This is a genomic window from Winkia sp. UMB3158 (assembly GCF_030217145.1).
Taxonomy (GTDB): domain Bacteria; phylum Actinomycetota; class Actinomycetes; order Actinomycetales; family Actinomycetaceae; genus Winkia; species Winkia anitrata.
The window spans coordinates 1-115343 of the sequence record NZ_JASONH010000004.1; the positions used below are offsets into that span (position 1 = coordinate 1).

Below are 115343 nucleotides of genomic sequence, written 5' to 3' on the forward strand. Positions count from 1 at the left end.
AGCATATACTTTCCGGAAACCTACAGGTCAATCCGTGAAAATCCGCGATTCCGGACACACTTTTTGACCCTTAACCCCCGTCTCGCCTGTCGAGAGGGAAAGCCGCTTGAAATCTTTGAATCTGGTATAAATTCCGCTAAATTCCAACGAAAAGCGGATTTGTAGGACCTTAGCCTGTTGCGCCGGACGGAGTGTGCGTTCGCTCATGTATTAATTTGCGCCAGTTTTTCGTGCGGCCCTGAATGAGGTTTCATTTTTCTTGCAATAGTGCCATTCTGTGGCTGCCTTGGCGGCCCCACAGCGTGGGTGGGGTTGCCAATTCGAAGAAACTTCTAAGAAGGAGTAAAAATTGGCTACTAAGAACATGTTCCGCCCTCGGCAGGTTGTTGCAGCCTCAGCTTTAGCCGCCATAACTGTTGCTTCGTTGAGTGCATGCTCCACCAATAACGAGCAAACTGAAAATGCACTCAAGTCGGCTTCCTCGCCGAGCGCACAAGGCGGATCGACGGGAAGTGCGGAAGAAAAACAGACTCCTAAGAAGGATTCTCCGAAACGTCAAGGTAAGGATCAAAAGGAGGAGGCATCTCACCCGCAACAGCTGCCGGGAGTGGCGGATACTGGAACAGTTGGCACACCAGCAGAATCCGAAAATAACCATTCTCAGGGCACCGCCGACCTGTCCCAAAACTCCCAGCTGCAATCCCTGGTTCCTCGTCAGAAAACGGAAGGTGGGACCCTCAATCCGGCCACCAAGGTAGGCGGGAACTCTAGTCTTGTCCAGCCGGTTACGGTTACTCGTCCTGGCAAGAATAAGCAGGATCAGGTAGCGAAATCCCGTCCGACCTCGCCAGCTAAACCGGGCGCTGGAGAACAGGCCCCAGATGCCACCCAGCCCAGTAATCCTGGTGGGGGAACCGGAGAGCCCGGCAGCGACGCGCAGGCAGCCCTGACAGAGGCCCTCGAAGCAGCCCGTACCTCGTACTCACAGGCCAAGAATCAGGCGGCTCAAGCCGAGATGATTTTGCAGGGAGCGAACGCCCAGCTCAAACAGAAGCAGACAAAGCTTGCCGAAGTGAAAGCCAAACTGGAGGCAGCCAAGCAGAAGGTAGAACAGGTTGAAGAAAGAGTAGCCGCAAGTAGGACTGCAACGAAGAATGCTAATGCCGCGCTATTGAGGGCCCAAGTTGCTGCGAACAAGTCAGTAGAAGCAGCTCTCTTCCGACTCGAGGCGGTGAAAGCGGAAGTAAAGAAGGCTGTGGCCAATGTAGCTGAGGCAAAACACGTAGCACAATCGGCTCGTGCCGTTGCTCAGCAGAGGAAAGCTGCTGCCGAAGAAGCTAAGCAGGTGGTTGTTGATACTCAGGCGGCCTACGATTCCCTCGAAGCAGAAGTTCCAGAAGGCCAGAGCTGGCCAATCGGGGACTGGCGCAAAGTCTCTGTGCATGACCGGGAGACCCTGATCGCACACATGCTAATGGAGAAGATAAATTCCTACCGCGAGAAGGCCGGGCTTCGTCCGCTAGTTGCCAACCATGCAGCTGATCATGCCTCAAGGACCTGGGCGCAGTTCATGGCCCAGGAGGACAACCTGATACACGCTAGTGACCTTATTAGCGGAATGGATCTGAAGTACATAGACGGACTGAAGTACATCCACGCTGAGAACATCGCTTGGGTCGGAGGGGGAAAGTGGCGTAGTCCGCTGGTGCTCGCCGACGAAGTCTTTGATGCTTGGAAGAAGTCGGAATGGCATAACAAGAACATGCTGCGGGACTGGTCCTACCAAGGACTGGGGGTAGCCACCACTAAGACGGGCGGTATTTACGTGGCCCACCGGCTCTACCCAGTAGGCGAATTGCCTGAGTCTGATTCCTACAAGATAGCCTCAACCCGCCTGATAGCTGGGGTGGACGTAACTGGTGACATTACTTATGAAGGAGAGAAACTAGGAGATAATCCTGGTTACATCGCTGGCAGCGAGAACTTGCCTACGGAAGACCCAGCTGGCTTCATCAATAATGCCACCAAGCAGGAACGTCTAGAAGAAGCCCAGGCAAAGGTGGATAAGGCTAAAGCTGAAGCAGAGAAGGCGCAGGCTGTGGCAGACAGTGCCTCTGCTTCCGCTGAGGAAGCAGGAAGCGCACAGGTGCAAGCTGAAGAAGCCTCCAAGCAGGCTCGCCAGCGTCAAGAGATAGCTGAGACAGAAATAGAAAAGGCTAAGGAGGAGGCGGCTGCGGACCCACAGGTTGAGGAAGCGCAGCGGCAAAACGACGAGGCTGAAGCCCGTCAGGCAGAAGCTGAAGAGGAACTAGACTCTGCTAAGCAAGAGGAAGCTGCTGTGGCGGAGGAGGTAGTGACCGCAGAAGGTGAAGAGCAAGAAGCGCAAGATATTGCGCTGGCTGCGGCTGACAATGCGGAAAACGCGCAGAAAGCAGCAGAGGCAGCTGCCGAGAAGGTAGCTGAAGCAGGACAGGCGCTGGAGGACTAGCAGAGTATCGGGATAAGTGAGGGGCAGTTATTACACTGCCCCTCACTTTTACATTTAGAGCAGATCAGAAAACCTAAATTGTGTAAAAGGCAAACCGGCTCTAGCGCTTTATGGCTAACATAAAATGCATACGCGGATGCCCCTTCATTCATTGGTGAGTGGAAAAGGTAATACGGTAAGTCGCTACAGAGAGTCAATAACCGGGAGATTAGGCAGAATGCTATTGAGAAGCCATAGCCAGGACTAGTTAGGGCTCAAAGACGAGTACGAAACGGATTTTCTTACCTAACTCTAGGTATGTTAACAATAAACAAATGGTATTCTCTTTGGAGTTTCTTTACTGCTATGACCTAAGACTTACTGTCCGTAGAGATTTAGGTGATAGATCAATACTGTTCCAAGACAAAAGAAAAGGTACTCAAAATGTCTGAGGCAAAGAAAACGCAGATCAAGCAGGATAAATCTGACGTTGGATACGACAAGGCGTTAAAAAACCGCCACGTTCAGATGATTGCTATTGGCGGCTCCATTGGCACCGGGCTGTTCCTTGGTGCAGGTGGCCGCCTTGCACAGGGAGGACCTGCCCTAGCTATTTCGTATGCCCTATGTGGGTTCTTCGCATTTATCATGGTGCGCGCTCTAGGGGAGCTGACCATTCATCGTCCGTCCTCGGGTGCGTTCGTTTCCTATGCGCGCGAATTCCTTGGGGAGAAAGCTGCTTATACAACTGGATGGCTATTCTTCCTAGACTGGGCGGTCACGGTGATGGCAGATATTACCGCAGTTGCGCTCTACTTGCACTACTGGTCTTTGTTCGGTCATATTCCGCAATGGATTCTTGCGGCGATTGCGCTGGCTGTGGTTTTTACGCTGAACATCTTCAGCGTCAAGTTCTTCGGCGAGTTTGAATTTTGGTTTGCAGCTATCAAGATCGCGGCAATCATTGCGTTCATGGTAATTGCTATCTGGGCGATCGTGACTGGTGCGGCAGTGGGCAGTGAGCACGCGGGAATCCATAACCTAACTGCAAATGGCGGTTTCTTCCCGATGGGCGTGTTGCCAATGTTTACCCTTTCGCTCGGTATCATTTTTGCGTTCGGCGGAACGGAAATGGTCGGAGTAGCAGCTGGTGAAGCTGCGGAGGCTCGCCACGTCCTTCCTAAGGCCATTAACTCTATGATCCTGCGCATTGCCTTCTTCTACGTTGGTTCTGTGGTGCTAATGACGCTGGTGTTGCCCTGGACTGCATATTCGAAGGAAGAGTCGCCATTCGTGACATTCTTTACCGGTATCGGCGTTCCCCATGCTGGTGACATTATGCAGGTTGTGGTGCTGACTGCAGCGCTCTCCTCGCTAAATGCCGGCCTTTACGCTACTGGGCGCACGTTGCGTTCGATGGCTGTGGCAGGCGAAGCGCCAAAGATTGCTGCACGGCTTAACAAGCACAAGGTTCCGACAGGCGGCATCGCGATTACCTCACTGCTCGGGCTGATCGGCGTCCTTATCAACTACGTCTATCCGACCAACGCTTTCGAGATTGTAATGAATCTGGCTGCCATCGGTATTGCTGGAACCTGGATTTCGGTCCTCGTTTCTCACTGGGTGTTTGTGCGCAAGGCAAATGCCGGGGAAGTGGAGCGGCCGGACTACCGGTTGCCGCTGGCGCCCTGGTCAAACCTGCTAGCTATCGTATTCTTCGCCGGCGTGATCGTCTCGATGGCATTTGACACGGATGGGATTGGCAGGCAGACCCTGTACATGTTCGTTGGCGTAGCTATTGCGATGGTGATTGGTTGGTTCGCAGTGCGTAATCGTATCGATCCGGACCTAATGGACTCTATGCTTGATGAAAACATAGAGGAGCTTCCTAAGGAGTAAGCGTGCGTATTCAGGTTATCTACACTGGCGGCACCATCGGAATGGTGTCTTCTCCGAACGGGCTAATTCCGGGGGCGGACCTTGAAGGATGGTTGAAAAAACTGCTGGCTGGAACCGATCTTGAAGGGGTAGTCGGCCTCACTGAGCTGGATAAGCTTATTGACTCCTCGAACGCGACCCCAGACGACTGGGAAGCAATCTTGGCCGCCCTCGACACGTACCGAGCAGACGCCTACGTCGTGCTGCATGGAACAGACACCATGAGCTATACTGCGGCAGCTCTGTCGTATGCACGAGTCGGCAAGTCGGAGCCAGTGGTGATTACCGGTTCACAGCTACCTCTGGGAGCTCCGGGGTCAGATGCCGGCAAGAATGTCATGGGGGCACTCACCGCCGCTTCCTCTGGCAAAGCGCAAGGAGTGAGCCTTTATTTCGGTGACCACCTACTTGGCGGTAATAGGGCAACGAAGGTTTCTTCGTGGGGATTCGAAGGATTCGCTACTCCTGCTGTGCCCCCATTGGCGATTGCGGGTGGGCCCTGGCACTGGAATAAGCCCGAAACAATCGCCCGGGAACAGGAATTCCCTTTCAAAAGCCGCGCCCCCTACAAACGGCACGACGTGGCTGTAATAGATCTGGTGCCGGGTATTACAGCAGAGAGGTTATCCGCACTCGTCACTCCCAAGCCTGAGGCCGTCATCGTCCGGGCCTTTGGGGTCGGCAACGCGCCCTCTAACGAACCCGGTTTCGTAGAGGTGCTGGGGGAGCTAGTGCGAGCGGGCGTGCCCGTAGTTATCGCTTCCCAGTGCGTCCAGGCAGAAGTCGTTCTAGGTGCATACGAAACTGGAGATGTGCTGGCAGCGGCGGGCTGTGTAGGTGCTGCAGATATGACCCTGGAAGCAACCTACGCGAAGCTGGTGTTCCTGCTAAGTCAAGGCTTGACTGGTAGGCAGATTGCCGAGTGGATGCGAAAGCCTATAGCTAGCGAGCTGTAAGCGCGAAACCATAAAGGGGCGGGAGGGGAAACCTTCCCGCCCTTAGCGCGCTCTAAATGGCAGTGGAGAAAAAACTGTAGCAGAGCTAACAGGTTGCTCGACATGAGCCCAACTCCACTGTTTCTGTTGGGCTATAAGAAGCAAAATCTGAAATTTTTGAAGCCCCCCTACCTTGGCACGCTCCAAAACTTTTTAGACAGTTGTGCATTACCTGCCTAATCCGCAAACTATTAACTGCCTAGAAGGCAGAGGATACGAGGATGGAAGGACGATGTGATGGAAAAAGTCAAAACAGCAACCGGTACTAGAAAAGATATTCGATCGATCGCCTACATAATGGCGTTCACCCTGGGCTTACTTCTAATCATTGCTGGTGCGGTCATGTCTACCCCCGTACCCGCAATTGTGGGAGCACTGCTGCTAGTTGCGTGTTCAGTAGCGGTCATGATCACTGAACCAGAAGCTCTAGACATCTACGCACAGGCTTACTCGGACTCGGAGGCGTACACCCGTCACTAGAGTTGAGACATAAAATATGCTCCCCGGATGGGGAGCATATTTTATGCCCTTTTACTTCTTACGACGTTGGGCACGGAAAGATTTCATGTACCTGCGCACTTCCGGAGCGACCGTGATCGGTTTCGGCCTGTGCGACTTGTCCGTGCTTGTAGAAGTGATGTTTTCGGTGACTTCCTCAGAAACAGCCTGCACCAACATGGCGTGTCGGATCCGGCGGTCCTGCTTATCCATCTGTTTCTTGGTTTGCCCCAGATTTCGCCACACCGATATTGCCATACCGATGATTACCAACGAGAAGGGGAGTGCGCCCATAATCGAGAGCGACTGCAGTGCAGCCAACCCGATGTCAGAAGACGAAGAGCTCAGAACGGCTGCAGTTACCGCGCCAGTCATAGCTGCCCAGGTCAGTCGTACCCAAAGGGAAGGATCAGGGTTGCCAGCGGTGGAAAGCATCGAAATGACGTAGGACCCGGAATCTGAGGACGTGACGAAGAAGATCACGATTACGATGATCGCCACGCCGCAAAGTAGCTGGGAGGCTGGCAGGTTCTCAAGAGACTGGAAGAACGCTGTATTAGCGTCAATCTTTCCGTCTGCACCTGCGAATGTAACGTCGCGGAACATCTGCTGGTAGAGCGCGTTACCCCCCATTATTGCGAACCACACGAAGGTGACAAGAGTGGGAGCTGCGATCGTGCCGATGATAAATTCCCGTACTGTCCTCCCTCTGGAAATTCGGGCGATGAAGACCCCGACGAAGGATGACCAGGCCATCCACCAACCCCAGTAGTAGGTGGTCCAGGATGCTAGCCATTCGGTGCCCTTTATGCCCTGGAAGGGGAAAGTTCTAAAGGACATGTTGATCAGGTTGCCAAAGTAGGTGCCAAGATCCTGGACGAACTCGTTGAGCAGGAATGTGGTGGGGCCTAGTGCGGCTACGGCAAAGGCGAGCAGCGCAGCAACGACCAGGTTGGTGTTCGATAGGAACTTGATGCCTGCGTCCAGCCCTGATGCTACAGAGAGAGCCGCGAGGGAGGAAATGATGATAACGAGGATGATTAGGATCGTTTTGGTGGCGTGGAATCCGGTCAGATATTCGATGCCTGCGGCCACCTGGTTTACGCCTAGGCCAAGCGAGGTGGAGATGCCGAGCACGGTACCGATTACCGCGACTGCATCTACCAGGTCGCCAAAGTGGCCTTTGACTCGCTTTTCGCCCAATACTGGTTCTAGAGTCCACCTGATTGACATGGGGCGGCCACGCCTGAAGCCTGCCCAGGCAATGGATAGGCCAACAATTGCGTAAATTGCCCACGGGTGCATGCCCCAGTGCAAGAATGAAGTGCCAATCGCTAGGCGAGCATGTTCGGCGTCACTCGTAGTAGTCCCCGGAGGGGGAGTCATGAAGTGTGACAGCGGCTCAGCTGCACCGTAGAAAACCAGACCGATGCCCATGCCTGCTGCGAAGAGCATGGCGAACCAGGAAATGGTGGAGTATTCGGGTTCCTCATCTTCCTTCCCCAGCTTCAAATCGCCGAACTTACTAAACGCCACGACGAGGGCGAAGATGACACACCCCGTGGCAACTAGTACGTAATACCAAGAAAATGAACCTACGATTTGGCTGGAAACGGTAGAAATGGCGCTCTCGAATTGCTCGGGGAACACGATCGCGCTGAGGACGAACAATACGAGGATGGCGACAGAGGGGTAGAAGACCCACTTAGAAACGCCGGCGACCGCATAATCGACCTTCTTTTTAGGCTTCTTTTTTGTAACTTCAGTTGAAGATGTCATTAACACTCTTTACTATTGGGGGCATTCACCTTCGTCAGTGTTTCATCAAAATTCGCTGTTGGCTAGTTTGCGTATGTGGGAGGGCGGGCAAATCCGGCTACACTAGCAGGGTGGCTCTAGATTCATTGGTGTTGATAAATCGGTTACCGAAAACCGATGGTCAGGGACTGGCGATGGCGGTCTCTGGGGGCATAGGTGCGGGCAAGTCTACGGTGTCGGCGACGCTTGCGGAGCTAGGGGCGCAGGTAGTCAGTGCTGACCAGATCTCACATGATTTAACTGCCGGCGATGGTGATGCACTACCTCCAATTCGAGCAGCTTTTGGTAGTGCGGTGTTTCGTGCCGATGGCAGCCTAGATCGACAGCAGCTAGCCAAACGGGTGTTCGGCGATGATGAGGCACGCGCCCGCCTGGAGAGAATTATGCACCCACTGATCCAGGCTCGTGCACGCTCATTCCTAGACGCAGTAGAGCCGGGCAAGGTGCGTGTATATGACATTCCTCTTTTAGTCGAGACCGGATTTGAGACTGATCTGGTGCTAATCGTGTGGGCTCCACTGCAGGTGCGAGTGCAACGTCTTATTGGTAGAGGTTTGAGTGAGGATGAAGCCCGCGCGCGTATGGCTGCGCAGGTTAGTGACACTGAGCGATTGCAGGTAGCAGACGTAGTAGTAAATAACTCTGGCAAACAAGAAGAAGTCCGCCGTGCCATCGAAGAGGTGCTTTGGCCAAGACTTCTTGAAAGGGCATGATGACCGACTTTCCAAAAGTTGAGCGCAAAGATAAACGTTTCGAGGTTATTAGCGAGTATTCGCCTTCGGGTGATCAGCCTACCGCGATCGCGGAGCTTGCTGAGCGGATCAACAATGGCGAGAAGGACATAGTCCTGCTTGGCGCGACGGGCACAGGCAAGTCAGCGACCGCTGCCTGGCTAATCGAACAGATTCAGCGTCCAACTTTGATCATGGAGCCGAACAAGACGCTGGCGGCCCAGCTCGCCGCCGAGTTTCGGGAACTGCTGCCTAACAATGCGGTCGAATACTTTGTGTCCTACTACGACTACTACCAGCCAGAAGCGTACGTGCCGCAAACCGATACCTATATCGAAAAGGATTCCTCGATTAATGACGAGGTGGAGAGGCTTCGACATTCGGCCACGAACTCGTTGCTGACCCGGCGCGATACTGTAGTGGTTTCTTCTGTGTCCTGCATCTACGGCCTGGGTACGCCGCAGGAATACGTGGCCCGAATGGTGGCCCTTGAAGTGGGCATGCAGATCGACCGCGACGTACTACTGCGCCAATTTGTCACCATGCAGTACCAGCGCAACGACATGTCTTTTACTCGGGGGACTTTCCGAGTCCGCGGGGACACAATCGAGATAATCCCAGTTTACGAAGAGCTGGCGATCCGCATCGAGATGTTTGGTGACGAGATTGAATCGTTGACTACGTTGCACCCACTTACAGGCAACGTGGTTCGTGAAGAGGAACAGGTCTTTATTTTCCCCGCCTCGCACTACGTGGCCGGCCCGGAGCGCATGGAACGTGCACTGGAGTCGATCGAGAAGGAACTGCAGGAGCGGCTGGCAGAGCTGGAACGCGAAGGCAAGTTGCTGGAAGCGCAAAGGCTCCGTATGCGAACTACCTACGACCTCGAGATGATGCGCGAAGTAGGGACCTGTGCGGGGATCGAAAACTACTCGAGGCACATAGATGGCCGCGGTCCCGGTACGCCACCGAACACGCTGCTTGACTATTTCCCAGATGATTTTGTGCTGATCATTGACGAGTCTCACGTCACCGTGCCGCAAATTGGAGCCATGTATGCGGGCGACATGTCCAGAAAGAGGACGCTGGTGGACTTCGGCTTCCGCTTGCCATCGGCGATGGATAACCGCCCGCTCAAGTGGGAAGAGTTCCTAGAGCGGATTGGGCAGACAGTCTACCTGTCAGCTACGCCCGGAAATTACGAATTAGAGAAGTCGGACGGAGTGGTGGAACAGATTATTCGTCCTACTGGGCTGGTTGATCCTAAGGTAGTCGTGAAGCCGACGGAGGGACAGATTGATGATTTACTGGGCGAGATACAGGCGCGAGTAGCCAAGGAAGAGCGAGTCCTAGTCACTACCCTGACCAAGAAAATGGCTGAAGACCTGACCGACTACTTCGCCGAACGAGGAGTGCGAGTCGAATACCTGCACTCGGACGTGGATACGCTGCGCCGCGTGGAATTGCTGCGAGAGCTGCGCCAAGGCAAATTTGATGTGCTGGTCGGCATCAACCTGCTGAGAGAGGGGTTGGACCTTCCGGAAGTGTCACTTGTGGCTATCTTGGATGCGGACAAGGAAGGGTTCTTGCGCTCTACTACCTCGCTAATTCAAACGATTGGCCGTGCGGCCCGAAATGTCTCTGGCGAGGTCCACATGTACGCCGACAACATCACGGAGTCGATGCGTTTTGCTATTGACGAGACAGAGCGGCGACGCGAAAAGCAGATGGCCTACAACAAGGAACACGGCATTGATCCGCAGCCTCTTCGCAAGAAGATCTCGGACGTTACCGATATGCTCGCCCGCGAGGACATAGATACTGAAGAACTACTGCAAGGACACTATCGGGGGGCCCGCTCTGGTCCGAGCCGAAAAGAAATTAGTGAGGCAGATCTATCCGTGCGTGCCCGCCTGGCTTCCGCCGCAGAGGGCGATCTATCTGGTTTGATAGAAGATCTGACGAAGCAGATGCACGCCGCCGCAGCGGAATTGCAATTCGAGGTTGCTGGGCGGCTGCGTGATGAGATAGCAGACCTAAAGAAAGAACTACGGCAGATGAAGGCAGCTAACTAGATGAAAGGGCTAACTTCCAGGCAGGCTGGTGAGCTAGCGCAGGCTGGGAAAGTAAACGTGGCGCACGTGACGACGTCGCGGCCTCTTCACGAGATCGTCAAAGCGAATGTGTTTACGCTATTTAACGCCATTTTGGCTGCCTGCTTGGTAGTGGTTATAGCACTGAGGTCTTGGCCGGATGCGGTATTTGGGCTGGTTCTTGTTACAAATGCGGCTACGGGTATTTTTACTGAATGGAGGGCGAAACGCACCCTGGACAAGGTCGCAATTTTGAATACCTCCCCGTTGAATGTTCTTCGCGATGGTCAGGAAACGCAGTTACGGCCAGATCAGATCGTGTTAGGAGACTGGCTGCGGATAAAACGCGGCGACCAGATTCCTGCTGACGGGGTAGTTGAAGAAGCTCAAGGCTTTGCCTGCGACGAGTCGATCCTTACCGGTGAATCGAGAGCCCAGAAGAAAAAGAACGGCGATGAAGTGCTGTCAGGCGCGACCGTTACTGCAGGTAGTGCGCTGGTTAGCGTGAAGGCCGTCGGAGATGATTCCTACGCTGCTCGGCTGGGCGCAGACGTGCGAAAGTTTAAGCTTGCCAAGTCCGAGATCGCAGACGGCATCAACCGGATTATCGTTCTTATTGGCCGGGCGATCCCCATCATGGTGCTTATCCTGGCGTGGTCACAAATCCACGTGGCCGGCGGATGGAACCGGGCGCTAGGCAACGGTGCCTGGCGAGGCATAGTTATTGCGGTGATTGCCGGAATAGTGGGGATGATTCCACAGGGGCTCGTGTTGTTGACGTCCGTGAACTTTGCTACGGCCTCCCTAAAACTGGTGAAGAAAGGCGTGCTCGTCCAGCAGATGCCGGCTGTTGAAGTGCTCGCCCGTGTCGACACGCTCTGCCTGGATAAGACCGGCACTTTGACGAGTGGTCGGATCGAGCTAGGTGATATCGTGCCACTTTCAGGCGGTGGCCGCCCACTTCATGCGTGGCAGGATCCGAAAGATCCCGCCAGGGCATTCGCCGATAGCGAGCCCGAGGCCGCACGAGCTCTGGCGGCGCTGGTAGCTGATCGCGTAAACGAAACGGCGCAGGCCATCGATGATGCTCTGGAAATAGGACCAGCTGAGGGCAAAATAGATCCCTTTGACTCGGGGCGGAAGTGGGCAAGCTTCACTACCCAGGGCGTCACGTGGTATTTGGGCGCGCCAGAATTTATTGCTACCTCTGAACAAACTATGCAAGCCGTTGAGCGGGCTGCAGAAAACGGTACAAGAGTACTGCTGCTGGTAAGAGCCGACGGGAAACACTCTGACCTTGCCCCTTCCCGAACCGACTGGGCACTAATCGCGTGTGTAGAACAACTTCGCCCGGACGCAAACCGCACTTTGCAGTACTTTAGGCAGCAGGGTGTACGTTCCCTGATCATCTCGGGTGACAACCCAGTCACTGTAGCTGCGGTGGCAGCAAAAGCAGGCATGGAATCTCCGCGGGTAGGGGATGCTCGCGACCTTCCTAGAGACATTAGCGAGATAAGCGAGGTACTAGAGAATATTGATGTGCTAGGGCGCGTTTTGCCAGAACAGAAGCAATATATTGTGCAGGCTCTGCAGGCCACCGGCCACACTGTAGCCATGACAGGTGATGGGGTAAACGACGCGTTGGCGCTAAAGGAGGCTGACCTGGGAGTTGCCATGGGGTCTGGCGCTCCGGCTACCAAGGCTGCCGCGAAGATCGTGTTGTTGAACGGAGAGTTTTCTGCCTTGCCACCGGTTGTGGCCGAGGGGCGCCGAGTACTGGCGAATATGGAGAGGGTATCGTCACTGTTCTTGACGAAAACTGTCTACGCAACAATCATTGCAGCCCTGGTCAGTATTTTTACGATTCCGTATCCTTTCTTGCCGCGGCATCTGACGCTCATTAGCGTGTTCTTCATTGGGCTGCCGGCTTTTATTTTGGCTTTTTCGCCCACAAACCAGCGCTATCGCAGAGGCTTCTTGCGCCGCACGCTGTCAATCGCTCTGCCCAGTGGTGTTGTGGCGGCCGGATGTGTCTTCTTCGCATACTGGTGGACTGCCAGGGGAATACATGCCGGTAGAGCCGATGCTGCCACGGTCGCTACTATCACTCTGGCCCTGATCTCGGCTACAGTCTTGGCTTTGGCTTCCAGGCCCTTGTTGACCTGGCGGGGCCTGCTGGTGGGGGCTATGGTCGCAGCTGTCGTGGGTGTCATTGCTGTGCCAGATCTGCGATTCCTCTTCTCGTTAGCTTTCCCTGCCCGGCAGCTATGGCAAGTGGCTGCCATTGCGGGAACGGTTGGGGTGGTGCTCGTGTTGGTGGCAGCCAAGATGCGAAGCACCACATTAGGGCGTCAGCGTCGTCGTAGCTGACGCACGCCTTGTACACTTGAGGCGGAGGGGAGTACTTCCAGAAACATTGGGGTCGTCATCACGGCGCAAGCCCGGTCCCATAGCCTTGCAGGCGGAAAGAGACCTCCGTGTATTTTTGGTACCGGAGGATAAATAGTTGGACGTACACATTCTTGGGTGGATAGGTCTGTCCGCCATGATCATCGGCATGATCATCTTCGATATTATTGCCCATATTCGTACCCCTCACGAACCTACTTTGAAAGAGGCAGCACTTTGGTCTGCCATCTACGTCGGGTTGGGACTGTCCTTCGCACTAATTGTGTGGGGTATCTGGGGTGGTTCCTTCGCGACTGAGTATTTGGCGGGATTCTTGACCGAGAAATCTCTGTCGCTGGATAACCTCTTTGTTTTCATCATTATCATCACTGGGTTCAAGGTTCCCCGCCGGGATCAGCAGATAGTGCTGTTGTGGGGGATCGTTATTGCAATTCTCGCCAGGTTAGTGTTCATTTTGATGGGGGCGGTTATTATCAACCGCTTCGCGGCAGTGTTCTACCTTTTTGGCGCATTCTTGGCTTACACCGCGATCAATCAGGCGCGCGAGGGCGTGGGCTCCCTTGAAGAGGAACAGCAAGAAGAATACAAAGAGAACGCCCTAACTAGGTGGGCGCGCAAGATCTTCCCTGTCACCGATGGGTTCGTGGGGGATAAGTTCTTCCACCGCCACAGTGGCAAAACCTACCTGACTCCCATGCTGCTGTGTGTTGTTGCTATTGGCTCGGCCGACATCATGTTTGCAATGGATTCAATTCCAGCTATTTTCGGACTAACTAACGAGCCGTATCTGGTGTTTGCCACTAATGCGTTCTCTTTGCTGGGCTTGCGGCAGCTTTACTTCCTGATTGGTGGCTTACTCGAGAAGCTAGTGTTCTTGCACTACGGGCTTGCGCTGATCCTTGGTTTCATTGCAGTGAAACTATTCCTCCACGCCCTGCACGAGGCACCAATATTTGGTTCTGAAACTTGGGCACAGGCCCTTCCTGAGCCGTCTATCGCGTTCTCGATGGGCTACATCATAATTGTTATTGCGATAACTACAATCGTCTCTTTGTGGTATACAAAGAAGCACGCAAAGTAAAGTTTTCCCCCTACAATTGCAGGGGGAAAATCTGTTAATACGTCATCGCTAAGAGGTCGTGCACCATGGTGGGCCTGGTGCGGATGCCGTCATGCTGGAACTCATTGGTATGAAGTACCCGGATCCCTTGAATTTGGGAAGCGGTCTCGAGCGAGAGCGGGGCCGGCACGAACATGTCGTTCTGGTAGACCGCCGCAGCCACAGGGACCTGATTGGAGTTTAGGACTTCGGGTAGATAGGTGAGCGGGAAATCGGTTTGCTCTGCCAGTACATCCATTGCCCCTACAGTCCCCGCCATAGCGGGATCTTCGGTAAAAGCCTCCCGATAGAAATGTTCCCCTGACAGGTAGAAGGGCTCTGCCGAGCTAGGATCAGTAGCAAAATTGGCTTGTGCTAGGCGCTGTGCTGACCACTGCGTTGCCTTCCCAGCAGCGGCAGGGCCCGCCCCGGCGTAGGTAAATTCGTGGATGAGCGCGTAAAGAGGCGCTGCCGCATTAGAGATCACTCCGGCAAGGTCAGTAAGGAACGAATAGCTGAGACGGCGCGAGGAGCCGCGGCTACCTGCGAAGGGATCTTCATACAAATAGTGCAAGGAATCAAAGCCAGCAGTCATTCCTAAGCCCAGACCAGACATGCGGAGTCTGGGCACGGTCAGTTTCTCTCCGGTAGGAAGGTATTCGTCTACCTCGCTAATGTGCTGGGCAACCTGTCGGATCGTTTCGGCCGAGCCGGGGTATACGTCCTCGAACTGTTCGTTGCGGCGGATAGCCTGCGCGAAAGTAAGTTCATAGATGTCATCTATGTGCCCCAGGTGTGGGAGGCCTCCGGTTATCGCGGCTCGCTCTATTCCCTCTGGGAAAAGGGAAAGATAGGCGGTGATGCAAAAACCGCCGAAGGACTGTCCTACCAGCGTCCATGGGGGCGCTCCAAGTGCTCTGCGCAAAGCTTCACAATCGGCAACAATGGAGTCTTGCCGGAAATGGCTCAAGTAGGCAGCGCTTTCCTCGGCAGAAAGCTCGGAAAGGTAGCGGGCATCTATTGGCGAGGACAGCCCGGTTCCGCGCTGATCAATCTGAATTACGCGGTAATGATCCAGGGCCCAATCCATCCACCCGGAAGCGGGGTTCGCCGGACGCATCCCCTTAGTGCCTGGTCCGCCTTGCAAATAGACCAAAAGAGGACGATCTTCGCCGCCTTGCCGCACAAATTCACGGGAGAAGAACGTGATTGTGCGCGGATCGCTTTCAGTGCGGAAATCAAGGGGTACCTCGAGCCAGCGTTCAATAATCTTATGCCCATGCATGACAAACTCATGAGTCTTCATCAGGACCTCCTTCTTGCCAACGTCTGTGCCAACGACGCACAGACCACTAGTTGTAATTGATGGAAAACAATGATTGGTACGGTAACCGCAGCCACCGTAGCCGTTGGGAAAATGATTGCTGCCATAGGAAGCCCGGTTGCAAGGGACTTTTTCGACCCACACATGAGCACGACTATGCGATCTGCCATAGGCATGCCCAGGGCATTTGCACCAAACCAGGTTACCGCCAGCATCACAGCCAATATCAGGACAGAAGCCAATATCAGAAACAGGACCTGCTTCAGCTGAATCTGCGCCCACAGCCCGCGGGCAGTAGCTCCCGCAACCGAAGAAGCCACAATTAGCAAGATGGTCGACTGGTCTACCCCTTTAGTAAGCCCCCTATGGGCGCGAAGCCACCCTCCGATCTTCGGCTGGAGTAGTTGCCCGGCTATGAAAGGCACGAGCAGTTGCAGAAAAATGTTTCCGATCGAACCTAAAGACACCCCTGAAGAAGTGCCCATGACAAGCATTACCAGCAGGGGAGTAATGACCATGCCAACAATGTTAGAGATGGTCGCTGAACACACTGCCGCCCCAATATTGCCTCGGGCAATAGAAACGAAGGCTACTGACGACTGCACTGTGGAAGGCAACAAGGTCAGATAGAGAATCCCAGTGGCAAAAGTCTTCCCGAGCAGCGATAGCCAAAGTGGATAGGTAACGCAGCCCAAAATTGGGAAGATAACGAACGTCGCCACAGCTACAGAGCCCTGTACCTTGATGTTCTTCAGGCCAGCAATAACCTCCGCAGTAGACAGTCTTCCCCCATACAGGAAGAACAGCACGATCACCGCGAAGGTACCAATCACCTCTAGGCCCGAGATAGCCCAGGAAGGAATCGGCACAAAGATGCCCAGGGCAAGGACAAGCAGAATCCCAATAATGAACGGATCCGCAAACGAGGAAAGAGCAGGCGGCAGCTTCCTCACTAGGCAAATATCCCGATAACAGGATTCCAAGTACGTGCGGTGCGCTTGGCTACGAAACCACCAACAAAGAACGGGTCTTCCCCAAGCAACTCAAGCGCCTCGCCCTCGGAAGCAGCATTGAGTAGAAGCACCGCACCAGGAGCTCCAGATCCCTCCAACGGTCCCGAAGCCACCACAATGTCCTTTTCAAAAAGCGACTGCAAGTGAGCCCGGTGCTTGGGCCGCACCTCATCCATCTGCGCAGACTTCGATTCGTCGTAGAGGTATTCAACTAAAACTTTCACTGCAGTACTTCCTATCGGTTGGAACTTCCCTTGCAAGTTTACGCGTGCGCCCGACGGCTAGGGCCAGTTCATCATCGATTAGCTGACCGAAGAGCACCACGGCTATGCCGCCGGAAAAGCCACCACTCAAGTATCGCCCCGGTAGATACAAAGCGAAAGTAGAAGAGGTTCGCTCCAAGGCGAAGCAGTGTCTAAGAGGCGAGATTAGGCCACAGCACAGGTAGATTTGGAGGGTGAGTGAAAACCTGTTAGTACGTGGCGCCCGTCAGCACAATCTAAAAGGAGTAGATGTCGATCTGCCCCGCAATAGCCTAATCGTCTTCTCAGGACTATCCGGATCAGGCAAATCATCACTGGCATTCGACACTATCTTCGCTGAAGGACAACGCCGGTATGTAGAATCCCTGTCCTCCTACGCGCGGCAATTCCTAGGGCAAATGGACAAACCCGACGTAGATTTCATTGAAGGCCTCTCTCCGGCAGTATCCATTGACCAGAAGTCAACCTCCAGGAACCCCCGCTCCACCGTGGGAACCATCACCGAGGTATACGACTACCTACGGCTCCTATTCGCTCGCGCCGGAGAACCACACTGCCCGCAATGCGGCCAAAGAATCGCCTCCCAATCACCCCAGCAAGTGGTAGATAAACTGCTGGAATACCCAGAAGGCACTAGATTCCAAGTCCTAGCCCCCATAGTAAGAGGCCGCAAAGGCGAATACGCAGACGTCTTTGACGACATGCGCTCGCGGGGGTTCTCGCGCGTAAAAGTTGATGGCGAGATGATGCGTCTGGATAACCCGCCGACGCTCGAAAAGAAGCTCAAACACGATATCGAGGTTGTTGTAGACCGGATCGTGATGCGCGAGGGCGTGCGCGTTCGTCTAACAGATTCCGTCGAGACGGCGATGGAAATTGCCGAGGGACGCGTGTTTATTGAGTTTGTGCCTAAGACGGACGACGATCCTCACGGCATCAGAAAATTCTCCGAGCATAGGGCGTGCCCGAACGATCACGAACTAGTTCTGGACGAAATCGAACCGCGCACTTTCTCTTTCAATGCCCCATACGGCGCGTGTGAAGCTTGCGATGGCATCGGTTTCAAGCTCCAGGTAGATCCCGACCTGTTGGTACCTGATGAGGGTCTCTGTCTAGGCGAGGGCGCCGTGGCCATTTGGTCCGGATCTAACAAGTACTTCATGCGCCAACTTGAAGCATTAGGTAAAGAACTCGACTTCGACCTCGACACGCCTTGGAAGGATCTGCCAAAGAAGACCCGCAATGCGCTAATTAAAGGCAAAGATTATAAGGTCAAAGTGCGCTACAGAAACAGGTGGGGGCGCGAACGCGTCTACGCTTCCGGATTCGAGGGGGCCATCCACTATGTTGAGCGCAAACATGCTGAAACTGAATCCGATTCGCAGCGTGCCCGCTACGAGGAATATATGCGGGACGTCCCCTGCGCAAAGTGCGGAGGAAAGCGGCTGAAGCCAGAAGTGCTTGCCGTAACTATCGAGGGCAAGTCCATTGCCGACGTGACTGATATGTCAATTGAGCGGTCTTCAGAGTTCCTGTCTACTCTTCGCCTTGCGGGATCCGCTCAGAAGATTGCCGGCCCCATTCTTACCGAGATAAAGGCCCGCCTGAACTTCCTCAACGACGTTGGCCTGTCTTACCTGACACTTTCCAGAGCAGCGGGAACACTTTCCGGTGGGGAGGCGCAGCGCATTAGGCTGGCCACCCAGATTGGTTCGGGCCTGGTAGGCGTGCTGTATGTCTTGGACGAACCCTCCATTGGGTTACACCAACGAGACAATGCCCAGCTGATTCAAACCTTGCTTCGGCTGCGAGACCTGGGAAATACCCTAATCGTGGTAGAACACGACGAAGACACGATCCGAAACGCGGATTGGATTGTCGACATTGGTCCTGGCGCTGGTTCGGGCGGCGGCAAAGTCGTCTACTCCGGTCCTGTAAAAGGGATAGAAAAAGCGAAAGACTCGCTGACTGGCGATTACCTTTCGGGCAGACGGCAGATTGAACTACCGGCACAGCGCCGCCCCTTCGATAAGAACGCAAAGCTGTCGGTACACGGGGCACGCGAGAACAACCTGAAGAATATTGATGTGGATTTCCCCCTAGGATTATTCACCGCAGTGACTGGCGTGTCTGGATCAGGAAAATCAACTCTGGTAAACCAGATCCTGTATCAGTCCCTCGCTCGCACACTCAACAGAGCTCGGACTGTGCCGGGGCGGCACAAGTCAATCACCGGCATGGAACAGCTAAAGAAGGTTGTGCACGTTGACCAGTCGCCGATCGGGCGCACCCCGAGGTCGAATCCTGCCACCTATACGGGGGTATGGGACAGCGTCCGCAAGCTCTTCGCCGAGACTCCCGAGGCTAAAGTGCGCGGCTACGGTCCGGGCAGATTCAGTTTCAACGTCAAGGGAGGGCGCTGTGAGGCCTGTAAGGGCGACGGCACCATCAAGATCGAGATGAATTTCCTGCCGGACGTATATGTCGCGTGCGAGACGTGCCATGGGGCTCGGTATAACCGAGAAACCCTCGAAATTCGCTACCGCGGCAAGACAGTTTCTGACGTTCTAGAGATGCCCATTTCGGAGGCAGTGGAATTCTTCAGCGCGATCCCAAGGATCAGCCGTTACCTGCAGACTCTGGTAGACGTCGGACTGGGGTATGTGAAGCTGGGACAGTCTGCAACCACTCTCTCCGGCGGCGAGGCACAACGCGTCAAACTGGCTTCGGAATTGCACAAGCGTTCCAATGGCAAATCTGTGTACATTTTGGATGAGCCCACCACGGGGCTGCATCTAGAAGACATCAGAAAGCTTCTGTTAGTGCTACAGGGTCTTGTTGACAAGGGCAACACGGTTATCGTGATTGAGCACAACTTGGACGTCATCAAGTCGGCTGACTGGATAATTGACATCGGGCCCGAGGGCGGCGAAGGCGGCGGTACTATCGTTGCCACTGGCAGCCCCGAGGAGGTCGCGCAGAACGAAGGCTCTTGGACGGGCAAGTACCTGAAGCCATTGTTGGCTTAAATGTAAAAGTGGCCGGCTTTTGCCGGCCACTTTTATTTTTGGTGCTTAGCCCCGCTTTGCGCCCTCGTACATCTTGTCGATGACGTCTGCGAACCGGGCTAACACTTTCGCCCTCTTTACCTTCAGCGACGGGGTCAACAATCCGTTCTCTTCTGTGAAATCAGTGGGCAGTACCGTGAATTTACGGATTGATTCCGCCCTAGAGACGGCCTTGTTGGCGCGTTTTACAGCACGATCCAATGAAGCCAGCACGTCCTTATCCTTGGCGGCCTCGACAACCTCCATATGGGTAAGCCCATGATTTTCGAGCCAACCAGGCAGCATCTCCGAATCCAAGGTGATCAGCGCCGAGATGAAATTGCGCTGGTCGCCAACCACTACGACCTGGGAGATTAGCGGGTGTCCGCGCAGGCGATCCTCTAGCACGGCAGGGGACACGTTCTTGCCGCCAGCGGTGACAATGATTTCCTTCTTACGGCCGGTAATAGTGACACGTCCCTTTTCGTCAATGGAAGCTAGGTCGCCAGATTTGTACCAACCATCGGCGGTAAAGGCTTCTTTGGTGGCTTCGGGATTGTTGTGATAGCCACGCATGATGCCCGGGCCTTTGGCTTCCAGCTCGCCGTCTTCAGAGAGCCGTACCTGGTTGCACAGCAGGGGCGCGCCAACTGAACCGGTCTTGTTAGTCTCCGGCATACAAACAGTGAGCGGGCCACCCATCTCGGTGGTGCCGTAGCCTTCCAATACCTCGATTCCGAGTCCTTGGAAGAAGTAGGAAAGTGTGGGCGAGAGCGGAGCCCCACCCGAGACAACCACCCGCAAGTTTCCGCCCAGCAGCTCGGGAATCTTTGCCAGCAGCCGACGGGCGACGGTAGCTGCCGCCCTCGTAGAGGCAGTGAGCTCATCCTCTTCTTCCTGCTTGGCGTAAGTTTCCAAGGTGTGTGCAGCCCATCGGAACATTTTGAGCTTCATACCGCTGCCTGCCTTCGCGTCGGCAGCGTTATAGACCTTCTCTAGAACCCTGGGGACCACCAGTAGGGAGGTGGGGCGGAACGTTGTCATGTCGCCCAACAGGTTCTTGATAGAGGAGGAGTGTCCAATCACTCCATGTCCCGCAAGCGAAGTGAAGTTGATAAAGCGGGCAAGTACGTGCGCTACCGGCAAGAACAGCAGTACTCGAGTATCTTGGTGCACGATCGCCTGGGGCAGCATCTGCTGAGCTACCTCAATCTGCTTCATGAAGTTCGCGTGCGTGAGCTCGACGCCTTTAGGGCGTCCAGTGGTGCCGGAGGTGTAGATAATTGTGGCTACGTCCTCGGGCTTTAGGGCCTCTAGCCGCTTCTTGAGGACGTCCTCGTCTACCTCTTCAGAACGCTCAATGATCTGTACCATGGCATCAGAGTCGTGGGCGAGCACTCCAAGCACGGTGGGGCGATCGCGCACGAGCGAATCGATGACCCTGGCTTGGATTGAAGTGTCGGTTACGACAAATTTGATGTCAGAGTCCTCGATGATCCAGCTGATCTGCTCGTTGGAATCAGACTCGTAGACCGGGACAACGACGCACCCGATGGACTGGGCAGCAAAATCCAGGACGGTCCATTCATAGGAGGTGGCCCCAAAAATAGCCACGGAATCGCCGGGCTCTAGCCCGTAGGCAATGAGCCCTCGAGCAACGACGTAAATCTGGTCGCGCAGTGCGTCAGCAGTGATCTTCTGCCACTGCGTACCGATCTGATTGCGTAGCTCTACAGCTACTTCCGCAGGGTAAAGGCTGGCCCGTTTCTCGATAATTCCGGGAATAGTTCCGGCGGCCAGGTATTCCTTCTTAGGGCGGCGACGCAACAGCGGCATAGTGACCTCCTAGTTTGAAGAAGAAAAATATATTACTTACGGTACCGTAACTTACGGTGACAAGAAGCATTTACTACGCATAGTGTCTATGTTGCTACCCTGAGGAACATGACATATTCACACCTGCTTCCGGCTCGTTACACGATCATCGAAACCGCTATCGGTGACATGACTATCTCTGCTGCAGGTGAGCTTCTAAACGGGGCCTGGTTCGTAGGACAGCGCCACTACCCGGACAAAGCCAGATTAGGGATTGTAGCTAAACCTCTCGATCCTGTTCTGACTCCGGCGGCAGACCAGATAAAGGACTACCTGGACGGAAAACGACAAGACTTCTCTTTACGCTATGAGCTAAAGGGCGACAAATTTGCTCTCCGGGTTTGGAAATATCTGGAAACTATTCCGCGCGGAAGCGTGCGGACTTATGGGCAAATTGCCGCTGCCCTTGGAAACCGGTTCCTAGCTAGGGCAGTGGGAAGTGCTGTAAGCAAGAATCCGCTCTCTGTGATTGTTCCTTGCCATAGGGTTATCGGGGCCGACGGTAATCTTGGCGGCTACGCCGGGGGAATAGAACAGAAGCGCTACCTCCTGGATCTAGAAGGTGCCGAGTATTCAGGCAGTGCCAGACTCTTTTAACGAGCTTGGGCCCGGCACGTAGCCGGGCCCAAGCTATCTGTTACTAGATCACAGACCGTAGTACAGCTGGAACTCGTAGGGGTGCGGGTACGCCCTCATCGGAGCGATCTCGTTTTCGGTCTTGTACTCAATCCAAGTGTCGATCAGGTCCTGAGTGAACACGTCGCCCTCGGTGAGGAAGTCCGAATCCTCGCGGAGCGCCTGCAGGGCTTCCTCCAACGAAGCAGGCAGCTTCTGGATGTCTGCGTACTCTGCAGGTGGCAGCTCGTACAGGTCCTTGTCCACAGGTTCCGGAGGCTCAATACGGTTGCGGATGCCATCCAAGCCTGCCATCAGCGAAGCCGCGAAGGATAGGTACGGGTTCGCCGAGGGATCCGGCACGCGGTATTCCACGCGCTTGGCCTTCGGGGAAGTGCCGGTGACCGGAATGCGAATGCAAGCCGACCTGTTCCTAGCAGAGTAGACCAGGTTAATCGGTGCTTCGAAGCCGGGCACCAGGCGACGGTAAGAGTTGATAGATGGGTTCGTAAAGGCCAGCAGCGCCGGAGCGTGAGCCAGCAAGCCGCCAATGAAATAGCGAGCCATGTCAGACAGGGCGCCGTAACCGCGCTCGTCGTAGAACAAGGGCTCGCCGTTCTTCCACAGCGACAGGTGGGTGTGCATGCCAGAACCGTTGTCGCCAAACAAGGGCTTGGGCATAAAGGTCGCGGTGCGGCCATCTTCGATAGCGGCATTCTTGACGACGTACTTGAACTTCATCAGGTCGTCTGCAGCCGCCTGCAGCGAGTTGAACCGGTAGTTGATCTCTTGTTGGCCGCCAGTACCAACTTCGTGATGGGCGCGCTCGAGTTTCAACCCAACCTGGCTCAGTAACTTAGACATAGTGTCGCGAAGATCAGCAAAGTGGTCGGTAGGAGGAACGGGGAAATACCCGCCCTTTAGATCTACCTTGTACCCATCGTTGTGGCCATCTTCTTCGGCGCCCATACGCCATTCGCCCTCAACAGAATCAATCTGGTAGAAGGTATTTTCGCGGCGCGTTTGGAAACGTACCGAGTCGAACAGGTAGAACTCCGCCTCGGCGCCAATGAAGCAGGTGTCGGCAATGCCGGTGGATTTCAAATAAGCCTCGGCCTTTGCAGCCACCTGACGCGGATCGCGGGAGAAAGGCTCGTCTGTGAACGGGTCAACAATCGAAAAATTAACGACCAGGGTTTTGGCTTTGCGGAACGGATCGATAAAAGCAGTGCTTACATCTGGAATTAGCTTCATATCGGACTCGTTGATAGCAACGAAGCCACGAATAGAAGAACCGTCAAACATAAGCCCATCGGTTAGAGCCGCATCTTTGAATTCGCTAGCTGGAATGGTGAAGTGTTGGGATACGCCAGGCAGATCGCAAAAGCGAACGTCGACGAACTCGACCCCTTCCTTATCTATGAAGTCGACAGCCTCTTCCTTGGACTGGAACATGTGATCTCCCGGAGATTTTTGAGATTAAAGGTGGTGTCAAAGACATCTCTAATATTACAAAAGCAGCCGCTAGGTATCCAACCAAAAATTGGATGTCTAGCGGCTGTGGTGTAAGGCACGGATCTTAAGGATCCTAATAGTGCACTACGGTTGTAGTTCCTACTGGTGCCCACTCGTAATACCAGCCTGCCAACGAGACAGGAAGATTTACGCAGCCATGTGAGCCGGACGGGCCCGCGTACCCGAAGCTGCCCCTCCAAGGAGCGCCGTGAATCGCATAGCCGCCGGAGAAATACATCGCGAAGGGGACATCCGGAGTGAAATAATCCTCGCCACGCATGTCATCAAAGCGGTATTTACGCTGAATTTGGAAGGTGCCCTGGATAGTTTCGTACCCGGGCATGCCATCGACCATAGGTTCAGGGCCGCGTAGCATCTGCGCCCCCTGGTAGGCGGAGATGGTGTGGTTAGACAGATTTATGTCGATCCACTTTTCGCCCTCAGTCGCGGGATAAGCAAGCTTCTCCGCGCCCCGCGCGATAGTGCGAGTTTCCCATTCTGCCTTCTTCGGCTTGGAAGTGAACTTGCCGGTGTACTCCTTGTTGGAGTTCAACGCCTCAGTTCCAGCCTTAGCCAAGGCCGACGCATTGTCGATCGTGTATCCGTCTTCGGGCTCGCGCACCGTCGCTAGGGTCTTGCCGGACGAATCGACGTTCTTTAGCCCGTTCTGCGGGGCTTTGCTAACCTGGCCCGCAAGCTTATTTACCCACTCCAAAACCCGGTCATTGTTCATCTTGGGGGCAGTTTGCTTGCCTGCACCATTTTCTCCGAAATCCACCCAGGCGCGCTTCTTTTCAGCGCTCGGCTGGTAGCTCTCAGAGTCATAGGTGATGGTGAACGGAAGCTCTACCAACTTGTTGGCCTTGTCCAGGAAGGTCTTTGCCTTTTGGTCGGTAATGGCAGGCTCGGATTGAACGGCCTTTACGCGTACAGCCTGGCTGGAGAGGGTCTTCGCTGCCTTCTGCGCAGCATCAGCTAGCTGATCCGGGTTTATGCCACGGCCAGGCTTACCAGATTTGAGCTGAAAAGCGGACCCGTCCTCGGAAAGAACCACCTTGGCATTGACCGGGGTGTTCTCTGCGCCGCCCAGTAGGGAGGCTGCATAAGCAGAAACCTTACCTGCAGTACTGGAGTACGTCGGAGTCACCGAGGGGGGATTGAACAGTCCTGCCAGCCGCGAAAGGAAGCCCTGCGAGGGCGCGAGCGCCTCAGCGGCTGCCTTCTTGGCGTCAACCTTGTAACCGAGGTCTGAAAGAGAAGCAGACTTAGTAGCATCGCCCGAGATTCTAACTGCAGCCGAGGCCGATTCTTTTTGGACTTTTTCGGCAACCTGCGAGGCGGTCATACCCGTAACGGACTTGCCCGCGACGGTAGCGCCCGGCACTGCCTTGTCCTTAAAGTAAATTGAATAGCCAACGATTGCTGCGGCAACTAAAAGTAGCGCTGCGACAATAGCGCCGATAATTATCCACTTCTTCTTGGAAGAGGGCTTCTTAGGGCTGCTTGAACCGGCGTCTGTCGGCTGGATACCTACGTAAGACGTCTCATAATCGGGATTCTGGGTACTCATCATCACATATGCTACCGATCTAAGTGCAGGTAGCAACCGTAACGGCCGGAGATTTGTCGCACAACTAAACTTGTCTTTCTTTTTTGTGGGTTTGCTGCAATAGACTTGCCGGGTGGCAGATCCAGCATCGTACCGTCCATCGCCCGGCGAGATTCCTACAGATCCGGGCGTCTACCGGTTCATGGACAAAAGCGGCCGCGTGCTGTACGTGGGGAAAGCCAAAAACCTGCGAGCGCGCCTGGCAAATTATTTCCAGAACCCGGCGGCTCTGAATCCCCGCATTGCGCAGATGGTGAACACCGCTTGTTCGGTGCGGTGGGTTGTAGTGGGCTCTGAAGTCGAATCTCTCTCGCTCGAGTATGCGTGGATCAAGGAATTTGAGCCCCGCTACAACGTTATGTACAGGGACGATAAGTCCTATCCGTATCTAGCGGTGACGATGAGCGAAAGGTACCCGCGGGTATTGGTAACCCGTGCCAAGCATAAAAAGGGGGACCGCTATTTTGGCCCCTACACGAAGGTGTGGGCCATCCGTGAGACTTTGGAACTGCTACAACGACCGTTCCCGGTTCGCACCTGTTCTAACGGTGTTTTCAACCGGGCGAAGGCCCAAGGGCGTCCCTGCCTATTGGGGTACATAGACCGGTGCTCGGCCCCCTGCGTGGGCAGGATAAGCGAAGCGGATCACCGGCAACTAGCAACGTCGTTGTGCGAATTCATGGCGGGCAAGACCGGCCCCATCATCCGCGACTTGACCAGTCAGATGAAGGAGGCTGCGCAAAAGCAGGAATATGAGCGGGCGGCATCTATTAGGGACACGCTAAAAGCGGCAACGACGGTACTTGAGAAGAATACGGTTGTGCTACCGGATGGTACCGATGCGGACGTCTTCGGCCTGGCCACCTCTGAATTGGTCGCCTCGGTTTCTGTGTTTATGGTTCGCGGCGGGCGCATCCGCGGTGAACGCGGGTGGGTCGTAGAACGCGCCTATCAGGAAAGCGATGAAGAATTAGTTGAAAAGCTGCTTGAGCAGGTATATGGCGAATACACGCCCGCAGATACTCCGAAGCGCCGCGACGAGTCTAAGAGCGTGGACGATCGGGTGCACACGCCTACCTCGGCGATGCCGCGAGAGATTTGGGTCCCGGCACTTCCCTTGGACACCCCAACGATGACCGAGTGGCTAAGTCAAAAGAGAGGCGGACCGGTTCGCTTGCGGCAGCTTCAGCGCGGCGACAAGAAGGCTCTTGCAGAAACTGTTGAAAAGAATGCGAAAGATGACCTGCGTCTTCACCTGTTGCGGCGCTCTGGCGATCTGACTGAACGCTCCAAAGCGCTGGAAGAGCTAGCAGATGCATTAGACCTGGATACAGCGCCCCTTCGTATTGAAGGTTTCGATATTTCGCATATTTCAGGCACAAATCAAGTTGCGTCGATGGTGGTCTTCGAGGACGGCGCGCCGCGCAAGTCTGCCTATCGGCATTTTGCAATTAGAGGCGAGGACGGCGACGGGGCTGCCGATGACACCGCTGCTATGAGCGAGGTACTAACTAGGCGGCTGCGTCGCCTCCAGGCAGAAGAGAAGGGGATTGCTGGCGAGGACGAAGAAGGCGTTCCTTTTGAGGTGGGCCCAGTCGACGAGCAGGGAGCTCCCAGGCGCTTTAGCTATCGCCCTGATCTGCTAGTGGTCGACGGCGGTCTGCCGCAGGTAAATGCTGCTGCCGCGGTGGTGGAGCAAATGGGGGCCGATATTCCGGTAGTGGGGTTGGCGAAGCGCCTGGAGGAGATCTGGATTCCCGGCGAGGACTTGCCAGTTATTTTGCCGCGCACCTCAGCCGCCCTCTTCATGCTGCAGTATCTGCGCGACGAGTCCCACCGTTTTGCCATCACCTATCACCGCAAGAAGCGCGGCAAGGCCATGACCCGATCTGTTATGGACAAAGTCGACGGCCTGGGGCCGGCGCGTCAAAAAGCACTGCTGAAGCACTTTGGCTCGGTGGCAAAGATTCGGCAGGCTAGCGCCGAAGAGCTGGCGAAGGTGAGCGGAATAGGCCCAGCGCTTGCGAGCAAAATTCATGAAGAGTTAGCAACCTGATCACAAAACCTGGTGCGGATAGGGCAAACTATAGTTATGGAGCAAGAACCGAATACCAATACAGTGCCTGCAGGAATTCCCGAATTAGATGAAGCCACCCAGCACCGAGTGCCAACTGTTCCCGAGATTCTGATCATTACCGGCCTATCCGGGGCTGGGCGTTCCAGGGCAGCCCATGCTCTAGAGGATCTGGATTGGTACGTGGTGGATAATTTGCCGCCACAGATGCTTCCCGCGTTCGCGCACATGATGACTCCCGAGGGCGGTGGCGTGCACCGCTTGGCCGCTGTAGTGGATGTGCGTTCCGGGCGGTTCTTCCAAGAGTTCTTGTCGATGCTTGACACGCTAACCCGCGAGGGGATCCAGTACCAGATTGTGTACTTGGAAGCTTCGGACCAATGCTTGGTTCGTCGCTACGAGCAGGTCCGCCGTCCTCACCCGTTGCAGGGCGATGGGCGATTGTTGGACGGGATCCAGGCCGAGCGAGGACTGCTTAAGGGAGTGCGGGATCGCTCCGATGCGGTGATCGATACTTCTGGCCTGTCGGTGCATGACTTGGCGCGGCATATGCGAGACGTGATCGGGGGCGCAAGTGAAAAGCCGCTGAACCTTACCGTAATGTCCTTCGGCTTCAAGCACGGAATTCCGCTGGACGCAGACCACGTGTTGGATGTTCGGTTCCTGGCGAATCCGTACTGGGTCAACGAGCTGCGAAATCTGACCGGTCAGGACGAAGCGGTAGCGAAGTACGTATTGGATCAGCCCGGGGCACTAGCTTTCGCAGATGGTTATGTGGACCTCATGGCCCCTATGCTGAAGGGTTACCTGTCAGAACTAAAGCCGTTCGTGACCATTGCCATTGGCTGTACCGGTGGCCGCCACCGGTCCGTGGCAATCGCGGAGCATGTCTCGCAAAAGTTCCGTGACCTGGGCTTCCCTGTGAAAACTCTGCACCGAGACATGGGGCGTGATTAGCTAGAGAAATGCTATACGACGAGCAGGGCTGGGCCAGACGTGGTGAATATGGGCCAAAGGTTGTGGCGTTCGGCGGGGGACACGGACTCTCTGCCACTTTGAGGGCGTTACGCCACCTTTCGCGCCAAATTACCGCAGTAGTCACAGTTGCCGATGACGGAGGATCTTCCGGTCGTCTAAGGCAAGAGCTGGATGTACTGCCTCCGGGAGATTTGCGAATGGCCCTCTCTGCGCTGTGTGACGACTCTGAGTGGGGCCTTACGTGGCGGGACGCTCTGCAACATCGTTTCCACACCGATGGACCTTTAGATAATCACGCGATGGGGAACCTACTGATCACTACGCTGTGGGATCTCCTTGGAGACGAGGTAGCCGGCCTCGATTGGGTAGCGAAGCTACTTCACTGCGAGGGGCGGGTATTGCCCATGGCTGCTGCGCCCTTGGTTATTGAGGCCGAGGTCGATTTTGGCGGCAAGGTTCGCACAATAGTTGGGCAGTCCAAAGTTGCTAAGACAGAGGGGAAGATCAAATCCATTCGTCTTAGCCCTAACAATCCGCCGGTGCGCCCTGAGGTGCTCCAGGCGATTGCCGAGGCCGAATGGATCATCATGGGGCCCGGCTCCTGGTATACCTCGGTGTTGCCACACCTTATGCTGCCGCAGATTGAGCACGCCCTCGCCAAATCCAATGCGCACAAGGCACTAGTGGTAAATCTTGCTCCCGACGGCACTGAGACGTCGTCGATGACGATCGCCGATCATATAAATGTGATTAGGGAGTTTTCGAAGGACCTAACCTTTGATGTGGTAGTAATAGATCCGTCCACTCTCGAGGACTATTCAGCGGCGGATCAAGCCGCGAAGGAACTCGGGGCAAAAATACTTCTTCGGCAAGTATCGCTAGGGCCAGGAAAGCTTCCTTATCATGACCCGCTGCGTCTTGCCGCCGCGTTGCGGGACGCTTTCGAAGGATATTTCGGGGACGTCGGAGAAAAAGAATAACCCACGAAGGAAGGCCAGCTTATGTCGTTGACCAGTGATATGAAATCTGAACTGGCAAAGGTAGAGCTCGACACTCCGGCAGAAAAGCATGCAGAACTGGCAGCGATGCTGCGTTTTGCAGGTGGCCTCCACCTAGTTTCGAGACGAATCGTGATCGAAGCTGAGGTAGATTCTGAAGAGGTAATGGAACGAACTACCGGACTGCTGACCGAACTGTTCAACATCGACTCGCAGGTGATCGTGGTGTCCGGGGGAGGGCTGCGTCGCGAGGGCCGGTACGTGATACGAGTTGTCGCCGGTGCAGAACGGTTAGCCCGCCTTACCGGACTCATTGATAGGCGAGGGCACCCGGTGCGCGGTCTGCCTGCTTCGCTAGTTTCCGGGGCAAAATCTGAAGCTTTGGCCATCTGGAGGGCTGCGTTTATGGCGCGTGGCTCTCTTACCGAGCCGGGCCGCTCCTCATCGCTGGAAATCACCTGCCCCGGCCCAGAAGCTGGGCTTGCGCTGACGGGCTGTGCCCGTCGCCTCGGAATTACCTCCAAGACACGGGAGGTGAGGGGCGTTGACCGTGTAGTTATTCGCGACGGCGACCATATCCAGAAGATTGCCAAGATGATGGGGTCGGTTACGACGGTTGCTATTTGGCAAGAGCGCCGCGAAAAGCGGGAAATGCGCGGATCGGTCAATAGGCTAGCCAATTTTGACGACGCTAACTTGAGGCGGTCCGCCAGAGCTGCCGTTGCGTCGGCGGCGAGGGTCGAGAAGGCATTCGAGATCCTAGGTGCCGACATTCCGGACCATCTAGTGGAGGCAGGTCAGCTAAGAGTGAAATATAAGGGAGCTTCACTGGAGGAGCTTGGGCAGCAGGCAGACCCGCCTCTTACGAAGGACGCGGTTGCGGGAAGAATCCGCCGTTTGCTTGCTATGGCAGACAAAAAGGCCATGGAGCTTGGCATCGCCGGAACAGAAAGTGCCCTTACACCAGAAATGCTAGATGGGTGAAAAACTCTTAATTTCTGAGATTTTTGGACCTTTGACCCGCGCTAGATGTGTGATTTCCGTGTAATTTAAAGATGTCGACCGCTTGAGCGGACGAATATGGGGAGATTCCCCTTTTGAAAACATGACTATCGCTGTTTAGTGCAGCGAGACCAGGAGGACATAGTGACCACTCGCGTCGGAATCAACGGCTTCGGCCGCATCGGCCGTAACTTCTTCCGCGCCGCTCTGAAGCAGGGCGCCGATCTTGAGATCGTTGCAGTCAATGACCTTACTGACAATAAGACTCTCGCCCACCTGCTCGAATGGGACTCCATTCTGGGCCACCTCGACTCCGAGGTAACCTACGACGACGAGTCCATCACCGTTGGTGGCAAGCGCATCGTTGCTCTGGCTGAGCGCGATCCGAAGAACATCAACTGGGGTGAACTGGGTGCCGACATCGTCATCGAGTCCACCGGGTTCTTCACCGACGGTGAAGCTGCTAAGGCTCACATTGAGGGAGGCGCAAAGAAGGTCCTGATTTCTGCCCCGGGCAAGAACGTAGACGGCACCTTCGTCATTGGCGTCAACTCCGATGAGTACGATCCGGAAAAGCACAACATCATTTCCAACGCTTCGTGCACCACTAACTGCTTGGCACCGCTGGCCAAGGCTCTGAACGATTCCATTGGTATCGAGCGTGGCCTCATGACCACCATTCACGCCTACACTGGCGACCAGCGTCTACACGATGCGCCGCACAAGGATCTGCGTCGCGCCCGCGCCGCTGCTCTGAACATCGTTCCCACCACCACCGGTGCTGCCAAGGCTGTTGCACTGGTGCTGCCGGAACTGAAGGGCAAGCTGGATGGCTATGCAGTTCGCGTCCCGGTTCCGACCGGCTCGCTAACCGACCTGACCTTCACCGCTTCCAAGGAAACCTCCATCGAAGAGGTCAACGCTGCGGTCAAGGAAGCTGCCGAGGGCGCCCTGAAGGGTGTGTTGGGCTACTCCGAGGGTGCACTGGTCTCCACTGATATCGTGACCGATCCGCACTCCTCGATCTTCGATGCTCCGCTGACCAAGGTCATCGGCGATCAGGTCAAGGTTGTCTCGTGGTACGACAATGAGTGGGGCTACTCCAACCGCCTCGTTGATCTTGCCGTGCTAGTCGGCCAGAAGCTCTGAGACATTAGCTAATGAACGACGCCCGCGTATCCGAGAGGGTGCGCGGGCGTTATTCGTGAAACCGCGTTAGGGGACAATATGCTGAAAACTATCGAATCTCTTGGTGACCTAAAGGGTAAGCGCGTCCTGGTACGTTCCGACTTCAACGTGCCGCTGCAGGAAGGGAAAATCACTGATGATGGCCGCATTCGTGCAGCCCTACCCACACTTACTAAACTTGTCGAAGCCGGAGCCAAGGTAATTGTTATGGCTCACCTTGGTCGTCCCAAGGGCCAGGTAAAGCCCGAATTCTCTCTTGCGCCGGTCGCGCAGCGACTGGGCGAACTAATTGACGCCAAGGTGACCCTGGCTGAGGACACTACTGGCGAGTCTGCGAAGAAGGTCACGGCCGAACTCGAAGAAGGACAGATTGCCCTTCTGCAGAACGTGCGTTTCGATCCCCGCGAAACTTCTAAGGACGAGGCCGAACGCGAAGCTTTCGCTTCTGAGATGGCCGAACTTGCCGATCTCTTCGTTTCAGACGGCTTCGGGGTAGTGCACCGCAAGCAGGCCAGCGTCTACGACGTTGCCAAGAAACTGCCCGCTGCTGCCGGTCTACTGGTTGTCAAGGAAATCGAATCGCTATCGAAGGCAACTCAGGATCCGGCTCGCCCGTACACCGTGGTGCTAGGTGGCTCTAAGGTATCGGACAAACTAGGGGTTATTGCTAACCTGCTGTCCAAGGCAGACACTCTGCTAATTGGTGGCGGTATGGGCTACACCTTCCTGAAGGCCAAGGGCTACGAAGTAGGCACTTCCCTACTTGAAGAAGATCAGCTAGAAACAGTCAAGGGCTACCTGGAAGAGGCAAAGGAAAAGGGTGTAGAGCTACTAGTGCCGGTTGACACCGTAGTTGCCCCCGAATTTGCCGCAGATGCGCCGGCAACTGTTGTCGATGCCGATGCCATCCCCACCGACCAGATGGGCTTGGACATTGGTCCGAAGACGGCCGAGCTATTCGCAAAGAAGATTGCTGAATCGAAGACCGTGGTTTGGAATGGGCCGATGGGCGTGTTCGAATTTGAGGCTTTCGCAAAGGGCACTGGCGCAGTCGCCAAGGCTATGAGCGAATCCGAAGCATTCACCGTCATTGGTGGGGGCGACAGTGCCTCCGCAGTACGCGGACTTGGTTACGACGAAAACTCGTTCTCGCACATTTCCACCGGCGGAGGAGCCTCGCTCGAGCTCCTCGAAGGAAAGACCTTGCCGGGCATTGAAGTATTGGAGGAAAAGTAAAATGGCACGTACGCCGCTAATGGCAGGCAACTGGAAGATGAACATGGACCATCTGGAGGCAATCCACCTGGTCCAGGGACTCGCCCTCGACCTGCAGGACAACAAGTTTGAAAAGGGCACTGTCGACGTTGTGGTCATTCCGCCGTTTACTGACATTCGCTCCATTCAGACTCTAGTGGAATCTGACGATCTGCCGATCGCTTACGGTGCTCAGGATGTTTCGGTACACGACAACGGCGCCTACACTGGCGAGGTCTCTACCGCCATGCTCACCAAGCTTGGTTGCACCTACGTAGTAGTGGGGCACTCGGAGCGTCGCGAGTACCACAACGAGACTGACGAGGTCGTAAACGCTAAGGCACGCAAGGCTTTGGCAGCAGATCTCACCCCGATCATTTGTTGTGGCGAGGCCCTAGAGGTTCGCAAGGCAGGCGAGCAGGTAAAGCACGTCCTCGGCCAGATTGACGGCGCTTTTGCCGATATCAGCGCTGAAGATGCAGTTCGCTCCGTTGTCGCCTACGAGCCCATCTGGGCAATCGGTACCGGCGAAGTGGCAACTCCCGAAGATGCTCAGGAAGTTTGTGGCGCAATCCGCAAGCACCTAGCAGAGCTGTACTCGGAAGACGTCGCATCGAAGATCCGCATCCTTTACGGTGGCTCGGTGAAGTCCGCAAACGTCGCGGACATCATGGCCAAGGAAGATGTCGATGGCGCGCTGGTTGGCGGCGCCTCGCTGAAGGCTGATGAGTTCGGAAAGATTGTGCGTTTCAACGCCTAAATGTGGTTTTGGCCCGTGGGGTTTCCCCCTACGGGCCAATCTACGTTACTATTGGCTAGTTGGACCTATAAATAGCGGAGGTTAGAGTGCACGTTATCCAGATCATTTGCCAAGTTTTGTTGGTAATAACGTCCCTCCTGCTGATCCTTACCATTTTGATGCACAAGGGTAAGGGCGGCGGCCTATCCGACATGTTCGGTGGAGGATTCTCTTCGTCTGTCGCATCGTCGGGTGTTGCCGAAAGAAACTTGAATCGCATTACCATTGCGATTGCTCTGATTTGGGCTGTAGTGATTGTGATTCTTGGGATTATCACCAAGTTGCAGTACTAAAAACAGTCCTTCAACGAGGCGAGCGGTTTTCCGCTCGCCTTTTGTTTTTGCCGCCCGCTCGGCAGCAACGATAGATGAAGTAAACTGCGTGGACCAGAGCCTTTATTTAGTTGGCGTTAACCTTCCAGTAACCATGGCGTTCTACGTTTTGAGTAAAAGATTTCTGTGGAAAGTTGGTCCCCATGGCTACTCAAAAAGCCGGAGAACGAGGTAGCTCCACGTATCTGCCCGAGCGGGGTGGGTCGGACCGAAATTGGCACCTGTTCTTTGGAATTCTTCTTATAGGAACAATCATTGCCTTCTCTTTTTGGGCAATCGGATATATCTCTGATGCAGACAGCAATATCGTTCTAATCCTTACCGTGTTGTTTGGCATTTTCATGGCCTTCAACATTGGCGGCAACGACGTCGCTAACTCCTTCGGTACGTCTGTGGGGGCTGGCACTCTGTCCATGAAGCAAGCGCTGGTAGTAGCGGCGGTCTTTGAAGTTTCTGGGGCGGTTATTGCCGGCGGTAACGTGACGGAGACGGTTCGTTCCGGCATCGTTGATCTGGATGTTATTAGCTCCAGTCCAGATGACTTTGTCTACATAATGATGTCTGCGCTGTTGGGTGCTGCGGTATGGCTGCTAGTTGCTACGAAGATGGGGTGGCCGGTGTCCACCACCCACTCGATTGTTGGTGGCATCGTTGGGGCAGCAGTAACGGTCGGCTTCGTTACTCACACTGGCGGATTTGGCATGGTGCAGTGGAAAGAGATAGGCAAGATCGCTATCTCTTGGGTACTCTCTCCGGCCCTTGGTGGGGTAGTTGCATTCTTCCTGTTCAGAGCCATCAAGAATAATATCTTGGTCTACAACGAAGAGGCCGACAAGAAACTTCGTGAGATAAAAAAGAAGCGGATGGAGCTCAAGAGCAAGCAGAAAGATGCGTTTGGAAAACTAAACGAGATCCAGCAGCTTGCTTACACTAATGCGATGGTTCGAGATGCTTTCACCACTTCTCAGGATCACTTCGACGCTGACGAGATAGAGACGGACTACTACCGGCAGTTGCACAAGATCCAGGAGCAGAGCGAGGATGTGAATGCGCACCGGGCCCTTGACGTGTGGGTGCCTATTCTGGCAGCAATCGGTGCCATGATCATTACTGCGATGCTGCTCTTCAAGGGACTATCCAACCTGGATATCAATATTGATTCGCTAGGGTCTTACCTGATCATGGCGATGGTGGGAGCTGCCGTATGGATGGCTGTCTTTATCTTCGCAAAGCAACTGAAAGACTATGACTTGGAAAAGTCCACTTTCTTACTGTTTTCGTGGATGCAGGTGTTTACGGCGTCGGCTTTCGCCTTCTCTCATGGCTCGAACGACATTGCTAACGCGGTGGGACCATTCGCGGCGGTTCTAGATGTGCTACGTACTGGCAAGATTGGTGCCGAGGCGGCCGTACCTGCTGCTGTAATGGTTGCCTTCGGGGTGGCCTTGATAGCTGGTCTGTGGTTTATTGGGCGAACCGTTATCCAGACGGTTGGAACCGGTCTTACCGAGATCCACCCGGCCTCTGGGTTCGCCGCTGAGCTGTCGGCTGCGGCGGTGGTTATGGGAGCCTCTCTGCTTGGCCTTCCGGTATCTTCTACCCACATTCTGATTGGGGCGGTGCTGGGCGTAGGTATGGTAAACAAGGCAGCGAATTGGAAGCTAATGCGCCCGATCGCAACCGCCTGGGTAATCACCCTTCCGGCGGCAGCAGTAGTAGGCGCACTAACCGTGTCTATCTTGCGCGTTGTTTTCTAGCTAGTTGCCGGCGGCAGCTAAGTCGGTGAGCCAGTAGGTTCCCGAGGTATTCAAGGCTGCTGCCGGTATCTGCTTTTGGTCCATTCCTGCCGCTATCGCTTTTGCGAAGGCAGCGGATTTTTCTTCGCCGGCCAAGACGACGAAGCGGAGCGAGCTGTTTACAAGCAGCTGCATGGACAAACTTACGCGGGTAGCCGGTGGCTTTGGGCTATTCCTAACAGCAAAAGCGGGTGCCGAAGAGTGCTCCCGACCGGGGAACAGAGAGGCAACGTGGCCATCCGGGCCCATTCCCAGGAGGGCAAGATCGAAGCCGGTGATATTGAAGCTGGCTAGTTGCTCTGTGTAGTCCTTCGCAGCTTGTGAGGCGCTATCGAAGTCCTCGGAGTTGCCCATGGGATGGAATGTTGCCTTATCCCAAACTCGTGCCAAATTCTCTAGGGCTTCTTTATCGTTTCTATCTGAGCTGGCGGGAGCTACAAATCGCTCATCAACCCACCAGACGTGCAGTCCGGACCAGTCTACGTCGTTGCTTAGCTTTGAAACGGCAATAGCAGAGAGCACTTCTCGGGCTACGAAGCCGCCAGCCAGCGCCAGGTGTACCTCTTCTTTGGAAGCAAGGGCATCCCCGAGGGCGAGGATTGTGCGGGCGGCAGTTGCCCGCGCTAGCACTGCTTTATCTGCATAAACGACGGTCTTGGCTGGCATTTATTCTTCCTTCTTCAAATTCTGGATGTGTTTGGTAAGGACAATCTGATACACCGGATCCGGATCTAGGCGGCGCAGGTCTTCCATCAGGCAGTCCTGCAGTTCACGTTTAGCCAGATTGACGAAGGTGGTAGATAGGCCGGGGCGGTGCAAGTGTGCCACGTCCGAGCCTTCTCTGCGGGTCAAGGACATCTCTTTGCCTTCGCTGTCAGTGAAGTAGATACCCGTTACGGTGCTGGCGGTCTCGTCGTGGCATACGACCACGTCAATACCTAGTTTCCATTCCAGCCAAGAGGCTATCAGGCTAGGAGAGGGCTGCTTCAGATTGCCTCGCACTACTGCCTTCACGAATGGCGCCTCATGCTTTTCACCTACGGTAGCTGCCAGAACGGCTCGCCAGAGGGTATTTGCAGACCAGGACAAGTCCCCATCGCCGGCAGTGTAGTTCCTGGCTAGATGTTTGATGGTCTCCATCGGATGAGCAGTTTGCCGCGAATCGGTAAGGCGCTTGGTCGCGAGCTTGCCCAGGGGATGTGCAGAAGGATTATCTGGTGGATCGAGCGGCCAGAAGACCACGATGGGCACATCTGATAGCAGTAGCGGATTGACCAACGTGTCCAAATTTTCGGCAGTAGCACCTCTAGGGTCAAGAACAACAACCTCGGAAGCTCCCGCCTTGCCTCCAAGCCGTATTTGGGCGTCCAAGGAAGCCTCCTTGCTTGGTTCTGCCCGCTCGACGACAATTAGGACTCGACAAGGATGCTCTTTAGCAGCTGCATCAGAAATCTCAATGGCGCGCTCGACGTCCTCGGGGGAAGGGACACAGATAATCAGCGTCAGAACTCTGCCTAGTGTACTAGAGCCCTGCTCGGAACGCTGTTTGTTCAAAAATGCTGCTACTTCGGAACCACTGGTCCCTTTTAGAGTATAAATCACGGAATCCTCCAAGCTCGTCCGCTGCGTGCAAGCATGTCATGTGCTGATTGGGGGCCCCAGGTGCCCGGCCTATACAAGTCAGGTTTGCCTTTCTCGCTCCAGAATTGCAAGATCGGGTCGAGGATCTGCCAGGACAGTTCGACCTCGCGCTGATGGGGAAATAGAGGAGCGTCGCCAGTTAATGCATCCTTGATCAGCTTCTCGTATGCTTCCGGGGAATCTTCGGTGAAGGCGTGACCGTACCCGAAATCCATGGTTACGTCTCTGACCTGCATGCCCGCTCCCGGAACCTTAGCGCCAAATCTGATGGTCATGCCTTCGTCCGGCTGGACCCTGATAACCAGAGCGTTCTGGCCGAGCTGCGATGTCGAAGCATTGTCGAAAGGCATATGTGCTGCCCTCTTGAAGACGACCGCGATCTCGGTTACTCGCTTGCCTAGACGTTTGCCAGTACGCAAGTAGAAAGGTACCCCGGCCCATCGTCGATTTGCGATGTTTAAGGTGACGGCAGCGAATGTATCGGTGACGGAATCGGAGGGAATATTGTCTTCTTCTAGGTACCCTGAAACTTTCGTTCCGCCCTGCCATCCGCCCTCGTACTGGCCGCGCGAGGTACTCGCAGCTAAGTCTTTAGGAAGACGCACCGCAGCAAGAATTTTTTCCTTCTCGACACGCAACTCTTCTGGATCAAAGGTGGACGGCTCTTCCATAGCCGTAAGGGCAAGTAGCTGGAGCAGGTGGTTCTGCATGACGTCGCGGGCGGCGCCGATCCCGTCGTAATAGCCGGCGCGCGAACCAATCCCAATGTCCTCTGCCATGGTGATTTGGACGTGATCGACGTAGTTGGCATTCCAGATTGGCTCAAACATAGTGTTGGCGAATCTGGTGGCCAGAATGTTCTGCACAGTCTCTTTGCCCAGGTAGTGGTCGATACGGAAAATATCTTCCTCGTCCACGATAGATCGAAGCTGGGCCGCCAATTCTTTCGCTGACTGTAGGTCATGCCCAAAAGGCTTCTCTATGATGACGCGGCGGAACTGTCCCGGTTCCTTCTTTGTGAGTCCTGTTTGTGCCAGGTGGGTGCAAACCAGCCCAAAGTACTTTGGTGGAACGGACAGGTAGAAGGCGTGGTTCCCACCGGTGCCCCGGTTCTTATCGAGTTCCTGCACCGTCTGCCGCAGCTTCTGATACGCCTCGGCGTCGTCGAAGGTGCCCCCTACGAAGCGGATGCCCTGTGCCAAGGTCTTCCACGTGCGTTCGTTGAAATCGGTACGGGCATGTTTTTCGATAGCCTCCCGAACAAAATTCTGGAACGTCTGAATATCCCAGTCCCTACGAGCAAACCCGGTAAGAGCGAAGGCGGGGTGCAGCATGCCCCTGTTAGCAAGGTCGTAGATGGCGGGGATGAGCTTCTTTCGGGCTAAATCCCCAGTAACACCAAAGATCACTAGACCGCAGGGAGGGGCTACTATGGGCAGCCTTCGATCGCGCGGATCATAAAGGGTTTGCTCGCTCACACGGAATCCTTTCTGCAACAAAAACAATGGTGGGTGGGGATATGATCCCACACCCACCATTGGGCTTGATTACTAGCTTACTTGTTGGACAGAACTTCCTTGGCCTTTGCTACTACCGCGTCGGCAGTGAACCCGAAGTGTTCAAAGAGTTCGCCGGCCGCACCGGGCAGCCCGAAGGAGTCCATTGCGACTGCCTTACCCTTGCACCCTAGGTACTTGTACCAGGGATCGGGCAAACCGGCCTCTACAGAGACACGAGCGGTCACGGCAGCAGGCATGACCTGTTCCTTGTAGGCATCGTCCTGCTGTTCGAACCATTCCATGCAAGGTACCGAAATAACGCGGGCTGCTACTCCCTGCTTTGCCAGTTCTTTGGCTGCCTCTACTGCTAGCTGTACCTCGGAGCCAGAGCCCATTAGGAGGACGTCTGGGGTACCTTCGGTGTCCTTCAGGATGTAGGCGCCCTTAGCCACGTTTACCGTAGAAGCAAGCCCCTCTTCACCGCGGTGCAAGGTGGGCAGGCCCTGCCTAGTAAGGATCAGGCCGGCAGGCGCATCGCGACGCAGTATCTCTAGCCAGGCATAACCGGTTTCGGGGCCGTCCATAGGCCGAACTATCGACAGGTTAGGTATGGCTCGGTAGGCGGTCAGGTGTTCGACCGGCTGGTGGGTGGGGCCGTCCTCGCCGACGCCAATAGAATCGTGCGTCCACACGTAGGTGACAGGCAGATTCATTAGAGCGGCCAGGCGCACGGCGCCGCGCATATAGTCGGCAAACACGAAGAAGGTGCCGCCATAGGGGCGGGTTAGCTCATCAGCAGCAATGCCGTTGAGGATGCCACCCATGCCATGTTCGCGAATACCGAAGTGAAGGTTACGGCCATACTTATTTCCCTTGAACTTCTCAGAAGAACGTTCCTGCGGGAAGAACGAAGGCTCGCCGTCCATCATGGTCTTGTTGGACCCGGCCAGGTCAGCCGAGCCGCCCCACAGCTCCGGCACCAGAGGAGCAAGTGCGTTGATGACCTTCCCGGAAGCGGCGCGAGTAGCTAGCGACTTGCCCTCTTCAAACTTGGGCAGCGCCTCTTCCAGCCCCTCGGGGAGCTTGCGCTCCAAAGTTCTAGACAGCTGGGCGGCAAGTTCCGGGTTTGCCTTCTGCCACTTAGCAAAGCGCTCATCCCAATCGGCGCGTGCCTGCTTGGCACGCTCGGCGGCGTTGGCCCGAGCATGCTCAACAGCCTCGACGTCTACGTCGAAATGCTTCTGCGGATCCAGGCCCAACGCCTTCTTTAGGCCGACCAAAGCGTCCTCGCCGAGGGCGGAACCGTGGATCTCGCCGGTATTCTGCTTTCCTGGGGTAGGCCACCCAATGATGGTGCGCACAGAGATAAGCGAAGGCCTGTCAGTGACCTTCTTTGCTTCCTCGATTGCGGCGTCCAGAGCGTTGACGTCCTCGTCATAAGAACCGTCATCCTTCAGGAAGTTTACCTGTTGTGTATGCCAGCCGTAAGCCTGGAAGCGGGCGGGCACATCCTCGCTGAAGGCTATGGAGGTGTCGTCCTCGATAGAGATGAGGTTTTGATCGTAGAAAACAATTAGGTTGCCGAGCCCCTGGGTGCCAGCCAAAGACGCAGCCTCCGAAGTGATACCTTCCTCGAGGCAGCCTTCACCGACGATGGTGTAGACGTGATGATCGAAGGGAGAAGTGCCCTCGGGGGCATCCGGATCATACATGCCACGGGTTCGGCGCTGACTCATGGCGAACCCGACCGCGGCGGCAAAACCTGAACCAAGCGGACCGGTGGTGATCTCCACGCCCTTGGTGTGCGAGTACTCGGGGTGGCCCGGAGTCTTCGATTCGAACTTTCGGAACTGCTTTAGGTCCTCCAATTCCATGTCCATGCCCGCCAGGTACAGCTGGATGTACTGGATTAGGGAAGCATGGCCAATGGAAAGCATGAACCGGTCCCTACCGAGCCACCGTTCATCCTTCGGGTCGAAGTTCAGGTGACGCTGGAAGAGCAAATATGCCAGTGGGGCCAGCGAAATAGCGGTCCCCGGGTGGCCGGAGCCAGCTTCTTCAACGGCATCTGCGGCTAGGACCTTTGCGGTAGTAACCGCGCGTTTGTCGAGGTCATCCCACTTCACTGTCATGTATCTGCGCTTTCTCTTAGAAGAAGAATTAACACTTTCTTTGATAAGGATAACTGATTGTGATGGTACCCACGTCAAGGTGAGATTCGATTTGGTACGTTCCGCCAACAGCGGATTATGGTTGTGCCATGATGCCGCTTGAACAGCTCATATCCGCCTTCCTCACGCATGTAGGGGTGGAGCGGGGAGCTTCGCCGAACACTGTTGCCGCCTACAGGCGCGATTTGAGGCGTCTAGCTGGGTGGGCGCAAAGCCAGCAGCTGTCGCTGTCCGACTTTGACGCGAATACTGTCAACGATTTCCTGGTAGCAGTACGAAATGGCAAAGATGGCGGAAAAGCGCTTACCGCCTCTTCGGCGGCCCGTATGCTTGCCTCGGTGCGGGGGCTTGCCCGGTTTGGGCGTGACGAGGGCGTCTTAGCTACAGATTTTTCAGAGGGAGTGGATACCCCAAAGCAACCGCAACGGTTGCCAAAGGCGCTCACTATCAATGAGGTCGAATCACTGCTGGAGGCTGCCAGCGCAGGGGACGGGCTCTCTCCATTGCGGGATCGGGCCCTGTTAGAGGTTCTCTATTCGACAGGCGCCCGAATAACAGAAGCTATCTCATTGGACGTAGATGACATAGCTTCCGATGAGGATTTTGCTAGCTTGCGAGTAATAGGCAAGGGGCGGAAGGAACGGTATGTGCCTCTAGGGCGCTACGCCCTAGAGGCTGTGCAGGCATATCTGGTGCGGGCTCGCCCCGCCTTTGCGGCTAAAGGGAAGGGGTCGCCGAAACTGTTCTTATCCACCCGCGGTAATCCGCTTACACGGCAGGCGGCGTGGGTGATCTTGCAAAATGCTGCAAAGAAAGCGCACCTTGATACCCATGTATCTCCGCACACCCTGCGGCACTCCTTTGCCACCCACCTGTTAGAGGGAGGAGCAGATGTGCGCGTGGTCCAGGAGCTGCTTGGGCACGCGTCTGTTACCACCACTCAAATTTATACGAAGGTGACAGCGCAAACTTTGCGCGAGGTGTATCGCTCCTCGCATCCGCGCGCACTGTAGAGTATGTGGTAAGCCCCCACACGGGTTGTAAAATGACGATAGTTTAAGAGGGTGAGTAAACTGCAGCCAGGATTGATTCCAGTTCCGCCTGAAGGGGGCAGGGATCCCGAGTTTCCAGAACCGGAACCGCTTGCTACCCACGGCCCCGCGCGCGTTATTGCGATGTGTAACCAGAAGGGTGGGGTAGGAAAGACCACTACCACTATCAATCTTGCGGCGGCCCTCGCCGAATATGGCAGGCGTGTGTTGATTGTTGACTTTGACCCGCAGGGGGCTGCATCTGCCGGGCTCGGCATTATGAGCCACGAATTGGATCAGACGATCTACACGCTGATGACTAATCCCCGCATGGATGTGCACGAAGTTATCGAGCACACCGACTATGAGGGCCTTGATGTTATTCCGGCGAACATTGACCTTTCTGCGGCCGAAGTGCAGTTGGTCAACGAGGTAGCGCGTGAACAAATTTTGGCTTCTGTGCTGCGTCCGGTTCGTGATGAATACGATTTGATCATTATCGATTGTCAGCCCTCTCTTGGTTTGCTTACGGTGAATGCGCTTACCGCAGCCCACGGCGTCATGATCCCTATGGAAGCCGAATTCTTCGCTCTGCGCGGCGTCGCCCTTCTTGTTGAGACCATTGAAAAGGTGCGCGACCGGCTGAATCCGAGGCTGAAGATAGACGGTATTTTGATAACCATGGTTGACATGCGCACGCTGCATGCTCGCGAGGTTGTGGATCGGCTCGAGGAAGCCTTTGGGGACAAGGTCTTTAGGACCATGGTCAAGCGAACCGTAAAGTTCCCAGACGCTACGGTAGCGACCGAGCCCATCACTTCCTTCGCTCCTTCACACGAGGGCGCGCAGGCTTACAGGCGGCTGGCTCGGGAACTGGTAGCTCGTGGCGACGCAGCCTGAATTTAGCGTCAATCTAACTAATTTCTCCGGCCCTTTCGAACTGTTGCTGGGACTGCTGGCCAAGCGCAAGCTTGACATTACCGAGGTAGCGCTTGCCCAGGTTACGGACGAATTCATTGCTTATATGAAGCAAAGTCCTGACCTGTCGCAGACCAGTGAATTCTTAGTCACTACGGCTACCTTGTTGGCAATGAAAGCGGCATCCTTGCTGCCTAAACAGGAGGCGCAACGCGATGACATTGAGCTTTTGGAGGCGCGGGATCTGCTTTTTTCGCGCTTGCTGCTGTATCGGGTTTTTAGTGAGGCTACCGATGCGATCAAGGATCGCCTCGATGAGCAGGGCACTTTCTTCCCGCGTGAGGTCCCCTTGGAGGCCCATTTTGCGGCCCTGTTGCCCGACCTGGTGCTAAAGGCTGCGCCCACTGACTTAGCCAAGTTGGCTGCGGAAGCCATCTATTACCAGGAGCCGACAGTGGGGCTTGCTCACCTACATGATCCAATAGCCCCTGTCAGTCGCGAACTTGCGATCATTTCGGCCAAACTGCGCGCCGCAGGCAGGGCTAGTTTCGGCGAACTTACCGAGGACGCGGCTAACCTGCCAGTGGTGATTTCCCGATTCTTAGCGTTGCTAGAACTTTTCCGGGCAGATCAGGTTACGTTTGAGCAAGATGCCCCCATGGAGACATTGTGGGTCAGCTGGGTCGGCAGCGATACCAATATTGCCCTCGCCGACGACTACACAGGAGAGCAGGATGGATGAGCTGGCAGGACCACTGGAAGCGATCTTGGCGATTGCTTCAGAGCCCGTATTCGAAGCAGACCTGGCTTCCGCCCTCGAAGTACCTTTGGCAAGCGTTAGTGAAAGCCTAGTGCGGCTGCAGCAGGAATACGAGGGCGGCCAATCTCGCCCGCGCGGTTACAGGTTGCGCAATGTAGGGGGTGGCTGGCGCCTCTATTCCGCACCGGAATACGCTCCGATCGTTGGGAAATTCGTCACTAGAGGGCGGCGGGCGCGACTGTCCAGGGCAAGCCTGGAGACGCTTGCGGTTATTGCCTACAGGCAACCGTGTACGCGCACCCAGGTGGCGCAAATCCGCGGCGTTGCAGTGGATTCGGTAGTGCGTACCCTACTGTCTCACGAGATGATTGAGGAAGCTGGGGAGGCCCCTTCGGGCGCGGTGCTATATCGGACCACTGAACATTTCTTAGAACAGATGGGCATGAACAGCCTCGATGAGTTGCCACCGCTGTCTCCTTTTATGCCACAATCAGAGGACTTAGATAATATGCTCGCCGCGATGGAGGACCATGATGAATAAGCGCGACCCACACGTACCTAATGGAGTGCGACTACAAAAAGTTTTAGCCCAGGCAGGAGTCGGATCGCGCCGGCTGTGCGAGAAGCTAATTGCCTCGGGCCGGGTAAAAGTGGACGGCCAGATCGTACGCGAATTGGGCACAAGGGTTAACCCGAAAGCTGTATTGCATGTCGATAACCAGCGAGTCTTTGTAGACGATTCGCACGTCACGGTAGCCTTGAACAAGCCGTACGGGGTGATTTCTGCAATGTCGGATCCCGAGGGACGGGAGACCTTGGCTGATCTGCTTGTCGAGTACCCGGAGAGGCTGTTCCATGTGGGCCGTCTGGATCAGAACTCTGAGGGGCTGATCTTGGCCACTAACGATGGGGAGCTCGCAAATAGGCTTACCCATCCCTCCTACGAGGTGCCGAAGACTTATATGACCACGGTTGCGGGCATCTTTACGCCAAGTGAGGTGAAGAAGGCTCGTGAGGGGGTCATGCTTGAAGACGGCATCATCGTGCCGGATGAGTTCATTGTGAAGGATGAACATTCCAACCGGTCGCTAGTAAAGGTGACCGTCCACGAAGGCCGGTCCAGGCTGGTACGTCGCATGATGAAGGAGCTCGGACATCCCGTGGAGCGACTGGTGCGCACCCGCATTGGCAACATTTTCTTGGGCAAACTACATTCGGGGGCAACTCGAGCAGTAGATGGCGATCAGCTTGCGCAACTTATGAAGATGGTCGGATTGTGAATACCCAGTCGGTACTAATTGTCGGTACCGGCCTGCTCGGAACCTCGCTGGCACTTCGCCTTACTGACACCTGGCAGGTGTGGCTTTCCGATATTTCACCAGCTGCAGCCGCGTTGGCTCGAGACATGGGGGCTGGCAGCCTCTATGACGGAAAGAGCGTTCCAGACCTGGTAGTGGTGTGCGCCCCTCCGGATGTGGCGGGACAGTGCGTAGTTGCGGCGATGCGGCGTTATCCGAGCGCAGTAGTTACCGATGTAGCCTCTGTGAAGCAGGCAGTGGCCAAGGTTGTCGAAGAAGAGGCAGAGGATCGGACCAACTATATCGGTTCGCATCCGATGGCGGGTCGGGAACGATCGGGAGCATCTGCAGCTGATCGAGACCTTTTTGAGGGATGTCCCTGGGTGCTAGTGCCCACAAAGGAAACTTCTGAGAGGGCGCTGGGGCTGGTTCGCTCTGTGGCGGTAGAGGTCGGCGCAGTACCTTCGCAGCTGAGCGCGCCTGAACACGACCAGGCCGTAGCGTTGGTCTCGCACGTGCCCCAACTAGTCTCTTCGCTGCTGGCAGGGCGGTTGAAGGACGCACCTGCTAGGGCGATGTCACTAGCTGGGCAGGGGCTGCGTGACACCACTCGTATTGCTCGTTCAGACGCAGAGCTGTGGGCGGCTATCGTTGCCCACAACTCCGATGCGGTTGCCGAGGTCCTCGAAGCTTTCGCTCGGGATCTAGCCGAACTGCGGCAAGGCTTGGCGGCTGGCCTGCCCGCAGGGCTGTCTACTCCGGGTCGGATGGGCTCTGTTGCCAAAGTGATGCTTGCCGGCAACGACGGGGTAGAACGCATCCCTGGAAAGCACGGTGGGGCTCCCCGCCGGTACCTGGAAGTTTCAGTCCTGGTGCCAGACAAGCCGGGGGAGCTCGGCAGACTCTTTACGGAGATTGGTGAAGAGCAAGTCAATATTGAAGATTTTTCGCTGGAACACTCTGCTGGGGCGGCCGCGGGCGTGGCACGATTGTTAGTGATGCCTTCTGTGGCCCAGCCACTCGCTAGCGCGTTAGTTAGGCGCGGCTGGCAGGTACCTTCTGCAATGAATAGGGGTAGATGATGAAAGAATCGAAACTAGTAGTAGCAATTGACGGGCCCTCTGGGTCTGGCAAATCTACCGTGTCTAAGGAACTAGCCCGCGAACTTGCAGGTGCCTACATTGATACGGGGGCAACATACCGCGCACTCGCATGGTGGGTGCTGAACCAGGATCTTGACCGAAATGATGAGGCAGTGCTGGGAAAGGCTGCCCAAGAATTCCCGCTCGACCTATCTACTGACCCGGACCATCCCGGTGTCCGGGTTGGTGCTGAGGATGTAAGCGCCGCGATTCGCACCCCGGAGGTAACCGAGGTATCTTCCCAAATTTCCTCATGCGGCGCGCTGCGCGAAGGCCTAATTGCTAAGCAACGGCAACTAATAAAGGAAGTGGAGGCGCCCGCCGTTGTTGTGGAAGGGCGCGACATCACCACCGTCGTGGCTCCGCAGGCGCCGGTACGCGTGCTCCTCACTGCTTCTGAGGCAGTGCGCATGGCACGCCGCGGCGCCGAACTTGGAGAATCGGATTGGGCCGCCCTCGAAAAGCAGATCGTGCAGCGCGACAAACGCGATTCTAAGACCACTTCCTTCCAAGAAGCGGCCGAAGGCGTAACGCTGGTCGATTCTTCAGAAATGACAATTCCCCAGGTGGTTGATCAGATCAAAGCTCTTATTGTGGAGGCTGGCTACGACCACCTGGTTGACAAGACAGCGAAGGCCCTGCGTGCCGGCCTGGCTGACTACGACCTTAGCGAGGAAGACCTGGCGCTGCTGCAGACAAGCCCGCAGCAGGCTCAGGCCCAGCAGGTAGCCGCAGGCGAGCCTGTCGTAGCCATCGTGGGGCGCCCAAACGTTGGCAAGTCGACGTTAGTAAACCGTATCCTGGGCCGCCGCGCCGCGGTTGTACAGGATACCCCAGGGGTAACCCGAGACAGAGTCTCCTATGCTGCCGAATGGGCTGGCCACCGGTTCACCCTAGTAGATACCGGTGGTTGGGAAGTGGACGTCAAAGGACTCGACCGTACTGTGGCACACCAGGCGCAGATCGCTATCGACCAATCCGATGTGGTGATCTTCGTCCTCGACGCAGCTGTGGGGATCACCGCCACCGACGAGCACATTGTCCGATTGCTACGTAGCTCCGGCAAACCCGTTGTGCTTGCGGCAAACAAAGTTGACTCAGAGCAGCTCGAATCTGATGCGGCGGGCCTGTGGGCACTAGGAATGGGGGAGCCGCACCCAATCTCTGCTCTACACGGGCGGGGATCTGGGGACCTGCTAGACGCCCTCATGGATGTCCTCCCCAAGGAATCGGCTGTAGCGTCGGCAAAGCCAAACGACGGGGTATTCCGGATCGCCCTGGTAGGTAGGCCTAACGTGGGCAAGTCTTCCTTCCTCAATGCGTTAGCTGGCGAACAGCGAGTCGTGGTGCACGACATGGCAGGGACCACCCGCGACCCCGTGGACGAACTACTTGAAATTGACGGAGAACCATGGTGGTTCGTAGATACCGCTGGCATTCGCCGAAAGATGCACAAATCCAAGGGAGCCGATTTTTACGCCTCCCTACGTACCCAGGCCGCCATTGAACGCTCGGATGTGGCGGTCGTGCTTCTGGATGCCACCCAGACGGTCTCGGAACAGGACGTGCGCATTATCAATCAGGTGCTAGAAGCAGGGCGTGCTCTGGTAATCGTGAACAACAAGTGGGACCTGGTTGACGAAGATCGCCAGTACGACTTCAAACGCGAAGTTGAACGCGACCTAGGGCACGTGGCATGGGCACCCTCAATAAACGTTGCGGCAAGAACCGGCTGGCACACGAACCGGCTGGTGCGCGCGCTCAATGCGGCGATCAACGGGTGGACCACCCGAATTAGCACTGGAATGCTCAACTCCTACCTGGGCGAGGTAGTCGCAGCCAACCCCCACCCGGTGCGCTCAGGCAAACAGCCACGTATCCTATTTGGTACCCAGGTGCATGCAGCGCCTCCGCGGATCGTGCTGTTTACAACTGGGTTCATGGATCCCTCGTACCGGCGTTTCTTGGAGCGCAAGCTTCGCGAAAAATTCGGCTTCGTGGGTACTCCAATCCAGATTGCAGTTCGTGAAAGGCAAAGGCGAAAGAAGTAATGGCACTGACCGAAAAGGAACAGCTTGCAGCCGAAAACGACCAGCGGCTGAAGCAAGTCGAAAAAGACATTGCGAAGCTGCAAGAAGCGCCAGCGCAAATCAAAGAATTGGGCGCCCAGATGGGCAAGTTGATGCAGTACTACTACGGGCCATGGCGCGATGACCGGGAAGAACTGGATAAGGCCGGCAAAGGCCAATACGGCGTTTTGAGCGAGGATGCCATCTGGGACCAGATGTCAGATTACCGTGGTGCTTTGGAAGACCTACTGCACGAAGTAGAAACCGCGCTCAAGGACTACAAGAAATAGTCCGCCAGAAGCTAGCTAGGCGCCGCATATGGTAGGTGGCCTTTGGCAGAAAAATAGACCAAATATAGTTTTGGCCCCGCACGGAGGGTGCTGGGCCAAAACTATAGACTTTCGTCAACCTGACTCCTGACTTTAGGCTATCTGGCCTTAAGCCGTTCTAGCCTTCTTAGGCCATTAGACTTGGTACTAGCGCAGGTGGGCCTCGGCGTACATGTCACCATAGGCCTTTAGAGCGCTCGGGTGCATGATTGCCCAAGCTAGAGAGCTCACTGCAAATAGGAGCCCACCGACAATGGCCAGCGGAGCAGTAGCGGTAACAATACCCGCCACAATCAGCACGGAACCGACCAGAATAGTCAAAGCCAAAGCAACGTTTCCCAAGCTAATCTTAGAGGAAGTTTCGTTTGCAGTTACAGCGTCCATGTCAAATCCTTTCTAGTGGGTCGCACCTTGCGAACTCGTCCCCTATAGTGCCGATATCGCCGCCACGTTGCAAGAGCTAAAGGGGCAATTGGCACGTGCTAGCGCAAGACAGAATTTGGGTGCTACTAAACAGGAAAAAATCCGCACAATAACGCCAACTTATGCCCATAGAGAGCAGCTGATAAATGCCTCACAGCCAAGATGCGTTAGCATAATTGGCGCGTGCCATCGCCGCATGAACAAGTCACAAACGGCGAAGGGGGGACGCGGGCAAGAAAAACGCGTGGACAAGAATTTTCAAAGAGGGGGCGCTATGCAGGCTCGAGGCGGACTGGCCCCAATCAAAATGGGACCCACCGGCTGTGCGGACCTCACCCTCCTTCAATGGATGCAACAACGATACGAAAAACTCGATGCCACCGAGCTCAAAAAACTGTTTGCCCAAGGTGCCTTCGTTAATTCCGCAGGCGATGCACTTGGGGCGGATACGCCCTCGGAATTGATAAGGCAAGGGGTGTATTTCTACCGTCCTATAGCCGACGAGGTTGATACGCCAATCGAAGTTCCAGTGCTAGCGCAAACCGAGAACTGGATAGCGGTGGATAAACCAGCAGGATTAGCAACCATGCCCAGGGGCGCCTTCGTGGCCAGATCGGTCACTGTTGCACTTCGCAGGCAAGAGCGTAACGACGAACCCGTGCCGGCTCACAGGTTGGATAGACCAACTGCGGGGGTCTTGCTTTTCACTAAAAGGAAGCAAGTTCGGGGCGCGTACCAAAAATTGTTTGAAGAGCGGAAGGTACAAAAGTCGTACCGGTTACTTGCTCCCACTGCTAGTCTGCCTGACAGTTTTTCCTTTGAAGCTCGGATTTACCGGGTAGACGGGCAGCATCGGGTGGGCGTAGCACACACCGGTGAAGCAAACTCTTACACTAAGTTTCGTAGACTCTCGAAGAGAGGAAACATTTCACTGTACGAGGCGCGCCCGCAGACAGGGAAAATGCACCAAATTAGAGCCCATATGGCAGCCCTCGGTGCGCCACTAGTGGGCGACCGCTTGTATGGGTGGGAGGGAGAGCAAGTACCACTACAGCTCTTAGCCCATTCATTGTCCTTCGGTGATCCGTTCGCTAAGGCAGTGACTCTCCGAAGCAAACAGCACCTTCCACTGACAGAAAAAAGAACCGCACTGCTGAGACATTTGTGAACTCCGCAGATAGCATTGCCCTTAGGAACGCATAGAAGGAGTTCAGATGTCGTTAGCAAGTGGAATTATGAGGGGCATAACCGGCGCCTTCATTTTGAATTCCGGAATTGGGAAGCTAAGCCTAGATGAAGAGGGTGCCAAGGGATTGCAGCAGATGGCTGTAACTGGCATCCCCGCGTTGAAAGAACTTGATGGGAAGACTTTCGGTAAGTTTATCTCGTCCTCGGAAATTGGTATTGGCGCGGCGCTGCTTTTGCCCTTCATTCCGCGCAAGTTGGCGGGCCTAGCGCTCTGTGGCTTTTCAGCAGGCATGCTGTCAATGTATTTCCGCAATCCCGAGATGACACAGTCTGACGGGATTCGTCCGTCCGAGCAGGGCATTCCGCTAGCGAAGGATTCGTGGATGCTAGCTATCGGGGCTGCATTGGTAACCATGAAGGATTAGCAGTAGCAGATACAAGGGGGGGCTACGGCCCCCCCTTTTTTTGTTTTGGCACCTCCCACCAAAGCAATGGGACCCGAGCGTCGTTGCTGCCTGTGGAGCGTCCCGGAAAAACCTTGTGCCCATGCATGATCTTGTAACCCTCAGAAGTTAGGTTGACCTAATTTCCCCACTAAGCCTAGACTGATAACCGTTGTCATTAACAACTGTGTCCGGCCGGCACCTAGAGATTCAATACAAGAACAAGCAAGGGGAAATAGTGAAACGGTCAATTGTGGGTATGAGCGCTTGCGTTCTGCTCGCCCTCACCATGACTGGGTGTGGGGCAGGACAGAAAGCTGCAGGCCCAAGCCAAAAGGCGAAGAATCAAGTCAACGTCGTAGCAACAACCACCCAAATCTGCGACTACGTCACCCAGATAGCCGGTAGCCGCGACGCAGATTCTAAGCTCGCCCTCAAAAAGACGGATGCTACCGGAAAGACCTCAAGTCTTGGAGCAGAGCCTAAGAATGCTAAATCGACTATCAACCTGACCTGCTTGCTGGCACCCAACGCCTCAGCGCATGAACACGAAATGACGCCGGGACAATCGAAAGCACTATCTGAAGCTGATGTCATGCTTGTTTCCGGGGTAGACCTGGAGCACTTCCTAGACTCAGCAGTAGAATCGTCCGGTTTCCATGGAACCATGGGTGTCACGTCCGGCGTGCTTACCGCCGATGAGGTGGATAAGAAAGAGACAGCGGCAAAATTGCCTTACAAGGTGGATCACGGGGTCGCCAAGGTAAACGTTCGCAAGTGGCCATTCCCTCCGGAGGAGGGCGAATCTGCGCCCGAGTTCCAATATGACCCACACGTGTGGACCAGTCCGCGCAACACGATCGTGCAGGTGCAAAACATTGGAGCCATTCTAGGGAAGGTTTCCCCACAGAATAAAGATCTTTTCGACAAGCACGTTCAGAAATACACTGCGGCGCTGCAGGATCTAGACAAGTGGGTAGGCGAGGCAATTGCGTCCGTACCGGCTAACCATCGCGTACTATTCACTTCTCACGATGCCTTCGGCTATTTCTCGGCTGACTATGGGGTGAAGTTTATCGGTGCGGCCCTATCTGATTTCAACGCGCAGCAGGATGCGACCGCTACCCATATTCAGGAGGCAGCGAAGCAAGTGAAGGACTCCGGTGCAGTTGCTCTGTTCGCCGAAAACTCAAACAATTCGAAATCCATTGAGGCAGTAGCGCGGGCCGCGGGTGTGAAAGCAATTATTGGCGACGACGCACTCTACGGTGATTCGCTCGGCCCTGTCGGTTCGGCAGGGGAAACCTACATTGGTTCGATCATTCACAACGTCACCACCTTGGTGAAGGCGTGGGATGGCACTGTTCCTACCCTGCCAGCGTCGGTGAAATAGACGAAAGGTGGCGTCTTGAATACAGTTTTGGAAATGGCTGACGCTAGCCTTGCCTATGGTCGGAAAATAGTGGTCACCGGCCTAAACGGTACTCTAGCCGAGGGCGAAGCTTTGGCACTGATAGGCCCCAACGGCTCAGGGAAAACTACTTTGCTCAAAGCTCTGACCGGAGCGGTTCGGATAGCATCTGGGGCAATCACGATGCCGCCCGGGGCAAGCATCGGTTACGTTCCGCAACATCTAAATCTAGACGCCACCTTTCCCATCACGGCAGCACAGGTGGTAGCGATGGGCTTGCGTGCCCAGACGGGGATACTCGGCCTGCTGCGGGCCGAACACAAAGATCGCTTGAAAAAGGCTATCGCCCACGTAGGGCTACAGGAGAAGGCTGGGCAACGTTTCGGTGATCTTTCAGGCGGGCAACAACAAAGGATATTGCTAGCGAGAGCCCTAATCGCTGAGCCGACGCTCTTACTGCTCGATGAACCGTTCAACGGGCTGGATGAACCGAATCGGGCGAGTTTATTGCGCATCATCTCGCAGGCGAAAGCTAGCGGGATTGGGGTGGTGGTATCTACCCATGACATCGAACTGGCACAGAAAACCTGCGATAAAGCGTTGCTGCTAGCAGGGCGTCAGGTGGCCTACGGGTCGCTGCAACAAGTGCTTTCTGAACAACTGGTAGACGTGGCATATGGAAAGAGGTAACGCTCGTGCTAGCGGAGCTTTTTGAAATGATGCGGGCCGCATTAGCGCCGATTCCCGGGTGGGGATTTATTTGCAGTGCCCCATACCTGTTCAGGCCATTTTGCCTGCTAGTTGTGCTTGCGGTTGCTGCTGGAATTGTTGGCACCGTAGTCAATTTGCGGTGTGCAGAGTTCAATGCGGAAGCCTTGGTGCACGGCGTATTTCCGGGCATCGTAGCGGGGGCAATATATGGGGGAATCGACATGATTCTTCCCGGCGCTGCCATCTGCGCCATCTTCGTGGTGTTGGCCCTTGTGTGGGCCGGCAGCAAGGCTGAAATAAGCGAAGGCGCAACCGCTACTGTCCTCACTACGTTTTTCGCCCTCGGGGTGGTGCTTTCCCTAAAGAAAGGGGATATGTCCGGGCAGCTTGAATCGCTCATGTTTGGCCGACTGTTGGACGTGACGCAAGTGCGGTTAGAACAATCCCTCCTGGCATGCTTAGTGGCGATTCTTCTGGTCGGCATCACTTGGAAGAGTCAAATAATTGTTGCTTTCGATAGGGCAAGCGCATCCGTGCTTCGCATTAACACCTTCGTGATTGACCTGTTCCTAAATGTTGCAATTGCCGCAGTGGTAGTTTCGGCCGCATCCGCGGTCGGGGTGTTGCTCGTGATCGGATTCCTCGTGATTCCTGGTGCGGTTGGTCGGTTGCTCGCAAGGAGCGCTTCATCTATGGTGCCGATAGGAATTATTGCGGGCTTGCTGGCAGCATATGTTGGTTTGGTAGTACTTAGCCTACCTTCCACACATCCGGTATCCCCACAGGGGGCTGTATGCCTGAGTTTGTGTGCGACTTTTGTTGGTGCCCTAGCTATTCGCTTCGGATGTAATGCCCCCGCAGTTGCCAACCTATTGAAAATAGGGAGGAAATAATGGTGAGTTTGTGGCACATAGTGTCTCTGCCGCTGTTGGAGGCTGTAGCAGTGGGTGCGTTATGTGGTCTGGTCGGTTCGCTTGCACTATTGCATAAGCGTATCTTCTTTGCGGAATCTATTACCCATGCGGCTTTCCCAGGAGCGGTGTTGGGGGTAGTGGTAACTGTCTGCTTCGTGAGTAGTCATTCCTGGCTTTCGGGTGGATTATTTGTTGGAGCGGCGGTGGGGGGAGTAGTGCTGTCAGCGTTCATGCATGCAGTCGCCACAGTTCGGGGGATAACCGCAGAAGCTGCTGCTGGAATAACCCTTACCTTAGGTTTTTCAGCTGGCTACTTTCTAAACAAATGGTTCTCTCCATTACCACTGAAAATAGAATCATTCCTAACTGGATCTCTGCTCTCTTGTACGAGGGTGGACGTGTGGGCGAGCGTGAGTGCCTTGTTATTGACAGTAGCCATGTGGTGCTTTGGAAGACAGGCTCTTATCGGTGCTGCGTTTGATCCGGTTGGATTCCGAGCCAGCAGAGGGCGGCTGGGGTTGTGGCGCTTCAGTATCAATGCGTTGATCATTATTACTGTCACGGTCATTATTCCAGCTGTGGGCACCGTGGTTTCTATTTCGTTGCTAGCGGGACCTGCAGCAGCATTGAAAACAAAATTCCACTCGAGTGGCGCATACGTACTGGCATCAACTCTGGCGGGGGCGGCGGTCTCGGTAGCTGGTCTAGGGCTAGCGGTTTGGCAGGCGCTTTCAGCTGGCGGGTGCATCGCCCTTCTGGCAGGGGCATTCTTCCTAATGGTAGAGGGCATTTCCTGTCTTGGCAGTGCTGCCAGGAGGCCCTCGATTGCTGCCTGGGGTGGCGAGCGCGAGAGGTGTTTACTGTCACAAGATGCGACGATCAGGTAGATCTAGTTTGGAGATACGGCGGGGGGTTGCTATTCTTTTCTAGTCGGAACGGGCTGTGGCGCAGCTTGGTAGCGCACTTGACTGGGGGTCAAGGGGTCGCAGGTTCAAATCCTGTCAGCCCGACGAAACGAAACCCGCTTCGCTTGGCAGTTAGCCAGGCCGAAGCGGGTTTTTCTATACCGGCAAGTGACTGAGACGTATTGCTGGATGCGATTGGTGGTATCGACGGGTTGCGGTACGGCCAGCACAGCGAAAAAAGAATCCCATATGTTTCTATCGTGACGCAAAATTTATGGAGTTCTTATGCACGCGTGTGCATCTACTTCGGCTTAAATATCCTAAATGTTTGTTTTTGCTCAAATTTACTACCTTATGTTGGCAACTGAATGGACAAGTAATCCGACTTTTAGGCAAGGTGGCGCCAAATATAGAAACTTAGAGTGAATTCCCGCTACGTTGCGTAAATAATGAAAGTGCTGACTCGCCACTATGAGGTGGCGGGCACGATTGTCAAAGTTGACGGTTTCGCTTTATCCGAGGTGGGAAGAGATTTGCGTGCTAAGGGGAAGATAATCCGGATAGTCTCATTACTGTCACTACCTTGCTTATTGCTTAGTCTTATGCAGCTGGTTACGGCTAGCCTCGAATCGGTAGCGAGGGCTAACTCTGACCTGGCCGTGAACCCAATCTTTGGTATGGGAGGAGAGGATCCTTTCCCAGCCGATCCGCAAAGACCAGACTCCACGGTAGATGAAGGTGCGCAATCTGTCGCGTTTGTCTTTGGGCTTGGTTATAGGTCAGGATGGGCCTCAATGGGAGGTGAAACCAGAACTCTTGCTGGGCGACTTTGCCCGAACGAAGAAAAATGGCCTGACTACTACAGAAAACAAGCTGACAAACGCACCACCGCCGATGGCCGATTCTGCCGAAATTGGGACACTAATATAGCTTTCGAAGAAGAAATGAAGAGGCACCGGGGAAGTTCCCTAAAAGTAGGCATTTATACTTTTGCGCGTAAGGCTGACGAATCAAATAACCGCCTATACCATAACACTCCTAATCTAAAGGCCACCTCGTTACAGAATAAGGCTGGCTACGACGCTGTGATAAATAAGATTCGATCCCTGGATGGATCTAAAGATGGTCGTGGCAGTAGTCCAGATCACGCCTGGGGAAACAATCTGCAATATGGATTGGCTCAAGTGTATAAAGACATGGCCGATTATGAGAGTGCCCAACGGAAGGCAAACCCTAATGTTGCTCCCAAGCCGTTATACACAAAGATAATTGTACTTACACACGGCGACAATAAATACTATCTGCAGGATACTGTCAAGAAAAATGACAAGGGCTGGTACGAGGCTGATCTCAATCAGCTCGATGTAGATGGCAATTTTGTAAACAGGCCGGAAACTGAGGCGAATGGGTACTTCCGTCGTAATCGCCTAGACGCTAGGCCTGGTACGGCTGGAGCCTTGGGTGTAGCCAACCTTATCCGAGGCAAAGGTGCTGAACTGCGCATCTTAGGCATGGGGGATTGGTCAGAGAAGATGTCTCAATATGGCGATACCCTCAAGGCTCTTGCGGAAGCCACTACTAGCGGAAAGGAAGGTCGCTACCAACACATAGACTTCAGTTCGAAGGGGGATAACGATTATTGGGTTACGCCTGGAAGCTATGAATACTCAGACAACCAGATCGTAAATGGAACTCTTGAGCGCGTGTTGCGCCAATGGATTCTTGAAGAAAAAACAATTTCAATTACATCTGATTGGATCGATCAAGATTTTAGATATGTAAAACCCAATGTGGGGCAGTCCATCAATATGACTGTAGCGGGGGGACGCTCATACGCCCTCAAGACAAATCAGTTGGGTAGAACCTTTGTGCGACTAACCGGGCAGGATACCGCCCACGGCGTGACCATTCAGGAACAGGGAAGTTCCGGTAAGAAGCTCTCTACCATGCTCGCCAACGTGCCTCGCTGCTGGGGCGTAAACGTGAAAAATGGAAAGAGTGGCGAACTTGAGGCGGAGCCCGAGGCATTGGCAGTAGATAAGGACGGCAATGGCGGATTCAATATTTCCGGTCAGCAGATGGAAGATTACCGTTCCATCAAATGCTCAATGTATTCACGCCCCCTGCAGCAGGCTCAGATAATCAAGAAGGGGAAAGTAACTAACGAACAAATCCGTTTCGAAGTCGGCGGCTACCCAAGAGGTAAGCCAGTCAAATTTGTTGGTGGTGCGCGCTATAGCTTTACCTACTCGTGCGCAGATCCGCTAGGGCAGCATCCGAACACTCTGATTGTGGAAGGAAAAGCCCAGCGGTTACTCGAAAACGTGAACGTTGCGGTAACGATGGCCCCCATCAATATGGGCAAACTTCCGGTAGGGGCAAGATGCGCGGTAAAGGAGAAAATCGTTTTGCCCTCTGGGCGCCCTAAAGAGGAATTAAACCGTCTTTTCACGTCTGTCAATAAGTTGTCATCACAACATCTGGAGTTGGAAGACAAACAGAACCACTCTGACAAGGGGCAGGCAACTTCTGCCTCGGCTACCGGCGTTGTGCGCTGAGCTGATGGAAAGCAGCCGACCAGCCAGTTTATTTCCGAGACAATTTATTCCTCAATCACCGCGTCGGTGACGCTGGACGTGCGTTTTACAAATTCTGAGGGCGACGAGCCCCTGGCCCGGAAGATCGCAGCGGGCCAGCTACCAAAACAGGTACCGATTTACTACAACTGCAGGTTCATGGCCGATCCTACGAAGCCTCCTGAACTACCTGAGAAGAATCAGGGCTCCTACCCGGGATACGTTGGGGCCGGGTATGTGAGCGTTCCTACTACTGGCGGCAAAGTTAGTGTCGGTAAAGTGGCCGGTAAAGACGCGTGGCCGGTGGGTACTCACTGCCTGTTCTCTACGACGCCGCCAACCGGCACTAATACTCCTGCCGGAGCGAAACCGGTGAATGTGCCCGGCTTTGAAGTGGAGCACTCAGTTACGTCCAATATTTGTTCAGAAGATGCAGCTGCGAGGCCGAAGAACGCTAAACCGTGTAAAGGCGATTATTTCTGGGTGCACTCCGGTGGAGAACACCAGGTGCGCATCACCCAGGATCTCAAGAGGCTTCATGGGCAGGTACGACTAGCTAAGGTCCTGACCGGCAACGCCCAAGGTGAAGGTATCGGACATAAGTTCGCCATGCGTCTTGAGTGCGAAGACGAGGGAATAAAACTACCGGTGGCCGGCAGTTCCCAAAGTTACGCCTTCTCGCTGGCCCACGGCAGCCCGAAACTAATAGATGGCGTGCCCGCTGGGGCCAATTGCAAGGTGATTGAAGAACAAACTGACCTACCCAACGCAAGTGTAATCACACCCGAGCCGATCGCGATTGCTCCAATAACTGACGTGAACCGGGTGGTCGATGTCCGAGTAAATAACCAGCTGGACTTCAAACTTGGAACATTGAAGATTGCGCACGCTACTAACTTCGGTCCAAACCTGACTGAGAAAGATTTACAGGAGAAGCTGGTTCAGGCTCGCAAAGAGATAACCGTTTCCTGCCAGGCACCTGGTAACTCCCAAACTGTTACCCAAAATGTCTCAATAGACGGTGACGGTGAGGTAGTCCTGCCCAACGAGATTCCCGCCGGCTCAAGATGTTCAGTTTTGTCCAGGCCCGAAATCCTCACGGGTAGAAAGGTCGACTACACCTCCCACAGCGCAGAGGTAGTTGTGGGGGCAAACCAGACAAAAACCGTGCAGATTAGTACCACCTATTCGTTACCAAAGGCGGGAGCCATAAAGATTTCGCCTAGAGTGCGTCAGCGCCCTCAGTACGAATTGTTAAGTAAGAAGGTTCCCCGGGCGGCTACCGGCACACTCACATGTGGGGCGATCGAGAAGCAGATTAGTTTGGATCTGACCACCGAATCAGCGAGTACTCTTGAGGGCGGTGACCTGCCTGAAAATACGTCTTGCACCATGCGAATTACGTTAGGGCGCAACCCGTTGCTGAAGAGCTACAGCCAGGCCAAAATTGGTGAAGATGCCCGCGACCGGGTGAAAGGTGATACGACGAGTTTCTCCTTCACCTCGCCTTCGCGTGATGGTGCTTTGAATATCGAATTCGACGTGTGGTTTGAGGTCGCCAGAGCTGAGCTGACACTGACCTCAAGTGCTGACGTCTACACCAATGCCTATAAGAGTGAGCAGAAGATTCCTGTACCCGCAGAATGGAAGAACGCGCTTTTTGCCCGTGATGACGGAGAATTCAAGGTACAGGCGAGTCTGTCCTGCAACTACAGTGAGGCGGGAAAAACCGAGAACGAAAAAGTCCCAATTGAGCTGCTGCCCAGGGAAGAAAACGTCACTACAGTGCCCGCGCCCATTGGGTGGAAGTGCGAGCTCACCTCGGAGCCAGGGTCGTTGCGGATTCCCGGAGCCGATCTTGAGTCGGCGAATTGGACCATAGCTTCGTCCGACCGGGCTGTAGGCGAGTCACACCATGCTTGGCAGGTTGATGGTCCGGCAAGAGCAACCCTAAATGCCGCCTACCGGATGCAGCTGGCTTCCTTCAACGTGAAGAAGAAAGTCGGCGGCGAGGGCGTAGCTATCGTCTCTGGGGCTAAGCAGTTTGCTGTGAATATTTCGTGTGCGCTGAATGGGCACAATATTCCTATTCCTGCTCCGCGAAAGGTCCCCGATACCAATTACGATGCCGCAGCGACGTTCGCAACAGATTTGCAAGCGAGATTGGCTAGTGTGGCACCTACTCAGCAAATTGGGATAGGTCGTTTCCAACAGGGGGAGTGGAATCCGGTAGACGCCATTCCGGCAGGTGCCAAATGCGTGCTGGAAGAAACCGATGATTCGGCTCACGTAGATAACACTTCTGTATATCGCTATTGGGAAGTATCGGAAGGGTACCGAGGCCGCGAGCCTTCCCATAACTGTGACGAGAATTCGAAGGTTTGCCGTCCTCTTGTGGGGCGCTCAATTGGAACGACGGAGGTGTCCCTACCCAGAGATAAGGCGCCTGCTGCCAATGAGTTCTATAAGGCAGCGGTGGATGCGCGCAAGCGGTTGATCGAAACTCCGTCTGGAAAGAAGGAAGTGCCCGCCAATCCGACGGTGCCACAGACTTTGCCCGAGAATTTTGCGGGAACTATGGTCGTGTGGAACAACTATGACTTCCAAAAGACAGAGGTCCAGGTTGGTTTGCGCGTAAGTGGTAGCGGTGCACTCCTTATGAAGGAGAAGGACTTTTCTGCCCGGCTTTATTGCCGCCCACCGGTAACTTTGACCGAGGCGGAGCAGGACGAATTGCCTGAGGGCGCCAATAGTGCGGGAATTATCCAGGCAGAGCTCCAGTTCAGTGCGCGAGGTGACCATTTCGAGCCGGTCGTAGCAGCGCAGCAAATCCCAGTCGGCTACTCCTGTGCGTTGGCCCAGCGGGCTCTGCCAACTTATGACACTGAGGTTACGGCGAAGATTGAGAAGGATCCGACACAGCCAACCACCACGGTAGGGGCAGACCAGCTGCGGGAGTTCTTCAGCTACGCAGGTGGGAAGAAATCGCTGGTAGATGTAGACACTAATCTTGCGATTTCTGACAGCGATCAGGTTTTGCTCGCTTTCAGAGTTCACCCGTCGCTCTCGGGGCCGGGCTTTCCTTATCCCAGGACTAAATTTACGATAACTGACCGGATTGACCGCAAAGCGGGCAAGCTTTCGGTTCGCCATGTACTAGATACTCCTGACGGGGTTGGTCGAAAGTCCATAGGCAAGGCCCTGTTAGCAGACGGCAAGGTGGGTTATACCTTGCACTACAGGTGTGAGGACGCCTTTGTAAAGGATAAGAATGGCAAGCCTGCTGTAACTTCCGGTTCAGTTGAGTTGCCGGCTCAAAGTGAGTTACAGCTCTTCGGGACGAGCCGTTTTATGCCGGCAAGTTCTACGTGTACGCTTTGGCACACGAATGCGCTGGCAGATCCGTTACCTGAGTATAAGGGCGAGGTAAAAGTACTCCCGTCTGCTACTTTATCCACATCTCTTGGGGAGCAGCCTTTCGGGGGAATAGGCGAGGGCGAGATATCTTCTGTGAGGCTGTCTACTGCTCTGGGTTACCCGAATGGTGCTTTGGCAACCTTTGTTGATGACTACTTCTATGGCGTCTCCACTTTCCAAGTTGGTACTGCAGTTGTGGGCAAACGCAAGGATGACGTCGAGGTGTCTGGGCTGCATTATGACTATCAGTGTGCCTGGCCGCATTTGCCCGGTCCGGATGATCTAAAGAAGCTCACGGGCAAGATAGAACCTGTAGTGGCGGGCACTTATGCTTCTTTGCCCAGCATGCCACAGGCCGCAACTTGTAAGGTCTCTTCTAGGAAGCCGACTCCTAAGCGGTACGTGAAGATGCTCACTCACTGGGTCGACTGGCAGGGAGAGATTGCGCCGGCCGCTCGTGCTGGCCGCAGTGAGCGCGCTGCTTCGAGGGAAAGCACGCCGGAACCGGAATTAGAAGAGGGCGACCCGCTGCTAAGTGCAGAGTTTAAGGCTGCGCCTAGGACAGAGCTGACTTCCGACCCGTTCAGCTTCACGTTGGATAGAAACAAACCTAAAGGCGTCGTGCTGTACACAGCACTGAATAATGGCGCCAAGGTGGCTATCCAAAAAGTCGATCCCAAGGGCAACGTGGTCCCCGGGGCAACATTTGAGCTGTACAAAGAGGGCACTCCTGACCAAGCCGAGAAACTTGTGAAAGATAAGGACACTGCGGGTACGTACCTGCCTCTCGAGGAGTTAGATCCGGGCAGTTACTACCTTCTAAACACTAACGGCGGGGCTCATGCCGGCGAACAACTGCCGTTCCCCTACAAGTTCACTGTCGCCTCCGGCGGTAGTGACGGCACTATCACCTTGAGCGAGCAAACCCGCAACAGCGGTTTGGTCCAGCTGTTCACTCCCGATGGCACCAACTCTTCTGGAGGTGCAGATTCGCTTCCTCCAACGGGTAGGTGGACTATCCAGTTAGCTGACGTGAGTGTGGGAAATCTACCGCTGACCGGGGGAGCCAGACCATGGGTAATCCTTGCCGGGTTAGCGCTTCTAGTGGCGGGCGCCGTTAGAGCTTTCAAACAGAAATAACCATAAGAAGAGGAGAAAAATGCTATCCCTACGACGAATTAGGAGAGGCGTAGCAGCGGTGGCTTCTGCCGGGTTGCTAGCGCTGGGATTGGGGACGGTAGCGCCAGTATCAAATGCGGCTAACGTAATCGATCCGAATGCTACCTACGCAATAACTGTTCACGCGCAGAAAGGACCTGCGGGCAATACCGCAGCCACCGGTACTGCGGCCGATAACCCGTCCCATGAGGTAGTGGCCGAGGCAAAGTTCAAGCTGGAAAAGTCCACGCTGGACGTGACCACCGGGGAAGGATATGCCCAGGCAAAGGAAGGGAAGTTCGGCACTGCCGATACTACATTCATCGGGGGTGCCGAAAAGGCTACCGGCACAGATGGAACAGCAACCTTCGCCGGGTTGAAACCGGGCTACTACAAACTGGTCCAAACCAAGGCTCCAGTAGGGCTTTCACCAGCGAAGGACAGCTACATCTTGGTGCCTCTGACAGACCCGAATACCGGCACCTATATGGACACCATTCACGTGTATCCGAAGTCCACTGACGCAGGTACTGTTATCAAGAAGGACATTACCCCGGAAACTTCTTTGGTCACAAAGGGATCGACGATGGAGTTCCAGATCGATGCTTCTATCAGGACCCTTGCTACCGGACACAAGTTCGACAAATTCGTGGTAACAGATACCCCTATCACCGGCCTGGAGATCAATGGTGAAAAGGGCAAAGTTACGAAGGTTGAAATTGTTGACACCGCAGATGCGACTGTTGCAGCGGAGACTTTGGTGGATAACGATTTCCAGGTTACTGATGGTGCCAGTGAAAACGTGCAAAAGAAGGTTGTGACTCTAACTGACACAGGCCTAGAGAAAGTTAGTGCCAAGCAAGGGAAGTTCCTAAGGGTAACGATCCAGGCGACAGTAGCAGCTGACGTGAGCGAGAAGGTTTCCAACTCGGCTTCTAACACGAATAAGGCCGATGACGAGACTTCGGACACTGAGGTTTCTACCCCCGGTGGCGACCAGACTCCCACGACACCTATGGGTAAGCTGAAAATTTTGAACTTTAAGACAAATACTACTGAAGCGCTGACCGGGGCCAAGTTCAAGGTATTTCTTTGCGAGGGCACGGAAGGCGTAACCGGGAACGCACTGAGCATTGAAGGTAAAGACGAGTTTGCTGCCAATGAAGTTGTGGGACCACTTCGTGCACTGAGTACAAAGAAGCTATGCGTGAAGCAAACGGTCGCTCCTAGGGGCTATGAGCTCAACCCGGCTGCCACCCAGGTTACTTTCGATGAAGCAGCCATAAAGGCGGCTCAGAAGGCAGACGCAGACAAGGCCGTTATCGCGACCGTATACAACTCGGCTACAAGCGAGTTCACCAGTAAACTCCCGCTAACTGGTGGACTAGGAATCGTACTTTTCGTGCTAGCCGGTGCCGGCTTGCTGACAACTGCCTACAGCAGAGCCCGAAAAGACGCATAGAGGAGGAGCCTTGAAAAAGGGGGTAGATACCTGGCGCTCTAGATTCGTAACGGTGCTGCTTACGGTGATGGGCATTATTGTGCTGGCGTATCCTGTGGTCGCGAGCCAATGGAATAATGCGCGTCAGCAAGCTGTTGCTAGGCAATACGCGGTCTCGGAGCGCCAGGTACCACCCCAACTCTTAGAACGAAGCCTTGCGCGGGCTGAACAGTATAATCGTCAGGTCCCGGGAGCTCCCATTTTGGATCCGTGGCTTGCGCGAGTTTCTAAAACTAATAATCCGTATCAGGAATATTTGCACCAGTTGAACTTGCTCCCAGAGATGGGGCGGTTGATCATTCCAAAGGCGCACATAAACCTGTCGATCTACCACGGCACAACGGAAGACACTTTGCAAAAAGGTATCGGCCATCTATATGGATCTTCGCTGCCAGTTGGAGGAGTCGGTACCCACGCGGTATTGACCGGGCATTCAGGCCTCTCGAGCGCTACCCTGCTAGACAATCTTTCCAGCGTTCGACGAGCCGACGAAATGTATGTGCAGGTGGCAGGCCGCAAGTTGAAATACCAGGTGCATTCCATCCAGGTGGTGCGTCCAAACGAGGTCTCCTCATTAGCCCGCGTTCCAAACAAGGACCTTCTCACGGTGATCACGTGTACCCCCTACGGGATTAACTCTCACCGGCTTCTGGTAACCGGCCATAAGGTACCACTGGATCCGAAAGGCCTTCCGGAAGTCACGGGAATGCGCTGGTCGTGGTGGATGATCCTAATTATCTGCATTTGTGTTGTGGCTGCGCTGCTACTTATGCGGTGGCTAGTAAAAAAGACGGCTAAGGACAAGCTCGAAGGAGGGAAATCATGAAGCGCGTGTTACTTGGAGTAATTACTGCACTGTCTACTTTCACCTTTACAGCAAGCGCTTTTGCGGCGCCTCCTGTAATCGGTGATGGTGATGGTTTAGACACGTCGGCCATAGATGTAACTGAGCGCGGTACGCTCACGGTAATAAAAAGTGGGGACAACCCGTTTGATGATCCGGTGCCGGGTGGTAAGCCAAATGGTCCGGTCGAGGGCCAGCAAATTCGCATTAGCAAGGTGCCAAATATATCGCTGCAGGGTGCTAATTGGCAGGATTTGAATAGGCTGCGACTAAAGGAGCTTGCGCCAAAGGCACTGCCGGTGACAGTCGCTGTAACTGATGAGGCCGGAAAAGCAGTGTTTCGGGATTTACCAGTAGGGATGTATTTAGTAGATGAACTATCACCCGCAGATACCACCCATAAATATAGGCAGATTGCGCCTTTCCTAGTCACTATTCCCATTGCCGACCCGCAACGGGCGCAGTGGAGCTATCGCTTCGTAGTTACTCCGAAACTAAACTCGGAAAAGCCAAAGATTACTAAGACAGTGCCGATCCCGGCGAAGCAAAAGTATGCCTCAAAAAATGGAGCCTTACCAATGTTGAGCAAGACAGGTTCCTTTGGTATTGGGATCTGTCTACTAGCAATGGCAGCTATCGTCGCTGGAATTGGGGTATGCCGGCGGAGGGATTGCATGACTAATACTCGTGAAATAGCATGATGCCGGGTGGTTTGGTCGTTCTCTCTGGTCTTGGGAAAATGGCAGTAACGTCACCCATATATGGACATAACCGCCACTGTACAGGCAGATTTAGATCTAGACGTGCTGCCATTATTGCGGGCTACTACACCGGTAGGAAAAGGAGCAGCAGTACATGGTGTACGGCCCCTACGCCATCGGTGGAGACGGCATCCCAGATGTCGTAGAAAATTCTTAAGGAAATAACCTTCTGGCCGGAGACGTCCACTACAAGAAGACAGACGTTTTCTACGGGCAGATATCTAATACCATATATAATACCTTCCCCCATTTCCCTAAAGGAAAGCTGGCCTTCGATGATTAAAAACCCGATCATCCTTGGTCATTTGTAGAAGATCCAGATGCGGGCATATTTACTGATGTGCCTGCAAGAGAGATGAGCTTTGCGATCGTAGGGAACTCAAACGGTTATATGCAATCTGCCGGGCCGAATCCACGTGAGGGGCAATACTATCTAGATCCGAAAACCGGACAATCCCAAATGGGCCCCAAGAAAGCTGACGTTGGCAGAAAACTTGAATTCAAGATTCGTGCCACCTACCCGCCCGCTTCCAGATGTCGCCCCACAACTTAGTAAGGACACCACCTTCAAAGTACGAGTGCGAAAACAATCGGACAACTTTGCCCCCTGCATACCGAGACCTGAGCGTCGGAGGAATGCACCAGCGGAAACTTCGCCCCGCCTGCGGATCCCAAAGCGCGCCTGCCTATCGGGAGCACATTTGCCGTGCTGACAGATCTGAAACGGCCAGTGCCAAACTGGGTAAGCATTAATGGGGATACCGGTCAGATTCGGGTGAGCCCACCGCTAAATACCGCGGGCCAGCATCTGTCCATTCCGGTACTAGTAACCTATCCGGATGGCTCTACAGATGAGCTAGCTGCAAACCTAACAGTTACCGCTCGTGTTGCCAGGTCAGGTGACCTGAAGCTGAGCATATCCGAAAAACAGATTAGCTCTATCGTCGGCATGCCCCTATATGCGCCTGTGCAGATTGAAGCCTCCTTGATCGCTTCTAATAAACAAATACGGCTAGAAATGGCTTGCAAGAAATCGGATGCGACCTCGGTATGGTTAGGCGGAATTGGCGGAATCGAAATGACGCCCTCGGTTAAGTGGAAGATAGCCAACTTGGACCAAGAGATGGCAAGACGGGCATCAGGAGAGAGGATTTTTCGCCTCATCTACAGCGAGGACGGCATCAAAGCCAAGACTCAGGCAAGTCTGACAGGGCGGTTCATTCAGGCAGGCAAATACAAATGTGCCGTTTATGCAACCAGCGCTCCGGAAGCTCCAAGACAGATGAAACTCGACGAAACCGGACAGCTGCAAGGATGATCCCCATTCGTTTCGCAGCGCTCAATCCTCTGGGAATCGGTCACCTCCCAAATGGATGTAGCGCAGCCTTTCTCACTGCCCCGCACTGGCGGGGCGGGGTGGACCTGGTGCGCTGGGCTAATTGCCTTGTTGGGCACAGGTGGAATTAGTGCCTGGATAAGGCGGCTCACAAAGAAGACCAGCCGGTCATAACACCATAAAAGGAGTATTAAGATGCGAAAGCTTAAAGAATGCTGGTGGCGCTCTTGTTGTAACCATCGGACTCGTTTGCGCCGGCGCGGCCGGTGCAAACGAGTCCGAGAAGCCGGTTGCGCCGTGGCAAACGGGACATTCGGAAACTGGCCCAATCACGATCCACAAGTTGAAGGAAAGTGCTCAGGATCCGGTTAAGGGCGCTACTTTTACTGTCACGCCAGTAAATAAGGTAGGTGGGAAGACTGTAGACCTGAATACGATCGACGGCTGGAAGACACTGGCACACTAGGTAGAAGCTCTAAATTCCCGTACGGAAAAGAACATTGAACTCGGTACCGCGAACTCGCAAGTAACCGATGCGCAAGGCAATGCTTCTTTCTCTAACCTGAACCTAGGCCTATAAAAGGTGGAAGAGACTGTAGTCCCTGCAGGATATTCCTCGGAGGTAGAGCCCTTCTACCTAACGGCTCCCCAGATCACCGGCACGGCGGCCAAGGCTACCAACTTTGAATACAACATCACCGTGCAGCCTAAGAACAAGGATCTGACGTCGGAAATTACCAAGAGCGCTGATACTACCAAGACGGTGGGCGCCGGAGACGACATTTCTTACACCATCACCTCTAGGGTGAACAAGAAGAAGGTTGGTGACAAAGCCGTACAGTAACCGGGTATGCAGTCTTTGACGACGCGCTCCAGGCGGCTTACAAGACGCCGGGTGTAGATTCAGTTAAATCGGTGAAGATCGGCGGCACTGTACTGCAGAAGACCACCGATTACACGGTAAGCACCGAAAACAAAGCCGATGGTCTCCTTCGGATCAAAGTCTCGTTCACAAAAGATGGCCTAGGCAAGATTGCAGCAGCAGTGAACGCTGATTCTGAAGCAAAAGTTGTCGTAGCCATGAAGTTCAAGGTGGCTGATCAGCCGCCGGCAGAGGTGGAAAACAAGTTTGGTTTTGTCCCCGGCCACGGAGAAAATGAACCGTCCTCTCCCGAGGATGTACCACCAGAATCAACAAACCCCAAGACCAAGTTCGCCGATTTTCAGATCAAGAAGGGTAAGGCCACTGACACGGCAAACGGTGTCCTGAAGGATGCGAAGTTCAAGGTTTTTGTGCGTAGCGGAGAAGTAACTTTGTATACCGTGACGGACATCAATCACGTCGCAGTTATCGAAAACGTGGCCAAGGCGGATTCCGGTTTCTGGTTTACTCTCCCGAAGACCGGTGCCGCGGGCATTATCATCTTCGCTCTTGCCGAAGTTTCTTTGGTGGGAACGTGCTCTGTAATGCTCTCCCGCATGAAGACTGCATAAAGGCAACACAATATTGATATGTGAGGTCAGGAAACTGACCTCACATATGTCTATAACTAGTATGAGAAAAGCCCGTGTACTAATCTCCTCTACTATCATTTTATTTGGCATAATGGCATTGGTTTATCCTGTTATTTAAACGTTGTGGAATAACTGCGAAGCAAAAATCGTTTCCCAAAACTACGCCGGGCACTTGTCAACCGAATCTGCGCAAGTATGAAAGCCGTACCTTCAGGCGGCTAGAAGATACAATGCTGCGCGGAAGGACTTCCGGTTCGTGGACCACTATCAAGGGGAAAACAATATGCAAGCGACACCGGATTACCAGCTCTACTTGAACACTTTGAATGATCCTGCAGGAACAATTGGGATCATTAAGGTGCCGAAGATCGGATTTAGTCAGCCTACCTGTCGTAGTAGTTCTCACTAGACCTTACAGCGTGCTGCCGGCCACCTGTACGGCTCAGACCTGCCTGCGGGAAAAAGCAAACCGACACAGCGTGGTTACCGCGCATACTGGCCTAGCAAACGCGACAATGTTTGACAAACTCACTTCTGTGCGTAAAGGCGATTACTTTTACATAGAGGTGCAGGGCGAACCTTTAAAATACCGAGTCGTTGATATCTATGGGTTGCGTCCTGAGTAGATATTTCTGTTGCAGCGTAGGCTAGGGGAGGATCTAGCAACGCTCGTCACGCGCACTCCATACGGGGTAAATTCGCACAGATTATTAGTTACAGGCAGCAGAGTTTTTCCTGACCCCAAACATGTGCCGCCACTAGCATGGCAGCTGCCTGGGTGGGTGGCTCTTTTCTTGACTGCAATTGCTGTATATATCGTGAACCGGATGCGGTTACTGAAACTTAATAGACAAAATATTGAAGTTCCTACAGGGGTGAAAATAAAAAATCTGCCTGAAAAATAGACAATTCCCATCGCAAAACTCCTACCAGCTTTGTAGTCGCGGATAGAGATCACTAGAGGTACCTGCCTTACCGTCAGGAAACATGCAAAACGTGCCGTTATAGTTGGCTGGGGGAGGAAACATGGAAAAAGTACCGTTTATTCTTGACACCGACACAGCCCAGGACGATTGTGTAGCAATCTTGGTAGGGCTCTTGGATGAACGCGCTGATATGCGGGCAATAACTATGGTGGCGGGCAACGTCGGATTTGAGCGCCAGATACGAAATGCTCATATGACGCTAAACGCCGCTGGGGCACTCGGGCGCGTCCCAATACATGTAGGGTGCTCGCAACCCTTGCTTCGGCCATGGGTATCTGCTGAAGAAGTACACGGTGACGGTGCCGGCGGCCTGAGCATCGATTTTACAAAGACACGTCTCGAGGACGAACACGCGGTGGACGCCCTCATCCGAATCACGGCGGAAGAACCTGGAAAAGTTAGTGTGGTGGCAATTGGACCGCTGACGAATATCGCGACTGCCATAGCAAAAGATCGCAACTTCGTGAAGAACGTCAAGAGCCTTTACATCATGGGTGGTTCTAACAACGGACGGGGCAACACCACCTCCTCGGCAGAATTCAACTTTTATGTGGACCCAGAGGCTGCGCAGATGGTATTCACGTCTGGCTTCGCAGACATTCACGTTCTGACCTGGGACCCCGTGACGCTCGAAGATGCCACGATTACGCGTAGTGAATACTTGCAGATGACAGACAAGGGAACGGTCCTAGCAAAATTCTTCAAGAAGGTATGTGATACCACCCTTGACTTCAATGAGTCAGTGGGGGTTGATGGTTCCACTCACCCCGATTCGGTGACCTTGTCCTGTTTGCTTCATCCCGAGCTAATCTTGGATGAAAATACTTATAGAGTAGATGTTGAAACCTCTTCGGAACTCACTCGGGGATACTCAGCAATGGCATGGGACAAGTTTGCCCGCCCAGCTAACGCGCACGTCATAGAGAAGGTGGATAAGAAGGCATACTTTGAGCATTTAGATCAGTTGCTGCAGATAGATACCGAGCCGAATCTTCCCTTTAAAGGAATGGAATAAGACTGAATAATCGGACAATCGGGGAGGCGGTGAGAGCGGTAGAACTGCCGTAAAATTGTGCCGTAGCTTAAAGCAAACTACCAGGTAAACGCCATGTTAGAAAAGTATCACTTCCTAATCGGCCAGTAGGTTAGACCCTCCCAATCGTGTAGAGTCAGTTCGTAGACAAATATTTCCGAAGGGATAACATCCATGGATATTGAAATTCGTCACTCCACCATGGACGATCTGCCAGTCATAATGCAGATCATAGATTTTGGTAAGGAAGCCCTACGCGCCCAAGGGGTAGATCAATGGGAAGGCGACTACCCCAACGAACACACCATGATGCAAGACATCGAACGCGGTATTTCCTATGTGGCAACGGCTGACGGGAAAGTGGTTGGTACGGTCTGTCTTGACCCCGAACCAGAACCGGCTTACGACAACGAAGAGCTCCACTGGAAAACTCCCCGCGAAGGTACCCTGGTGGTGCACAGGCTAGCGATCTCAAAGGATTCCCAAGGGCTTGGAATTGCCTCGAAGCTTCTGAAATATGCAGCTGAGATATCCCCCAATGGGAACAAGCGCGGTGATACCTCTGAAGAGAACAAACGTATGCGCGCAGTCTTTGAAAAAGCCGGCTACCAGCAGGTAGGCCTGGTAGAATATACCGAGGACGGGGGCCGTATCTGCATGGGGTATGAATACCTTGCATAAAACGCCATTGCCGCAACCATAAGCGCAAAGAAAATGGTTCCTACGCCTGCTACGAGGCCGAATAGCACGTTAGTCCTCGACTTGTTGCGGGCGTAGGAATCTCTGCTTTTAATCCATTCTTTCAACGAATCGCTACACGCTGGGTGAGCCATAATTTGCGGTTGCTGCGTGCGGGCTAGTTCAACTAGTTGCTCGCTGGTGTAGGTATCTCGGAGCGTCCTTGCCTCCTTTGTCCTGCCAATAATACTTTTAAAATCGGTAAAGAGCTACAAGCAGGTAGGCAAGACTCAGGGCTGGTAAATAACTGCCACAGATTTCGGCGCTAGGGTAACTGCATTGCCTTGGACAGAAGCATTCCAAAGTAGTGATTTACAAAATTTCGGTAGCGCAAAGCCTATCTCGGTTTGGTCCAGGTTCACGTGTACCTGGACCCGGCCTCGATCCAAAGTAATTTGTCCGCCCTCGCGGTGTAGCCGGGTAGGTACCTCTGTACTGGCAAGGTGGTAAAGTTGCCGCAGACTAATGAGCTTTCGGTAGAACTTGACCATTCGTGCGCCGGCAGCAGATCGAGCCGCAGGCCAATCTAAAATTGCCTTCTGGTGGGTAGCAAGATCCTGGGGATCAGGTACCCCATCTGCCCACCCCATACTCGCAAATTCCCTGGCCCTACCAGCACTTACGTCACGGGCAACGTCCTCATCAGTGAAGGACGTGAAGAAAGTGAAGGGGACCTTTGTATGCCATTCTTCGCCCATAAAAATTAACGGAGTGAATGGACTTAGCAGCAACATTGCCGCCTCAGCAGCCGCCTCGGCCGCGGTAAGATTCGGGCGATCTCCCATACCCCGGTTTCCAACCTGATCGTGGTTTTGATCGCAGGCTACCAGACGCCATCGGGCAACATTGCCGGCCGGGCGACCCCAGTTTCTTTTTCGGAAAGAAGAATACGTGCCGTCGTGGTAGAACACCTGCTCGTACACCTTCCGCAGCGCATCGGGGTCAGAAAAATCCTTATAGTAGCCCTGTGATTCCCCAGTAAAAGCAACATGTAACGCGTGATGAATGTCGTCATCCCATTGGCCGTCCATTCCCATGCCGCCTTCGGTTACTGGCGTGATCATCGAAATGTCATTTAGGTCTGACTCGGCAATCAGAGTTAGTTCCCGCCCTAAAGTCTGTTCAAGGTTATTCACCAGCTGCGACAGCTCCTGCAGAAGATGAACCGGAGAATCATCTTTTATGGCATGTACGGCATCCAGACGCAACGCATCTACTCCAAAGATCGCGAAGAGTCTTAATGCAGCATGCAATAGGTATTCACGCGGTTCGGGTAGACCTTGCTGGTCGACATTCAGGCCATCGCCCCACGGCGTGCTATGCCTAGAAGTGAAATACGGTCCGAATTGGCCCAAATAATTTCCCACAGGGCCCAGGTGGTTCAAAACTAGATCAATGCAGACGCCGAGCTGCAACTCATGCGCTGCCCGAATAAAATCAATAAGACCGTCAGGGCCTCCGTAAGGGGCGTGCACGCTGAAAGGATTAATCCCGTCATAGCCCCACCCAACATTGCCATCGAAAGCACTTAGGGGCATCAGTTCCACGCAGGTTACCCCCAGTTCTTTCAAATAAGGAAGCTTTTTGGCAGCAGCTGCAAGTGTACCTTCGGGAGTAAAGGTTCCCACGTGAAGTTCGTACATTACCCCTCCCAACACCTGCACCTTTGGCAAGGGGCCAGGCGAGGCCGGAGCGCACCACGTGCGGGAAGGGCCGTGTACTGAGGTAGGTAGCAGGCTAGCACGCGGGTCCGGCAGGCAAGGGCCCGAATCTAAGGAGAAGGCGTAGTCGGTGCCATCTGGCAGTGGGGTAGGAGCCACCCACCACCCCGACTGGCGCCGACACATCTCGGTACGCCCCCGTTCAGTCACCAGCTCGACTTTGCTCGCCGCCGGTGCCCACACGGGGACTCGTCCGCAGCCGATCTGTCGAAGATTCATGTCAGCTCAGTCCGAACCAAGATCTCGACCGTGGAATTTCCTAATACCTCCGAAAGAGGACGGACGCCGCCGCACACCTTCTGGTCATGGAAGATCGATGCCCATTCTCCCTCGGGAATCCCAACGGTGTGTGAGTGCCAATTATCCTTGTTAGCGAAGGTTCTAGCTGCAATAACTACCACCTGAGGAGTGCCCACCCCGCGTGAGAAAGCCAGGGCATGAGAGGTAGAAACTGGCAAGGCCGCATAGTCTGACTCAGCGGAAACAAAAACATTGGGCAGCTTGGCTCGCAGTGCCAGGATGCGTCGAACCAGGTCCAGCTTCTCCTCGTCAATATTTTCCGGAGCCCAGCCAGAGAGCAATCGTTCTAAGGACTTCTTACGTGCGTCAAAGTCAACCGGCCGCCGATTGTCTGGATCAACCAGGCTTGTCCCCACCATCTCGGTGCCCTGATATATATCTGCTACACCGGGCATGGTCAGCTGAAGTGTCTTAGTAGACAAAATTGCTGCCTTTGTGCACTCGGCGGTTTCTTCCCGCCAGCATAAAACCAGCTCCCTAACAGCGGGATCCTTCAGCACATTGCGGGCAAACTCGGTCATGCGCTTTTCGCGGGAGGCAGCGGTATCTATCCAGCTCGTCCACGTCTTCTGCTCCCGCGCGGCCTTCAACAGGTAGCCTTCCAGCCTATCGAAGCTAATAGGCCCTGCATCTGACCATGTCCCCACTAAAGTCTGCCACAGTATGTATTCGATCCGCCCGTCAAGATCTCGTGGCCTGTAGGAATTAGATGCTTCGCGAAGATCTGCAACCAGGTTTGACCATTTGTCGGGAAAAGACGCAATGGTATTCAGCCGAGCGCGCACGTCCTCGCCCCGTTTTGTGTCATGGGTACTGCCACAGGTCATCGTTGCCGGCCACTGCGCAGCTATGTAAGCAGCGTGCCGGTGCATCTCGTCGACACTGATGCCAAACTGGGAAGGATCAGACCCCACCTCCGTAAGCGAAAGTAGATGGGTCCAGCGATAAAAAGCGGTGTCCTCTACCCCCTTCGCCATCACCGCACCACACACCTGCTGGAATCGAACTAGCACCTCCGCCTTCTGCGCTGCCGATTCATAATTACCGGCAGAACCAATCTCGTCTCCTAGGACCAGTGCCACAATGACATCCATCGTGTCCGAGAGGTCTTCGGGAAGTTCCTTCTTCGCCCTCGCAGCCGCCTCCTGGACAACAGCCCTAGACAGGGCAGGGGCACTTTCAGAGGGCACGACATAGGCACGATATCGATCCATTTGAATGATCAAGGTTCGCAGACAGGTAATAAGCCCTCTGAAGGTGTGATCGCGCAATCGGAAATCTTCCAAGCAAATATTCCAGATGACGTTCCCGAGTCGGCGCACCTCCGCCGCAAGCGAAGTGTCGATAATCTGCGCTTTTGCCTCGCGTACGATCTGCCTGTAAGAAGAGGGCGAATCGCCACTTACCTGCGCCATGACTGCCCCCAGGGAAAGAGCAGCCGACTGGTTCACATTTAGAGCGTTAAGTCGCCAGGCCGTGTCGTACCCAGTGGTGCCGCTTACGGGCCAATCTGAGGGCATCTGCTCGTTCGCTTCCAAAATCTTTTCAGCCACTATCCAAGCCCCTCCCGTTGCTTCAGACAAGGCCCGAAAGTATCCCCGCGGATCAGCTAGCCCATCGGGATGATCGACCCGGAAGGCGTCAATAAACCCGGCATTGAACAGTTCCAAAAGGAGCGCGTGCGTCGCATTGAACACCTCGGGCAGCTCAACCCTTATCCCGGCTAGTGACCCCACATCGAAGAATCTGCGATAATTCAATTCTTCCGAGGCGACCTTCCAATGCGCTAGGCGGTAATGCTGCCGTTCTACCAGCACTTCCAGAGGCAAAGACTCGGTACCTTCGGCAACAGGAAAAACATGATCGAAGTAGCGCAATACCCACTGCTGACCACGATCCGGCTCGGTGGGCACACGCATCTTGACAAGCTCCAGCTCTCCAGCAGCCAACACCTGGCCGATACGAGCACCCAAAATCGGCATCAAAATTGGCTCGTTTACCTCAACATCGAACCAATTCGCATACTCGGATTCGAGGCCACGTTTTAGTACCGACCACATGGCCCGCGAGTGCCATACCGGGGTTGGGACTGCCATATGATTTGGTACCACGTCGACGATCACCCCAAGGCCTGCCTCGTGGGCGGCGCTGGCTAGTTCCTCAAATGCCTTGCGCCCGCCTATCTGCCGGGAGACGTGGCGGTGATCAACCACGTCATAACCGTGTTTAGAACCAGGAGCTGCCTGCAAAATAGGGGACAGGTAGATGTCAGTAACCCCCAACGCCACCAGGTAATCCAACACTCCAATAGCATCTCTGCAGGTGAAATTCTCATTCAGCTGCAGTCGGTAGGTGCTAATGGGAAGGCGTTTCCCCGGCTTGGGTAAGTGGGGGTGAGACATGGCAACTCCTATTCGTTGTGTACCGGAGGAAGGACCTTTTCTACGCTCACGGTAGGGGCGTCCTCGCCCTCCTCACGGGTATGTTCCATGACCAGCACTGACCTGTTGCGAAGACAGATCTTGTCACCGGCAGAGAAGTCGGTATCGACATGCTGTTCGTCGGTGTCGAGGCACACAGTCCACGACTTGCCGTACTCTTGCGGCGGCAGCGTAAATTCGATGTCCTCGGGGGCTGCATTCATAAGCACCAGAAAATCTGAGTCAACAATACGATTGCCCATATCGTCAGGTTCGCCAATGGCCAACCCATTCAAATAGAACATCAATGTGCGAGCGTAGGCTGCGTCCCAAGATTCGGCAGTCATGTGGGAAGAATCTGGGTTCATCCACTCGATCTCGCCACGCTCAGATTCTCCACCTTGTTGCGGGTTGCCAGCGAAGAAACGGCGCCTGCGAAATACCGGGTGTTCCCGCCGCATCCTAATCGCCCTCTTCGTAAAATCGAACATTTCCGAGGACGTATCCGTCTCTTCCCAGCTCATCCAGGAGATCTCATTGTCCTGACAGTACACGTTGTTGTTGCCGCCTTGGGTGCGAGCAACCTCATCTCCGTGCGAGATCATGGGAACGCCCTGAGAAACCATCATGGTGGCGATGAAGTTCTTCCGTTGGCGCATCCGCAGATTCAGTACCTCGGGATCGTCTGTCTCACCCTCGACTCCGCAATTCCACGACAGGTTGTTGTCAGAGCCATCCCGGTTATCCTCGCCGTTGGCCTCATTGTGCTTTTCGTTATAGGAAACCAGGTCGTTCAGGGTAAATCCGTCGTGAGCAGTGACAAAGTTGATCGAAGACATAGGTTTGCGGCCATCGTCTTGGTACAGATCAGAAGAACCTGCCAATCTGGAACCGAATTTTGCCAGGGTGGAGAATTGGCCGCGCCAGAAATCACGCACCGTGTCGCGGTAAGACCCGTTCCACTCACTCCAAAGGACTGGGAACTGGCCCACCATGTAGCCGCCCTCGCCTACGTCCCAAGGCTCGGCAATAAGCTTTACCCTAGAGATAATTGGATCTTGGTGGATTAGTTCAAAGAAAGCAGAGAGCTTATCTACTTCGTGGAATTGGCGGGCCAGGGTGGAAGCCAGATCGAAACGGAATCCGTCTACGTGCATTTCAGTAACCCAGTATCGGAGCGAATCCATGATGAGCTGCAGTACTGCAGGCGAGCGCATTAGCAGCGAGTTGCCTGTTCCGGTAGTGTCGAAGTAGTGGGCTTTGTCTTCATCTACCAGCCGGTAGTAGGAAGCATTATCAATGCCTCTGAAAGATAACGTTGGCCCCATATGGTTGCCCTCGGCCGTGTGGTTATAGACGACATCCAAGATCACCTCAATATCTGCGTCATGCAGAGCCTTCACCATCTGCTTGAATTCCTGCACAGAACTGCGCGGGTCGGAGGAGTAGGCGTTATGTGGGGCAAAGAAACCAATAGTGTTATAGCCCCAGTAGTTTGAAAGGCCACGCTCTTTCAGGCTGGAATCGTTTACGAACTGGTGGATCGGCATCAGCTCGAGGGCGTTGACGCCTAGTTCTTTTAGATGCTCCACTGTAGATGGGTGGGCGATAGCTGAATAGGTGCCGCGAATATCCTCTGGGATGTCTGGATTCAGCATGGTCAGGCCGCGCACGTGGGCCTCATAAATTACGAGCTCATGGTAGTCATGTCCCGGAGGACGATCATGGGCCCAGTCAAAGAATGGGCTGGAAACGAGCGACAACATAGTAGAACCAAGAGAATCTTCCGTGTTGCGTTCGTCAGGATTGTCGAAGTTGTAGGAGTAGACAGAATTAGAATTTTGAACTTCGCCTTCAATTGCCCTGGCATAGGGGTCAAGGAGGAGCTTTGCTCGGTCGCAGCGATGTCCGGCAGCTGGATCAAAGGGCCCGCTGACTCGGTAGCCGTAGCGCTGTCCGGGGATAATCCCGGGAATGTAGCAATGCCACACATTGTTGTCGCACTCTGTAAGTTTTATGCGTTCTTCAGCGAGATTGTCGTCTATCAAGCAAAGCTCAACGGATTCGGCAACGGACGAGAAAAGGGCAAAGTTTGTCCCTGTGCCGTCATACGTTGCGCCTAATGGGTACGGAACTCCTGGCCTAATATTCATACCTTTAGGTTCTCACGTTTTGGTCATTCTGGCCTCCGAAGAGCGAAAATGCGCCAACTTGGGACTCTCTTGCAGCGGCCAATTGCAGCCAAGAAGTGGGGAAGAGGAAGTTAAACAAGAAAACCTCCCGTCTAAGGGAGGTTCATTGTGGGCCATACTGGGTTCGAACCAGTGACCTCTTCCGTGTGAAGGAAGCGCGCTACCACTGCGCCAATGGCCCGGCGAAGAGAAACTTTAGCAAAAAAATGCTGGGCATCAAAATCGCTGCGGCCGATATTTGAAAGGAGTGGGCTCTTAGTGGAGTTTTCCGTTGTAATTACAGGAAAAATTGGCAAACGTGTTCGGACTCACGTCCAATCTGATTTTATTTTCAGCGCCGTCCCATGCTAATGTTCTTCTCGCACCTGTTGAGCCGAAAGGTTCTCAGGATGGCACGCGGATGTGGCTCAGTTGGTAGAGCATCACCTTGCCAAGGTGAGGGTCGCGGGTTCGAGTCCCGTCATCCGCTCGGGCGATTGGCGCAGCGGTAGCGCGCTTCCTCGACACGGAAGAGGTCACTGGTTCGATCCCAGTATCGCCCACCACCAAACCCGGCGTAGGCCGGGTTTTTTTACGCCCTCCCGTAAGTCTGCAAAAGCGCTCTACTTTCTTCTTGGCATCCCTTGTGCTTATGTTGTGAGCTGCCCATCTAAGGCCTCTTCCTTGGCGTCGGGGATGAATCGCTTGAAAACGGCCGGTAAAGGGCAGGTGAAATGGGGTTTGGGTGCGAGCATGAGCAATGCCACACTCAGATTTTTGCACCTGAGCCAAAAATTGCGTAAACTTTCATGCGTGCCAAGCGGCACGACACATTGCGGATGTGGCTCAGTTGGTAGAGCATCACCTTGCCAAGGTGAGGGTCGCGGGTTCGAGTCCCGTCATCCGCTCTAGGAGACCGAATAGGGATCCTTCTCCGGTGGGTTGGCCGAGAGGATAGGCAGCGGCCTGCAAAGCCGTAAACACCGGTTCGAATCCGGTACCCACCTCGGGCGATTGGCGCAGCGGTAGCGCGCTTCCTCGACACGGAAGAGGTCACTGGTTCGATCCCAGTATCGCCCACTATCCGGCTTCGGCCGGTTTTTTTGTTTAATCTCTATGGTTGGCTACCGGTAATGCCCACATCAGGTCCGCATTTATCTTCATCCTGACTGCATCGGCGGGGGCTGGAACCGGCCCGTCTGCGGGAACTTCAACCGAGATGCGCCCCTGCTCGGTTTCCACTTCGCAAAGATAAGCGCCGCCAAGGTAAGAAGTAGAGATAATCTGGCCGACTTCTTCCTTTATGTGAACTCGTTGCGCCCTAGCGGGGGTAAGGGTGATGCAATTCGGATGTCCTACTAGGACAGCTCTGCCATCTGTGAGCGCAGGGTGGGCAGGTACCTGCACGCGTTGGCCTAGTACGGCTGTAGACGCTAGTAAGTCTCCGCCACTTGGGCACATGTGCACGGTGGCGTACAGGAGCACTTTAGCCCCCAGGTGCTTGGCAATTTCCAGGGTGTTCGGGCTTTCAAATACTTCCTCTGGCAAATCATCTTGCAGAATACTTCCGCCCTCTAAGTAGATGATGCGATCGCCCATTTGCATCGCCTCTACAGCTGAGTGGGTAACGAAAATGCTTGCAGCCCCCAGGTGTCGATGTACCCGGAGGATTTCTGTGCGCATCCTGGCTGCGGAGACGGTGTCCATGTGGGCGAGTGGTTCATCAAAAAGCAAGATTTGCGGTCGAGCCACCAGGAGCCGCGCCAATGCTACTTTCTGTTTCTCACCCGCTGAAAGAGAGTCTGGATGCCGCTCGCGCAGGCTAGTTAGGCCAAGGGTGGCAAGGCTAGTTTCAACGCGCTCTGTTGCTTTTGGAGCTGGCAAGGCAATATTTTCAGCAACTGTTAGGTGCGGAAGTAAACCCGGGTCCGACAGGAGTAGACCCATCTGCCTCTTTTGGGGGCTGAGCGAGGTCACGTCGGTGCCGTTGACGTAGATTGTTCCCGCTGCGGCCTTTGCGAGGCCGCACAGAGCTCTCAGAAGGCTTGATTTGCCAGCGCCGGAGGGGCCGACCAATACGACCATTTCAGAAGGGGAGACGTCAAAACAGAGGTCGGCAACCAGGGTCTTATCACCACTGGTTACGCTTAGGTGGTCCACTTGTAAGCCTTGCCTCACGGTAACCTCCTAACAGAGCGGTAGCGTAGCACCGGGTAAAGCGCAGCAGCCAGCAGGAATAACAGTATCGCCATCGCAAAGGTAAGGATGAAGGCGTCTGCCACCCGACCATGGTCAAGTAGCCGAAATAATAGGGGCACCACCAGAGGCACGTCGGGGGAAGTAACCCACATGAGGGGTGCGGAGGCGGTGGCGGCCATCGCTAAGGAGATCACTACTGCTAAGAATGCGAGGGTTCGTAGTTGTGGCAAGTAAGAAATCGTGAACGCTCTAGTGCGCGAATATCCCATTACCCGTAACAGATCAATGCTGGTGCGGTCTATTGATGCTGCGAATGCGCGAATAGCGAAGTAGAGGAACGGGCTTAGCGAGGTTACATAGGCCATCACGGTCACAAACCAGTCGGAGTCGGTACCAGCCACTGCACTGAACAGAGGAGTAGAGGACATGTATGCGAGGGATAGCGCTGTGCCCAGCGTGGCTCCCGGGGTACCTAATAAGATAAGGAAAAGGAAATCTAAGACTCTCACAGACCTACGCCGCCTGCCTAGAAAGAATGCAAGGAGTGCGATGAATCCCGCCACGGCTAGGCCTACTCCAGCAAGCACTACCGTAGTGGCGATCGCGCGAACATCTAGGCCACCTGCTGGGCTGGCGCCGCCGCCGATGATGAAGCTTGCAAGGGAGTTGCCTACCAAAATGACGAGGGCGAGGGCTGTAAATATCTTGGCAGTTTTAGAGTGTATTAGGGTGATAGGGCGGGCAGGAAGTGATTCAGAAAGAAGCGCCTGCCTAAGGAAAACCAATCCCTTGGCGTAGTAGAACAGTCCTACTCCAATAGCTAGACAGATCGATAAAGCGGCCAGGATGAGTGCGAGCAGGGCCGCTTGATGCAGCGAAACTCCCGATCCTACGGCTAGCCAAATTGAGTAGGCGGCGTTTGGAATGGGTAGGGGTAAGAGGGCGGGAACCAGGGGATCAGAGATAGTTAGCACAAACGTGAGTAGCGCCGCGGGAGGTAAACAGGCTAATGCCGGTTTTGCGGCGCAGTGATAACAGATCGCTAAGTCTGAGATGCCCACGGCGCGCAAATTGTCCACAACGGAAGGAGAAACTTTGGCCAGTGATATACGCATCGCAAAATAGGTGAGCGGCAGATAGGCACTCACGTAGCAGGCGCCAGCAATCATAATTACTACGTTGGAGTGCCACAGTTGGGAGCGACTGAAGAAGATATCACCTAACCACTGGTATGCCTCGGCGTGAATAAATGGGGGAAATGCCACGCCGCTTGCTGCTAGCAAGTCTGTCAATGGCCAGAGTTTAGCGGGAAGAAAGCGGACGGCAGCTGCGGCTAGAGTGCCCAATAGCAGAGCAACTATCGAGCATAGGAAAGCGAAGGCAACCGAGCTCGCTAGTGGAAGGATAATCGCGCTGAGATCTGCCGGCTGCCCTGCTGCCTGTACTAGCGCCCAACCGGGCAGAAGCACCAGGAGGGCGAAAGTGGCCCAAAGAAGGGCCCACTCAAGTGCTGCTGCCGTCTTTTTCATCGCTGCCATCCCTTTGCCCGGAACCACTTCAACCAGTTCTTGCGCCCTTTCGCCGCCTCGGCTACGTGGATTGGGAACACATGTACGGGCTTGTCTGCTAATTCCTTATCGAGGGAATTAGCAAAAGTGCGGTTGGTCGGTGACTGAGTCACTTTGCCCCGCTGAAGTATCTGCTGGCCGGGCTTTGCCAGCAGCCAGTCCAAAAAGTCCTCTGCTTGCTTTGGGTGGGGGGCTCCTTTCAAGACCCCGGCAGCGCCTATCTCGAAAGTGGTTCCGTCCTTGGGGTAGTGCACTGAGAGACCATTTGCCACGCAATAGGGGACGAACGAGATGGCGATATCTGCCTGTCCACTGGACACGACAGAGGCGGGAGCGGTCCCCGAATTGGTGAATCTGCCTACGTTGTTGTAGATGCCCTCAAGCGTCCTCTTCGGATTCTTCTGACTTTTTTCGGCAACTTGAATTAGAGAGTAGGCAGTACCGGAGCTAAGTGGAGAAGAAGCAGAAATTCTTCCTGTATATTTTGGGTTTGCTAGGTCTGCCCAAGAGGAGAGGGCGAGCCTAGAATCAGGTGCAGTGCAAACGGCAAGGAGCGATCCGTAAACCCCAAACCATTTGTGCTGGGGTGATTGAAAGTGTCTACTTACCTGTTTTGCCGAGGCTGGCATGCTTTCTTGCAGTAGGCCTTTAGCAGCTGCGAGCTCGTAGTTTTCTGAAGGGCCGCCAACCCACAAGTCGAATTCCGGATCAGTTTTCCGGGACTGCAGCCTGGACAATGCCATAGAGGTGGGCAGTCTTAGGAAATGAACCGAAATATTTCTGCTTTCGGAATATGCCCTGGCCCAGGCGGCACAAACCTGTTCGTCGTTTGAACAGAGCAGCCGCAGTTGCGGCGTTGTGCTGCATGAACAAATACTGGCAGCCACAAGTGCGACTGCCAGCAAGAGTCCTAATTGCTTTCGCATAAGAATAGTCTAGGTGGGCGGCGCCCACCTAGACTATTCCACTTACTTCTGGGAGGCGAGCTTTTCCGCGCGTCCTGCCATGATGGCCTTCTCGTCACGACCAACGATGGCAAAGATGACAACGGTCAAGACCGCAAATACTACGAAAACGCCGAAGGTCACGTTCCAGCCGAAGTTATGCACGATTAGGCCAACGCCGGTGGAGGCAAGGGTTGCTCCTAGCAGATAACCGAATAGTCCGGTGAATCCGGCTGCGGTACCAGCGACATTCTTTGGCGACAGGTCAATTGCCTGCAGGCCGATCAGCATAACTGGACCGTAGATAAGACCGCCGATCAGAGCGACCAAACCAATCAGAATGGGCATAGGGGTGCCGATAGGGGCAAGCCAGTAGCCCAAGATGGCGATTGCGGTCGCGACGGTAAAGAATATGCCGGCGCCAGAGCGGTAACCCTTGAAGACCTTGTCCGACATCCAACCACAGACTAGAGTGCCGAGGATGCCTGCTATCTCATAGGCGCCGATGCCGAATAGCCCAGAGCCGATCTCCGCTCCATGCTTCTCATGCAGATAAACGGTGATCCAATTCAACACGCCATAACGCAGTGCGTATACGAAGACGTTTGCTACGGCCAACATGACGATCGTGTGATTGGTCAGAATGTGCTTGAAAATCATCTCTTTAGCAGACATGCCTTCAGAATCATCGACCTCGACTTTGGCGGGATCGTTGCGGTATTCCTCGATCGGGGAGAGCCCCAACGATTCTGGAGTGTCGCGGATAAGATAGGAAGCCAATGGCGGCAACTACGAGCGCTATCGCTGCTGGGAACCAGAAAGCCGAACGCCAGTCATTCGCAGTCCAAGACAGGGCTGCGCCCACTGCGATGGGTAGTCCTGCACCGCCAACGTTGTGCGCGGTATTCCAGATGGAGGTTTTCCAGCCGCGCTCATTAGTCGAGAACCAGTGAACCAGGACACGCCCGCAGGGAGGCCATCCCATTCCTTGGAACCAGCCATTGAAGAACATGACGGTTGCGAAGATGCCTACAGAAGCGGTCAGCCACGGAATGAATGCAATAAGTAGGTTGGTGATTGCCGAGAGAGCCAGCCCAATTACCAAGAAATAGCGTGCATTAGAGCGATCGGAAAGCATCGCCGAAAAGAATTTAGAGAGGCCGTAAGCAAGAAGTACCGCATTCGCGATTATGCCTACTCCTATCTTGTCGATCCCGGTTTCGTCCATTAGGAGCGGCGCGATCGAAGAGATATTGTTCCTGATCAGGTAGAAGCCCGCGTATCCGATGAAGATGCCTATAAAGACCTGGAGGCGAAGCCGCGGGTACTTGCGGGCGACCTCGTCATCGCTAAGCCGTGGCGCGCTGGCAGGAGCCTGCAACCAGTGGGGGAGAGATGTTGCCATTTACGGCACTCCTTTGTGCAAATAGTAGGTTTGTTTCTTCTACTACAAGCCTGATACAGGCATAGGCACAAAGTACCGTCCCCTGGTAACAGTTGGTAACAGGGCTGTTACTTCGGGTGGAAGGAATAGCCCCTTCCGCGAATGGCCTTGATGGATTCTGGTGGCGCGCCGGCTGTAGCGAGTTTCTTGCGAAGCCTGTAAATCGTAGTCTTCACCATGTTCCGCCCTCCTTGAACAGAGGTCGTCTCCCATACCAGGTTTAGCAGCTCGCGCACCGATAAGGTGGCGCCGTCAGCCTCTATCAACGCAGTGAGCATAGCAAACTCCGTCTCGGTCAGACCAAGATTTGAGTTCGCGTAGAATGCCTGCCCCCGTCCTGGAAACAATACGAATTTATCCCGTTCAATTCGATCTATCCTCTCGCTCGATGGGCCCATACGTTTTAGTAGAGCGCGGGCTCGAAGCGCCAACTCTCTAGGAGAGAAGGGCTTGGGCAAGTAGTCGTCAGCTCCGGCCTCAAAACCTTCTATTCGCTGGTCCACCTCGGAGAGGGCAGTGAGCATAATAAGCGGGACCGTGGAGGTGGTTCGGATCCGCTTGGCAAGAGTAGTACCGGTGATGTCCGGCAGCATCAAGTCGAGTACCACCAGGTCGAAGTCGCGTTCTGTAAAGAGCTTCCAGGCAGCGGTCCCCGAGTGGGCGACAATGGATTCGATACCCTCGGTTTGCAGTGCGAATGAGACTATAGCGGTCATCTGCACCTCGTCATCAACCACTAAAGCTAGAGGTTTCACTTCTGCCTCCTAGGCAGTTCAACTTGGAAAAGCGTGCCGCCACCCGGGGTGGAATCAACCCTAACCCTCCCGTGGTGCACCTTCGCTATTTGGGCCACGATAGCCAGTCCCAAACCGTACGTGCCATGCGATTTCATCGGGCCCGCAAATGGGACAAAAAGATTCTTTCGTCCAGCTCCGTCAATGCCGTTGCCAAAATCTGTCACCTCTATATAAGCCATGTTGGCATGAGCGTGTGAAGACACCTCAATAGGATTAGTTCCCGAAGCGTGTCGCAGGGCGTTGTTCAGCAAATTCCAAATTACTGCCCTAAGAAGTGCCTTATTAGCCTGCAACCACATGGGCTCAGGGGTGTCTGTCAGAAGAACCGGATTGTCATTTATTGCCCGCAGCTCGCGGGCGCTAGTTCGGATAAGTTCGCGCAAATCCACCTGTTCAAACACGGGCGAAAAATTCTCTGCCCGTACCTTCTCCAGTGTTAGAAACGACTCGGCTAGGCCAATCGATCTGCTCGCGTTGTCGCTAATGGTGCGTACCAGGTCTGCCTGCTGGTCAGACAGCGTCCCAGCGTACTCATTGCGCAGGAGTTCCGCGGCGCCACTGATTAGCGAAAGAGGCGTGCGAATTTCGTGGGTTAGAACTGCGAAAGTACTCACCTGTGCCAGCGGCGCCGACTGGCTTGCCTCGCCTTTGCTGGCATTCTTTCGCCCTCGAAGATAGGCAAAGGGAAGGCCTATCAGCAAAAGCACAATCGCAAGCGCCAGTCCCCAAACCATGCCTTTTAGCTTATATCAGCAAGAAAACTGAAGAAAATAGCTTCGGCGGGGCAATCTGCCGGGGCGATGGTTTGCTTGTAAGGTGGTAAGGCGAAAGAATCCGACGAGTTGAGGAAGAAATGGTTGACTTCACCCCTGTGCTAATTGGCGGAGACATTGGCATTTATGCGCTAGCGCGTCAGTTCTATGAAGCTTTTGCCAAGACTTCCATCTGTTTGACTGGAGGGGCCATCGGTGCCATCAGCAAATCTGCTTACTGCGAGGTTCGCCCTCTGAAATCGGGGCGTGCTAAGGACGTGATTGCGGCCCTAAAAGAGGTAGAAGCTTCAGTGCCAGCTGGCAAGTTGGTGATCATGGCCAACACCGATGGGCACGCGCGCCTCATCTCAAAGTCTCGCGCAGAGCTGGGGGAGCGGTGGGTTATCCCGTTCCCTGACGTAGACGTCATCGACAAAGTCTCCGACAAGGTCGCTTTTGCAGGAATCTGTGACGAGCTGGGCATCGATACCCCTGAAACCGAGGTTGTTGATTTTTCTGGTGCAGCGGCGGATTCTTTCACTGTTCCCCCTACCAAACTGCGGTTCCCGGTAGTGGCCAAGACAGCTGTGGGCGCAGATTACGACGAGGTATCTTTTGTTGGCAAGAAGAAGATCTACTTCGTTGACTCCCAGGCAGAACTGGATGATCTGTGGAAAAAACTCGCCAGCGCCGGCTATCGCTCTACGTTCGTAGTGCAAGAGCTAATTCCCGGTGACAACACCCAGATGCGGTCCATCACTGCATATGTAGACTCCCACGGAGAAGTAACGCTGTTGGGGTCGGCCAGAGTACTGCTGGAAGATCACCTGCCAACCATGATTGGCAATCCCGTCGCCATGATCACAGAGCAGTTCCCGAAGCCATGGGAGGATGCCAAGAAATTCCTGAAGCACACTGGCTATCGCGGCTTTGCTAACTTCGACGTGAAAATTGATCCACGCGACGGACGCTCCCTATTCTTCGAGATCAATCCCCGGATCGGCAGGAATTCCTACTACATGGCCGCAGGCGGACTGAATGCATTGGAGCCGATGGTCTATGACTTGGTAGAAGGCAAACAGTTAAAGCCACGCACTCTGAAGAACGAAGTTCTTTACTCGTTAGTTCCCTTCCCGCTGCTGTTGCACTATGTATCGGACAAGAAGGTGCGTGCCAGGTTGTGGCGGCTACTTTGGGAACGGAAGATTGTAGATCCCACGTTGTCAAAGGCAGAACCTTCATTGTCCCGTAGCTTGTTGCTGCACGGGCAACGACTAAATCAGTACCGGAAATTTGCCAAGTACTATCCCAAAGCCACGGATACCTCGTACTGACACGGCAGCTAGGCTTAACAAGACAAGATCACAGCGGAAGGTATTTTGTGGAGCTCGTTCAAATTTCGGATTCCGAACTGAAACAACTCGCCTCGGGAATTGATCGGTACCCCATAGAACAAACTGAAGTGTGGGGAACCTACAACCAAAAGTTGGGGCGCAAAGTATGGGGCCGATTTGCATTAAAATCTGGCAAAAAAACGAAAGCCGTCATTGTGCTTACCGAGTACTCGGTGCGCGGCTTCAAATATTTATGGGCCAAAAATGGCCCGGTATGGTTTAAATCTCCCTCCCCAGCTGATGAGGCAGAGCTGCGCGAACTCCTTTTGGTTGAGGTGAAGAAACGGGACAAGAAGGTTATCTTCGTGCGTCTGCACGCCACCTACGAGGCTGAGGACACCCACCGCGTGTTGCAGTATTTGCCCTATGACAAGACCGTCCTTGTCGATCTGTCCTCGGGGACTGCACAGGGAATCGTGGACGCACTTCCCACGGAAGGCCGGCGCGCAATTCGCCGGGTAAATAAGCGGATTGAGGGCCGAGACGACGTGCAATTCCGCGAGGTGACCGGCCTTAGCGAGCAAGAGTTCGCCAAGTACTACAAGATTATGCAGATCACGGCGCAGCGGGACGGCTTCCGTCCTCATCCGATGAAGGTATACACGGATATGCTGTCGATTCTTGGCCCCGAACATGCGCGTCTGTTCGCTGTCTTTATCGACGACAAACCCGTGTGCTGGGATCTGGTAGTGGTCAACGGGAAACACTCGTGGGCCTACTACGGTGCATCGTTGCCTGAAGCTCACGACGTGCTGGGGGCAGACCTACTGGACCTGCGAACCTGTCAGACGCTCGCAGCTGAAGGCGTAAAGACTTTCGATCTTATGGGAACAGACTCCTCGCGCTGCCCCGAACTATATGGAGTGGGCCAGTACAAGAAGCGGTGGGCACACCACCGCACCGAACTGCCTTGGGCATGGGATGTACCGGTCAACAAGCCGGTATACCTAGCCCTAAAACACGCCCTTGTATCCAAGCGGGTGCTAAGCGGCGCGTTGCAGAAAATAGCCAAGAAATAGACCTGTCCCTTACCGTGTTTTGAAGACGGTAGAATCATTACCGAAGTAACCCCTAAGAATGGAGATGCAGTGGCGAGCGTCCAATGCACTATAGATGGCAAAGCCCAGGAACTCGAAGCCGAAAGCACCGGCCTGACCCTGTGGGGCAAGGATCGAACTATCGTCGCCATGAGGCGCAACGGAAAAACGGTGGATCTGGCTGCGACTATCGCTGATGGGGATGAAATAGAGCCAATTACCACTGCTACCGAAGAGGGACTTGCGATTTTGCGTCATAGCGCCACGCACGTCCTAGCCCAGGCAATGCAGCAGGCCAACCCACAGGTAAACCTGGGTATTGGCCCGCCAGTAACGGACGGGTTCTACTACGACTTCGGCAACATCGACCCACTTACCCCGGATGATCTAAAGAAGTTGCAGAAGGCAATGCAAAAGATCGTGAAGGAGAATCAGTCCTTCGTCCGCCGCGTGGTCTCTGAAGATGAGGCTCGCGAAGAGCTTTCAGATCAGCCGTACAAGCTGGAGCTGATCGGGCTCAAGGGAGGCAACGGTCCCGAAGGCGCTTCAGTCGAGGTGGGTGGCAACGAACTGACCATATACGACAACGTGCGCAGGAATGGGGAAGTGGCATGGAAGGATCTGTGCCGCGGCCCGCATGTGCCGTCGACGAAGTACTTGGGCAACGGCTTTGCGCTCACCAAATCTTCTGCTGCGTACTGGCGCGGTGACCAGGCGAATGATCACCTGCAGCGTGTTTATGGAACTGCGTGGGCCTCAAAGGAAGATCTAAAGGCATACCAAACCCGCATTGAAGAGGCCGCGAAGCGCGACCATCGCAAGCTGGGTACTGAGCTGGACCTGTACTCTTTCCCAGAAGAGATCGGCCCCGGCTTAGTTGTTTTCCACCCCAAGGGCGGCATCTTGCGTCACGAAATCGAAGATTTTGTGACCCGCAAGCACATTGAAGCCGGCTTCCAGATGGTGCACACGCCTGAAATTTCTAAGGGCGGACTCTTCCACACTTCCGGACACCTGCCCTACTACGCCGACACAATGTTCCCGCCCATGAAGGTGGACGAGGAAGTCGACGAACAGGGGAACGTGACCAAGGCGGGCCAGGAGTACTACCTGAAGGCAATGAACTGCCCGATGCACAACCTGATCTACAGGTCCTCTGGCAGGTCTTACCGCGAACTACCTCTTCGCTTCTACGAACTCGGACACGATTATCGCTACGAGAAGTCGGGCGTTGTACACGGCCTCACTCGCATGCGCGGATTCACGCAGGACGACTCGCACACCTACTGCACTCCGGAGCAGGCTAAAGAAGAGATTCAGATGCAGCTGAATTTCTTCCTAGGAATTCTTCGCGATTTCGGCCTCACCGATTTCTACCTGGAGCTGTCTACTCGCGACGACGGGGCTCATAAGGACAAGTTCATCGGCTCTGATGAAGATTGGGACAACGCAACCAGAATTCTGACCGAGGCATGCGAAGCAACTGGTCTGGATCTAGTTCCGGATCCGGGTGGAGCAGCATTCTATGGTCCTAAGGTGTCGGTGCAGGTAAAGGACGCTATCGGGCGTACCTGGCAGATGTCGACCGTTCAGTACGACTTCAATCAGCCGGAGCGCTTCGACCTCGAATACACTGCCGAGGACGGCACTCGAAAGCGGCCCGTAATGATCCACTCCGCCAAGCTGGGCTCAGTGGAACGCTTCATCGGCGTGCTCGTAGAACACTACGCCGGCGCCTTCCCTCCGTGGCTCGCCCCTGTGCAGGTACGCCTGGTTCCTGTTGCCGAGGCTTTCTTCGACTACGTAAACGAGGTGGCCGAAAAGCTGCGTAGCCAGGGAGTCAGGGTGGAAGTCGATCTTTCTTCCGACCGTTTCGGCAAGAAGATTCGCACTGCTGCTAAGGAACGTGTCCCATACATCCTGATTGCCGGTGGTGAAGATGCGGAGGCGGGAGCAGTTTCGTTCCGTTACCGTGGCGGAAAGCAGGAAAACGGCATTCCTGTAGATGAGGCCGTGGCTCAGATTGTCGAGGCCATTAGGAGCCGTCGCAATGACATCTGAGATTCCAACTCAGGATTCGCGGGCGTACGCGGGGGTTCCGGATGCTTTTCAGCGTCTGTGGACCCCGCATCGCCAGGCATACATCTCCGGAGAGTCAAAGCCGAAGGACGGCTCTAAGGATGAGTGCCCGTTTTGCGCAGCGCCAGATAAGACAGACGAAGACGGGCTGATCGTCCACCGCGGTAAGCACTGCTTCGTATTGATGAATCTGTTCCCGTACAACGCTGGCCACCTCTTGGTGTGCCCGTACGAGCACGTGTCTCTCTACCCGGATATCGCTCCCGAGGTGCGAGTCGAGTTCGGCGAACTTACTGCAAAGGCAATGCAAGTGCTACAGCAGGTAGCTTCGCCACACGGCTTCAACTTGGGTATGAACCAGGGCGCAGTAGCAGGAGCCGGAATTGCGGCACACCTGCACCAGCACGTTGTTCCTAGGTGGTCCGGAGACGCGAATTTCTTCCCGATTGTGGCCCAGGTAAAGGCCGTGCCACAGCTACTTGGCGAGGAACGCGAACTGATAGCAAAGGCTTGGGAGGAATAGGTGCTAGGGATTCACGGGCGGAGTGTAACTAAGGCTATTTTTACCCCGTTAGCCAAGGTTTTGGCGAAGTGGAAAATTAGTCCCAATGCGGTTACTGCTGCAGGAACCGTAGTGACAGTGGCCGCCGCGTGTTCCCTTATACCTACGGGCCATCTGCTTGCCGGCGTAATTGTTCTGGTCATAGTCATGTTCTGTGATTCTCTTGATGGAATCTTGGCACGGCTAACTAAGAAGCAGTCGCAGTTCGGCTCTTTTTTGGATTCGACGCTCGATCGCATTAGTGACGGGGCAGTATTTGGGTCATTGACTCTATGGGCGGCTTTGCATTTGCCTGCCGGGGCTCACCAGATCATCACTATCGCGCTGGGCATTTGCGCTACCGTCATGGCTGCGGCGGTGCCTTATGCCAGGGCTAAAGCAGAATCGCTAGGTGCTAACGCCACTGTGGGAATTGCCGAACGTACCGACCGGCTAGTTACCGTCGGAATCGGCGCACTCCTAACTAGTATCGGTGCCTCTACTTGGTTTATTACTGCTGCACTCGCCCTCGTCGCAGTAGCCGGATTTGTGACTGTTATGCAAAGACTGGCCACTGTGAAAGAGCAGCTTGGATGAATCCCTACCCGGTAGCTCTGAAAATTGCAGCTAAAGTGCCATCGGCTTTCCGATACTGGGCGGCCTATGGCGCTAGTCGGATTGCGGTCGCAGCGCGGTATCCCGGCGCCAGGCAACTCCAAACTAACCTCGCCCAGGCAGGTGAAGAGGACGTCGTGGGGGCGCTAGCCAGCTACTACCGGTACTTTGCGGACCTGGGAAACTTCGCAAGCCCTTCGCGGCTGCGGATTGATGCGGCTGTAGATGCCAAGATACCTGCGCAACTGTATAGAGACCTAGCGGCTGGTCCAGTTTGCGTAGCACTAGGCCACACTGCGAATTGGGATTTGGTGGGGGCGTGGGCAGCCCAGAACTTGGCTGGTCTTACTACCGTTGCCGAAGAAGTTGCCCCGAAGGCACTCTTCGACACTTTCACTGAGCTGCGCGCTCGAAACAATATGAAGATTATCCCTGCCAAGAAAGGAAACCCCGTATTCAGGGAACTGCTACGACAAGGTAAGGAAGGGGCGGGCATCATCGCCCTGCTTGCTGACAGGGACATTACCGGCGCTGGGATAGAGGTCGACCTATTTGGTGCTAAGGCGCTCGTAGCAGCCGGTCCCGCAGCACTAGCGAAGAAATTAGGGGCGCCTCTGTACATGGCGGCAGCTAGGGACATATCACTAAACGGGGCTCGAGCTAAAGCAGCCGGAACTAAAAATGGGGTAGAGATGATAGTTCGGGGGCCACTCGATACGGCAGGCACGGTTGAGCAGGTCACAGCAGTGTGGGTACAAGAATTCGAGACCATGATGCGGCCCTGGGTGAAGTCGTGGCACATGTGTCAGCCGGTCTTTGTGCGGGATCTCGATCCTGAGCGTCTAGAGCGGTCACGGAAAAAGCACGCACAGATGGAACAACACTCGTGAAGATAGGTATTGTTTGCCCCTATAGTTTTGATGTTTCTGGGGGAGTACAGGTCCATATCCGAGACATCGCGCAAGTGTTGCGCGAGCGGGGACATGACGTTGAAGTGTTGGGACCTGCAACCAAAGATCCCGGATTCGAAGGGTTCACTTCGACTGGCCCCTCGATCGCGATTCCTTACAACGGGTCGGTGGCGAGGCTGGCCTTCGGACCTCGCCCAAATGCGAGAGTTCGTGCATGGTTAGACCAGGGAAAGTTCGATCTTATTCACGTGCATGAGCCAGCCAGCCCCTCTGTCTCGCTCCTGGCACTGGCAAATGCAAAGTGTCCTGTAGTGGGGACCTTCCATTCAAATATGATGCGCTCTTTAGCCTTGAAAATAACTTCGCCAATCCTGGTGTCGATTATGGATAAATTGGCGGCTCGAATAGCGGTATCTGATGAAGCCAGGCGAACGGTGGTAGATCATCTCGGCGGAGACGCGGTGGTAATCCCTAACGGCGTTTCCGTCGCCGATTTTCAGGTAGATCCGGTCACTAAGTGGCAAGGAACTAGCTCAGCTCCAACATTTGCGTTCTTGGGTCGTTTAGACGAAGAACGCAAGGGACTGCCCATATTTGCCCAGGCGATAAAGCTAGTTTCTGAGCAGCTGCCAAAGGCCCGCTTCCTGATCGCTGGCAGAGGACAGGCAAACACCAAGAATCTGGGTCTTGATGATGTACCTGGAGTGGAATTTCTTGGCGGCGTGTCCGACCTCGAAAAGGCACAGCTGCTAGCATCGGCGACCGCTTATATTGCACCGCAGACCGGAGGCGAATCATTCGGAATAGTCTTGGTGGAAGCCATGGCTGCCGGAGCCCCCGTGATTGCTTCGGATCTGGTTGCTTTTATGGCAGTTCTGCAACATGACGAATATGGGATCTCATTCAAGTGTGCCGACGGTACAGATCTAGCTCAAAAGATGGTCCTTTTGGCAGAAAGCCCCGATTTGCAGGTGGCTCTATCTAGAAAGGGCAGGGAACGTGCCCTGCAATATGACTGGCAGAGCGTAACTGACAAGGTCGAGGCTGTGTACCGTACGGTTTTGGCGGGTGCATAGTGAAATATCTTCTTATCGCGGCAGTAGTGCTGCTCGTGTGTGCGGGCATATTTGCTACCTTGCAAGCAAGAAAGCTCGACTCACTGCACAAGCGTATTGACCAGATGCAGCATAATCTGGATCGGGCGCTGTTACAGAGGGCGGCTTGTGCACTGGGGATAGCGCGAGCAGGGATACTAGACCCGGCTAGCTCGATTCTGCTTGAGGGAGCAGCTTTGGAGGCGCTGCACGCTAATCAGGTAGGGCGGGGCAGTTCCCAGCGCGCTTTAGTGGAGTCGAACCTTTCGCAGGTCATCACTGCAACAGCGGATAGGCAAACTTTAGGGAAAAATCTATTCGCTGAACTTCAGGCAGCTGATTCCAGCGTTCAAATTGCCATGAAAATTCATAATGGGGCGGTAGTGCGAGTCAGGCAGATTCGCTCCGGAGCGATCATTCGTCTGTTGCATCTTGCCGGGGGCGCTCCGCTTCCCGAGACAATCAACATTGGAGAGGGACTCGAATGAGCGATTGGACAATGGGCCCGGATGGAATCCCGTTTCGGAATGCAGCTAGGGTAATTCTGTTTGACGCGCAGGGAAACACCTTGCTTATTGAAGGACACGACAAGGACAACCCATCGCGTCATTGGTGGTTCACGGTCGGTGGCGGCCTGCAAGAGGGCGAAGGGGCGCGGGAAGGTGCCTGTCGGGAGTTGGCAGAAGAAACGGGTATTGAGCTTTCGGCCTCCCAACTTCTGGGCCCGGCTATTTACAGGCCAGCAATATTTGACTTTGCTCGCGGTTCGGCCAGACAGCATGAAACCTTCTTCGTGGCTTATCTAGATGGGCGCGAAAAGCGCATAGATAGAAAATGGACACAGTCAGAAACACAGGTACTAGATGGGTACAGGTGGTTTGATCAAAACGAGTTGCGCCAGCTACAAAAAGATGGAGCGGCGCTATACCCAGCGGAACTCTTTTCCCTGCTCAACCGGTGGCAGCATGGCTACGATGGACACGTGCAACACATAGGAATAAACGAATCAGGCAACTAACCTGTATTATTGATCCGTGCCAGGCGGCCCCGGCCGCGAAAAATATACGAAATCTAGATAGGGGTACATATGTCGGGACACTCTAAGTGGGCTACGACCAAGCACAAGAAGGCTGCGATTGATGCCAAGCGCGGCAAGCTGTTTGCGCGACTCATTAAGAACATCGAAGTTGCAGCCCGCACCGGTGGTGGCGACCCCAACGGCAACCCGACCCTTTACGATGCCATCCAAAAGGCGAAGAAGAACTCGGTCCCTGCCGACAACATCGATCGCGCGGTAAAGCGCGGCTCCGGCGCAGAAGCCGGCGGTGCGGATTGGGAAACCATCATGTACGAGGGCTACGGCCCCAATGGCGTCGCCTTCCTGGTTGAGTGCCTCACCGACAACAAGAACAGGGCTGCTTCCGACGTTCGCGTCGCTTTCACCCGCAATGGTGGCAACCTGGCTGACCCGGGTTCGGTCTCTTACCTCTTCTCGCGACGCGGCATCGTGGAAGTTCCCAAGGCCGATGGCGTAGATGAAGATACCGTCCTCATGGCAGTCCTGGATGCAGGTGCAGAAGAAGTGACCGACATGGGCGAGGTCTTTGTTGTAGACTCCGATCCTTCCCAGGTCGTCGACGTGCGCACCGCATTGCAGGAAGCCGGCATTGACTACAACTCCGCAGAAACCGAGTGGGTAGCCTCCACTCAGATCGACGTGGACCTAGATGGGCTGCGGAAGACGACCCGTTTGATCGATGCTCTTGAAGACTCTGACGATGTTCAGAACGTCTTCACTTCGATGAACGTGCCTGAAGACGTACGCAAGGCTGCCGAGGCAGAAGAGGAATAAGCCTCCTTGCGAATTATGGGCATTGACCCCGGCATCACTAGGTGCGGTCTAGGCGTAATAGATACGAAAACTGATCGGACTGCCTCCCTGGTGTATGTCGGGGTTGCTCGTACTCAGGCCAGTTTGGCCCAGCATTTCCGGCTCCGCACTATAGGCCGCGAGATTGCCCGTGTTATTTCTACTTTCGATCCGCAGATTGTTGCCATCGAGCGGGTATTCGCCCAAGAGAATTTGCAATCGGTAACAACCACCATGCAAGTAATGGGTGTGGCCATGTATCAGGTGGCCGAGGCCGGTTTGCCACTTGCTATACACACGCCGTCAGAGGTGAAGTCGGCAGTCACCGGATCCGGTATTGCGGGTAAGGCTCAAGTCCAAGAGATGGTGAAACGGATTTTGGGGCTGGACAAGGTGGTCCGCCCTGCAGATGCCGCTGACGCTCTGGCAATCGCAATCACTCAGTCGTGGCGGGGGACCGGGCTAGCTGGTGGCAGCGACGATTCGACCGTGTCGGTGTCGCTGTCGGGCAAGGTCTCCGCAAGATCTAAGCTAACCCCCGCGCAGGAACAGTGGGCAAAAGCACAAGCGGCTTTCCGACGTACCGGCGCGGTAGATCCCAGAAAGCGCAGAAGCAGGCGAAGCTAGTGTCGTACGTGTGTTCGATTAGGAGTAGGTGATGATTTCTTCACTGACTGGGAAGATTAGCCACATCGGCGCCTCTTCAGCCCAAATCGTAGTGTCCGGGGTGGGGTTTTCTTTCTTTGCCACCCCCGGTACCTTGCTGAGCTTGCGTACCGGTAAGGAAACCACCGTATTCACTTCCCTGGTTGTTCGGGAAGATTCGCTCAGTCTGTTCGGGTTTGTAGCAGAGGAAGAGCAGCGAGCATTTGAGATCCTGCAGTCCGTGCGGGGGATCGGCCCCAAGATGGCGCTCGGAGCGTTGGGAGTAATGAGTGTCGATGAACTGCGCACGGCAGTTGCAAATCAAGACGAGAAGATGCTGACTCGCATTCCTGGCGTCGGAAAGAAATCGGCCCAGCGAATGATTTTGGATATTGGCGACAAGCTGGGCCCCGCACCGCAGCAGGGCCTTTCCCGTGTGTCCTCGGCAGTGGGGGCAGAAGTCGTTGCAGCTCTGACGCAATTAGGCTGGGATGAGGCCACGGCGCAAGAGGCGGTTAGCCAGGTAGAGTCTCAGGCTGACGACGCCTCTTCCTTGCTGCGACTGTCACTACAAACCTTAGGGCGGCGTCGTGGCTGAAGGAGAAGGACGAATCGTAGAACCTGCCGCGGGCGATACTGAGCGCGCCGCAGAGGCAGCTCTCCGCCCAAAGTCGCTAAAGGACTTTGTTGGCCAGGAAACGGTGCGCAAGCAGCTACAACTGGTCCTAGATGCTTCTAGGGGTAGAGGCATGAGCCCTGATCACGTACTGTTTTCGGGCCCTCCAGGCCTTGGGAAAACTACGCTTGCCATGATCATTGCCCACGAGATGGGTACTTCGCTGCGACTAACCTCCGGTCCTGCTATTCAACATGCCGGGGACCTGGCAGCGATTCTGTCGGCGCTGCAAGAGGGCGACGTGCTCTTTATCGACGAAATCCATCGTCTTTCCAGACCAGCCGAGGAAATGCTGTACCTGGCAATGGAAGATTTCCGCGTCGACGTGGTAGTCGGCAAGGGGCCGGGTGCGACTTCGATTCCGCTTACTCTGCCCCCATTTACAGTCGTAGGTGCAACGACAAGAGCTGGCTTACTGCCTGCGCCTTTGCGCGATCGCTTCGGTTTTACAGGACACTTGGAGTACTACAGCGCTGCAGAACTCATGCAAGTCGCGATGCGCTCTGCTGCGTTGCTGGGCGTGCAACTACAAGTGGATGCCGCGGCGGAATTAGCCGCACGTTCTCGGGGCACCCCACGTATTGCCAACCGACTACTGCGCCGCATTGTGGACTACTCCCAGGTGCACGGTACCGACCTCGATCTAGGAGCTGCCAAGGCAGCACTTGAGCTTTTCCAGGTGGACGCGCAAGGTCTCGACAGGCTGGACCGGTCGGTGCTCGAGGTGCTCTGTCAGCGATTCGCTGGTGGGCCGGTAGGACTTACCACGCTGGCGGTTTCAGTTGGCGAAGAAGCTGAAACGATTGAAACGGTCGCCGAACCTTACCTAGTACGGGAAGGGTTCTTGGTCCGCACCGCCCGAGGGCGCATGGCAACTGCCAAAGCATGGGAGCACCTTGGGCTTCGCCCACCCACTGAAGAAGGGACGCTAGATGTGTGAGTTTGCAATACAAATTGTTACATTCGCGCAATCTCCCATAGACTTCTAGCGTTGTTAAGTAAAGAAACGGAGTGTATTTGTGGATCCACTAATGCTGATGTTGATCATGATCCTGTTCCTAGGGGTCATGTTCTTTATGTCCTCTCGTGCCCGTAAGAAGCAGCAGGCCCAGCAGGAAAAGATGCAGGCAAGTCTGGAACCGGGAACCTGGGTACGCACCATTGGAGGGTTGTACCTACGCTACGTCGATCAGGACGGCAACGTAATGGTTTTGGAGACTCCTGGTGGAGACGAACTGTACTTCAATAGGCGTGCAGTGATCGGCCCCGAGGAACCGCCATTCGCAGTCGCCCCCGTCGAGGGCGAGACCGAAGCAGGCTCTTCGGCCGCTTCCGAGACAACAGAAACTTCCCCTGCCGAGGCTCAGACCGGTGCGGTAGAGGATCCAGAAGATGAGGACAAAAAGCAGGACTAACCTGCACCGCAAAGCGGTAAGGAACTAAAGTGCCCAAGACAAAAAAGCAATCGAGGCCAGGTCGCGTACTGATCGCCCTCCTTGTCATAACTTTGGCAATGGTAGGTCTGCTGGCAGCAGGAATTATCAACAAGAAGACCGACGGGGTGCCAGACCTAGCGCTGGATCTTGAAGGCGGTACCCAGCTAATTCTGACCCCTAAGGCGGAAGAGGGGGCGGGTCGTAACTCCGTAACCCAGGAGGATATCGATCAGGCGATTGCTATCATCCGCCAGCGTGTCGATGCTTCCGGCGTTTCTGAAGCCGAGATCACGGCTTCGGGCGGACAGAACATTATGGTTTCTCTGCCCGGACAGCCTTCAGAAGAAACACTAGACCTCGTGCGTTCGTCAGCGCAGTTGGATTTCCGACCTGTTATCCAGGCCGGGGCACCGCAGGCTATTTCTGCCAAAGCTATAGCTGAGGCACAGAAGGCTCAGGCTAAGGCGCAGGGGAAGGATCCGAACTCGGTCAAGCCTTCCGATAAGTCAACTGAGGAGTTGGCTAAGGAGCAGGCCGACCAGAACCACGACGGCAAGATTTCCGACGAAGTTTCCGGAAAACCGTCTAATCCTTCCGATTCTAAGTACATTACCGAAAAGGTAATCTACGACTTCCTGAAGCTCGATTGCACCGACCACAAGAACCGGCAAGGTGGCAGCGCAGGCGACCACAATAAGGCTTTGGTTGCTTGTTCTACCGAAGGCAATGCCAAGTACATCCTTGGCCCGGTTGATCTCGAAGGTACTCACGTCGCGAAGGCCAACTCTGGGATGGGACAAACTCAGACTGGTGCTTCCACCGGCAAGTGGGAGGTTTCTCTTCAGCTAGATCAGAAGGGCACCGACAAGTTCGCAGAGGTGTCCAAGCGCCTGTTTGAATACAAGCAGACAGAGCCCACTAAGAACGCATTCGCGATTGTGCTGGACGGACTAGTGGTGTCTGCCCCGACGATGAACGCGATCATCAGCGACGGCCGGGCGGCTATTTCTGGTAACTTCACCCAGGAATCTGCAGCTACCTTGGCAAACCAGCTGCAGTTCGGCTCTCTACCCTTGAACTTTGATGTGCAGTCTGAACAGCAGATTTCCCCGACTCTGGGCACTGACTCCTTGCAGTGGGGCCTGATCGCCGGTCTGATTGGCTTCGTTCTGATCGTCATCTACTTGCTCTGGCAGTATCGCGCGCTTGGTCTCATCTCGATCGGATCGCTAGTAATTGCTGGCATTCTGTCCTATCTGACCATTTCGTTGCTGTCCTGGGCAATGGGATACCGGTTGTCGCTCGCTGGCGTGGCCGGCTTGATTGTTGCAATCGGTGTTACCTGTGACTCCTTCATTGTTTACTTCGAGCGCATCCGCGACGAGGTCCGCGATGGACGTCCGTTGGGTGCGGCTGTAGAGGAAGGTTGGTCGCGTGCAAAGCGAACCATTCTGGCTTCCGACGCGATTAACATGCTCGCTGCTTTGGTGCTGTACTTCCTAGCAGTTGGTGGCGTGCAGGGCTTCGCCTTTACTCTGGGCATCACAACCCTCCTTGATCTGCTCGTAGTGTTCATGTTCACCCACCCGACTATGGCTTTGCTGATCCGCACCAAGTTCTTTGGTGAGGGACACAAGTGGTCTGGGCTCGATCCTGAACACCTGGGAGCCACAAGGCGGACTTACAAGAAGAGGAACAGGCGCGAGCGCAGGGTGGTAGCTAAGAAGACCCCCGGATCTACCGCCGTGGCAGAAGGAGAGCTAAAGTGAAAAGCTTCGCAACTTGGGGCAACGAGCTCTACTCGGGTAAGACTTCTTACGACATCATCGGGCGCCGTAAGCTATGGATTTCCATCGGCTTAGTACTGATCGTCCTGTCGCTCATCACCCTGGTATTCCCAGGCCTGAACCCGTCAGTCGACTTCAAGGGCGGTTCCGAGTTCACAATCTCGTCTGTTCCGGCTGACAAGCTGGAGCCGGCGAAGAAAGTGCTGGAAGACGCCGGGCAGAAGGACGCCAACGTTCGCGACCTCGGCTCGACCGGCGTGCGTGTGCAAACTAAGTCGTTGCCTACTAAGGCGCAGCGTTCGGTGCGCGCCGAACTAGCCAAGGCGTACAACGTTGACGAATCCAAGGTCACTGCCACGACTATTGGTCCTTCCTGGGGTGCTGACGTTACCAAGAAGGCTGCGCAGTCTCTGGTGATCTTCCTAGTCCTCGTGGCAATAGTGATGGCACTGTACTTCCGGACTTGGACCATGGCGTTTGCGGCACTGTTCGCACTGCTGCACGACATTTTGCTAACCGGCGGAGTATTTGCTCTGACTCAGGTTGAAGTGTCGCCCGCGACGGTAATTGGTTTGCTGACTATTTTGGGTTATTCACTCTATGACACCGTTGTTGTGTTCGACAAGGTCCGCGAGCTGACGCAGGACTTCAAGTCCCAGCACTTCAACACATACGGCGAACTGGTAAACCTGGCAGTAAACCAGACTCTGGTTAGGTCAATCAATACCTCGGTGGTGGCTGTCCTACCGGTTGGCGCCATCTTGGTCATCTCGACTGTAGTTCTGGGTGGAGGGACGCTGCGTGACATCTCGCTGGCGCTCTTCTGCGGCATGATCGTGGGTACAGCCTCATCGATCCTGATTGCTTCGCCAGTGCTGGTAGCCGTGCGAGGCAGGGAAGCCTCAGTAAAGAAACACACGCAGGCGGTTTACGCTAAGCGGGCTGGCAAGTCTGTGGTAGACGAGGACGAAGGTTCCTCGGCGGCGCAGCACGTTAGCGCCACCCCGGTGAAGGCGGGCCGTCACCTGGGCCAAGCGGCTCAGCCAAAACGAACTCCAAGGAGTAAACGATGAAGTTTCCGCCTCGAATGCACGATCTGGTTGTAGACAACCTTCGTGAAATTCCCGATTTTCCTACGGAGGGAGTACTGTTTCGCGACATCACCCCGCTGCTGGCAAACGGAGAGGCGTTCAAGGAACTAATCACTTTGATGGCCGAGCACTACCGCGGCAAAATTGACGCGGTAGCCGGCCTGGAGTCTCGAGGCTTCATTCTGGCGGCTCCGCTGGCCGTAGAACTAGGTATCGGGATGATGACGGTGCGTAAAGGCGGAAAGCTGCCCGGGCCGGTTATTGGGGTCGATTATGACCTGGAATACGGCAGTGCCCGCATGGAGATCAGACCTGACTCGGTGCCTGAGGGAGCCCGTGTCTTGATCCTCGACGACGTACTGGCAACCGGTGGCACCGCCCTAGCCGCCACCCAGCTGATTGAACAGTCAGGGGGCACTGTCGCCGAGATCGCAGTCTTGATGGAATTGACCGACTTGGGAGGACGGGAAAGAATTGGTTCGATTCCTTTCCAATCTTTAGTCACCTTCTGAGATAACATTAGGCTTATGAGTGATGATCAAGTAGCCGGGAGCCCCAAGGGGATTGGGTCCTCTTCGCGCGTTCGGTCTTCACTGGCCTGGTTTGGGGCCCGGCATCGAAAGGTGCCGGCCGCCCTCGAACCGCTTGTTCGGGCACTTAGGGCTAATCACCCCAAGGCCGATATCGAACTTATAGAATCCGCCTACGCAAAGGCGAAGGCCCTGCACGAAGGGCAGATGCGCAAGAGCGGGGAGCCTTACATCACCCACCCCGTAGCGGTTGCGACGATTCTTGCGGAACTTGGGATGACGTCCACGACCCTGGCAGCTGCGTTGCTGCACGATACTGTCGAGGACACTGACTACTCCTTGGAGGAGCTCACCGCCGAATATGGTGACGAGATTGCACTGTTGGTAGACGGCGTAACCAAGCTGGACAAGGTCCAGTATGGGGAAGCAGCCCAAGCCGAGACGGTTCGGAAGATGATCGTCGCTATGGCGAAGGACATTCGCGTACTGATGATCAAATTGGGCGATAGGCTCCACAACGCTCGGACATGGAAATATGTGTCCTCTGAGTCGGCCAAGAACAAAGCCCGCGAAACCCTCGAGATCTATGCCCCATTAGCGCATAGATTGGGTATGAATTCGATTAAATGGGAGCTAGAAGACCTATCTTTCAAGACGCTGTATCCCGGCGTTTATGAAGAGATCGACCATCTTGTGGCCGAGCGTGCGCCCGCCCGCGAAAAGTATTTGGCCCAGATCATCCGTGCTATTGAAGACGAACTGCGGCGCAACAATATTCGAGGCACTGTATCTGGGCGGCCGAAGCATCATTACTCGATTTATCAGAAGATGATTGTGCGAGGGCGAGACTTCGACGACATCTACGATCTAGCTGGTGTGCGCGTGCTTGTCGACGAGGTTCGCGATTGCTACGCCGTTCTTGGAGCTATGCACGCCAGGTGGAATCCGCTGCCCGGTAGATTCAAAGATTACATTGCCATGCCCAAATTCAATATGTATCAGTCGCTGCATACGACTGTTATGGGGCCGGGTGGCAAGCCTGTCGAGATCCAGGTGCGTACCTTCGATATGCACCAACGGGCAGAGTTTGGGGTAGCTGCTCACTGGCGGTACAAGGAGAATCCTAACGCCACTAACGAAAAGGAAGTCTCGAACACCGAGAACATGTCCTGGCTGCGTCAGTTGGTTGATTGGCAGCGCGAGACAGAGGATCCCGCCGAATTTTTGGACCAGTTGCGCTACGAAATGTCGGGCGACCGAGTTTACGTGTTCACCCCTCAAGGCGAGGTGGTGGAGCTCGCGCTTGGGGCGACCACAGTGGACTTTGCCTACGCAGTTCATACAGAGGTTGGTCATAAGACCGTCGGGGCCAAGGTAAACGGTAAATTGGTTCCCCTCGACACGGTTTTGGAAAATGGCGATTCCGTGTCGATTCTGACCTCCAAGGCAACGGGAGCCGGCCCATCTCGCGACTGGTTGAATTTCGTTGCTACGGGAAGGGCCAGATCAAAGATTAAGGCGTGGTTCTCGAGGGAACGGCGCGAGGAGTCCATCGAAGCGGGCAAGAATGAGCTAGGGCAGAACTTGCGCAAGCAAAATCTACCTCTGCGCAGGCTGATGACTCGTGAATCTCTTACCGCGGTTGCCACCGACTTTGGCTACGTCGACGTGAGCGGCCTGTACGCGGCTATTGGGGACGGTCATATTTCGGCAGCAAACGTGACTACTAAGCTGCTTGAGCAAGCTGGTGGTGAGTCGGGTTCGGAAGAAACCTTAGCCGAGGCCGTAACGCCTGCTAGGACCAAACGCTCCCGGTCGGGCAATAACGGGGTGTTGGTCGAAGGAAATGACTCAACAATTTGGACCAAGCTTGCCAAATGCTGCACTCCAGTTCCTGGGGACCAGATCATCGGTTTCATAACTCGTGGGCAAGGCGTGTCTGTGCACAGACGAGACTGCTCGAATGTAAAGAATCTTTCCAGGCACCCGGAGCGAATAATCGAGGTGCAGTGGGAAGAGCATCCTCATTCCGCATTCTTGGTGCAGGTGCAAATAGAATCCCTCGACAGGGAAGGGCTGCTGAACGACGTTACCCGTGTGCTCTCTGATTATCACGTAAACGTAATGTCAGTTTCCGCTGCTACTAGCTCAGATAGGGTAGCGACCCAGCGGTGGACCTTCGAAATGGCCGAAGCTTCCCACCTTAGCGCAATCCTGTCGGCATTGACACGTATTGATGGGGTGTTCTCTGCAAAGAGGGTAACCAACTCACGCTAGAGCAGCCAGCCGCTTGCTCCCGGACACCTTTTTGCCAGTGAGGGCGAGCGCTCCATGAACTTTCGCACCGCATTCCAGTAGCGCGCCGGCCCAGGTGTCGAATTCCTGATCGTCGCCGTAGCACGCTAGGTCCGCGAGCGCTTGATTGGGGTAACTAAGGCGAATGCCAGCAATTTTTAGGTATCGGCTCAGGTGGCGGTAGATCGTACGGCCCGCCCTGCTAGCAGTAGACCGCCCGGCGCACCACAGGGGAGCGGGCGTACCTCCCTGCATAACCCAGGCAACCGTAGGTCCGGTGATTACCCCACTGGCAGGGAGAATCTGCTGGCATGCTCTGGCTCTTAAATATGGGGTTTTCAGCTCGGGCAGGAATACCCAAAAATTTTTCGCGAGTTCAGTTAGAACTTTGCCCGTACACAGGGGCCGATAGATGCCGTGGATTCGGGGCGTGAGAGGCGCCGTTTTGCCCGCAAAGTAAATCATTTCTTGCATAGTGCAAAGCTGCCAAAAAAGAAGGTGGCGACTCAACTAAGTGAGCCGCCACCTGTGTAAAATTTGCTGTGGAAAATTAGGCTTGCGAGCTAATCTGATCGAACCACTGCTTAGCGGTGTCGTATGAATCCTGTAGCTTTGCAGCCTTAGCGGTGTCTCCGGCCTCGTTTGCCTTTTCGATCTTCTTGGAAAGATCTTCTAGCTTTACCTCGAGCTGGCCGAGCATGCCCTGGGCGCGAGCCTTCGTTTCGGGGTCAGTTCGCCGCCATTCGTCCTCTTCCGCCTTGCGGATAGCATCTTCGACCGCACGCATGCGAGACTCGATCCTGGACTTGTCGGCACGCGGCACATGCCCGATCTCGTCCCACTCGTCTTGCAGAGGACGCAGCTTAGCCTTGGCAGCCTCAATGTCAGTTACTGGGAGGATTGCCTCGATCTTCTGCAAGAGGGCTTCCTTCAGAACCAGGTTCTGCTTGAATTCTTCTTCCAGAGCAGCGTTCTGGGCGTTCTTGGCGTCGAAGAATGTCTGCTGAGCCTTGCGGAAGCGTTCCCAAAGGGCATCGTCATCCTTGCGGGAGGCACGTCCGGCTCGGCGCCATTCGTTCATGAGATCACGGTAGGCGCCAGCAGTGGGACCCCAATCAGTGGAGGCAGATAGTTCTTCTGCGCGGCGTACCAGATCCTGCTTCACCTTCTTAGCTTCGGCCTGAGAGGCATCGAGCTTAGAGAAGAACTGGCGACGGTGACGATCAAAGACAGTACGGGCTCCAGAGAAGCGCTTCCACAAACCGTCCTCCGTGGGACGATCAAGACGCGGTCCCTTGCGCTGTTCTGACTTCCACTGTTCAAGGAGATCGCGCAATTTTTGCGAGGAGTGTTTCCACTGAGTACGACCCGGATCCTGAGCGGCGACTGCCTCAGCTTCTTCAACGATCTTGGTGCGCCGAGCGAGAGCTTCGGCCTTCTGCTCTGCCCTGCGTTCCTTTGCGGCAGCCTTGGCCTCGGTGGCCTTCTGCTTCAGCTGTTCAACCCGGGTGCGGAGCGCATCCACGTCACCGACGACAGCCGGTTCACGCACGGCTTCTTCCAGACTGCTAAGAGTCTGGTCGATTTCTTTGCCATTGAGGTGCGGGAGACGGCCTTCGAAAAGCTCAATCTGCGCTTGCAAGTCAAGATAGCGGCGAACGTAAAGACCTAGTGGATCTTCTGGCAGCTGGTCGGGGAACTGGCCGACAGCCCGTTCGGAGCCTGCTTCTTTTACCCAAATGGTGCCATCGTCACTGACTCGACCGAATTGACGGGCCGCCTGAGCAGCCGGATCATCAACAGGGGCTTGGGGCAGGGGATGTTCGTTGGATACGTTCTGGGTGGGCGAATCGCTCACGGTGCAACCTTCAATCACTTGGACGGGCGAACCCGTAGGTTTATAGCGGCCGAAGCCTAGATTATTAGAGCACATGTGCTCTGTGTCATTGTACTGTGTAAGTGGCTCTAAAGTGAAAGGGCAATAAGTGCGCTGTGCGATAGTATGGCCCCATGCAAATAAACACCTTGGTAGCGCCATTTTTTGCCGCGAATACGTATATTTTGAATGTGCAAAAGCAGGCGTTGGTAGTGGATCCAGGTGCTGGTCATGCTAGGGAGATCCTTGCCACGCTAGAGAAGAATGACCTAGAGGTGGGGGCGGTGCTGTGCACTCATGGCCACCCTGATCATGTGTGGGATGCAGCCAAGATTGCCGGCGACAAGCCCGTTTACGTACCCTCGCCGGACTTGTATCGCATGGATAATCCGCTCTTGGACAATCTGCTCTCGGCAGCAATGGCTCAAACAGGTAACACCGAGTGGGTGCGTCCCACGAACGTGCAGGAGCTACCGCCGCAGATGCTCACTCAGCCTACGGAATTGGTCGAGGGAGTAGCTCTGCGCGCTGTCCCTGCTCCGGGGCACACCGAGGGGTCGATGCTTTTCCTTGGCGCGGGGCCATTGGAGGGGCCGGGTGCCCGACTGCTTGACAACTCAGAGTTGTTCGCCCTCGCTGCGGACGTAATTTTCTCTGGTTCTGTCGGACGAACCGACTTGGTGGGCGGCGACCAGGAGCAAATGTTGCACACTTTGCGCACGCTGCAAAACGTGATAGATCCAGCTACCGTACTGCTTCCCGGGCACGGTGGCCCAACTACCATGGATGTTGAAAAACGAACGAACCCGTACCTTGTACAGGCACGTATCGCGGGTTAGTTATAAGGAAGAGGAATGTCGAAAACTTCACTGTCAGGTTTTCCTGAATGGCTGCCCGAAGGGCGGGTAGTCGAAAACTACATCCTGCAAAAGATCAGGCAGGGTTTCGAGCTGCACGGCTTCGCCAATATTGAAACGCGCGCAATTGAGCCGGTAAGTGAATTGCTCCGGAAGGGCGAAACCTCAAAAGAGATCTATTTGTTGCGCAGGCTACAAGAGGATCCAGTAAAGGCCGCTGAAGATCCTCGGCAGCTCGGATTGCATTTTGATCTAACAGTGCCCTTTGCTCGCTACGTGCTGGAAAATCGCGGCGCATTGACTTTCCCGTTCAAGCGCTATCAGATTCAGAAAGTTTGGCGCGGGGAACGTCCTCAGGACGGTCGCTTCCGTGAATTTACCCAGGCTGATATCGACATCGTCGGCGATGGCTCACTGCCATTTTTCCACGAGGTCGAGGTCGCGGTTGTCATGGCTCGAGTGCTTTCCTCTCTTCCGATTCCTCCCATCACAATTCGCGTGAACAACCGCAAGATTGTGCAGGGCTACTGCGAAGCTGTCGGGGTTACTGACGTAGAAGGGGCCCTACGGTGCTTGGATAAGCTGGACAAGATCGGTGCCGAGGGCGTAGGCGAAGAAATGGCAGAACTCGGTTTTGCCGAAGAAGCTAGGGAAAAGCTGCTGCAGATGGCCCAGATTCAGGGTGACGCCGCGCAGATTCGTTCCCAAGTTGATGCGCTAGCCTGCAAGAGCGAGTTGCTAGAAGAGGGCATGGGCGAGCTCATCGATCTGTTGACGCAGACCGAAGAACGCGTTCCGGGCACGGTAACGGGCGATCTATCTATTGCCCGCGGATTGGATTACTACACCGGTACGGTTTACGAGACTACGGTCACCGGTCACGAAAATCTGGGGTCCATCTGTTCTGGTGGCCGCTACGATTCGCTGGCGAGCGACGGGAAACGCACCTACCCGGGCGTGGGCATGTCAATTGGCGTGTCCCGGCTTGTTTCGCGCGTGCTTGCAGAGGGCCTGGCTACTTCCTCCCGGAAGGTACCTACCTGCGTCCTCGTTGCCGTCACAGATGAGGAGCATCGGGCAGAGTCCAACCGGATTGCGGATGCCCTCCGAAACCGCGGCATTAGCGCAGACACTGCGCCGAAGGCTGCGAAATTCGGAAAACAGATCAAGGCAGCCGATCAGCGGGGAATCCCATACGTATGGTTCCCCGATGCCGGCGAGGTAAAGAACATCATCTCCGGCGATCAAACCGAAGCTGACGTGGCAACTTGGGAGCCTGAGGAATGCTACGCCAAACCGCAAATAAGCACCGATAACTAAAAAGGATGATCGATGAGTCCCGAAGCTGACCTTCTGCAGTTGCGTGATGCACTTTCGGCGTTACGTTTTGAAATGGATCTAGCAACCCAGTGGAGGCCGGCTCGGGACGGGCTCGTTCATCGCCTGGACGACCACATCATTCCCCGCACTCGAAACCTCGATGCTCCCTTACTTGGAGTAATTGGCGGTTCCACGGGTGCGGGGAAGTCTACGATTATCAATGCCCTTGTGGGACGCGAGGTGTCGGCTTCTTCCGTGATTCGCCCGACCACCCGCCGGCCGCTTTTGCTCCATGCCAAAACAGATGGGCGGTGGTTTGCTGACCAGCGCATTTTACCGTCACTGGCTAGAGTACGCGTGGAAGCGGATGCAGCGCCGACGCCGGCCGAGGTAAAAGAGGCATGGACATCCATTGAGATTCGTGAATGTGACAGTCTCCAGGAGGGGCTTGCTTTACTAGACGCGCCAGATATCGATTCTGTAGTAGACGACAACAGGCGACTGGCTAACCAGCTACTCTCCGCTGCGGATCTGTGGGTTTTTGTTACTACCGCCGCGCGCTACGCTGATGCGAAGGCCTGGGAGGTGCTGGACGAGGCAGCTAGACGCGACATTGCTGTAGCCGTCGTCCTCAACCGGCTACCAGCGGCTCAAGGAGCCCAAATTGAGGCAGATTTGCGCTCCCACCTGGCAGAATCCTCTTTAGGGGAGGCCCCCGTTTTCCAAATTCCCGAACTGGCGTTAGAACAGGGCAAACTACCGGCGCAGTACGTCGCCGAGCTCAAGACTTGGCTCAATACTTTAGCTTCAGACGCTGCCTCCAGATCCGCCATTGCGAAACGTACTTTGAAAGGTGCGATCGGGGAGCTGCTTGAGCGTACCCAGATGGTGATCGGCGGCGCCAAAGACCAAGACGATGCCCGGGAGCATGCGATTAGCGACATAGAGACGGCCCGAGTGGACGCTCTTGACGGAATAGAAGATGCCACCGCCGATGGCACGCTTTTGCGCGGGGAAGTCTTGGCGCGGTGGCAAGACATAGTGGGCACCTCTGATTTCTTCCGCTCATTGGAAAACCAGATTTCACACTGGCGGGACAGACTGTGGAATGCTCTGCGAGGCAAGCCCGCGCCGGTTGAGCCCGTCGAGGAGGCTTTAGAGGACGGTCTAGCCTCCATCGTGGTAGACAAGGCAGAACAGGCTCGGGAACAAGTGGCGCTGCGCTGGTCGAAGCGTGCGGAAACAAGAAATTTAGGGGCGCAGCTATCCCCGTTAGATGAGCAAGTACTGGTTGAAAAAGGCGCATATTTGGTGCGTCAATGGCAGCGTTCCTTGTTGACTCGGCTGCGCGAACAGTCAGATTCAAAGAAGACTACTGCACGCATCCTCTCGATCGGGGTAAACGTCCTTGGAGTTGCGCTGATGCTTGTCATCTTTGCTTCAACCGGGGGACTTACCGGAGCCGAGCTTGGGGTAGCTGGCGGGACTGCCGTTGTAGCGCAGCGTCTTTTAGAGGCCGTGTTCGGTGATCAGGCCGTACGAACGATGGCTCGGGAAGCACGTGAAGATTTACTCTCCAGAGTGGCAGAGCTACTGGATTTCGTCCTCGCGGATGCCTATGATGCAATCCCTGAAGCTGAACCTATCGAACCGCTGCGCCAGGCAGCTAATCAGGTTGCGCAGGGGTGGAAATAGTGAGCCTGATAGACAAGATCGAGTTGTTTGATGAGGTATTTGCTGCGACTAAGGAAATGCTTCCCGCAGAAATATCCAGGCGCTACCAGGCAGTTCGGCAAAATGCGGCAGGTAGGATGGATGCCGGTATGGAGACCACGGTAGTGGCTTTCCTGGGTGCCACTGGGTCCGGAAAATCCTCTCTTTTCAATGCCGTTGCGGGCTCCGAGATTGCCAGCGCCAGCGCGCGCCGTCCAACCACTACCTCACCGTTAGCGGCCGTTGCAGAAGGCGCAGATGCAGACCGAGTGTTGGATTGGCTCGGAGTAGCCGAGAGGGCGGTAGTGCGCGATCCCAACTTCCCGCCCAACACGGTGCTGCTGGATTTGCCAGACGTAGACTCCTACGCGATTGAACACAGGCAGATTACCGCCGAATTTGCAAAGAAAGTTGACGTGTTGGTGTGGGTTGTCGATCCGCAAAAATATGCCGATGCTAGCCTTCATCAGGGCTTCGTTCGCTCCTTTGCTGCTCATGCCGGAATAACCCGCACAGTTATGACCCATATCGATCAGGTACCAGTAGCGGAGCAGGCGCGTCTTCTGGCCCACTGCAAGCAGGTTTTTGCTTCGGATGGCGTTGATACGACAGTCTTAGGAGTATCCGCACTTAGCGGGGAAGGGATAGATCGGCTTCGTCAGACCGTTTCCTCTATGGCAGAAGAAAAACAAGCAGCATGGCAGCGGCTTGAAGCGGACCTTGACTCAATTAGGGCAGAACTTGCCAAGGAAGTGGGCACGGGTAAGGTTGGAGCCCCCGTTGCCGATCGGGACTTAACAGGCGTCAGCGATGCGGCATTTCGCTCCTCGGGCGCCCAAACCGTAGCCCAAGCAGTCGGCAAATCGTACAAACATCGAGCCGGCTTATGGACCGGCTGGCCGGTAATCTCGTGGGTGCGACGCCTGCGTCCGGATCCACTGCGGCGGTTGCGAATCAATGCGGGCAACAAGGTGATAGGGCATACCTCGCTACCGGCCGCACCTGCCATTACCAGTTCCGATCTGGCTCGGTCGGTACGGCAGGTGGGGGCTAACAAGACGCGTTCGTTACCTGCCGCCTATCGCTCGGACATGTCTGCCACGGTGGCGGAAATACTGCCCACATTAGCTGATCCGCTCGATAGCGCCCTTGGCAAAGCCCAGTTAGATGAACGCCGAGTACCGCTGTGGTGGCGAATGGTCGCATTCTTGCAGCTTATTTTTGCTGGGGTAGCGGTTGCCGGACTCGGATGGCTCGCCGTCAACTTTGTCCTGCATTTCCTTGCGATAGAGGTGTCTCCGCCTACGTGGCAGGGGCTGCCCATCCCACTGGAATTACTTGTTGGGGGTTTGCTCGCCGGAGCGCTTACCGCGCTCGTCTCGTCACTATTCGTTATGAACGGAGCGGCACGGGCCACCCGGCGGGCAGAACGCAAGCTAAGGAAAGCTATAGGAACGCAATTGCGCATAGCACTGGCAGAGCCGATCAACGAGCGGCTGTCGGCCTACCAGGGCCTGCAGAAACTACTTAGTGCTTAGGACCGCGGTCCTCACGAATGCGCAGGGCTCGACCGGCAACCTTGGCCTTGCCGATGCGCTTCGCCTCGGTCCCAGAGATGCCGCCAGCGATCTCAACTAACGAGAAGGAGGGGAAGATTTCGATTCTCCCCAGATCCTTGCCGCGCAGATCAGATTCGCCGGTTATTGCTCCTACGATCGATCCTGGCTTAACCCCGTCCCGGCGGCCGACCTCCACACGGTAGCGCTTGGCCCCGCGCATTGGCGCATGCCCGTTGCGGCGTGATCCGCCCTCGCGCCTACCCTTGGCGGAGCGGCCACGCTTGTCTTTGCCAGAGTCACGGCCTTCTTCGAAAACGGCGTAGAGGAACTCGCCGTCTTCATCGACAAATTCTTCGCGACGAATCCGAGGCGAATGGCCAGAACGACTGCGAATATCCTCTTTAGAGGAGGCGGTGTCGCCCACAGCGAGGGCGAGTAGGGCTGCAGCAATGTCGGCAATGTACATTCCCTGCTCTTCCGCCAGTTCCTCGATAAGTCCGAAGTACAGCTCGAGTCCCTTAGAGGCAATTCGCTCGGGCAACTTATCCAAAATTTGGTGCGCCTTGTGGGTGCGTACCTGCTGCGGCGAAGGAACGCGAACGGCTTCCATCTTGGTGCCGGTAAGCTTTTCGATTTGGCGGAGCTTGCCTCGTTCGCGCGGCGTAAAGAAGGACAGAGCGGTTCCTTCGCGGCCAGCGCGACCCGTCCTGCCAATCCGGTGAACATAAGCTTCGTCTTGGCGAGGAACATCGAAATTGACTACGAGCTCGATGCGTTCCACGTCTAGGCCGCGCGCAGCCACGTCAGTGGCAACTAGGACGTCAAGCGTGCCATTGCGAAGCCTTTCGACAATACGTTCACGTTCGGCCTGGGCAACATCTCCAGAGATGGCTGCGGTACGAAAACCACGCGCCGTCATGTCATTTGCTACTTCTTCAGCGTCCAGACGAGTGCGAACGAAGACAATAGTTGCTCCCGAATCCATGGTTGAAAGGACCCGGGCGAGCGCCACGTTCTTGAATTTGAAAGGAACTACCGCGTAGGTCTGGTGCACAGTCGAGACAGTGGTGGACTGGCGGGCAATAGAGATCTCTACCGGATCATTTAGATGGGTCTGTGCGACCTTCTTAATGGCGGGAGGCATGGTAGCCGAGAAGAGGGCAGTTACCGAATCATCGGGCACTGAGCCGGCAATGGTTTCCACATCTTCAGCAAAGCCCATGCGCAGCATTTCGTCGGCCTCGTCTAGGACGAAGAAACGTACGCCAGAAAGGTCTAAAGCACCCTTTTCAATCAGATCGATGACGCGGCCGGGAGTACCAACGACTACCTGCGCACCGGCCTTAATAGCGCCGATTTGTGGACCGTAGGGGCTACCGCCATAGACGGCAACCACGTTTGTGTCTTTCGCTGCGGAGGCGAAAGCGCCAATTGCAGATGCGGATTGCAGCGCGAGCTCACGGGTGGGGGCTAGCACCAGGGCCTGTACGCCCTCGCCATCTACATGGGCAAGCAGCGGCAGCCCAAAAGCCGCAGTCTTGCCCGTACCGGTTTGCGCAATGCCGACTACGTCCTGCTTAGCCAAGAGGGCGGGAATTGCCGCTTCCTGGATAGGAGTGGGATTTTCGAAGCCTAGTTTCTGTACAGCTTCTAGAAGATAGGAGGGCAGGGAAAGATCAGCAAAGGTTTTTGAAGTCATAAAGTATTTTCTTCCATTCAGACCGGCTCTCAACCCTATCGGTAACCTACCTAGATGGCTATGTCCTGCGACTATGACGTTGCCCACGCCAGGAGGATAGTGCGGCCAGGAGGGTACAGAAGAAGGCTACTCCTAGTGCTGGCAGGTACGGGGCGGGGCCGTAGCTGGAAGTAAAGACGGACATCAGTGAAGCTACTATTCCCATGATCAGGGCCATTCCTAAGGAATCTGCCACCTGAATGTTGGCACTTTGTAGGCCTTGTTCTTCTTTTGGGGCTTTCCCAAGGACGAGGACGGATAGGGGAGCAAATGCCATGCCCATGCCCGTGCCCGCTATAACCCACCCGAACAGGAACAGCCAGGCTGGCAGGTTAGGCCAGGCTGCGGTGGAAGTAAGTGCAATGCCAACGGCCAACACAATCGCGCCAGCAACGGGAAGAGTGGCCAGTCTTGGTCTGGCAAAGGAACGCCCTCCCAGAAATGAACCCGCAGCCCAAGTAGCTGAGCCTAAAGCGAGTGCCAATCCTGATGCTCCCACCGAATAGCCCCGGGTATTTTGCAACATTAGGGGAATGAATACCTCCAGGGTAATAAAGGAGCCGTTAAATAGGCCGCGCGCACCGACCCATGCTGGAATGGAGCCGGCAGCCCACAGAGTACCTGCCGGAAGAACTTTGCCTATGCCAATAATGGCAAGAACAATCCCAGCGACCATTGCCAGAAGCCTGGCCATGCCGGTTAGGGCCGACGAGAGCTGCAATATTACGACTGCGCCGCCGGCGATTACCGCCCACATTGAGCGGTTCCGGATGGCCTTAGGGACTTCCTGATGAGCATTTTCTATGTGGGAGAACAGCCTAGTGGCAAATAGTAAGACCGGAAGAAAGATGATTCCGAGTGCCAAATAGGTCGCCCTCCAGCCCCATGCTTGACTAGCAAATCCTGCTAACACTGGCCCGACGAGGGAGGGAAGAACCCAGGCAGCCGAGAACAACGCAAACATGTCCGCGCGCCGATTTGGGTGCACCAGTGTGGCAGCCAGAACGTATAGGGGAACTAGGACTAGGCCGTTGGCAATGCCATCCAGTGCTCGCGCAAGAAGAAAAGTGGCAATATTTGGTGCCAGGCCGGCTCCAAGTAGGGAAGCTAGCAGCGCGCATGTGCCAACCAACAGGCTCGGTTTTGCCCCTCGCGCGTCCACCCAGACCCCAGCAAGCACAGTGGAGATCACCTGCATGCCAGCAGAGAGGCCGAATATCAGTGGGAAGTACTGGGTGCCATGGAGTTCCCGTCCAATCACGGGAGCGATGGCGGTTGTGGACATTGTAGAGAGCGCGATAATGGTGAAAGCACTGGTAGAAACCACTGCGAAGAGGCGCTGTGCGGGAAATTTGTCTTGCGTTGGCACGGGGCCAATATTTGCACATTCGCGTCAACTATGCAGATCGCGCTAACCTAGGACAGAAGCGCCCGCCTGTCTAGCGGTGTCGCAAACTAGAAAGGAATAGCACGTGCTGCGAACTCACAACATAGGTACGCTGAACGAATCGCTAGTCGACCAGGTCGTTACCCTGGCCGGTTGGGTTGACCGTCGCCGCGATCATGGCGGGGTCGCCTTTATCGATCTTCGGGATGCCTCAGGTATTGCCCAGGTAGTTATCCACGACGAAGAGGTAGCTAGGGGCCTACGTAGCGAATTTGTCGTGAAGATCACCGGTAAGGTGGAGAAGCGTCCAGAGGGCAACGAGAATCCGAATCTGCCGACGGGGGCTATTGAGGTATTCGCTGACGATGTTGAAGTTCTAAATCCGGCCGCACCGCTACCATTCCAAGTTTCTGCACATGCCGAGGACGCAGGCCAGGTGAGCGAAGATGTGCGCCTCAAGTACCGCTACCTTGATTTGCGGCGCCAGTCTCAGCAGTATGCGATCCGACTGCGCTCTAAGGTCTCCCAGGCTGCTCGCCGAGTCCTGGATGCGCATGATTTTGTCGAGATTGAGACCCCGACGTTGACTCGTTCCACTCCCGAGGGCGCCCGCGACTTCGTGGTGCCCGCTCGGCTCAAGCCGGGCTCGTGGTACGCGCTGCCGCAGTCTCCGCAGCTATTCAAGCAGCTGCTGATGGTGGCCGGCATGGAACGCTATTACCAGATTGCTCGTTGCTATCGTGACGAGGACTTCCGAGCAGACAGGCAGCCTGAGTTTACGCAGCTAGACTGCGAGATGAGCTTCGTTGAACAGGACGATGTAATTGCTGTTACCGAGGATCTGCTTCGCGAGATTTGGGCGCTCATCGATTACCAGATTCCCACTCCGATTCCGCGCATCACTTACAAGGATGCAATGGAGAAATACGGATCTGACAAGCCTGATATGCGCTTTGGGCAGGAACTAGTTGATCTGACTGAGTACTTCAAGGACACGCCGTTCCGGGTCTTCCAGAACCCGTACGTTGGTGCCGTAGTGATGCCGGGAGGCGCCTCCCAGCCGCGTCGTACTTTTGATAAGTGGCAAGATTGGGCCCGCTCCAGGGGAGCGAAGGGCCTGGCTTATGTCACTGTTGCCGAGGACGGCACCCTTGGTGGTCCCGTTGCGAAGAACATTTCGCAGGCTGAAAAGGATGGGCTGACCGAGGCTACGGGCGCAAAGCCTGGTGATTGCATCTTCTTCGCCGCAGGTAAAGCCGCTGAGTCGCGCGCACTCCTTGGAGCGGCCAGGCTCGAGATCGGCAAGCGTACCGGCCTGATTGACGAGGATGCCTGGTCCTTCGTTTGGGTTGTCGACGCTCCGTTGTTCAAGCCCACCGGTGAGGCTGAAGAAGAGGGCGACGTTGCGCTCGGCCACTCGAAGTGGACGGCAGTGCACCACGCATTCACCTCTCCGAAGCCGGAGTGCCTGGATACTTTTGACAAGGACCCGGAGAACGCCCTCGCCTACGCCTACGACATTGTGTGTAACGGCAACGAGATTGGTGGCGGTTCGATTCGTATTCACCGTCGCGATGTGCAGGAGCGAGTCTTCAACGTCATGGGGATTGGCCCTGAGGAAGCTCAGGAGAAGTTCGGCTTCCTGCTGGATGCATTCAAGTTTGGTGCACCGCCACACGGTGGCATCGCTTTTGGTTGGGATCGCATTGTGTCCCTGCTGTGCAAGGCTCCGTCGATTCGTGATGTCATTGCCTTCCCGAAGATCGGCAACGGCTGGGATCCGCTTACCGACGCTCCCGCTCCGATCTCGGACGAGCAGCGTGCTGAAACGGGTGTTGATTACACTCCAGAGGACGACGAAGAGGAATAGCCTTGACGCAGTTTCTTGAGATCCACCCCGAAAATCCGCAGGACCGGCTGATTAGGAAGGCTGCCGATGTAGTTCGCTCTGGCGGCGTTCTTGCCTACCCGACGGATTCCGGGTACGCGATTGGTTGTGCGCTTGGAAATAAACAGGGGATCGACACGATCGCGAAGATCAGAAAGCTCCCTCCAAAGCACGATTACACGCTGATTTGTCACGACTTCTCTCAGGTCGGGCAGATGACGATTGTGGATAACAAGACTT

92 protein-coding genes, 7 tRNA genes and 3 pseudogenes (1 of these 102 running past the window's edge) are annotated in these 115343 nt (G+C 54.9%); 75 read left to right on the forward strand and 27 right to left on the reverse strand.

Going from position 1 to position 115343, the window contains the following annotated elements; genetic code table 11:
- The first annotated feature begins 349 nt into the window (after positions 1–349).
- The 4 genes from QP400_RS05020 (at position 350) to QP400_RS05035 (ending at position 5880) form a co-directional block, all read left to right on the forward strand.
- Positions 350–2488, forward strand: a complete 2139-nt coding sequence (locus QP400_RS05020) for a CAP domain-containing protein (protein ID WP_048707418.1) — start codon at positions 350–352, stop codon at positions 2486–2488.
- A 423-nt stretch (positions 2489–2911) separates the two neighbouring features.
- Positions 2912–4366, forward strand: coding sequence for an amino acid permease (locus QP400_RS05025; protein ID WP_048707415.1), 1455 nt, complete (start codon positions 2912–2914; stop codon positions 4364–4366).
- Positions 4367–4368: 2 nt separating this feature from the next.
- Positions 4369–5361, forward strand: a complete 993-nt coding sequence (locus QP400_RS05030; protein ID WP_048707412.1) for an asparaginase — start codon at positions 4369–4371, stop codon at positions 5359–5361.
- Between the two features lie 276 nt (positions 5362–5637).
- On the forward strand, positions 5638–5880 hold the full coding sequence (locus tag QP400_RS05035; protein ID WP_004805004.1) for a hypothetical protein: 243 nt from the start codon (positions 5638–5640) through the stop codon (positions 5878–5880).
- 51 nt (positions 5881–5931) lie between these two features.
- Here the strand turns inward: QP400_RS05035 and QP400_RS05040 are convergent, their stop codons facing one another.
- Positions 5932–7677 (reverse strand): BCCT family transporter, encoded by a 1746-nt coding sequence (locus tag QP400_RS05040; RefSeq protein ID WP_004805006.1) that lies wholly within the window; start codon positions 7675–7677, stop codon positions 5932–5934.
- 110 nt (positions 7678–7787) lie between these two features.
- Between QP400_RS05040 and coaE the strand changes: the two genes are divergently transcribed.
- The 4 genes from coaE (at position 7788) to QP400_RS05060 (ending at position 14030) form a co-directional block, all read left to right on the forward strand.
- Positions 7788–8429 (forward strand): dephospho-CoA kinase, encoded by a 642-nt coding sequence (gene coaE, locus QP400_RS05045; protein ID WP_204369650.1) that lies wholly within the window; start codon positions 7788–7790, stop codon positions 8427–8429.
- Positions 8429–10522, forward strand: coding sequence for an excinuclease ABC subunit UvrB (gene uvrB / locus QP400_RS05050; protein WP_048707407.1), 2094 nt, complete (start codon positions 8429–8431; stop codon positions 10520–10522). Before coaE ends, uvrB begins: the two co-directional genes overlap by 1 nt.
- Complete coding sequence (locus QP400_RS05055) at positions 10523–12910, forward strand: HAD-IC family P-type ATPase (RefSeq protein ID WP_048707406.1); 2388 nt, start codon at positions 10523–10525, stop codon at positions 12908–12910.
- A gap of 136 nt (positions 12911–13046) precedes the next feature.
- Positions 13047–14030, forward strand: coding sequence for a TerC/Alx family metal homeostasis membrane protein (locus tag QP400_RS05060; RefSeq protein ID WP_048707404.1), 984 nt, complete (start codon positions 13047–13049; stop codon positions 14028–14030).
- 34 nt (positions 14031–14064) lie between these two features.
- On the opposite strand, the gene QP400_RS05065 is transcribed toward QP400_RS05060, so the two are convergent.
- Genes QP400_RS05065 through QP400_RS05075 form a run of 3 tightly spaced genes read right to left on the reverse strand, consistent with a single transcriptional unit; the run spans position 14065 to position 16609 of the window.
- Positions 14065–15354 carry an alpha/beta fold hydrolase gene (locus QP400_RS05065; RefSeq protein WP_070424985.1) on the reverse strand — a complete coding sequence of 430 codons (1290 nt, stop codon included), beginning with the start codon at positions 15352–15354 and terminating at the stop codon, positions 14065–14067.
- Positions 15354–16325: a bile acid:sodium symporter family protein gene (locus QP400_RS05070; protein WP_048707400.1), complete on the reverse strand. Its 972-nt coding sequence runs from the start codon at positions 16323–16325 to the stop codon at positions 15354–15356. Before QP400_RS05070 ends, QP400_RS05065 begins: the two co-directional genes overlap by 1 nt.
- Positions 16325–16609 carry a YciI family protein gene (locus QP400_RS05075; protein ID WP_082149289.1) on the reverse strand — a complete coding sequence of 95 codons (285 nt, stop codon included), beginning with the start codon at positions 16607–16609 and terminating at the stop codon, positions 16325–16327. Before QP400_RS05075 ends, QP400_RS05070 begins: the two co-directional genes overlap by 1 nt.
- Before the next feature lie 233 nt (positions 16610–16842).
- Between QP400_RS05075 and uvrA the strand changes: the two genes are divergently transcribed.
- A complete protein-coding gene (gene uvrA, locus QP400_RS05080; RefSeq protein ID WP_048707397.1) occupies positions 16843–19677 on the forward strand; it encodes an excinuclease ABC subunit UvrA in 2835 nt (944 codons plus the stop codon).
- A gap of 45 nt (positions 19678–19722) precedes the next feature.
- On the opposite strand, the gene QP400_RS05085 is transcribed toward uvrA, so the two are convergent.
- The gene (locus QP400_RS05085; protein WP_048707396.1) at positions 19723–21531 is read right to left on the reverse strand and encodes an AMP-dependent synthetase/ligase; all 1809 of its coding nucleotides are present in this window, start codon (positions 21529–21531) and stop codon (positions 19723–19725) included.
- 108 nt (positions 21532–21639) lie between these two features.
- On the opposite strand from QP400_RS05085, the gene QP400_RS05090 reads away from it, so the two are divergent.
- A complete protein-coding gene (locus tag QP400_RS05090; RefSeq protein WP_048707394.1) occupies positions 21640–22167 on the forward strand; it encodes a methylated-DNA--[protein]-cysteine S-methyltransferase in 528 nt (175 codons plus the stop codon).
- A gap of 48 nt (positions 22168–22215) precedes the next feature.
- Here the strand turns inward: QP400_RS05090 and glnA are convergent, their stop codons facing one another.
- Complete coding sequence (gene glnA, locus QP400_RS05095; protein WP_048707391.1) at positions 22216–23640, reverse strand: type I glutamate--ammonia ligase; 1425 nt, start codon at positions 23638–23640, stop codon at positions 22216–22218.
- Positions 23641–23773: 133 nt separating this feature from the next.
- A complete protein-coding gene (locus QP400_RS05100) occupies positions 23774–25273 on the reverse strand; it encodes a L,D-transpeptidase (protein ID WP_048707388.1) in 1500 nt (499 codons plus the stop codon).
- 109 nt (positions 25274–25382) lie between these two features.
- Here QP400_RS05100 and uvrC point away from each other — a divergent pair, with 109 nt between their 5' ends.
- From uvrC to QP400_RS05145, 9 genes are all read left to right on the forward strand, one after another.
- The gene (gene uvrC, locus QP400_RS05105; RefSeq protein ID WP_048707386.1) at positions 25383–27365 is read left to right on the forward strand and encodes an excinuclease ABC subunit UvrC; all 1983 of its coding nucleotides are present in this window, start codon (positions 25383–25385) and stop codon (positions 27363–27365) included.
- A gap of 36 nt (positions 27366–27401) precedes the next feature.
- Positions 27402–28340 carry an RNase adapter RapZ gene (rapZ, locus tag QP400_RS05110; RefSeq protein WP_048707384.1) on the forward strand — a complete coding sequence of 313 codons (939 nt, stop codon included), beginning with the start codon at positions 27402–27404 and terminating at the stop codon, positions 28338–28340.
- Positions 28341–28348: 8 nt separating this feature from the next.
- Complete coding sequence (locus tag QP400_RS05115; protein ID WP_048707382.1) at positions 28349–29341, forward strand: gluconeogenesis factor YvcK family protein; 993 nt, start codon at positions 28349–28351, stop codon at positions 29339–29341.
- A 21-nt stretch (positions 29342–29362) separates the two neighbouring features.
- On the forward strand, positions 29363–30343 hold the full coding sequence (whiA, locus tag QP400_RS05120; RefSeq protein ID WP_048707381.1) for a DNA-binding protein WhiA: 981 nt from the start codon (positions 29363–29365) through the stop codon (positions 30341–30343).
- Between the two features lie 162 nt (positions 30344–30505).
- The gene (gap, locus tag QP400_RS05125; protein ID WP_004805041.1) at positions 30506–31510 is read left to right on the forward strand and encodes a type I glyceraldehyde-3-phosphate dehydrogenase; all 1005 of its coding nucleotides are present in this window, start codon (positions 30506–30508) and stop codon (positions 31508–31510) included.
- An 81-nt stretch (positions 31511–31591) separates the two neighbouring features.
- A complete protein-coding gene (locus tag QP400_RS05130) occupies positions 31592–32785 on the forward strand; it encodes a phosphoglycerate kinase (protein WP_271694867.1) in 1194 nt (397 codons plus the stop codon).
- 1 nt (position 32786) lies between these two features.
- A complete protein-coding gene (gene tpiA, locus QP400_RS05135) occupies positions 32787–33563 on the forward strand; it encodes a triose-phosphate isomerase (protein ID WP_048707379.1) in 777 nt (258 codons plus the stop codon).
- A gap of 86 nt (positions 33564–33649) precedes the next feature.
- Entirely contained in the window at positions 33650–33895 is a 246-nt protein-coding gene (gene secG, locus QP400_RS05140) for a preprotein translocase subunit SecG (RefSeq protein ID WP_004805046.1), read from the forward strand.
- A 182-nt stretch (positions 33896–34077) separates the two neighbouring features.
- The gene (locus QP400_RS05145; RefSeq protein ID WP_048707376.1) at positions 34078–35691 is read left to right on the forward strand and encodes an inorganic phosphate transporter; all 1614 of its coding nucleotides are present in this window, start codon (positions 34078–34080) and stop codon (positions 35689–35691) included.
- Here QP400_RS05145 and pgl read toward each other — a convergent pair whose 3' ends face one another.
- The 4 genes from pgl to tkt form a co-directional block, all read right to left on the reverse strand.
- Positions 35692–36396 (reverse strand): 6-phosphogluconolactonase, encoded by a 705-nt coding sequence (pgl, locus tag QP400_RS05150; RefSeq protein ID WP_048707374.1) that lies wholly within the window; start codon positions 36394–36396, stop codon positions 35692–35694.
- A complete protein-coding gene (locus QP400_RS05155) occupies positions 36397–37332 on the reverse strand; it encodes a glucose-6-phosphate dehydrogenase assembly protein OpcA (RefSeq protein WP_048707372.1) in 936 nt (311 codons plus the stop codon). It lies immediately after the preceding gene.
- Positions 37329–38849, reverse strand: coding sequence for a glucose-6-phosphate dehydrogenase (gene zwf / locus QP400_RS05160; protein ID WP_048707370.1), 1521 nt, complete (start codon positions 38847–38849; stop codon positions 37329–37331). The genes QP400_RS05155 and zwf overlap by 4 nt, the downstream gene beginning before the upstream one ends.
- A gap of 77 nt (positions 38850–38926) precedes the next feature.
- On the reverse strand, positions 38927–41002 hold the full coding sequence (gene tkt, locus QP400_RS05165) for a transketolase (RefSeq protein ID WP_239181370.1): 2076 nt from the start codon (positions 41000–41002) through the stop codon (positions 38927–38929).
- Between the two features lie 131 nt (positions 41003–41133).
- Between tkt and xerD the strand changes: the two genes are divergently transcribed.
- From xerD to QP400_RS05205, 8 genes are all read left to right on the forward strand, one after another.
- Positions 41134–42054, forward strand: coding sequence for a site-specific tyrosine recombinase XerD (gene xerD, locus QP400_RS05170; protein ID WP_048707558.1), 921 nt, complete (start codon positions 41134–41136; stop codon positions 42052–42054).
- 162 nt (positions 42055–42216) lie between these two features.
- A complete protein-coding gene (locus QP400_RS05175) occupies positions 42217–42972 on the forward strand; it encodes a ParA family protein (RefSeq protein WP_410482977.1) in 756 nt (251 codons plus the stop codon).
- Positions 42956–43732, forward strand: coding sequence for a segregation and condensation protein A (locus tag QP400_RS05180; protein ID WP_048707363.1), 777 nt, complete (start codon positions 42956–42958; stop codon positions 43730–43732). Before QP400_RS05175 ends, QP400_RS05180 begins: the two co-directional genes overlap by 17 nt.
- Positions 43725–44291, forward strand: coding sequence for an SMC-Scp complex subunit ScpB (scpB, locus tag QP400_RS05185; RefSeq protein WP_048707361.1), 567 nt, complete (start codon positions 43725–43727; stop codon positions 44289–44291). Before QP400_RS05180 ends, scpB begins: the two co-directional genes overlap by 8 nt.
- The gene (locus tag QP400_RS05190) at positions 44284–45030 is read left to right on the forward strand and encodes a pseudouridine synthase (protein ID WP_004805065.1); all 747 of its coding nucleotides are present in this window, start codon (positions 44284–44286) and stop codon (positions 45028–45030) included. Before scpB ends, QP400_RS05190 begins: the two co-directional genes overlap by 8 nt.
- On the forward strand, positions 45027–46130 hold the full coding sequence (locus tag QP400_RS05195; RefSeq protein WP_048707358.1) for a prephenate dehydrogenase: 1104 nt from the start codon (positions 45027–45029) through the stop codon (positions 46128–46130). Before QP400_RS05190 ends, QP400_RS05195 begins: the two co-directional genes overlap by 4 nt.
- A complete protein-coding gene (gene der, locus QP400_RS05200) occupies positions 46127–48241 on the forward strand; it encodes a ribosome biogenesis GTPase Der (protein WP_004805068.1) in 2115 nt (704 codons plus the stop codon). The genes QP400_RS05195 and der overlap by 4 nt, the downstream gene beginning before the upstream one ends.
- On the forward strand, positions 48241–48549 hold the full coding sequence (locus QP400_RS05205; RefSeq protein ID WP_004805071.1) for a DUF4298 domain-containing protein: 309 nt from the start codon (positions 48241–48243) through the stop codon (positions 48547–48549). Before der ends, QP400_RS05205 begins: the two co-directional genes overlap by 1 nt.
- A gap of 186 nt (positions 48550–48735) precedes the next feature.
- Here QP400_RS05205 and QP400_RS05210 read toward each other — a convergent pair whose 3' ends face one another.
- A complete protein-coding gene (locus QP400_RS05210; protein ID WP_004805073.1) occupies positions 48736–48972 on the reverse strand; it encodes a hypothetical protein in 237 nt (78 codons plus the stop codon).
- A gap of 388 nt (positions 48973–49360) precedes the next feature.
- Here QP400_RS05210 and QP400_RS05215 point away from each other — a divergent pair, with 388 nt between their 5' ends.
- The 12 genes from QP400_RS05215 (at position 49361) to QP400_RS05270 (ending at position 64780) form a co-directional block, all read left to right on the forward strand.
- Positions 49361–50179, forward strand: a complete 819-nt coding sequence (locus QP400_RS05215; protein ID WP_285462553.1) for a pseudouridine synthase — start codon at positions 49361–49363, stop codon at positions 50177–50179.
- Between the two features lie 46 nt (positions 50180–50225).
- The gene (locus tag QP400_RS05220; RefSeq protein ID WP_004805077.1) at positions 50226–50624 is read left to right on the forward strand and encodes a hypothetical protein; all 399 of its coding nucleotides are present in this window, start codon (positions 50226–50228) and stop codon (positions 50622–50624) included.
- A 253-nt stretch (positions 50625–50877) separates the two neighbouring features.
- Complete coding sequence (locus QP400_RS05225; RefSeq protein WP_419636447.1) at positions 50878–52035, forward strand: metal ABC transporter substrate-binding protein; 1158 nt, start codon at positions 50878–50880, stop codon at positions 52033–52035.
- Between the two features lie 33 nt (positions 52036–52068).
- Positions 52069–52743 carry a metal ABC transporter ATP-binding protein gene (locus QP400_RS05230; protein ID WP_285462554.1) on the forward strand — a complete coding sequence of 225 codons (675 nt, stop codon included), beginning with the start codon at positions 52069–52071 and terminating at the stop codon, positions 52741–52743.
- Positions 52744–52748: 5 nt separating this feature from the next.
- The gene (locus QP400_RS05235; RefSeq protein ID WP_004805082.1) at positions 52749–53657 is read left to right on the forward strand and encodes a metal ABC transporter permease; all 909 of its coding nucleotides are present in this window, start codon (positions 52749–52751) and stop codon (positions 53655–53657) included.
- Positions 53657–54565 carry a metal ABC transporter permease gene (locus tag QP400_RS05240; protein WP_004805084.1) on the forward strand — a complete coding sequence of 303 codons (909 nt, stop codon included), beginning with the start codon at positions 53657–53659 and terminating at the stop codon, positions 54563–54565. Before QP400_RS05235 ends, QP400_RS05240 begins: the two co-directional genes overlap by 1 nt.
- A 49-nt stretch (positions 54566–54614) precedes the next feature.
- Positions 54615–54688: transfer RNA gene (locus QP400_RS05245), tRNA-Pro, on the forward strand.
- Between the two features lie 350 nt (positions 54689–55038).
- Positions 55039–57141, forward strand: a complete 2103-nt coding sequence (locus QP400_RS05250; protein ID WP_141740510.1) for a hypothetical protein — start codon at positions 55039–55041, stop codon at positions 57139–57141.
- A gap of 78 nt (positions 57142–57219) precedes the next feature.
- Positions 57220–61716 carry a DUF5979 domain-containing protein gene (locus tag QP400_RS05255; RefSeq protein WP_040314653.1) on the forward strand — a complete coding sequence of 1499 codons (4497 nt, stop codon included), beginning with the start codon at positions 57220–57222 and terminating at the stop codon, positions 61714–61716.
- A gap of 19 nt (positions 61717–61735) precedes the next feature.
- On the forward strand, positions 61736–63196 hold the full coding sequence (locus QP400_RS05260) for a SpaH/EbpB family LPXTG-anchored major pilin (RefSeq protein WP_004805090.1): 1461 nt from the start codon (positions 61736–61738) through the stop codon (positions 63194–63196).
- Positions 63197–63206: 10 nt separating this feature from the next.
- On the forward strand, positions 63207–64061 hold the full coding sequence (locus tag QP400_RS05265) for a class C sortase (protein ID WP_004805092.1): 855 nt from the start codon (positions 63207–63209) through the stop codon (positions 64059–64061).
- The gene (locus QP400_RS05270; RefSeq protein WP_004805094.1) at positions 64058–64780 is read left to right on the forward strand and encodes an isopeptide-forming domain-containing protein; all 723 of its coding nucleotides are present in this window, start codon (positions 64058–64060) and stop codon (positions 64778–64780) included. Before QP400_RS05265 ends, QP400_RS05270 begins: the two co-directional genes overlap by 4 nt.
- Before the next feature lie 124 nt (positions 64781–64904).
- Here the strand turns inward: QP400_RS05270 and QP400_RS05275 are convergent, their stop codons facing one another.
- Positions 64905–65135 carry a hypothetical protein gene (locus QP400_RS05275; RefSeq protein ID WP_004805096.1) on the reverse strand — a complete coding sequence of 77 codons (231 nt, stop codon included), beginning with the start codon at positions 65133–65135 and terminating at the stop codon, positions 64905–64907.
- A 369-nt stretch (positions 65136–65504) separates the two neighbouring features.
- Between QP400_RS05275 and QP400_RS05280 the strand changes: the two are divergent.
- The 7 genes and pseudogenes from QP400_RS05280 to QP400_RS05305 all read left to right on the forward strand — a co-directional run.
- Positions 65505–66158, forward strand: a pseudogene (locus tag QP400_RS05280) (Rib/alpha-like domain-containing protein); the annotation flags it as partial.
- Positions 66159–66519: 361 nt separating this feature from the next.
- Positions 66520–66642, forward strand: coding sequence for a hypothetical protein (locus tag QP400_RS05285; RefSeq protein ID WP_256172931.1), 123 nt, complete (start codon positions 66520–66522; stop codon positions 66640–66642).
- 117 nt (positions 66643–66759) lie between these two features.
- The gene (locus QP400_RS05290) at positions 66760–67020 is read left to right on the forward strand and encodes a hypothetical protein (protein ID WP_004805099.1); all 261 of its coding nucleotides are present in this window, start codon (positions 66760–66762) and stop codon (positions 67018–67020) included.
- Positions 67021–67073: 53 nt separating this feature from the next.
- Positions 67074–67670, forward strand: a pseudogene (locus tag QP400_RS05295) (hypothetical protein); the annotation flags it as partial.
- A 347-nt stretch (positions 67671–68017) separates the two neighbouring features.
- Positions 68018–68317 carry a sortase gene (locus tag QP400_RS10475; protein WP_081499142.1) on the forward strand — a complete coding sequence of 100 codons (300 nt, stop codon included), beginning with the start codon at positions 68018–68020 and terminating at the stop codon, positions 68315–68317.
- Between the two features lie 400 nt (positions 68318–68717).
- On the forward strand, positions 68718–69692 hold the full coding sequence (locus QP400_RS05300) for a nucleoside hydrolase (protein WP_004805102.1): 975 nt from the start codon (positions 68718–68720) through the stop codon (positions 69690–69692).
- A gap of 192 nt (positions 69693–69884) precedes the next feature.
- Complete coding sequence (locus QP400_RS05305) at positions 69885–70391, forward strand: GNAT family N-acetyltransferase (RefSeq protein ID WP_004805105.1); 507 nt, start codon at positions 69885–69887, stop codon at positions 70389–70391.
- 287 nt (positions 70392–70678) lie between these two features.
- Here QP400_RS05305 and treZ read toward each other — a convergent pair whose 3' ends face one another.
- From treZ to QP400_RS05325, 4 genes are all read right to left on the reverse strand, one after another.
- Entirely contained in the window at positions 70679–72388 is a 1710-nt protein-coding gene (treZ, locus tag QP400_RS05310) for a malto-oligosyltrehalose trehalohydrolase (protein WP_004805108.1), read from the reverse strand.
- A complete protein-coding gene (gene treY / locus QP400_RS05315) occupies positions 72385–74871 on the reverse strand; it encodes a malto-oligosyltrehalose synthase (protein ID WP_053086206.1) in 2487 nt (828 codons plus the stop codon). Before treY ends, treZ begins: the two co-directional genes overlap by 4 nt.
- 8 nt (positions 74872–74879) lie before the next feature.
- On the reverse strand, positions 74880–77042 hold the full coding sequence (gene glgX / locus QP400_RS05320; RefSeq protein WP_004805113.1) for a glycogen debranching protein GlgX: 2163 nt from the start codon (positions 77040–77042) through the stop codon (positions 74880–74882).
- Between the two features lie 148 nt (positions 77043–77190).
- Positions 77191–77262, reverse strand: a tRNA-Val gene (locus QP400_RS05325).
- A gap of 215 nt (positions 77263–77477) precedes the next feature.
- Between QP400_RS05325 and QP400_RS05330 the strand changes: the two genes are divergently transcribed.
- The 5 genes from QP400_RS05330 to QP400_RS05350 all read left to right on the forward strand — a co-directional run bounded on the left by QP400_RS05330 (position 77478) and on the right by QP400_RS05350 (position 78140).
- A tRNA-Gly gene (locus tag QP400_RS05330) sits at positions 77478–77550 on the forward strand.
- A 1-nt stretch (position 77551) separates the two neighbouring features.
- Positions 77552–77626: transfer RNA gene (locus QP400_RS05335), tRNA-Val, on the forward strand.
- A gap of 269 nt (positions 77627–77895) precedes the next feature.
- A tRNA-Gly gene (locus tag QP400_RS05340) sits at positions 77896–77968 on the forward strand.
- A gap of 28 nt (positions 77969–77996) precedes the next feature.
- Positions 77997–78067, forward strand: a tRNA-Cys gene (locus QP400_RS05345).
- A gap of 1 nt (position 78068) precedes the next feature.
- Positions 78069–78140 (forward strand) — tRNA-Val (locus tag QP400_RS05350).
- 27 nt (positions 78141–78167) lie between these two features.
- Here QP400_RS05350 and QP400_RS05355 read toward each other — a convergent pair.
- The 6 genes and pseudogenes from QP400_RS05355 to QP400_RS05385 all read right to left on the reverse strand — a co-directional run bounded on the left by QP400_RS05355 (position 78168) and on the right by QP400_RS05385 (position 84746).
- Complete coding sequence (locus QP400_RS05355) at positions 78168–79220, reverse strand: ABC transporter ATP-binding protein (protein WP_141740508.1); 1053 nt, start codon at positions 79218–79220, stop codon at positions 78168–78170.
- 14 nt (positions 79221–79234) lie between these two features.
- Entirely contained in the window at positions 79235–80797 is a 1563-nt protein-coding gene (locus QP400_RS05360) for an ABC transporter permease family protein (RefSeq protein WP_141740507.1), read from the reverse strand.
- On the reverse strand, positions 80785–81753 hold the full coding sequence (locus QP400_RS05365; protein WP_081499143.1) for an extracellular solute-binding protein: 969 nt from the start codon (positions 81751–81753) through the stop codon (positions 80785–80787). The genes QP400_RS05360 and QP400_RS05365 overlap by 13 nt, the downstream gene beginning before the upstream one ends.
- Before the next feature lie 42 nt (positions 81754–81795).
- A pseudogene (locus QP400_RS10480) lies at positions 81796–83176 on the reverse strand (MFS transporter).
- A gap of 107 nt (positions 83177–83283) precedes the next feature.
- Positions 83284–83970: a response regulator transcription factor gene (locus QP400_RS05380; protein ID WP_004805123.1), complete on the reverse strand. Its 687-nt coding sequence runs from the start codon at positions 83968–83970 to the stop codon at positions 83284–83286.
- Complete coding sequence (locus QP400_RS05385; protein ID WP_285462560.1) at positions 83967–84746, reverse strand: sensor histidine kinase; 780 nt, start codon at positions 84744–84746, stop codon at positions 83967–83969. Before QP400_RS05385 ends, QP400_RS05380 begins: the two co-directional genes overlap by 4 nt.
- A gap of 119 nt (positions 84747–84865) precedes the next feature.
- On the opposite strand from QP400_RS05385, the gene QP400_RS05390 reads away from it, so the two are divergent.
- The 18 genes from QP400_RS05390 to QP400_RS05475 all read left to right on the forward strand — a co-directional run bounded on the left by QP400_RS05390 (position 84866) and on the right by QP400_RS05475 (position 102747).
- On the forward strand, positions 84866–86098 hold the full coding sequence (locus tag QP400_RS05390; protein ID WP_285462562.1) for a carboxylate--amine ligase: 1233 nt from the start codon (positions 84866–84868) through the stop codon (positions 86096–86098).
- Positions 86099–86145: 47 nt separating this feature from the next.
- Positions 86146–87177, forward strand: coding sequence for a lipid II:glycine glycyltransferase FemX (locus QP400_RS05395; RefSeq protein ID WP_285462564.1), 1032 nt, complete (start codon positions 86146–86148; stop codon positions 87175–87177).
- A gap of 69 nt (positions 87178–87246) precedes the next feature.
- Positions 87247–89256 (forward strand): threonine--tRNA ligase, encoded by a 2010-nt coding sequence (gene thrS, locus QP400_RS05400; RefSeq protein WP_004805131.1) that lies wholly within the window; start codon positions 87247–87249, stop codon positions 89254–89256.
- A complete protein-coding gene (locus tag QP400_RS05405; protein WP_004805134.1) occupies positions 89246–89797 on the forward strand; it encodes an HIT family protein in 552 nt (183 codons plus the stop codon). The genes thrS and QP400_RS05405 overlap by 11 nt, the downstream gene beginning before the upstream one ends.
- On the forward strand, positions 89798–90412 hold the full coding sequence (gene pgsA, locus QP400_RS05410; RefSeq protein WP_004805135.1) for a phosphatidylinositol phosphate synthase: 615 nt from the start codon (positions 89798–89800) through the stop codon (positions 90410–90412).
- Entirely contained in the window at positions 90409–91320 is a 912-nt protein-coding gene (locus tag QP400_RS05415; protein WP_004805138.1) for an LpxL/LpxP family acyltransferase, read from the forward strand. The genes pgsA and QP400_RS05415 overlap by 4 nt, the downstream gene beginning before the upstream one ends.
- Entirely contained in the window at positions 91317–92417 is a 1101-nt protein-coding gene (locus QP400_RS05420; protein ID WP_004805139.1) for a glycosyltransferase family 4 protein, read from the forward strand. The genes QP400_RS05415 and QP400_RS05420 overlap by 4 nt, the downstream gene beginning before the upstream one ends.
- Positions 92417–92923 carry a hypothetical protein gene (locus QP400_RS05425; protein ID WP_004805141.1) on the forward strand — a complete coding sequence of 169 codons (507 nt, stop codon included), beginning with the start codon at positions 92417–92419 and terminating at the stop codon, positions 92921–92923. Before QP400_RS05420 ends, QP400_RS05425 begins: the two co-directional genes overlap by 1 nt.
- Positions 92920–93453 carry an NUDIX hydrolase gene (locus tag QP400_RS05430; protein ID WP_285462565.1) on the forward strand — a complete coding sequence of 178 codons (534 nt, stop codon included), beginning with the start codon at positions 92920–92922 and terminating at the stop codon, positions 93451–93453. Before QP400_RS05425 ends, QP400_RS05430 begins: the two co-directional genes overlap by 4 nt.
- 69 nt (positions 93454–93522) lie before the next feature.
- Positions 93523–94287, forward strand: a complete 765-nt coding sequence (locus QP400_RS05435) for a YebC/PmpR family DNA-binding transcriptional regulator (protein WP_004805145.1) — start codon at positions 93523–93525, stop codon at positions 94285–94287.
- 6 nt (positions 94288–94293) lie between these two features.
- Entirely contained in the window at positions 94294–94932 is a 639-nt protein-coding gene (ruvC, locus tag QP400_RS05440; protein WP_004805147.1) for a crossover junction endodeoxyribonuclease RuvC, read from the forward strand.
- Positions 94933–94963: 31 nt separating this feature from the next.
- A complete protein-coding gene (gene ruvA / locus QP400_RS05445) occupies positions 94964–95548 on the forward strand; it encodes a Holliday junction branch migration protein RuvA (RefSeq protein WP_004805150.1) in 585 nt (194 codons plus the stop codon).
- Positions 95541–96566: a Holliday junction branch migration DNA helicase RuvB gene (gene ruvB, locus QP400_RS05450; RefSeq protein WP_004805152.1), complete on the forward strand. Its 1026-nt coding sequence runs from the start codon at positions 95541–95543 to the stop codon at positions 96564–96566. The genes ruvA and ruvB overlap by 8 nt, the downstream gene beginning before the upstream one ends.
- 79 nt (positions 96567–96645) lie before the next feature.
- Entirely contained in the window at positions 96646–97041 is a 396-nt protein-coding gene (locus tag QP400_RS05455) for a preprotein translocase subunit YajC (RefSeq protein ID WP_141740506.1), read from the forward strand.
- A gap of 29 nt (positions 97042–97070) precedes the next feature.
- Entirely contained in the window at positions 97071–98831 is a 1761-nt protein-coding gene (secD, locus tag QP400_RS05460) for a protein translocase subunit SecD (protein ID WP_004805156.1), read from the forward strand.
- Complete coding sequence (gene secF / locus QP400_RS05465) at positions 98828–99922, forward strand: protein translocase subunit SecF (protein WP_004805157.1); 1095 nt, start codon at positions 98828–98830, stop codon at positions 99920–99922. Before secD ends, secF begins: the two co-directional genes overlap by 4 nt.
- On the forward strand, positions 99919–100452 hold the full coding sequence (locus tag QP400_RS05470; protein WP_004805159.1) for an adenine phosphoribosyltransferase: 534 nt from the start codon (positions 99919–99921) through the stop codon (positions 100450–100452). The genes secF and QP400_RS05470 overlap by 4 nt, the downstream gene beginning before the upstream one ends.
- 15 nt (positions 100453–100467) lie before the next feature.
- On the forward strand, positions 100468–102747 hold the full coding sequence (locus QP400_RS05475; protein WP_004805163.1) for a RelA/SpoT family protein: 2280 nt from the start codon (positions 100468–100470) through the stop codon (positions 102745–102747).
- Here QP400_RS05475 and QP400_RS05480 read toward each other — a convergent pair.
- Both QP400_RS05480 and QP400_RS05485 read right to left on the reverse strand, forming a co-directional pair.
- Positions 102739–103239, reverse strand: a complete 501-nt coding sequence (locus QP400_RS05480; protein ID WP_004805166.1) for a hypothetical protein — start codon at positions 103237–103239, stop codon at positions 102739–102741. The genes QP400_RS05475 and QP400_RS05480 overlap by 9 nt on opposite strands.
- 76 nt (positions 103240–103315) lie before the next feature.
- Positions 103316–104623: a DUF349 domain-containing protein gene (locus QP400_RS05485; protein WP_231288169.1), complete on the reverse strand. Its 1308-nt coding sequence runs from the start codon at positions 104621–104623 to the stop codon at positions 103316–103318.
- Between the two features lie 152 nt (positions 104624–104775).
- Here QP400_RS05485 and QP400_RS05490 point away from each other — a divergent pair, with 152 nt between their 5' ends.
- Genes QP400_RS05490 through QP400_RS05505 form a run of 4 tightly spaced genes read left to right on the forward strand, consistent with a single transcriptional unit; the run spans position 104776 to position 110069 of the window.
- Entirely contained in the window at positions 104776–105480 is a 705-nt protein-coding gene (locus QP400_RS05490; protein ID WP_004805170.1) for an MBL fold metallo-hydrolase, read from the forward strand.
- 15 nt (positions 105481–105495) lie between these two features.
- A complete protein-coding gene (hisS, locus tag QP400_RS05495) occupies positions 105496–106818 on the forward strand; it encodes a histidine--tRNA ligase (RefSeq protein ID WP_004805172.1) in 1323 nt (440 codons plus the stop codon).
- A gap of 12 nt (positions 106819–106830) precedes the next feature.
- Entirely contained in the window at positions 106831–108513 is a 1683-nt protein-coding gene (locus QP400_RS05500; protein ID WP_004805173.1) for a dynamin family protein, read from the forward strand.
- Positions 108513–110069 (forward strand): GTPase, encoded by a 1557-nt coding sequence (locus tag QP400_RS05505; protein ID WP_048707334.1) that lies wholly within the window; start codon positions 108513–108515, stop codon positions 110067–110069. Before QP400_RS05500 ends, QP400_RS05505 begins: the two co-directional genes overlap by 1 nt.
- Here QP400_RS05505 and QP400_RS05510 read toward each other — a convergent pair.
- Positions 110059–111789 carry a DEAD/DEAH box helicase gene (locus QP400_RS05510; RefSeq protein WP_004805176.1) on the reverse strand — a complete coding sequence of 577 codons (1731 nt, stop codon included), beginning with the start codon at positions 111787–111789 and terminating at the stop codon, positions 110059–110061. The genes QP400_RS05505 and QP400_RS05510 overlap by 11 nt on opposite strands.
- A 58-nt stretch (positions 111790–111847) precedes the next feature.
- On the reverse strand, positions 111848–113197 hold the full coding sequence (locus tag QP400_RS05515; protein ID WP_004805178.1) for an MFS transporter: 1350 nt from the start codon (positions 113195–113197) through the stop codon (positions 111848–111850).
- A gap of 103 nt (positions 113198–113300) precedes the next feature.
- On the opposite strand from QP400_RS05515, the gene aspS reads away from it, so the two are divergent.
- Positions 113301–115085 carry an aspartate--tRNA ligase gene (aspS, locus tag QP400_RS05520; protein ID WP_004805179.1) on the forward strand — a complete coding sequence of 595 codons (1785 nt, stop codon included), beginning with the start codon at positions 113301–113303 and terminating at the stop codon, positions 115083–115085.
- A 2-nt stretch (positions 115086–115087) separates the two neighbouring features.
- On the forward strand, positions 115088–115343 hold the start of the coding sequence (locus QP400_RS05525) for an L-threonylcarbamoyladenylate synthase (protein WP_004805182.1). The gene runs 365 nt beyond the window's last position; 256 of the gene's 621 nt are visible here — the first part of the coding sequence; it begins with the start codon at positions 115088–115090; the stop codon falls past the right edge of the window.

Bases quoted from the DNA above. Each gene is read 5' to 3' on its own strand.
- QP400_RS05260 (WP_004805090.1), top strand. From the start codon at position 61,736: ATGCTATCCCTACGACGAATTAGGAGAGGCGTAGCAGCGGTGGCTTCT.
- glgX (WP_004805113.1), bottom strand. From the start codon at position 77,042: ATGAATATTAGGCCAGGAGTTCCGTACCCATTAGGCGCAACGTATGAC.
- whiA (WP_048707381.1), top strand. From the start codon at position 29,363: ATGTCGTTGACCAGTGATATGAAATCTGAACTGGCAAAGGTAGAGCTC.
- QP400_RS05405 (WP_004805134.1), top strand. From the start codon at position 89,246: ATGACATCTGAGATTCCAACTCAGGATTCGCGGGCGTACGCGGGGGTT.
- scpB (WP_048707361.1), top strand. From the start codon at position 43,725: ATGGATGAGCTGGCAGGACCACTGGAAGCGATCTTGGCGATTGCTTCA.
- QP400_RS05510 (WP_004805176.1), bottom strand. From the start codon at position 111,789: ATGACTTCAAAAACCTTTGCTGATCTTTCCCTGCCCTCCTATCTTCTA.
- QP400_RS05305 (WP_004805105.1), top strand. From the start codon at position 69,885: ATGGATATTGAAATTCGTCACTCCACCATGGACGATCTGCCAGTCATA.
- QP400_RS05065 (WP_070424985.1), bottom strand. From the start codon at position 15,354: ATGAAGACTCATGAGTTTGTCATGCATGGGCATAAGATTATTGAACGC.
- uvrB (WP_048707407.1), top strand. From the start codon at position 8,429: ATGACCGACTTTCCAAAAGTTGAGCGCAAAGATAAACGTTTCGAGGTT.
- QP400_RS05240 (WP_004805084.1), top strand. From the start codon at position 53,657: ATGGTGAGTTTGTGGCACATAGTGTCTCTGCCGCTGTTGGAGGCTGTA.
- QP400_RS05230 (WP_285462554.1), top strand. From the start codon at position 52,069: ATGGCTGACGCTAGCCTTGCCTATGGTCGGAAAATAGTGGTCACCGGC.
- QP400_RS05205 (WP_004805071.1), top strand. From the start codon at position 48,241: ATGGCACTGACCGAAAAGGAACAGCTTGCAGCCGAAAACGACCAGCGG.
- QP400_RS05215 (WP_285462553.1), top strand. From the start codon at position 49,361: ATGCAACAACGATACGAAAAACTCGATGCCACCGAGCTCAAAAAACTG.
- QP400_RS10475 (WP_081499142.1), top strand. From the start codon at position 68,018: ATGATCCTGCAGGAACAATTGGGATCATTAAGGTGCCGAAGATCGGAT.
- QP400_RS05055 (WP_048707406.1), top strand. From the start codon at position 10,523: ATGAAAGGGCTAACTTCCAGGCAGGCTGGTGAGCTAGCGCAGGCTGGG.
- QP400_RS05300 (WP_004805102.1), top strand. From the start codon at position 68,718: ATGGAAAAAGTACCGTTTATTCTTGACACCGACACAGCCCAGGACGAT.
- QP400_RS05430 (WP_285462565.1), top strand. From the start codon at position 92,920: ATGAGCGATTGGACAATGGGCCCGGATGGAATCCCGTTTCGGAATGCA.
- QP400_RS05220 (WP_004805077.1), top strand. From the start codon at position 50,226: ATGTCGTTAGCAAGTGGAATTATGAGGGGCATAACCGGCGCCTTCATT.
- QP400_RS05360 (WP_141740507.1), bottom strand. From the start codon at position 80,797: ATGGCAGCGATGAAAAAGACGGCAGCAGCACTTGAGTGGGCCCTTCTT.
- rapZ (WP_048707384.1), top strand. From the start codon at position 27,402: ATGGAGCAAGAACCGAATACCAATACAGTGCCTGCAGGAATTCCCGAA.
- QP400_RS05040 (WP_004805006.1), bottom strand. From the start codon at position 7,677: ATGACATCTTCAACTGAAGTTACAAAAAAGAAGCCTAAAAAGAAGGTC.
- QP400_RS05210 (WP_004805073.1), bottom strand. From the start codon at position 48,972: ATGGACGCTGTAACTGCAAACGAAACTTCCTCTAAGATTAGCTTGGGA.
- QP400_RS05475 (WP_004805163.1), top strand. From the start codon at position 100,468: ATGAGTGATGATCAAGTAGCCGGGAGCCCCAAGGGGATTGGGTCCTCT.
- QP400_RS05385 (WP_285462560.1), bottom strand. From the start codon at position 84,746: ATGGTTTGGGGACTGGCGCTTGCGATTGTGCTTTTGCTGATAGGCCTT.
- tpiA (WP_048707379.1), top strand. From the start codon at position 32,787: ATGGCACGTACGCCGCTAATGGCAGGCAACTGGAAGATGAACATGGAC.
- tkt (WP_239181370.1), bottom strand. From the start codon at position 41,002: ATGACAGTGAAGTGGGATGACCTCGACAAACGCGCGGTTACTACCGCA.
- QP400_RS05415 (WP_004805138.1), top strand. From the start codon at position 90,409: ATGAATCCCTACCCGGTAGCTCTGAAAATTGCAGCTAAAGTGCCATCG.
- treZ (WP_004805108.1), bottom strand. From the start codon at position 72,388: ATGAATCTTCGACAGATCGGCTGCGGACGAGTCCCCGTGTGGGCACCG.
- QP400_RS05480 (WP_004805166.1), bottom strand. From the start codon at position 103,239: ATGCAAGAAATGATTTACTTTGCGGGCAAAACGGCGCCTCTCACGCCC.
- QP400_RS05270 (WP_004805094.1), top strand. From the start codon at position 64,058: ATGAAGCGCGTGTTACTTGGAGTAATTACTGCACTGTCTACTTTCACC.
- QP400_RS05435 (WP_004805145.1), top strand. From the start codon at position 93,523: ATGTCGGGACACTCTAAGTGGGCTACGACCAAGCACAAGAAGGCTGCG.
- QP400_RS05190 (WP_004805065.1), top strand. From the start codon at position 44,284: ATGAATAAGCGCGACCCACACGTACCTAATGGAGTGCGACTACAAAAA.
- QP400_RS05035 (WP_004805004.1), top strand. From the start codon at position 5,638: ATGGAAAAAGTCAAAACAGCAACCGGTACTAGAAAAGATATTCGATCG.
- QP400_RS05500 (WP_004805173.1), top strand. From the start codon at position 106,831: ATGAGTCCCGAAGCTGACCTTCTGCAGTTGCGTGATGCACTTTCGGCG.
- QP400_RS05490 (WP_004805170.1), top strand. From the start codon at position 104,776: ATGCAAATAAACACCTTGGTAGCGCCATTTTTTGCCGCGAATACGTAT.
- xerD (WP_048707558.1), top strand. From the start codon at position 41,134: ATGCCGCTTGAACAGCTCATATCCGCCTTCCTCACGCATGTAGGGGTG.
- glnA (WP_048707391.1), bottom strand. From the start codon at position 23,640: ATGTTCCAGTCCAAGGAAGAGGCTGTCGACTTCATAGATAAGGAAGGG.
- hisS (WP_004805172.1), top strand. From the start codon at position 105,496: ATGTCGAAAACTTCACTGTCAGGTTTTCCTGAATGGCTGCCCGAAGGG.
- QP400_RS05025 (WP_048707415.1), top strand. From the start codon at position 2,912: ATGTCTGAGGCAAAGAAAACGCAGATCAAGCAGGATAAATCTGACGTT.
- QP400_RS05100 (WP_048707388.1), bottom strand. From the start codon at position 25,273: ATGATGAGTACCCAGAATCCCGATTATGAGACGTCTTACGTAGGTATC.
- pgl (WP_048707374.1), bottom strand. From the start codon at position 36,396: ATGCCAGCCAAGACCGTCGTTTATGCAGATAAAGCAGTGCTAGCGCGG.
- QP400_RS05085 (WP_048707396.1), bottom strand. From the start codon at position 21,531: ATGCCGCTGTTGCGTCGCCGCCCTAAGAAGGAATACCTGGCCGCCGGA.
- QP400_RS05115 (WP_048707382.1), top strand. From the start codon at position 28,349: ATGCTATACGACGAGCAGGGCTGGGCCAGACGTGGTGAATATGGGCCA.
- QP400_RS05090 (WP_048707394.1), top strand. From the start codon at position 21,640: ATGACATATTCACACCTGCTTCCGGCTCGTTACACGATCATCGAAACC.
- QP400_RS05175 (WP_410482977.1), top strand. From the start codon at position 42,217: ATGTGTAACCAGAAGGGTGGGGTAGGAAAGACCACTACCACTATCAAT.
- QP400_RS05390 (WP_285462562.1), top strand. From the start codon at position 84,866: ATGGTTGACTTCACCCCTGTGCTAATTGGCGGAGACATTGGCATTTAT.
- QP400_RS05275 (WP_004805096.1), bottom strand. From the start codon at position 65,135: ATGATCGGGTTTTTAATCATCGAAGGCCAGCTTTCCTTTAGGGAAATG.
- ruvA (WP_004805150.1), top strand. From the start codon at position 94,964: ATGATTTCTTCACTGACTGGGAAGATTAGCCACATCGGCGCCTCTTCA.
- QP400_RS05365 (WP_081499143.1), bottom strand. From the start codon at position 81,753: ATGCGAAAGCAATTAGGACTCTTGCTGGCAGTCGCACTTGTGGCTGCC.
- QP400_RS05145 (WP_048707376.1), top strand. From the start codon at position 34,078: ATGGCTACTCAAAAAGCCGGAGAACGAGGTAGCTCCACGTATCTGCCC.
- treY (WP_053086206.1), bottom strand. From the start codon at position 74,871: ATGTCTCACCCCCACTTACCCAAGCCGGGGAAACGCCTTCCCATTAGC.
- der (WP_004805068.1), top strand. From the start codon at position 46,127: ATGATGAAAGAATCGAAACTAGTAGTAGCAATTGACGGGCCCTCTGGG.
- QP400_RS05470 (WP_004805159.1), top strand. From the start codon at position 99,919: ATGAAGTTTCCGCCTCGAATGCACGATCTGGTTGTAGACAACCTTCGT.